104 protein-coding genes, 1 tRNA gene and 11 pseudogenes (1 of these 116 only partly in view) are annotated in these 112,775 nt (G+C 62.0%); 41 read left to right on the top strand and 75 right to left on the bottom strand.

Annotated elements, in window-relative coordinates; genetic code table 11:
- Positions 1-861: 861 nt before the first annotated feature.
- Positions 862-1,350 carry a ferritin-like domain-containing protein gene (locus JQ586_RS08750; protein ID WP_212394118.1) on the top strand — a complete coding sequence of 163 codons (489 nt, stop codon included), beginning with the start codon at positions 862-864 and terminating at the stop codon, positions 1,348-1,350.
- A 705-nt stretch (positions 1,351-2,055) separates the two neighbouring features.
- On the opposite strand, the pseudogene greA reads toward JQ586_RS08750, so the two are convergent.
- From greA to JQ586_RS40420, 15 genes and pseudogenes are all read right to left on the bottom strand, one after another.
- Positions 2,056-2,552: pseudogene (greA, locus tag JQ586_RS08745) on the bottom strand (transcription elongation factor GreA).
- A 498-nt stretch (positions 2,553-3,050) separates the two neighbouring features.
- The gene (locus JQ586_RS08740) at positions 3,051-3,566 is read right to left on the bottom strand and encodes a hypothetical protein (RefSeq protein ID WP_212394117.1); all 516 of its coding nucleotides are present in this window, start codon (positions 3,564-3,566) and stop codon (positions 3,051-3,053) included.
- 85 nt (positions 3,567-3,651) lie between these two features.
- Entirely contained in the window at positions 3,652-4,149 is a 498-nt protein-coding gene (locus JQ586_RS08735) for an Hsp20/alpha crystallin family protein (RefSeq protein WP_212394116.1), read from the bottom strand.
- An 82-nt stretch (positions 4,150-4,231) separates the two neighbouring features.
- A complete protein-coding gene (locus JQ586_RS08730; RefSeq protein WP_212394134.1) occupies positions 4,232-4,681 on the bottom strand; it encodes an Hsp20 family protein in 450 nt (149 codons plus the stop codon).
- A gap of 624 nt (positions 4,682-5,305) precedes the next feature.
- Positions 5,306-5,704: an Hsp20/alpha crystallin family protein gene (locus tag JQ586_RS08725; RefSeq protein ID WP_212394115.1), complete on the bottom strand. Its 399-nt coding sequence runs from the start codon at positions 5,702-5,704 to the stop codon at positions 5,306-5,308.
- Positions 5,705-5,716: 12 nt separating this feature from the next.
- Positions 5,717-6,142, bottom strand: coding sequence for an Hsp20/alpha crystallin family protein (locus JQ586_RS08720; protein ID WP_212394114.1), 426 nt, complete (start codon positions 6,140-6,142; stop codon positions 5,717-5,719).
- Positions 6,132-6,436, bottom strand: a pseudogene (locus JQ586_RS41495) (hypothetical protein); the annotation flags it as partial. The pseudogene JQ586_RS41495 and the gene JQ586_RS08720, both read right to left, overlap by 11 nt.
- Positions 6,437-7,045: 609 nt before the next feature.
- Positions 7,046-7,255, bottom strand: coding sequence for a hypothetical protein (locus tag JQ586_RS08715; RefSeq protein WP_212394113.1), 210 nt, complete (start codon positions 7,253-7,255; stop codon positions 7,046-7,048).
- Between the two features lie 286 nt (positions 7,256-7,541).
- The gene (locus tag JQ586_RS08710) at positions 7,542-8,630 is read right to left on the bottom strand and encodes an HWE histidine kinase domain-containing protein (RefSeq protein WP_212394112.1); all 1,089 of its coding nucleotides are present in this window, start codon (positions 8,628-8,630) and stop codon (positions 7,542-7,544) included.
- Positions 8,631-8,746: 116 nt separating this feature from the next.
- Complete coding sequence (locus JQ586_RS08705; protein WP_212394111.1) at positions 8,747-9,163, bottom strand: hypothetical protein; 417 nt, start codon at positions 9,161-9,163, stop codon at positions 8,747-8,749.
- A gap of 12 nt (positions 9,164-9,175) precedes the next feature.
- Positions 9,176-9,355: a hypothetical protein gene (locus JQ586_RS08700; protein ID WP_212394110.1), complete on the bottom strand. Its 180-nt coding sequence runs from the start codon at positions 9,353-9,355 to the stop codon at positions 9,176-9,178.
- A 191-nt stretch (positions 9,356-9,546) separates the two neighbouring features.
- Positions 9,547-10,338, bottom strand: a complete 792-nt coding sequence (locus tag JQ586_RS40435) for an ATP-binding protein (protein ID WP_249147407.1) — start codon at positions 10,336-10,338, stop codon at positions 9,547-9,549.
- A 1-nt stretch (position 10,339) separates the two neighbouring features.
- Positions 10,340-11,097 (bottom strand): annotated as a pseudogene (locus tag JQ586_RS40430) (PAS domain-containing protein); the annotation flags it as partial.
- Positions 11,098-11,193: 96 nt separating this feature from the next.
- A pseudogene (locus JQ586_RS41490) lies at positions 11,194-11,898 on the bottom strand (PAS domain S-box protein); the annotation flags it as partial.
- Complete coding sequence (locus tag JQ586_RS40420; RefSeq protein WP_249147406.1) at positions 11,868-12,440, bottom strand: PAS domain-containing protein; 573 nt, start codon at positions 12,438-12,440, stop codon at positions 11,868-11,870. The gene JQ586_RS40420 and the pseudogene JQ586_RS41490, both read right to left, overlap by 31 nt.
- 573 nt (positions 12,441-13,013) lie before the next feature.
- Between JQ586_RS40420 and JQ586_RS08690 the strand changes: the two genes are divergently transcribed.
- Entirely contained in the window at positions 13,014-13,676 is a 663-nt protein-coding gene (locus tag JQ586_RS08690) for an HAD family hydrolase (RefSeq protein ID WP_212394109.1), read from the top strand.
- Between the two features lie 123 nt (positions 13,677-13,799).
- Here the strand turns inward: JQ586_RS08690 and JQ586_RS08685 are convergent, their stop codons facing one another.
- Positions 13,800-14,003, bottom strand: a complete 204-nt coding sequence (locus tag JQ586_RS08685) for a CsbD family protein (RefSeq protein ID WP_212394108.1) — start codon at positions 14,001-14,003, stop codon at positions 13,800-13,802.
- A 38-nt stretch (positions 14,004-14,041) separates the two neighbouring features.
- On the bottom strand, positions 14,042-14,431 hold the full coding sequence (locus tag JQ586_RS08680) for a PRC-barrel domain-containing protein (RefSeq protein WP_212394107.1): 390 nt from the start codon (positions 14,429-14,431) through the stop codon (positions 14,042-14,044).
- 409 nt (positions 14,432-14,840) lie between these two features.
- Between JQ586_RS08680 and JQ586_RS08675 the strand changes: the two genes are divergently transcribed.
- The 3 genes from JQ586_RS08675 to glgX all read left to right on the top strand — a co-directional run bounded on the left by JQ586_RS08675 (position 14,841) and on the right by glgX (position 18,405).
- On the top strand, positions 14,841-15,188 hold the full coding sequence (locus tag JQ586_RS08675; RefSeq protein ID WP_212394106.1) for a DUF1810 family protein: 348 nt from the start codon (positions 14,841-14,843) through the stop codon (positions 15,186-15,188).
- 675 nt (positions 15,189-15,863) lie between these two features.
- Positions 15,864-16,145 (top strand): DUF3606 domain-containing protein, encoded by a 282-nt coding sequence (locus JQ586_RS08670; protein WP_212394105.1) that lies wholly within the window; start codon positions 15,864-15,866, stop codon positions 16,143-16,145.
- 22 nt (positions 16,146-16,167) lie between these two features.
- Complete coding sequence (glgX, locus tag JQ586_RS08665; RefSeq protein ID WP_212394104.1) at positions 16,168-18,405, top strand: glycogen debranching protein GlgX; 2,238 nt, start codon at positions 16,168-16,170, stop codon at positions 18,403-18,405.
- Positions 18,406-18,997: 592 nt separating this feature from the next.
- Here the strand turns inward: glgX and JQ586_RS08660 are convergent.
- Positions 18,998-19,225, bottom strand: coding sequence for a hypothetical protein (locus tag JQ586_RS08660; RefSeq protein ID WP_212394103.1), 228 nt, complete (start codon positions 19,223-19,225; stop codon positions 18,998-19,000).
- Positions 19,226-21,084: 1,859 nt separating this feature from the next.
- Positions 21,085-21,279 carry a hypothetical protein gene (locus JQ586_RS08655; RefSeq protein ID WP_212394102.1) on the bottom strand — a complete coding sequence of 65 codons (195 nt, stop codon included), beginning with the start codon at positions 21,277-21,279 and terminating at the stop codon, positions 21,085-21,087.
- A gap of 70 nt (positions 21,280-21,349) precedes the next feature.
- Between JQ586_RS08655 and JQ586_RS41485 the strand changes: the two are divergent.
- Positions 21,350-21,547: pseudogene (locus JQ586_RS41485) on the top strand (response regulator); the annotation flags it as partial.
- Between the two features lie 893 nt (positions 21,548-22,440).
- Here JQ586_RS41485 and JQ586_RS08645 read toward each other — a convergent pair.
- Positions 22,441-22,713: a hypothetical protein gene (locus JQ586_RS08645; RefSeq protein ID WP_212394101.1), complete on the bottom strand. Its 273-nt coding sequence runs from the start codon at positions 22,711-22,713 to the stop codon at positions 22,441-22,443.
- A 1,160-nt stretch (positions 22,714-23,873) separates the two neighbouring features.
- Here JQ586_RS08645 and JQ586_RS08640 point away from each other — a divergent pair.
- Positions 23,874-24,764, top strand: a complete 891-nt coding sequence (locus JQ586_RS08640; protein ID WP_212394100.1) for a hypothetical protein — start codon at positions 23,874-23,876, stop codon at positions 24,762-24,764.
- Positions 24,765-25,096: 332 nt separating this feature from the next.
- Here JQ586_RS08640 and JQ586_RS08635 read toward each other — a convergent pair whose 3' ends face one another.
- Entirely contained in the window at positions 25,097-26,494 is a 1,398-nt protein-coding gene (locus JQ586_RS08635) for a TAXI family TRAP transporter solute-binding subunit (protein ID WP_212394099.1), read from the bottom strand.
- A gap of 191 nt (positions 26,495-26,685) precedes the next feature.
- Between JQ586_RS08635 and JQ586_RS08630 the strand changes: the two genes are divergently transcribed.
- Positions 26,686-26,994, top strand: coding sequence for a DUF1236 domain-containing protein (locus tag JQ586_RS08630; protein ID WP_212394098.1), 309 nt, complete (start codon positions 26,686-26,688; stop codon positions 26,992-26,994).
- A 63-nt stretch (positions 26,995-27,057) separates the two neighbouring features.
- Here the strand turns inward: JQ586_RS08630 and JQ586_RS08625 are convergent, their stop codons facing one another.
- The 5 genes from JQ586_RS08625 to JQ586_RS08605 form a co-directional block, all read right to left on the bottom strand.
- Complete coding sequence (locus tag JQ586_RS08625) at positions 27,058-27,315, bottom strand: hypothetical protein (protein ID WP_212394097.1); 258 nt, start codon at positions 27,313-27,315, stop codon at positions 27,058-27,060.
- 1,008 nt (positions 27,316-28,323) lie between these two features.
- Positions 28,324-28,596 carry a hypothetical protein gene (locus tag JQ586_RS08620; protein WP_212394096.1) on the bottom strand — a complete coding sequence of 91 codons (273 nt, stop codon included), beginning with the start codon at positions 28,594-28,596 and terminating at the stop codon, positions 28,324-28,326.
- 590 nt (positions 28,597-29,186) lie between these two features.
- Positions 29,187-31,838: an ATP-binding protein gene (locus tag JQ586_RS08615; protein ID WP_249147405.1), complete on the bottom strand. Its 2,652-nt coding sequence runs from the start codon at positions 31,836-31,838 to the stop codon at positions 29,187-29,189.
- A gap of 213 nt (positions 31,839-32,051) precedes the next feature.
- Positions 32,052-34,583, bottom strand: coding sequence for an HWE histidine kinase domain-containing protein (locus JQ586_RS08610; protein ID WP_212394095.1), 2,532 nt, complete (start codon positions 34,581-34,583; stop codon positions 32,052-32,054).
- Positions 34,580-35,119: a biliverdin-producing heme oxygenase gene (locus tag JQ586_RS08605; RefSeq protein ID WP_312016944.1), complete on the bottom strand. Its 540-nt coding sequence runs from the start codon at positions 35,117-35,119 to the stop codon at positions 34,580-34,582. The genes JQ586_RS08610 and JQ586_RS08605 overlap by 4 nt, the downstream gene beginning before the upstream one ends.
- A 572-nt stretch (positions 35,120-35,691) precedes the next feature.
- Between JQ586_RS08605 and JQ586_RS08600 the strand changes: the two genes are divergently transcribed.
- On the top strand, positions 35,692-35,925 hold the full coding sequence (locus tag JQ586_RS08600; RefSeq protein ID WP_212394093.1) for a hypothetical protein: 234 nt from the start codon (positions 35,692-35,694) through the stop codon (positions 35,923-35,925).
- Between the two features lie 1,255 nt (positions 35,926-37,180).
- Positions 37,181-38,257, top strand: coding sequence for a putative zinc-binding metallopeptidase (locus JQ586_RS08595; RefSeq protein ID WP_212394092.1), 1,077 nt, complete (start codon positions 37,181-37,183; stop codon positions 38,255-38,257).
- Here the strand turns inward: JQ586_RS08595 and JQ586_RS08590 are convergent.
- On the bottom strand, positions 38,254-38,664 hold the full coding sequence (locus JQ586_RS08590; RefSeq protein WP_249147404.1) for a DUF2383 domain-containing protein: 411 nt from the start codon (positions 38,662-38,664) through the stop codon (positions 38,254-38,256). The two genes, JQ586_RS08595 and JQ586_RS08590, sit on opposite strands and share 4 nt — an antisense overlap.
- Before the next feature lie 563 nt (positions 38,665-39,227).
- Between JQ586_RS08590 and JQ586_RS08585 the strand changes: the two genes are divergently transcribed.
- Positions 39,228-39,425: a hypothetical protein gene (locus tag JQ586_RS08585; RefSeq protein ID WP_212394091.1), complete on the top strand. Its 198-nt coding sequence runs from the start codon at positions 39,228-39,230 to the stop codon at positions 39,423-39,425.
- A 444-nt stretch (positions 39,426-39,869) separates the two neighbouring features.
- On the opposite strand, the gene JQ586_RS08580 is transcribed toward JQ586_RS08585, so the two are convergent.
- The 6 genes and pseudogenes from JQ586_RS08580 to JQ586_RS41480 form a co-directional block, all read right to left on the bottom strand.
- A complete protein-coding gene (locus JQ586_RS08580; protein WP_212394090.1) occupies positions 39,870-40,208 on the bottom strand; it encodes a hypothetical protein in 339 nt (112 codons plus the stop codon).
- A gap of 581 nt (positions 40,209-40,789) precedes the next feature.
- Positions 40,790-41,047, bottom strand: a complete 258-nt coding sequence (locus JQ586_RS08575; protein WP_212394089.1) for a hypothetical protein — start codon at positions 41,045-41,047, stop codon at positions 40,790-40,792.
- Positions 41,048-41,418: 371 nt separating this feature from the next.
- Positions 41,419-41,856 carry a cupin domain-containing protein gene (locus JQ586_RS08570; protein ID WP_212394088.1) on the bottom strand — a complete coding sequence of 146 codons (438 nt, stop codon included), beginning with the start codon at positions 41,854-41,856 and terminating at the stop codon, positions 41,419-41,421.
- A 190-nt stretch (positions 41,857-42,046) separates the two neighbouring features.
- Positions 42,047-42,577 (bottom strand): annotated as a pseudogene (locus tag JQ586_RS08565) (MBL fold metallo-hydrolase); the annotation flags it as partial.
- Positions 42,578-43,260: 683 nt separating this feature from the next.
- A complete protein-coding gene (locus JQ586_RS08560; protein WP_212394087.1) occupies positions 43,261-43,611 on the bottom strand; it encodes a hypothetical protein in 351 nt (116 codons plus the stop codon).
- An 83-nt stretch (positions 43,612-43,694) separates the two neighbouring features.
- A complete protein-coding gene (locus JQ586_RS41480; RefSeq protein ID WP_409410971.1) occupies positions 43,695-44,384 on the bottom strand; it encodes an Hsp20 family protein in 690 nt (229 codons plus the stop codon).
- On the opposite strand from JQ586_RS41480, the pseudogene JQ586_RS41475 reads away from it, so the two are divergent.
- Positions 44,318-45,354 (top strand): annotated as a pseudogene (locus tag JQ586_RS41475) (sensor histidine kinase). The gene JQ586_RS41480 and the pseudogene JQ586_RS41475 sit on opposite strands and share 67 nt — an antisense overlap.
- Before the next feature lie 143 nt (positions 45,355-45,497).
- Here the strand turns inward: JQ586_RS41475 and JQ586_RS08545 are convergent.
- Positions 45,498-45,989: a hypothetical protein gene (locus JQ586_RS08545; protein WP_212394085.1), complete on the bottom strand. Its 492-nt coding sequence runs from the start codon at positions 45,987-45,989 to the stop codon at positions 45,498-45,500.
- Positions 45,990-46,614: 625 nt separating this feature from the next.
- Here JQ586_RS08545 and JQ586_RS41070 point away from each other — a divergent pair.
- Genes JQ586_RS41070 through JQ586_RS08530 form a run of 3 tightly spaced genes read left to right on the top strand, consistent with a single transcriptional unit; the run spans position 46,615 to position 49,131 of the window.
- Positions 46,615-46,965 (top strand): DUF3489 domain-containing protein, encoded by a 351-nt coding sequence (locus JQ586_RS41070; protein WP_312016943.1) that lies wholly within the window; start codon positions 46,615-46,617, stop codon positions 46,963-46,965.
- A 4-nt stretch (positions 46,966-46,969) separates the two neighbouring features.
- Entirely contained in the window at positions 46,970-47,488 is a 519-nt protein-coding gene (locus JQ586_RS08535; protein ID WP_212394083.1) for a DUF2924 domain-containing protein, read from the top strand.
- Positions 47,485-49,131, top strand: coding sequence for a recombinase family protein (locus JQ586_RS08530; RefSeq protein ID WP_212394082.1), 1,647 nt, complete (start codon positions 47,485-47,487; stop codon positions 49,129-49,131). Before JQ586_RS08535 ends, JQ586_RS08530 begins: the two co-directional genes overlap by 4 nt.
- 1,169 nt (positions 49,132-50,300) lie before the next feature.
- Here JQ586_RS08530 and JQ586_RS08525 read toward each other — a convergent pair.
- From JQ586_RS08525 to cpdR, 4 genes and pseudogenes are all read right to left on the bottom strand, one after another.
- The gene (locus tag JQ586_RS08525) at positions 50,301-51,017 is read right to left on the bottom strand and encodes a Crp/Fnr family transcriptional regulator (RefSeq protein WP_212394081.1); all 717 of its coding nucleotides are present in this window, start codon (positions 51,015-51,017) and stop codon (positions 50,301-50,303) included.
- Between the two features lie 6 nt (positions 51,018-51,023).
- A pseudogene (locus JQ586_RS41470) lies at positions 51,024-51,182 on the bottom strand (hypothetical protein); the annotation flags it as partial.
- Between the two features lie 576 nt (positions 51,183-51,758).
- Positions 51,759-51,833: transfer RNA gene (locus JQ586_RS08520), tRNA-Val, on the bottom strand.
- Positions 51,834-51,913: 80 nt separating this feature from the next.
- The gene (gene cpdR, locus JQ586_RS08515; protein WP_044539148.1) at positions 51,914-52,273 is read right to left on the bottom strand and encodes a cell cycle two-component system response regulator CpdR; all 360 of its coding nucleotides are present in this window, start codon (positions 52,271-52,273) and stop codon (positions 51,914-51,916) included.
- A gap of 303 nt (positions 52,274-52,576) precedes the next feature.
- On the opposite strand from cpdR, the gene JQ586_RS08510 reads away from it, so the two are divergent.
- The 3 genes and pseudogenes from JQ586_RS08510 to JQ586_RS08500 all read left to right on the top strand — a co-directional run bounded on the left by JQ586_RS08510 (position 52,577) and on the right by JQ586_RS08500 (position 55,841).
- The gene (locus tag JQ586_RS08510) at positions 52,577-53,464 is read left to right on the top strand and encodes an N-formylglutamate amidohydrolase (RefSeq protein WP_212394080.1); all 888 of its coding nucleotides are present in this window, start codon (positions 52,577-52,579) and stop codon (positions 53,462-53,464) included.
- Positions 53,465-54,021: 557 nt separating this feature from the next.
- The gene (gene hisN / locus JQ586_RS08505) at positions 54,022-54,801 is read left to right on the top strand and encodes a histidinol-phosphatase (protein ID WP_212394079.1); all 780 of its coding nucleotides are present in this window, start codon (positions 54,022-54,024) and stop codon (positions 54,799-54,801) included.
- Positions 54,802-54,873: 72 nt separating this feature from the next.
- Positions 54,874-55,841, top strand: a pseudogene (locus JQ586_RS08500) (Bug family tripartite tricarboxylate transporter substrate binding protein).
- A 10-nt stretch (positions 55,842-55,851) separates the two neighbouring features.
- On the opposite strand, the gene JQ586_RS08495 reads toward JQ586_RS08500, so the two are convergent.
- Complete coding sequence (locus JQ586_RS08495) at positions 55,852-56,745, bottom strand: LysR substrate-binding domain-containing protein (protein ID WP_212394131.1); 894 nt, start codon at positions 56,743-56,745, stop codon at positions 55,852-55,854.
- Positions 56,746-56,842: 97 nt separating this feature from the next.
- Between JQ586_RS08495 and JQ586_RS08490 the strand changes: the two genes are divergently transcribed.
- Positions 56,843-57,595: a sulfite exporter TauE/SafE family protein gene (locus JQ586_RS08490; protein WP_212394078.1), complete on the top strand. Its 753-nt coding sequence runs from the start codon at positions 56,843-56,845 to the stop codon at positions 57,593-57,595.
- A 2-nt stretch (positions 57,596-57,597) separates the two neighbouring features.
- Here JQ586_RS08490 and JQ586_RS08485 read toward each other — a convergent pair whose 3' ends face one another.
- Positions 57,598-58,233 carry a LysE family translocator gene (locus tag JQ586_RS08485; protein WP_212394077.1) on the bottom strand — a complete coding sequence of 212 codons (636 nt, stop codon included), beginning with the start codon at positions 58,231-58,233 and terminating at the stop codon, positions 57,598-57,600.
- A gap of 238 nt (positions 58,234-58,471) precedes the next feature.
- Here JQ586_RS08485 and JQ586_RS08480 point away from each other — a divergent pair, with 238 nt between their 5' ends.
- Positions 58,472-60,271 (top strand): adenylate/guanylate cyclase domain-containing protein, encoded by a 1,800-nt coding sequence (locus JQ586_RS08480; RefSeq protein ID WP_212394076.1) that lies wholly within the window; start codon positions 58,472-58,474, stop codon positions 60,269-60,271.
- A gap of 60 nt (positions 60,272-60,331) precedes the next feature.
- Positions 60,332-60,991, top strand: a complete 660-nt coding sequence (locus JQ586_RS08475) for a hypothetical protein (RefSeq protein ID WP_212394075.1) — start codon at positions 60,332-60,334, stop codon at positions 60,989-60,991.
- Positions 60,992-61,069: 78 nt separating this feature from the next.
- Here JQ586_RS08475 and JQ586_RS08470 read toward each other — a convergent pair whose 3' ends face one another.
- Positions 61,070-62,017, bottom strand: a complete 948-nt coding sequence (locus tag JQ586_RS08470) for an alpha/beta hydrolase (RefSeq protein WP_212394074.1) — start codon at positions 62,015-62,017, stop codon at positions 61,070-61,072.
- A gap of 217 nt (positions 62,018-62,234) precedes the next feature.
- Between JQ586_RS08470 and JQ586_RS08465 the strand changes: the two genes are divergently transcribed.
- Positions 62,235-62,705, top strand: a complete 471-nt coding sequence (locus JQ586_RS08465) for an Hsp20 family protein (RefSeq protein WP_212394073.1) — start codon at positions 62,235-62,237, stop codon at positions 62,703-62,705.
- An 82-nt stretch (positions 62,706-62,787) separates the two neighbouring features.
- On the opposite strand, the gene JQ586_RS08460 is transcribed toward JQ586_RS08465, so the two are convergent.
- Positions 62,788-63,576 carry a hypothetical protein gene (locus tag JQ586_RS08460; protein ID WP_212394072.1) on the bottom strand — a complete coding sequence of 263 codons (789 nt, stop codon included), beginning with the start codon at positions 63,574-63,576 and terminating at the stop codon, positions 62,788-62,790.
- A 481-nt stretch (positions 63,577-64,057) separates the two neighbouring features.
- Here JQ586_RS08460 and gltB point away from each other — a divergent pair, with 481 nt between their 5' ends.
- Complete coding sequence (gene gltB, locus JQ586_RS08455) at positions 64,058-68,812, top strand: glutamate synthase large subunit (protein ID WP_212394071.1); 4,755 nt, start codon at positions 64,058-64,060, stop codon at positions 68,810-68,812.
- Positions 68,813-68,948: 136 nt separating this feature from the next.
- Positions 68,949-70,406: a glutamate synthase subunit beta gene (locus JQ586_RS08450; RefSeq protein WP_212394070.1), complete on the top strand. Its 1,458-nt coding sequence runs from the start codon at positions 68,949-68,951 to the stop codon at positions 70,404-70,406.
- Between the two features lie 101 nt (positions 70,407-70,507).
- Here JQ586_RS08450 and JQ586_RS08445 read toward each other — a convergent pair whose 3' ends face one another.
- A complete protein-coding gene (locus JQ586_RS08445; protein WP_212394130.1) occupies positions 70,508-72,169 on the bottom strand; it encodes an outer membrane beta-barrel protein in 1,662 nt (553 codons plus the stop codon).
- 246 nt (positions 72,170-72,415) lie between these two features.
- Here JQ586_RS08445 and JQ586_RS08440 point away from each other — a divergent pair, with 246 nt between their 5' ends.
- The gene (locus JQ586_RS08440) at positions 72,416-73,423 is read left to right on the top strand and encodes an SIS domain-containing protein (protein ID WP_212394069.1); all 1,008 of its coding nucleotides are present in this window, start codon (positions 72,416-72,418) and stop codon (positions 73,421-73,423) included.
- Here the strand turns inward: JQ586_RS08440 and JQ586_RS08435 are convergent.
- Entirely contained in the window at positions 73,383-73,964 is a 582-nt protein-coding gene (locus JQ586_RS08435) for a carboxymuconolactone decarboxylase family protein (protein WP_212394068.1), read from the bottom strand. The two genes, JQ586_RS08440 and JQ586_RS08435, sit on opposite strands and share 41 nt — an antisense overlap.
- 75 nt (positions 73,965-74,039) lie before the next feature.
- Here JQ586_RS08435 and JQ586_RS08430 point away from each other — a divergent pair, with 75 nt between their 5' ends.
- A complete protein-coding gene (locus JQ586_RS08430; RefSeq protein ID WP_212394067.1) occupies positions 74,040-74,366 on the top strand; it encodes a helix-turn-helix domain-containing protein in 327 nt (108 codons plus the stop codon).
- Positions 74,367-74,529: 163 nt separating this feature from the next.
- Here JQ586_RS08430 and JQ586_RS08425 read toward each other — a convergent pair whose 3' ends face one another.
- The 3 genes from JQ586_RS08425 to hemH all read right to left on the bottom strand — a co-directional run bounded on the left by JQ586_RS08425 (position 74,530) and on the right by hemH (position 77,272).
- Positions 74,530-74,976 (bottom strand): NfeD family protein, encoded by a 447-nt coding sequence (locus JQ586_RS08425; RefSeq protein WP_212394066.1) that lies wholly within the window; start codon positions 74,974-74,976, stop codon positions 74,530-74,532.
- Between the two features lie 41 nt (positions 74,977-75,017).
- On the bottom strand, positions 75,018-76,022 hold the full coding sequence (locus JQ586_RS08420) for an SPFH domain-containing protein (RefSeq protein ID WP_212394065.1): 1,005 nt from the start codon (positions 76,020-76,022) through the stop codon (positions 75,018-75,020).
- 212 nt (positions 76,023-76,234) lie between these two features.
- Positions 76,235-77,272 carry a ferrochelatase gene (gene hemH, locus JQ586_RS08415; RefSeq protein WP_212394064.1) on the bottom strand — a complete coding sequence of 346 codons (1,038 nt, stop codon included), beginning with the start codon at positions 77,270-77,272 and terminating at the stop codon, positions 76,235-76,237.
- A 118-nt stretch (positions 77,273-77,390) separates the two neighbouring features.
- Here hemH and JQ586_RS08410 point away from each other — a divergent pair, with 118 nt between their 5' ends.
- Entirely contained in the window at positions 77,391-77,789 is a 399-nt protein-coding gene (locus JQ586_RS08410; RefSeq protein WP_212394063.1) for an MAPEG family protein, read from the top strand.
- A gap of 100 nt (positions 77,790-77,889) precedes the next feature.
- Here the strand turns inward: JQ586_RS08410 and JQ586_RS08405 are convergent, their stop codons facing one another.
- The 3 genes from JQ586_RS08405 to JQ586_RS08395 are packed head-to-tail and all read right to left on the bottom strand — an operon-like array spanning position 77,890 to position 81,730.
- Positions 77,890-78,996, bottom strand: coding sequence for a nickel/cobalt transporter (locus tag JQ586_RS08405; protein ID WP_409334454.1), 1,107 nt, complete (start codon positions 78,994-78,996; stop codon positions 77,890-77,892).
- Positions 78,993-79,583: a DUF1007 family protein gene (locus JQ586_RS08400; RefSeq protein WP_212394129.1), complete on the bottom strand. Its 591-nt coding sequence runs from the start codon at positions 79,581-79,583 to the stop codon at positions 78,993-78,995. The genes JQ586_RS08405 and JQ586_RS08400 overlap by 4 nt, the downstream gene beginning before the upstream one ends.
- 59 nt (positions 79,584-79,642) lie before the next feature.
- On the bottom strand, positions 79,643-81,730 hold the full coding sequence (locus tag JQ586_RS08395; RefSeq protein ID WP_212394061.1) for a M3 family metallopeptidase: 2,088 nt from the start codon (positions 81,728-81,730) through the stop codon (positions 79,643-79,645).
- 129 nt (positions 81,731-81,859) lie between these two features.
- Here JQ586_RS08395 and JQ586_RS08390 point away from each other — a divergent pair, with 129 nt between their 5' ends.
- The 7 genes from JQ586_RS08390 to JQ586_RS08360 all read left to right on the top strand — a co-directional run bounded on the left by JQ586_RS08390 (position 81,860) and on the right by JQ586_RS08360 (position 88,517).
- On the top strand, positions 81,860-82,120 hold the full coding sequence (locus JQ586_RS08390; RefSeq protein WP_212394060.1) for a hypothetical protein: 261 nt from the start codon (positions 81,860-81,862) through the stop codon (positions 82,118-82,120).
- A gap of 677 nt (positions 82,121-82,797) precedes the next feature.
- Positions 82,798-83,940 (top strand): type III PLP-dependent enzyme, encoded by a 1,143-nt coding sequence (locus JQ586_RS08385; RefSeq protein WP_212394059.1) that lies wholly within the window; start codon positions 82,798-82,800, stop codon positions 83,938-83,940.
- 129 nt (positions 83,941-84,069) lie between these two features.
- Entirely contained in the window at positions 84,070-84,657 is a 588-nt protein-coding gene (locus tag JQ586_RS08380) for a GNAT family N-acetyltransferase (protein WP_212394058.1), read from the top strand.
- A gap of 10 nt (positions 84,658-84,667) precedes the next feature.
- Positions 84,668-84,832, top strand: coding sequence for a hypothetical protein (locus JQ586_RS08375; RefSeq protein ID WP_212394057.1), 165 nt, complete (start codon positions 84,668-84,670; stop codon positions 84,830-84,832).
- A gap of 94 nt (positions 84,833-84,926) precedes the next feature.
- Positions 84,927-85,316, top strand: a complete 390-nt coding sequence (locus JQ586_RS08370; RefSeq protein WP_212394056.1) for a RidA family protein — start codon at positions 84,927-84,929, stop codon at positions 85,314-85,316.
- 48 nt (positions 85,317-85,364) lie between these two features.
- Positions 85,365-86,810 carry a homospermidine synthase gene (locus JQ586_RS08365; RefSeq protein WP_212394055.1) on the top strand — a complete coding sequence of 482 codons (1,446 nt, stop codon included), beginning with the start codon at positions 85,365-85,367 and terminating at the stop codon, positions 86,808-86,810.
- A 99-nt stretch (positions 86,811-86,909) separates the two neighbouring features.
- The gene (locus JQ586_RS08360; protein ID WP_212394054.1) at positions 86,910-88,517 is read left to right on the top strand and encodes a lyase family protein; all 1,608 of its coding nucleotides are present in this window, start codon (positions 86,910-86,912) and stop codon (positions 88,515-88,517) included.
- A 41-nt stretch (positions 88,518-88,558) separates the two neighbouring features.
- Here JQ586_RS08360 and JQ586_RS08355 read toward each other — a convergent pair whose 3' ends face one another.
- From JQ586_RS08355 to JQ586_RS08310, 10 genes are all read right to left on the bottom strand, one after another.
- Positions 88,559-89,299, bottom strand: a complete 741-nt coding sequence (locus JQ586_RS08355; protein ID WP_212394053.1) for an acetoacetate decarboxylase — start codon at positions 89,297-89,299, stop codon at positions 88,559-88,561.
- Between the two features lie 115 nt (positions 89,300-89,414).
- Positions 89,415-89,747 carry a hypothetical protein gene (locus JQ586_RS08350; protein WP_212394052.1) on the bottom strand — a complete coding sequence of 111 codons (333 nt, stop codon included), beginning with the start codon at positions 89,745-89,747 and terminating at the stop codon, positions 89,415-89,417.
- A gap of 68 nt (positions 89,748-89,815) precedes the next feature.
- Positions 89,816-90,532: an MgtC/SapB family protein gene (locus JQ586_RS08345; RefSeq protein ID WP_212394051.1), complete on the bottom strand. Its 717-nt coding sequence runs from the start codon at positions 90,530-90,532 to the stop codon at positions 89,816-89,818.
- A 30-nt stretch (positions 90,533-90,562) separates the two neighbouring features.
- Positions 90,563-91,579 (bottom strand): WD40 repeat domain-containing protein, encoded by a 1,017-nt coding sequence (locus JQ586_RS08340; protein ID WP_212394128.1) that lies wholly within the window; start codon positions 91,577-91,579, stop codon positions 90,563-90,565.
- Positions 91,579-92,625 carry a GTP-binding protein gene (locus JQ586_RS08335; RefSeq protein WP_212394050.1) on the bottom strand — a complete coding sequence of 349 codons (1,047 nt, stop codon included), beginning with the start codon at positions 92,623-92,625 and terminating at the stop codon, positions 91,579-91,581. The genes JQ586_RS08340 and JQ586_RS08335 overlap by 1 nt, the downstream gene beginning before the upstream one ends.
- A 51-nt stretch (positions 92,626-92,676) precedes the next feature.
- On the bottom strand, positions 92,677-93,549 hold the full coding sequence (locus JQ586_RS08330) for a metal ABC transporter substrate-binding protein (protein ID WP_212394049.1): 873 nt from the start codon (positions 93,547-93,549) through the stop codon (positions 92,677-92,679).
- Between the two features lie 5 nt (positions 93,550-93,554).
- Positions 93,555-94,424, bottom strand: coding sequence for a metal ABC transporter permease (locus tag JQ586_RS08325; RefSeq protein WP_212394048.1), 870 nt, complete (start codon positions 94,422-94,424; stop codon positions 93,555-93,557).
- 4 nt (positions 94,425-94,428) lie between these two features.
- The gene (locus JQ586_RS08320; protein WP_212394047.1) at positions 94,429-95,184 is read right to left on the bottom strand and encodes a metal ABC transporter ATP-binding protein; all 756 of its coding nucleotides are present in this window, start codon (positions 95,182-95,184) and stop codon (positions 94,429-94,431) included.
- A gap of 964 nt (positions 95,185-96,148) precedes the next feature.
- Positions 96,149-96,721 (bottom strand): hypothetical protein, encoded by a 573-nt coding sequence (locus tag JQ586_RS08315; RefSeq protein WP_212394046.1) that lies wholly within the window; start codon positions 96,719-96,721, stop codon positions 96,149-96,151.
- 236 nt (positions 96,722-96,957) lie between these two features.
- Positions 96,958-97,134 (bottom strand): hypothetical protein, encoded by a 177-nt coding sequence (locus JQ586_RS08310; RefSeq protein WP_212394045.1) that lies wholly within the window; start codon positions 97,132-97,134, stop codon positions 96,958-96,960.
- Between the two features lie 331 nt (positions 97,135-97,465).
- Between JQ586_RS08310 and JQ586_RS08305 the strand changes: the two genes are divergently transcribed.
- Complete coding sequence (locus tag JQ586_RS08305; RefSeq protein WP_212394044.1) at positions 97,466-97,753, top strand: hypothetical protein; 288 nt, start codon at positions 97,466-97,468, stop codon at positions 97,751-97,753.
- Between the two features lie 106 nt (positions 97,754-97,859).
- Here JQ586_RS08305 and JQ586_RS08300 read toward each other — a convergent pair whose 3' ends face one another.
- The gene (locus JQ586_RS08300) at positions 97,860-99,179 is read right to left on the bottom strand and encodes a TAXI family TRAP transporter solute-binding subunit (RefSeq protein WP_212394043.1); all 1,320 of its coding nucleotides are present in this window, start codon (positions 99,177-99,179) and stop codon (positions 97,860-97,862) included.
- 295 nt (positions 99,180-99,474) lie between these two features.
- Between JQ586_RS08300 and JQ586_RS08295 the strand changes: the two genes are divergently transcribed.
- The gene (locus tag JQ586_RS08295) at positions 99,475-99,930 is read left to right on the top strand and encodes a DUF4440 domain-containing protein (protein WP_212394042.1); all 456 of its coding nucleotides are present in this window, start codon (positions 99,475-99,477) and stop codon (positions 99,928-99,930) included.
- Positions 99,931-100,031: 101 nt separating this feature from the next.
- Here the strand turns inward: JQ586_RS08295 and JQ586_RS08290 are convergent.
- Positions 100,032-100,451: pseudogene (locus JQ586_RS08290) on the bottom strand (LysR family substrate-binding domain-containing protein); the annotation flags it as partial.
- 1 nt (position 100,452) lies between these two features.
- Between JQ586_RS08290 and JQ586_RS08285 the strand changes: the two are divergent.
- A pseudogene (locus JQ586_RS08285) lies at positions 100,453-100,665 on the top strand (isocitrate/isopropylmalate family dehydrogenase); the annotation flags it as partial.
- Positions 100,666-100,692: 27 nt separating this feature from the next.
- Here JQ586_RS08285 and JQ586_RS08280 read toward each other — a convergent pair.
- From JQ586_RS08280 to JQ586_RS08250, 7 genes are all read right to left on the bottom strand, one after another.
- Positions 100,693-101,451 (bottom strand): serine acetyltransferase, encoded by a 759-nt coding sequence (locus JQ586_RS08280; RefSeq protein WP_212394041.1) that lies wholly within the window; start codon positions 101,449-101,451, stop codon positions 100,693-100,695.
- Positions 101,452-101,631: 180 nt separating this feature from the next.
- Positions 101,632-102,123: a DUF2852 domain-containing protein gene (locus JQ586_RS08275; RefSeq protein ID WP_212394040.1), complete on the bottom strand. Its 492-nt coding sequence runs from the start codon at positions 102,121-102,123 to the stop codon at positions 101,632-101,634.
- A gap of 129 nt (positions 102,124-102,252) precedes the next feature.
- Positions 102,253-102,954 (bottom strand): TetR/AcrR family transcriptional regulator, encoded by a 702-nt coding sequence (locus tag JQ586_RS08270; protein WP_212394039.1) that lies wholly within the window; start codon positions 102,952-102,954, stop codon positions 102,253-102,255.
- 86 nt (positions 102,955-103,040) lie between these two features.
- The gene (locus JQ586_RS08265) at positions 103,041-103,403 is read right to left on the bottom strand and encodes a YciI family protein (RefSeq protein WP_212394038.1); all 363 of its coding nucleotides are present in this window, start codon (positions 103,401-103,403) and stop codon (positions 103,041-103,043) included.
- Between the two features lie 34 nt (positions 103,404-103,437).
- Positions 103,438-103,854 carry a YciI family protein gene (locus JQ586_RS08260; protein WP_212394037.1) on the bottom strand — a complete coding sequence of 139 codons (417 nt, stop codon included), beginning with the start codon at positions 103,852-103,854 and terminating at the stop codon, positions 103,438-103,440.
- Between the two features lie 125 nt (positions 103,855-103,979).
- A complete protein-coding gene (locus JQ586_RS08255; RefSeq protein ID WP_249147401.1) occupies positions 103,980-104,351 on the bottom strand; it encodes a nuclear transport factor 2 family protein in 372 nt (123 codons plus the stop codon).
- A gap of 133 nt (positions 104,352-104,484) precedes the next feature.
- Positions 104,485-105,138 (bottom strand): glutathione S-transferase family protein, encoded by a 654-nt coding sequence (locus JQ586_RS08250; RefSeq protein WP_212394035.1) that lies wholly within the window; start codon positions 105,136-105,138, stop codon positions 104,485-104,487.
- A gap of 401 nt (positions 105,139-105,539) precedes the next feature.
- Here JQ586_RS08250 and JQ586_RS08245 point away from each other — a divergent pair, with 401 nt between their 5' ends.
- Positions 105,540-107,210, top strand: coding sequence for a PAS domain-containing methyl-accepting chemotaxis protein (locus tag JQ586_RS08245; protein ID WP_212394034.1), 1,671 nt, complete (start codon positions 105,540-105,542; stop codon positions 107,208-107,210).
- A 153-nt stretch (positions 107,211-107,363) separates the two neighbouring features.
- A complete protein-coding gene (locus JQ586_RS08240; protein WP_212394033.1) occupies positions 107,364-108,152 on the top strand; it encodes an SDR family NAD(P)-dependent oxidoreductase in 789 nt (262 codons plus the stop codon).
- Here JQ586_RS08240 and JQ586_RS08235 read toward each other — a convergent pair.
- Both JQ586_RS08235 and cobS read right to left on the bottom strand, forming a co-directional pair.
- Positions 108,149-108,715 carry a histidine phosphatase family protein gene (locus JQ586_RS08235; RefSeq protein WP_212394032.1) on the bottom strand — a complete coding sequence of 189 codons (567 nt, stop codon included), beginning with the start codon at positions 108,713-108,715 and terminating at the stop codon, positions 108,149-108,151. The genes JQ586_RS08240 and JQ586_RS08235 overlap by 4 nt on opposite strands.
- A 6-nt stretch (positions 108,716-108,721) precedes the next feature.
- A complete protein-coding gene (gene cobS / locus JQ586_RS08230) occupies positions 108,722-109,474 on the bottom strand; it encodes an adenosylcobinamide-GDP ribazoletransferase (RefSeq protein WP_212394031.1) in 753 nt (250 codons plus the stop codon).
- A 54-nt stretch (positions 109,475-109,528) separates the two neighbouring features.
- Here cobS and cobT point away from each other — a divergent pair, with 54 nt between their 5' ends.
- Both cobT and JQ586_RS08220 read left to right on the top strand, forming a co-directional pair.
- Positions 109,529-110,542, top strand: a complete 1,014-nt coding sequence (gene cobT / locus JQ586_RS08225; RefSeq protein WP_212394030.1) for a nicotinate-nucleotide--dimethylbenzimidazole phosphoribosyltransferase — start codon at positions 109,529-109,531, stop codon at positions 110,540-110,542.
- Positions 110,543-110,610: 68 nt separating this feature from the next.
- Entirely contained in the window at positions 110,611-111,042 is a 432-nt protein-coding gene (locus JQ586_RS08220) for a hypothetical protein (RefSeq protein ID WP_409334459.1), read from the top strand.
- A gap of 114 nt (positions 111,043-111,156) precedes the next feature.
- On the opposite strand, the gene JQ586_RS08215 is transcribed toward JQ586_RS08220, so the two are convergent.
- The 4 genes from JQ586_RS08215 to JQ586_RS08200 form a co-directional block, all read right to left on the bottom strand.
- Positions 111,157-111,567: a VOC family protein gene (locus tag JQ586_RS08215; protein ID WP_212394028.1), complete on the bottom strand. Its 411-nt coding sequence runs from the start codon at positions 111,565-111,567 to the stop codon at positions 111,157-111,159.
- Between the two features lie 18 nt (positions 111,568-111,585).
- Positions 111,586-112,122, bottom strand: coding sequence for an SRPBCC family protein (locus JQ586_RS08210; RefSeq protein WP_212394027.1), 537 nt, complete (start codon positions 112,120-112,122; stop codon positions 111,586-111,588).
- A 31-nt stretch (positions 112,123-112,153) separates the two neighbouring features.
- Entirely contained in the window at positions 112,154-112,564 is a 411-nt protein-coding gene (locus JQ586_RS08205) for a DoxX family protein (protein WP_212394026.1), read from the bottom strand.
- 190 nt (positions 112,565-112,754) lie between these two features.
- Positions 112,755-112,775: the 3' portion of an RNA polymerase sigma factor gene (locus JQ586_RS08200; protein ID WP_212394025.1), read on the bottom strand. Its footprint extends 1,251 nt past the window's final position; only the last 21 of its 1,272 coding nucleotides appear in the window; its start codon lies beyond the right edge, outside the window; the stop codon is at positions 112,755-112,757.

Below are 112,775 nucleotides of genomic sequence, written 5' to 3'. Positions count from 1 at the left end.
GCATTGGCGTCCAGCGAACTGAAGGCCCAACTAAACCGCGCAGCTGGACAAAGGCGCCAAGCACCGCTCGCATCTTGCGAAATCTGTTTTGTCGCGGTTTCTCGCCTTCTGGCTCAAAGTACCTATTTTCTGCCTTTAGCTAACGGTGGTTGCCCGGGGTACACAAACTGTCTCTCAAGTGCTATTGAGATAGGGCGAGAGCGACAGCAATCATGGACGCAAGGACAATTCATCTAGTACGAGTGACAACCGATGATCGGACGCATCAACTGTGGGTCGCGGCAACCTCTCGCGAGCAAGCAGTCGATCGTGTCCTGAATGTCATTCCGGAGGGATGGACGGCTCATCTTCTGACGGATTCTCTCATGTTACGGCCCGATGATGCCGTGAATATCCAGCGGGGTGAAGTGGGCGAACTGCGTTCACTTTTGGACACAAGAAGCCGGCTCCAGCAGAATCGACGCGAAAGTCTGCTTCCAAGGTGACGTCAAGCTAGGCCGAAGCTAACGTCGGCCTTCCGATCGTTGCGGCGTTCACCACCTCTACAATCGCACCACGCGGTAATTCTCTTTCGGCTTGGTTCTGAGCCTAAGCCCTCTTTGGTGGCCTTGGGCTGACCTGCCGTGGTTAAGAATTTCGAGATCGTCATCAATCAGGTGTAGCGTTTCTTTGATCCTTACCGTTCTCGTTGCATTCACATACGGTTCGAATCCATCGGATCCTACCCACCTTGTCGGCGCGTTCAACCATACCTCTCCTTTTCCCTCACGCTGTCGCGGTAGGCTCGGCACACAATTAGGAACAACGCTCACAAGCGCTTGTTGGCAGAAAACACGGATTATCTCACACCGGAGTCCTAAAATGTCTGAGAAGGACCTCAACGACCTTTTTGTCGATACGCTGAAAGACATCTACTACGCCGAAAAGCAGATTTATAAGGCCCTGCCGAAAATGGCCAAGGCGGCGGCCTCCGACCAGCTCCGCGCCGCCTTTGAAAAGCATCACGACGAAACCGAAGGCCAAATCGAGCGCCTCGAGCAAATATTCGAACAACTTGGCAAACCGGCGCGCGGCAAGAGATGCGATGCCATCGAGGGCATCCTCGATGAAGGCAAGGAAATCATGGACGAGTACGCCGATACGCAGGCTCTCGATGCGGGGCTTTTGGCGGCGGCTCAAGCCGTCGAGCACTATGAGATATCGCGCTACGGCACGCTAAAAACTTGGGCCAACCAGCTTGGCCACAAGGACGCAATAAAGCTCCTGGACGCGACCCTGGCCGAGGAAAGAAAGACCGATGATGCCTTGAGCAAGCTTGCCCAATCGTCCGTAAATGCCGAGGCCAGTTAAGGGGAGCGGCGTCCTCCGTCTGTGATAAGGACTGGAAGAGGTGCGGATGCCCCTTCGTATTTGATGGCTTCGCAGTCGATCTGGTCGCCGCCCGTCACCCCGCTTGAAAGCATAGACCGAGACTGCTTGTCGGCCGCTGGCCATACAACCAGCGACCAAAGGGTTAGGCGCGCTCCGAAACTCACAATGCATTGAGGATCCGCCGAACTCGCCGGTTAATGTGCTATTGTGGCGAACGAGTAGGGTTTAGAAAGCAGCGCGACGCCCGGATCAAACCGTTTGTGGTGGGCGATCGCGTTTCGGGCATAACCGCTCCTGAACACGAATTTGAGCCCTGCTTTTCGGCGTCTTGCTTCGTCCGCGAGCTACGTTCCGTTCCTACCGCCGAAAAAACCACGTCAGTGAGCAACAATTTGATGTCGGGTCGCATCAATGAGCCGAAGCGCGTTACCGCCGTCCGGTGTCGCGTGACGGGCTTCGTCAGTTCCGCGAGCGCACCAAGCCGTCCCGAACCAGCTGTCGCGACTCTTTGATCGATCTCTTTAAGGGCTAAGCTCAGAGTTGGAGAGGTCGGACACCCCAGTACGATCAACTTCGACGCTCGCGAGGATCATCACCTCCGAGAGTTAGTTCGGCAGCATTCCCTCGCAGGGAGTGCCATTTCCACTGACAATGCCTCGATCCTGTACTCTTTCGATCATACCGTTATCGCTTCTTTTCTCCGCGCTCAAGCCATTCCACCTGCCGGACTGTGTACGTTTTAGCTCCGGCCGGAGCTTCTACAAGAACGGTTGTCCCTTTGGTTTTCCCGATCAAGGCTCTGGCCATGGGGGAGGTCACTGAAATTCTTCCCGCGCTCGCGTCGGCCTCAGGCTCGCCGACGATCTGCCAGATCCGCCTCTCACCGGTGTCCTCGTCGATCAAGGTCACCGTGGCGCCAAACTTGACCGTGCTACCAGAAAGTTTAGATACATCGACGATTTCGGCGCGCGCGAGTTTGTCTTCTAAATCGGCGATACGAGTTTCATTGAGATGTTGCTCCGCCAGAGCAGCCTGTATTCGGAAATTTCGGGTAAATTGGCATCGTCGGAGATCGCGTGCTGAATTCGTTCAACAAGACCGGGTTGCGCGGCTCGGATGCGATGCCTGAGTTCCTCTTCGAAGGCTATATAACCTGCAGCGGTTACAGGCAGTCTTGTCATTGGACGACCGTATCGGTTAGTTTGGGAGACACTTGAATGCGGGGTCGTTCAACGCCCGCCCAAACGCCCCAACCATAGCCGCCGCTTCATGGTCTCCGCGCTCGTCGAGGACCCGGTAGAGAATTTGTATTCTCTCCCAAAATGCGGCCACGACTGATGGATCGCGTTCGCATAGGACTCCTGCGATGCAAAGAGCAAGCGCTTCCGTACCCATCTTGACCTGAGCTAATGAGCCTCCATTCATCCCTATTCCTCCCGGTCCGATTCCAATTGGCCGCAGCCGAATCTCCGACCTGTTTTCGAAGCTTCAGAGACCATGGAAATGTCGACTCCAGTAGCCTATTGAAGACCCGATCGCAGTTCGAGCAGGCGTCAATCAATTTCTCGTTGCTCGGTATCAGGCGGATCAGTTTAAAGCAGCTTCCGACATCGCCGAGTCGTTCCGCACGCATCTGATCCCGCTTAAGCCAACGTGATTGAAGCTGATCCGAGAACTGATCAGCCCTGCAATTCTTTAACGAGCCGTCGCTCGATGAAGCTGCGTTCAACGTCAGTCAATTGTGTGTCGAGGAGCTTGCGATATCGCCGTACGTTTGCCTCACGGCTCCATCGCGAGCAGCCGGCCGTGCGCGACGCCTGTGTCGATCGAAAGCGCCGCGTCGCGGAACAACTGTTAAAGACACGTTGCGGATCCACGAAGCCGAAGCATTCGACCTTGCTTAAGCGCGGCAACCGCATGGCGCCCCCGCGTGGCGACGGATCGCTGTCATCGTCCAGTCGCTTCAACGCGGTTACAATGTCATCGAGAAGAAGTTGGTTCGGGATACCAGGTACCTCTCGAAAAGCCGGCTGGGATTCGACCACATACATGTCCGACGCCCATGACGAGAGGATCACGCGCTTCTCGTCTGTTGACAGCGTGGCGTCGTTCAAGACATCGGCGGGTGAATTGTAGTGGGCTGCCGGGCGAAAAATGGACGTAACGTTGTTTGGCGTATGGTCAACTTGGCTCATGTCGTGTCTCCCATTTGCTCCTTTCGTCCAGAGACGAGTGATATGAATCGGGGAAAGGACGACGGCGATTCGCCGCCCTCGTGGTTCACGTGGCGTTGACGGGGATAGGCCCAGTGTTCTGGGCCGACTGCTCGGCCTTCGGTATCGTCACCGTCAAAACGCCATTCTTAAAGTCTGCCTGGGCCTTGTCTTCCTCGACGTTCTCCAACGGAATCTGGCGTTGGAACGATCCACAGTAGCGCTCGCTGACGAATTTGGATTGGTCGCCGCGCTCGACCCTCTTCTCCCCGCGGATCGAAAGAACGCCGTTGGCGATTTCGACCTGAACGTCCTTTTCCGACAGTCCCGGAAGTTCGGCGGAAACCGTCACAGCCTTCTCGGTCTCGCTGAGTTCGAGTCTTGGCCAGGCGAATTGCCCCTCCATCATTGGGCTGCCAAACCGGCTAAACGAACCGAATCCGCGAAAGGCGTCATCGAAGAGGCGGTTCATCTCGCGGTGAAGCGTGAGGAGCGGATCGAAGGCCTCCCGCCCGGTCGAAAGCTGCTGGCTTCTGGTCCACGGGACAAAATCACGAAATCCCATGATATCCTCCCTGATATGAAGCTGGTCGGCACGCGGACGGCTGGCAGTCCGCGTGCGAGGTTTGATCAGTGGTACAGGCGATCTACGCGGCCTTCTGCGTGATCTGCCCGGCGGAAGCGACAGCGCCGATTGCGATGCGCCGGGGCTTCATGGCCTCGGGGATTTCTCGGATGAGTTCGACCCGAAGCAAGCCATTGTCGAACGACGCGACCTTTACCTGGACGTAATCGGCAAGGCTGAACTGTCGCTTGAATGGCCGAGCGGAGATCCCCTGGTAGAGATAGTCGCGCTGATCCTTGTTGCTTTTGCGCCCTTCCACAGTCAGCACGTTCTGCTCGGCGGTCAAGGCGATCTCGTCCGGCGCGAACCCGGCCAACGCCAGGGAGATCTGGTAGCGATCTTCGCCAAGCCGCTCGATGTTGTAGGGCGGGTAGTTGTCCTCGGTCCGATGCTGCGATTCGTCGAGGAGATCGAAAAGGCGATCGAAGCCAATGGTCGAACGCCACAGGGGAGCATAGTCGTAAGTCCTCATAGCCAGGTCCTCCTGAGAGCAAGATGGATACGAAGGAGCGCAAGACACCTGTCCGGCGCCCTGTTCATGCCGGACCCAAAGCTGGCGCCCGGCACCGCCCGCAAGCGGCAAAAATCGACTTAGAAGAACCGAAATCAATTTCAAGGGCTCTCGTGAAAAATTTTCGCGCAATCTTCCTCGGTTAATTTTCGGTTGCTCCTCTTAAAAGCAGGCTTTCCAGCGATGTCTGCGCGGCGTCAATCAGCTGTGTCAGCCGATGCCGCTCCTCGGCCGGCAAATTCTTATTTTGGAGCAACCTTCGGCAGTGCACAATGACGCGCCGTTCGCTCTCGACCAAGAATTGCTGGACCTCGTCGGCTGCGCCCAGGCCGTTTCCTTTATAAGGCGATGGGAGACCTGATCTGGTTTCTGCTTCCGACATGTGATTAGTTGGTCAACGAAAATTCCACTCTTCTTCAGGAAGCGCAGTGCACGGTTCGCCACAAGAAAGGTGCCGGCGTCCTTTTCTTGCAATTACAACTAGGGCTCATGGCGTGACGCTAATCCCAGCTGGCGGCCGACGCCTCATTGATCAGGCATTGATTTGCCGGAGCTTCGAGACCAGCGTCACAGCCGAGACCACGGCTAAGACACGTCGATTCTGCGTGGCTTGGCCAGTTCCGCTTTGGGCAGCACAATCGTGACCACGCCGTCTTTCATCTGAGCACTGATCTTGCTCTGGTCGATTTTGTTGGAAACCTCGAAGCTGCGAGCGTAGTGGCCCACAATGTACTCGGTATAGACGGGCTGCATCCCCTCATACTTCGCGAAGTCGATCCGACCTTCAATCGTCACGACGTCGTCCTCAACGCGCGCCTCGAGGCTGCTGCGGTCGACGCCCGGCATTTCAAGCGCGACGGTCAGCTCTTCGGGTGTTTCGAAAATATCCGTCACCGGCACAAACACCCGTCCGGGCGTCGTGCCCTCGGTTTTCTTCTCGACTTCGCGCTTCTGCTGTACCTGAAGCTCCTGTGATTCTGGCATGGCACTAGCTCCTCAGCTGATCTTGATCGCGCGCGGCTTGTCGGCCTCTGCGCGCGGTATGAACAATGCAAGTATGCCATCGCGATATTCGGCCTTGATGCGATCAGGTTCAATTCGAATCGGGACCGATAACGTTCGGTCAAACACACCGGAGACGCGCTCGCGACGATGGACACTGGCCTGCTCCCCATAGGCGATTATCTTCTTGCCCCTGATGCGAATGGTATTCTCCTTCGCCTCAATCTCCAGGTCGCTCTTTTCTATACCCGGAAGCTCGACAATTGCGACGAAGTCGTCGCCCTTCTGGAATATGTTAATCGGTGGGAAGCTGCCGCTCGCAGCCGTCCCGCGTCCCATCCAATCGCTTGCGATACGTGCGTCGAGAGCACGCTGCAGCGTCGATAACGCTTCAAAGGGGTCACTGAATCTAACAAACATCGGTTTCCTCCATAGGTTGCAAGAAGAAAGCATCAATGACCGTCAGCTTGTCGACGGCCCTTAGGCCGCCGTATTCGATGATCCTAAGCAGGTGGCTGTCCTTCATACTCAGAGGTGTTGGCCTTCGATTTTCACTACAGTTCCCTACCATTTGCCAAACAGGACGCGATCACCGGCCTTCACGTCGAGCAGGACAAGTTGACCTTGCTCACTTCACGCTCCTGGACCCGCGGCGAATATCTCGCCATCTCGCGGGCTCTCCTTTGCCGCGTAAGGAATGATGCCGCCGTTCTTGGGCGCGAAGGGGCGCATAAGCTGCGGCCGGACGATGGACAATGCCCGCACATCCTCCTTGACAGTCTAGCGATGTCGTTTCTCCGGAGCTGGTAACTAGGCCTCCGGGCGAAAATCGACCTAAGAACAGCGGAAATCTGGTTCAAGAGGTGCGACGAACTTTTTTTGTCACTCGCAGCAGGACACTGCCAGTATGGACCTTTGAACGCCGCACCATTCATTGCGCGGGGTCCGGCTGTCCAATTCCACTTTCGTTAGCACCGCACTTTCACGGGACAAGCAACACGCGATAAAAAGGGCGGCCAACTGAGCCGTCAGCATACAGGTCTGGTCCTATCTTTCAGCATTCGGTTGATGAGCATTTCGGCACGTCGCTTTGCGAGCTCTGGCAACCGAGTTCGTACGGTGTTGCGGGTCGATTTGCCGTCAACCTGAATAATGATCTCGAATAGATCGTCGTAGCGGCGTGTCACCCGGAACGTCACGCCTCTATGGATAAATGTCTCGGACATAGGCAAATTTCTGGCAATCAACGCGTGCTCGATGCAACCGGGTGACAGGGAGGTGTTCCCTTCCGGCAATGGGCTTCATGCGAGCGACAGGCTTGATCTAGATCGGCGTTCTTGAACCGTGCGGCGACATGAGCCATTCCGTCATCCGTGCAGCGGCTTCGTTGTGACGCGCCCTGACGATCAACGCCTCACGTTCGGGGCCGGGTGAAAGTTGCTTCGCCTTCTTAAGTAGCTCCCTAGCTTCATCAGCAAGGCGTATTTCAAGCGCGTTAGAATGCGGCGCGTAGCGGCGCCGTTGGCGTTTCATGGCATTCCCTCCCTCATAGGTTCCTCTGCCCGGAATGAGCACTCCAACCGTCATGTGATCGTAAGGTTCCAGATCCCTATCCCGCTCTGGATGCCTGGATGACCCGCTCGCACGTCGTCGGCTAACGCCTGCCGATAGGCGAACTGCGGCGCTGTGATTTCGCTGGTCGCAAGCCTGGAGATCGGCTCGCATTTCTCGGCTTCAATTCGGGGCTTGTGCGCTTTCATATCTTGCATGAAAGCACCCTTCGACACTGCCCGTGCGACACTCGCAAGGGAGCCCACCTCTATACATCGTTGAATGCGGACAGGCGTAGGTCGCGCGGGGCATTGGCCAACCGAGCATTTGTGGGAGAAGTGTTGCCAATGCCCCCGTCTAGGGTCGAGTTGACCTCGTGAGATGCCTGAATCGAGGCAAGCGAGGCCTGAAGCTCGTATGTAAGACCTTCCGGGCGATAGTCCATATCGACATTCTGGGCAAACCGTTTGGCCATTCCGCTCAAAATAGAACTTCCGAATCCTCTACGTCGCGGGGCCTCCACCGGCGGCCCTCCAACTTCAGTCCACGCGAATTGAAACAGATTATTTCCCTTGCTCGCTTCAATCCGTCCCACAATTGTGACCTGACCTTCCGGCCGCGAAAGCGCGCCGTGCTTCACAGCGTTCGTTGCAAGCTCATGGATGATAAGCGCAAACGTTTGTGCGGCCGGCGTGTTGAGGATCAGGCCACAGCCTACGCAGCTGACCTGATTGGCAAAGCTCATCAATTCTTCCGAAACAATCTGGTCGAGTGGAGCTCCCATCCACCCACTATCCGCGAGCATCGCGTGCGTGCGTGCCAGTGTGGCGAGACGTGTTTCGAGCGCCTGCTTCGCTTCAGAAAGCGTTTGACTCTCCACTATGGTCCGAGACACGATACTCTGCACGACGGCAAACAAATTTCGTGACCTGTGTCGCAATTCTCCAAACAGGAATTGCTGATGTTCGTCGTGCAACAAAATGCTGGCGATCAACCCCGAAATCAACACAACGTTGATGCTACCGAACAAGGCGAACATCAACAGCGTCCACCCGGCTCCGTCCGCGAGAGCAACGCTGAAAGCGGGCGGGAGGAACAAGATTGAGCCCGCGACCACAGAAGCCGCCAATGTCACCATGCCCGGCCAGAAGCCTCCAGCGAGCGCACTACAGAGCACCGCAAGACTGTAAGTCGTAAATGGTGCTGTGGTTAACAATTCGTGGTGCAGTGCTAGCCTCACGAGAGTGGCTACAGCGACTATTCCGATGGCCGACCCATATACCCACGCGGCATTTTTCCGAAAGCGACGAATCCGGCCGAGCAAGTTAGGTTTATCGAATGCGTGTGCAAACAGCACCGGCCGGCTCCATTGAATGCCGTCGAACCACGACTGCAAAGATCTGGGAAAAACGGTGCGCGAGCAGGCTCACTCATCGCGTACTGACAGTATCTTGGCCTTCGCGAACGCGGCGGTCAATCCGCTAAAGTGTCCAAAACGGTCAATTCGCTGGCCGCCTTCTCGAGAAGCCTCCTGATACGCTGATAGCTGCGCATGCCCAAAAGAGAATTGAGCGCCTTCTCGTCGATGTAATAGTGACGCCCCTCTTGATGGACGAGACCCCACGTGCGTAGGCGTTCGAGCCTGCGTAGCACGGTCGTGCGGGGCACGTGCATAAATGCTGCGACTTTGCTGACTGAAAAGGGCTTTTCTTCAAACTGACCGAGAGCTAGGCACAACGCGATGAAAAACGTTTCCAGGCGACTACCAAACGGCTCACTAGCAGGAGCATAGGCACCGTGCAGATTTCTCATGATGTCGATCATCAGGCGACAGAGCACCAACCGTTGTCGCGCCGCTCTGATTCCGCTCCAATTGACGGTCGAGCGCAAGTCCAGATTTCCTTATTTGTTTTCCGGCGGGCTTGGCATCGGCAGTCCGTATCGCTCAGCGCGTTGGGCAGCCAGCTTCCGATAAGCCGCCGCCTGCTTTAGTAGCTCTGCTCTGAATGCGTTGTTTTCCTCAGCGGCGGCAAGTTTTTCGAATTCGACCGCGCGCTCTAAGTACTCAGTGAGCATTTTCATTGTTGTTCGACCGCCCTCCGATTGAGCATCTTCAGCTCGACCTTGTCCACGAGTCTGATCAGATGGGCCGTCAACCGATCAAACGTCGCGCGCTTAACCCTGTCAGTTGCGAGGTCACGGATTAGGACGCGCTCGGCGGCCTCTCGGTAATCGTGCAATATGGGGGCCTCCGATCTTCAGCATAACAAAATTCAATGTTGGAATTTCGGAGTCAAGCCTCTGCTTCGATCGCTTTGAAAGATGAGCAGCTGGCACTGTCTCGCGAGGAGTGCTGCCAAGGGACCCCGGAAAACGGGTTGGGTTGGGCTTTTGGAATTGGAGGCTCTCGGCCTAAAGCTTTGCAACAGGACTAAGTGCCGGTCAGATGTATTTCTCAGATCACGTGCCGAAATGGACGCTTGGACCAGGTTTATCAGCGAAGGCATGGTGTAAGGCTTCGTCAGCCAGCCAAGAGGTGCAAACGGTTCGGCGCGCGCACGCACCTGTTGATCGTCGTGGGCGGTCGCGAAGATGCAGCGCACGGCGAGACCGAGCACAAGTCGCAGGCCCGAAGACGTTTTACGGGCCTCCTCCAAATCGAAACCCGGTCCATCATCCTCCACGTATAGCTCGAAGGAACCACCATGGTCCATCAATCCAACACGAATCCTTCCCCGCGGCGGGTCGGCAATACCGTGCTTCGCAGCGTTTGTGAGGAGCTCATTTAGGATCAAGGCGAGCGGCATCGCGATGTCATTCGAGAGAGTGCCGCTTGCCGGTGATCGATCGATCGAAATGTTCGGCATCATTTGATGGATTGTCTCGACCACGGCAGCCAGGAAGCTTTCGGCGAAGAAACAGGTTGCGTCGGTCGTGCCATAGAGCACGCGCTGGGCCGCGGCCATGGCCGCTGTTCGGCCGCTTGCCTCATCGAGAACCCGCCGCGCATCTTCGCTGCTCGTCCTCCTCGCAGCGGCAAACAGCAAAGATTGCAGCATCTGCATATTGTTTGCGCTCGCTCAAATCGACCAGCATGTTGATGGCGCCGACGATCTTACCTGAGCTATCTCGCAGGGGCGTCGGAAACGGAACGAAAGGCACACGGGTGCCGTCCGGCCGCTCCGCCACCGCTTCCACGCCGCGGATCGGGCGTCCTTCCTTCAGGGCTATTGCCATCGGACATTGTTCGTGCGGCAGAGGGGTGCCATCCGGCTTGTAAAGTTTCCAAGTCACACACCACTCGTCGCTTCCCAAAACCGGTGTTCGGCCAGCGAAGTCCACGGCAAGCTGGTTGAAATAGGTGATCTTTCCGTCCGCATCCGTGGTGTAGATCGCAGCCGGTATGGCCACAAGCAGTTCCTGCAATCGTCGCTCGCTGTCACGAAGGCGAGTCTCGGCAAGCTTCCGCTCGGTGATGTCCCGCGCAATCTTCGAGGCTCCGACGACACGTCCATCGCGGTCCCGGATGGGGGAAATCGTCAGCGAAATGTCGAAGGGGGTCCCATCCTTGCGCTGGCGGATCGTCTCGAAATGATCGACCCGTTGACCGGCCCTGATCTGCGCCAAAATAAACGCGGCTCCTCATCCTGGCGGTCGGGTGGTATGAGAAGCGTAATGGATCTCCCGACCACCTCGCTCGCCTTAAAGCCGAACCGACGCTCCGCACCGTCGTTCCAGGTTTGGATCGTGCCCTCGAGATCCTTGCTGACGATCGCGTCTTCCGACGACTCCACGATGGCGGCAAGCTGTCGCGCATCTTTTTCGGCCACTCTCCGAGCCGTCTCTGCGTCAAGACGAGCCAGACTGAAGCCGAGCAGACGAGCGAGCGTGAGGGCGACATCGAGTTCGGTATCGGCAAAGCTATATGGCGCGCCGTGATAGGCCATGAATTTGCCGCTGAGCCTGCCGCCGTCCATGATCGGAATGAAGGCCGCTGATTGAATGCCTTCGCGAACGATTGCCTGCTTCAGCTCGTCCGGTAAATCGGCACGCGAGACGTCCGATACGCAAATCGGGTGCGGATCGACGTCATCCCGGTTCCACGGAGAATGACCTTCGACAGCCCGGCGATACTCAGCTGACAGACCCCGCCAAGCAACGAACCGCATGGTGCCCGCACGATCAAGCAGCAAGATCGAGGCCCGTTCGCAATCCAAGGCGCGCGTGACGGCGTCAAGCGCGGCTGCATAAATCTGGTTGGCAGACGTGCAATGCTGAAGGCGCTCCGAAAACGCGAATAAGGCGGCCTGCTCTCCCATCCTTTGAGCAAGAGCCATCTCGGCGCGCTTGCGGTTGGTGATGTCGTGCTGCACGCGCACGGCAAATAGGAACTGGCCCGCATCCCGGACGCTTGATGAGGTCACGGATGCCCAGAAGTGACCACCGTCCTTGCGATAGATTCTTTTCTCAACGCTGTAGCAATCAATCTCGCCCGTTAGCTGGCGATCGAACTGAGTGCGGTCGGCAGACACGTCTTCAGGAAGGGTCTCCTGGAAGACCGTTCTCCCGAGAAGCTCGCCGACGGAATAGCCGGTCAGCTGACAAAGCTGCCGGTTGACACGCAATATCCGACCGTCCTGGTCGACCTTGACGATGCCGGCCCCGACGTCGCGGCCAGGCGATCATCCCGAGCCAGCATCCAATCCTGAGGTCGCGCGTCGGGAACTTCCAGCCGCCCACCGTCGACACGTTCATGGAAACAGCCGATAGCACCCGCTGTATTGCCATCCTCGTTGATAATCGGCGCTATGTGGACGACTGCCCAGATGAAGGAGCCGTCCGGTCGCTCAACACGCCCCTCCGCTCCCCTGATGGGAATGCCCGTCCTCAGGACTTCGGCCATCGGCGTCCGTTGGCGTGAGACAGGTCGGTCGGCGAAGTAGAACTTGTACGAACCACAAAAGAGTTCACTGTCGTCGCCAATGCGCGGAGAGCGGCCCCAAAGGTCGGCTGCACGGGAATTGAACCAAAGTATGCGCCCTTGCGCGTCACAGGCGTAAACGGCAAGAGGGAGTTTCTCTATAAAGAAAGCTGAAGGGAGCTGCCAAACCAAAGACGCCAACGACTGAATGTCGTCGGCGCGGAGCGTTCGTTCTTGGATGTTCATACCTCAGCTCCCGCGATCCAAGACTCGCCCCGAAACCAAGCGTCGCTAAGATAGTTCGGCGGCGGACCGCTCGCCGCAAACGTCCTCGAGGAAGAAAAGTTCCACTTGGTTGGATTTGCGAGGTCCGAGAAGACCTTAAGTAAGCCATCACGGATGCGAGGTATCGGCGCGCGCCTAGCGAGCTAGCCCGCATATGGCGGAGTGGGCCTGGATTTCTCAAGCTCGATCGTTCCAATATGCACGGAGCTGCTGAAGCGGGAGCGATATCAGGGTCCCACTCTTCCCGTCATCCACCGGGGCGCAGGCGTCTCGTATGTCGCGACCGCCCGCGCATCTTTCTCGCTGGAACGCCAATTTCTTTGATGCGCCAGATAGACGGCAAAAGCTCTGCCCGAAGCACCGGCTCAAGGCGTGCCAGAGTACTACGACCCCGATAGTTACTGAATTTGGGCGGAGCATGCCGGCCCTGGGGCGTCATGCCCGCGTGGGTCCCGTCGCAAGCTGGTTAGCTGGAACCTGCAGCCCAGAAGCAAGTTCGACAACATGCCTGACCTCTAATTTAGGGAGATTGATTTGCCACGGGCCGCGATCTTCGATCTTGACGGCACCCTGCTGGATTCCATTGATCTACATGCCATCGCGTGGCATGAAGCCATGGTGAGGTTTGGCCATGACGTTAGCTTCGAACAGATCCGAAGCCAAATCGGAAAAGGCGGCGACAACCTCATACCCGTATTCCTGTCCGAGAGTGCGCAGCGAGATCATGGCGAAGAGCTCGACGCCTGGCGGAGCCAGCATTTCAAAGCCAAATACCTACCGCTGATCCGGCCATTTTCCGCGGTGCCGGACCTGCTTCACCGTGCGCGGGACGCCGGCCTCCTGATCGCGATCGCTTCATCCGCCAAGAGAGATGAGCTTGAAAAATATCTTGATATAGCGGCTATCAGAAAGCTGGTCGACGTGACGACTTCGGCCGACGAGGCTCACGAATCGAAACCAGAAACTGACATTTTCGAGATCGCTCTTCAGAAACTTGCGATTACTGGGAGCTGTGCGCTAGCCGTCGGGGATTCCCCTTACGACGCCGAGGCTGCCGGAAAGACAAAGGTCCGTACCATTGGTGTGCTATGCGGCGGCTTCACGGAGAACCTGCTCCGCCAGGCTGGATGTGTGGAGGTCTATCCGGGACCGGTTGCGCTGTTCGCCCGTTTCGAGGAGACTTTTCTAACTAAATAGCATCGCCGCGGCGAACCTGCTCAAAGGAAGGAGGTCCTGCGATGCGGAAGTCGCTCACAGCACCCCCTAAAAAAACAGCCCTCCCGATTCAGGAGGGCTGTTTTCCGCAACACTGCGGTCAGTTCACCATTTTTGCCGGCCGTACCAGTCGTTGACCTCTTTCTTGGCCTGGTCCTTGGCGTAACCGTACCGCTGCTGGAGACGGCCTTCGAGCTGATCCTGCCTGCCGTTGATTACATCCAGATCATCATCAGTCAGCTTGCCCCATTGCTCCTTGACCCTTCCCTTGACCTGCTTCCAATTACCTTCCACGCGGTTCCAATCCATGGTGTCCTCCTCCTACAAAATGCGCAAGCTTGCGCCTCTCACTTCTTCTCCGGCACCCAGGTGGTGCTGGCCTTATCATAGGAAAAGCCGGGAGCGCTCTTCAGGTTCTCCTTCGACTCGTCCAGCGTAAGCCACCACTTGTCGTTCTTCTTCGTGGTCTTTACGGCAGTGATGGGTACGATTACGTCCTTCTCGCCCGCACCCAAAAATCCGCCGACGCCAATCACAAGCCCTGTCACTTGGCCTGATTTGTTGATCAGTACGTCGTCAATGTCGCCGATCTTGCTTTCGTTAGGATCGTAGACGGCCTGCTTGTAGTAGTTAGTCACCGTCCAGCTTTCGCTCGGAGCGGCCGACATGGTTGTGGCCGCATATGAGCTTGTGATGAGGCTGCCTGACAACAAGCACGCGATGATGACTTTCCTCATGCCCTTCTCCTCCAGAGGTTTAAGTTCGGTATGAACTCGATCGTCGAGGAGGGGTTCCTAGGTAGGAAGAGATGGGTTAGCAGGACTTTGCCTGATGACGCTCTAAATGGTGTTTTTTGACCCGCGGAGGAGAATGAAGATCTCGTTGTGTCACTGCTCAGCCTATGTCTGCTCAGCCTATGTCTGCTCACCCCGTCAGCTAACCCTGCAAGTCGATGACCGACCGAGGCGCCTCGAGTGGCGCGCACCCGGCGGCGACGTCGCTGGACCCATCGGCGCGATGGTGGAAGGAGAATGTGAGCCACTGACGTCTTGCCATGGATCCCTTCGATGTCTCCCGTCACGGATGCGATCGCAGAACTCTGGATTTCCAACCACAGCGCGCTGCCTTGAGAGATAAACGGCCACCATGACGCTGCCACGCTGCAAGGAACTTGCAGACATTTCTGCCGGTATTCCGAGGAATGATGCCGGATTGCAGGAAGGCTTTTGCACCAACCTCTTCCACCGCTTCTCCAACGCGTTTTTCGTCGGCAGGGCGACGTGGGCGACCATCACGGCTGAGCTCTACGAGGGCCGCAAAGAGACGCACTGGATTTGGTTTATCTTCTTGCAAATCGAAAAACTCGGCCGCAGTTCAACGGCCAGGAAGCATGCGATCGGGCTGTGGGCCGAGGCAGCTGCCTGTGAAGCTCACCCGACGCTCGGCTCGCGTCTTATGGAGTGCACAGAGCTGGTGCTTGCCATCCGGGCATAACCGCCCGCGGCGAAGACAAAGACGGTCATTACGCGCTTCAACCATCCTCAGGTTCAATTTTTTGTACACATTTAGGAACGAGCGGTTCGTTCCTTGGTTGGAGGCGGCAGTGGAACGAGGCCGATGAAGCTCATCACACATTGCGGCAATTGTGACCAGAACCTCGCGCCAGTCATTGGCGCAACCGGACGTACCGAGCTAATCTGCCTTTGGTGCGAAGCCGTCGCTTCTAGACGGGCAGAGGTAGCAATATGGGCGCAAAGTCCGCAGCTTGGCCCAACCGCGTTCGAGGCCCTCGAACGAGCGGATGCAGCTATTCCGGGGGATAAGCCGATTTGCCATGCTTGGGTCCCGCGCAACCCTCAGCGTGGCGAGGTGGATGTCGACGAGGGTATAAGATGACCTGGACGACAACGCATCCCGGCGCATTCGAAGTATATTGACATATTGCGTGTGTCGATCGCCCGGCACCCAGCCCTTCCTCACTGCTTAGGTCATTCGTCGTCGTCGCGACTGCGCGGCCATTTCGGCGGGTCGCGCATTAGGTTTCTGAAGCTGATCGCGTCGGCTACGTGGCCTAGGAGCTGCCAATGTGGGCGCCCCTCCTTTTCGTGCCCTGTCAGGGAACGGAATCATCAAGCCGTGGTTACGACGATAGAACAGGGAGTTCCCAAGATGCGCCGCCCAAAGCTTCAGCCGATGCGAAACACACTCGACCTGACCGACCGAAGCCAGGTTCGCATCGTGCGAAAGCGGTTGCATCTGTCCGAACCGGAGCTTACCGCAATTGTTGGACGGATCGGCAATTCGATTTCCGCAATAAGCAAGGAAGCGGCGCTCCAAAAAGCAGATGCTCTCACGCAAGCTGCTGAGATTCCTGCCGCGGCGGTGATCGCTTCTTCCGCAGTTAACGAGCAGGCCACGACCCAAGTAGCGGCAACGGCGCCGGCATCTTGACCGGATTTTCCTAGGGGCAGAGATGGATCAAAAGACGATTTCGGCCGACGACCTGACGCGGGCGGCGTGGAGCCTGCGTCGCTCACGTGTGACCGAAGGCAAGCCTTTTCCCCTCGGCGCCACCTGGGACGGGCTCGGCGTCAACTTCGCGCTGTTTTCCGCCCATGCCACCAAGGTCGAGCTCTGCCTGTTCGATGACACCGGCGACAGCGAACTCGAGCGGATTGAACTTCCCGAATACACCGATGAGGTCTGGCACGGCTACCTGCCTTCCGCTCGCCCTGGCACCGTCTATGGGTACCGAGTCTATGGTCCATATGAGCCCGACGCGGGACATCGGTTCAATCCAAACAAACTCGTGCTCGATCCCTACGCCAAGCAGCTAGTCGGCCAGTTGCGCTGGGGGCCGGAGTTGTTCGGCTACCAGCTCAATCATGCCGATAAGGACCTCTCTTACGACGAGCGCGACAGCGCGCCATTGATGCAGAAATGCCGGGTCATCGACCCGGCCTTCACTTGGGGCGCGGCACGCAAGCCCGAAGTGCCGTGGGAGCGGGCGATCGTCTACGAGATGCACGTCAAGGGTTTTACCCAACTACATCCGCTGGTGCCCGAAGCGCTTCGCGGCACATTCTCCGGCCTCGCGCATCACGAGATCCCCGCCTATCTGCGATCGGTCGGCATCACCAGCGCGGAGCTTTTGCCGGTTCACGCCTTCGTCGACGATAGCTATCTAGTCGAGAAAGGCCTGCGTAACTATTGGGGTTACAACTCAATTGCCTTCTTTGCGCCAGAGCCGCGCTACCTCAAGAGCCCGTTCGCAAGCGAGTTCAAGGCCATGGTCAACCAGTTCCACGCCTATGGGATCGAAGTCATTCTGGACGTCGTCTACAATCACACCGCAGAAGGAAATGAACTCGGCCCGACGCTCTCTTTCAAAGGCATTGACAACGCCAGCTATTACCGTCTGCTGCCCGACAAGAAGCGCTATTACATCAACGACACCGGCACCGGCAATACCGTTAACCTATCACACCAGCGCGTTTTGCAACTAGTTGCCGATTCCCTGCGCTACTGGGCGACCGATATGCGGGTCGATGGCTTTCGATTCGACCTTGCCACCATTCTCGCGCGGGAGCCCTACGGCTTCGACGAAGGCGGCGGCTTCCTTGATACTTGCCGACAGGATCCTGTCCTTTCCAGCGCCAAGCTTATCGCTGAGCCGTGGGACATCGGTCCGGGCGGTTATCAGGTCGGCCGGTTTCCGCCCGGTTGGGCAGAATGGAACGACAAATTTCGTGACGCCGTGCGCGCTTTCTGGAAGGGCGAGCCGGGGGTGCTTTCCGAGCTCGCAAAGCGCATCTCCGGATCGGGTGACCTGTTCAACAAGCGCGGTCGCCGGCCTTGGGCCAGCGTCAACATCGTCGCCGCCCATGACGGCTTCAACCTCAACGATCTCGTCTCGTATAACGACAAGCACAACGAGGCGAATGGCGAGGATAATCGCGACGGCCACAGCAACAATCATTCCTGGAATTGCGGCGTCGAGGGGCCGACCGACGACCCCGAGATCACGGCGCTGCGCGAGCGTCAGAAGCGAAACCTGCTGGCTACGATGCTTCTCTCCCACGGCACTCCGATGCTGCTCGCCGGGGACGAATTCGGGCATACCCAGCAGGGCAACAATAATGCCTATGCGCAGGATAATAGGACTACCTGGCTCGACTGGATGGGCATCAGCGCCCGCGGCCGGAGCCTTCGCGAATTTGCGCGCAAGCTGATCGCCATCCGCGGGGCATTTCCCATCTTCTACCGCAGTCGCTTTCTAATCGGCTCTCACAACGAAGAGCTGGATGTAAAGGACGTGACGTGGCTGGCACCATCCGGGGAGGAGATGACTACGGCGCAATGGCAAGACGGCAACGCCAAATGCTTTGGGATGCTGCTCGACGGGCGCGCCCAGGAGACGGGAATCAAGCGTCGCGGCTCGGACGCAACCGTGCTGCTGGTGTACAACGCCCACTATGATGTTGTGAACTTCACGCTGCCTGAAGTCACTGAGGGACGCAGTTGGTTTGGATTGATCGATACCAACGAACCGGAGGCACAGATGCCTTCGTTCGATTTTGGGCACACTTACGCCGTGACGGGGCGCTCTCTTGTGGTATTCGGTTTAGCGACCGAGAATATCGCATCACGCCGACTGCGGCAGGGACTCGGAACGTTGCTTGACGTTACAGAAGCTCCGCTTCCTAGCTGAACGATACGCCGCGAAATTACTGCGGCTCACTTAAAGAGGCGACCAAAGCTTTACTTATGATTGTGGTTGCATGTTCCTGCCGGGCCCGCTCGGGCACGGGTTGCTCCTCAATCGTGGGTTCCACGTTCTCCGGCGACTTCGCGCCTTTAACAATAGACGCTTCCGCGATTCGGCAGGGCTTGCCTTCTAGGTCTCGTCCGGAGCCGCTCGTATTGCCTTGTTCACTGCGGCCCAGGTGTGACGGTTGTGGGTGGCTAAGAAGAAGCAGTCAACTCGCGCGCCGAAAGCAAGATCGTGCTCGACGTCGCAGCCGGTCAGGACTATGAGGCGAAGAAGAGCGCCGATCATTATCGGCCGTGAACGAAGAAAATCAAGAAGGTTGGTAACCTTTGCAAGCGAGTCGAAGCGAGACTGGCTTGCGCCTCCCAAAGGCCATAGCGAAGAAATCGTTCTCGAAGAGCCGGAATAAGAACGTCACTAGCGCGGAGCAGACTTGCACCGCAATGCCGCTGCAGAAGGGACCGCGCTGTGGGCGGTTAAATCACCCACAGCGCGGTCGATCAAGAACGATCACCGCCGGAACGGCATTGTGTTAGTTCGATGTGCAGACCTTCACGGTCTTCATACCGGTTTCCGCTTCCGCTCTGGTCTTGTAGACCGTGTCACCGTTTACCACGGTGGTTTCCGTGCTCGTCGGCTTCGTCTCGGTGACCGTGCATTTCTTGGTCTTGACGTCCTGGACCACGTAGTACGACTCCGCAAACGCCGGTGCAGCGATAGACGTCATCGCGGCGGCAACGATCAAAGTCTTCAACTTCATTCTATCCTCCTCCAGTAGTTCAGGCTTCCTTGCCTGCGTTGGCAACAACAAAAGAGGTTGCGGCTTGTTCCGGCAAGAAGCGCCTGAAGAAGTTATTTGGATGAGTGAAGCGACATTCGGCGAATCGCTCAGTTCGCCTGATCCTGAACACGATCCGGAACAACGGTCGCAAGCTTGCTGATCGGTTCGCACTCTTCCGCTTCGGCACGCAGCTTCTCTAATGTTCTCGCATGTCCTTCATCAGATGATCCCATGTCCGATGGCCTTGGAATACAGAAACCGAATTAAAACGCGCGTGGAACTCGTCAAGTCTCCCGCTACAAGGCAATACCAGGAACGACTTGGACCATCGCCTGTTGGGCGATCATGGATGAGATGGATCAGTTCTGGCTCATGGTGATCGTCAGCGGCATCGCCTTGGTTGTCCTTGCCGGCATCGTGGCGCTGAAAGTTGCGGCGCTCGTCTAGCGGCACCAATGCTTATTGACGGGCGACCGCAAAGGGAGTTCCATGATGCCCTTAGTTCGCTCCAAGGCTGAGAAACCCAACTACCACGAAGGCGAGACCTCAACCCCGGCCCCCCAAGCCGAAGTTTCGCTGCGCGCGGCCGGCGCTGGCGACCACCGGTGCCGTATGACTCCGGTCCATCTTTAGAACCAAAAAAACGCGGGCCCCAAGTCTAAGATCCGAATTTCCACCAATGGACACTTCCCCCCGGTCCCGCGCTGGGGCCGTTTCTTTGAGGGCCGTCGAAAACTTGGGCCCAAGTCCCTATCTCCTGGGCATGTTTCCGGTCCTTGCGTTATCCGTTCAAAAAATGCCGGCGACGGGCAAGGATCTCCGCCGCCGCCGGCTAGTTTAAAGTTGGGCTTGTCCCGCGTCGATGCGCGGGCGCCAACATCATCGCCGGATCATTCCTGTGATCGGCATGCGAACCATCCGGAATGAGCTGGTAATATCGTGCGGCGAGAGTTGCCATGCCGAGCGCCTTCCAATCATTTTCGATGTTATGTACTTGCCTTTAGAATAAGACCTGCAAACCGGGATTTCGGTCGGGGGATTTTTTGCGTCGGCATTGCGACCAGTCGTTCGAAAACTCCAGGCATCGACCGGCGCCGTTTAAGATCACGATTGGGCCGCGACATCCGTTGGCCCGGCTTCGGATTGGCCTCAGAGCCTGAAGAGCGCGGTCGGGATCATGCTCACGTCCCGGCAGCCGATCTGGATCGGCTGGGCAAGCGACCTCACCTATTTTTACAACGACCTCTACAAATCAATTATCGGCGGCAAGCATCCCTGGGCGCTCGGTCGATCCACCGCCGAGGTGTGGAAGGAGATCTGGCAGGACATCGGTCCCATGCTCGCGCAGGCGCGGCAGGGAAGCGAAGGGACCTACGTCGAGGCTCAGCTCCTCATCATAAAGCGGAATGGTTATCCCGAAGAGACGTATTACACCTTCTCTTACACCCCAATTCCCGACGAGCATGGAGCGGTCGGCGGCATCTTTTGCGCCAACACCGAAGACAAGCAAAGGGTGAACGGCAGAGCTCGCTGCTCGGACAGTCAATGCAAAGACATGGCAGGCGGCCTGCGGACTTTCCCTCGAGGCACTACCGACCAACCGCCGCGATCTGACGTTCGCGGTCCTATACAGCCTGTCTCCCGACGGCAGGCGGGCAGAGCGTGTCAGCTCCTTTGGCGTGGGACCAGATCCATCCGGCGTTCCCCACGCGGATCCCGTTGGATGCAGACGGCCGCTGGCCCTGGCGCAGGCCTTGCGCCAGCACAAAGCTTAGCACGTCGCCGACATAGCCGGCATTTTCGGCGCGGAATTTCCGGGCGGAGCCTGGGACCGGCCGTCAATCAGCGCCGTGGTGATCCCGGGCATGGCCGCCGGCGACGGCAGCCATTAGTGCATCCTGATCGCGGGCCTTAATCCCTTTCGGCTCTTTGACGACCATTATTCCGGCTTCATGGAACTGGTCGCGAGACAGATCGCCTCCGCGATCGCCAGCGCCGAAGCTTTCGAACAGGAGCGACGGCGCGCGGAGCATTGACTGAGCTCGACCGTGCCAAGACTAAGCCAGCACTCATCCTGTCCGATGTCATGAGCCGAAGCTCGACGGCTTCAGTCTGCTTCGCGAGATCCGGTCCGATCCGGAGTTTCAGCCGACCATCATTTTGCTGTCGGCCCGCGCGGGCGAAGATGCCAAAGTCGAGGGTCTTCAGGCTGGCGCTGACGACTATCTGAGCAAGCGGCTTTACGAGAGAGATTCTCCAAGCACACCAAGGTTGCGTAGCCCTACACGCGCGACGACCTGAAGGAAGCAATCTTGAAGGCCAGAGCTCAATTAGGAAGTCCAGCGGGTCCGGTCAGGTGCGCGGCGAGCCAACCGCGCGCTCCGCTAACGGGACCGTTCACATCCATCCAGCAGAACGCTGCTTCCTCCCAAGAGGAACACCCCTTTTGCGTCCCGGTTGCGTTCATAACGCTCGCGACGGCCTGCACTCGACCGAAACTTAAGTGGCTGCGCAACTAGCGAGACAGTCATGGCAAAGCCCCCGTGGAAGAAGCCGAATTCCCGCAAAGCCAGGGGAAAGAAATCGAAGAAAATGTCTTCCGCAAAGAAGGCGACGGCAACGCGTTCGGCTAGGAAGGCCGGAAGAACTTATCCAAATCTGGTCGACAATATGCGAGCTGCCGCAGGCCGCAAAAGCGGCAACGCGCTCGTAAGGCCAAGTCAACGTCCAAGAACTCAAGAGCCGGGTAAGAGAGGTACAAATGTCAGAAAAACCAGCCCTTGCTCACGTCGCGAAGGGAATGAAGGGCATCGATATCGCGATACTATAAACCCGTGCTCCCGGGGAACGCGTCGCGAGCCGTTTAATGAGCTATAACGGCGACGTGCAGTATGATGGCACCCTACTTTTCGAATGAGACAGCGGGTTGCGTCTCCGATATCGAAAGCAATTCAAATGTCGTTCTGGGCTGGGCTATTCTTCGAGCGGCATGTTCGGCGGGTCTGTCTACATTGCGGTTGAAGGAAAGGCTGAACTCATTTGAGATAAGCCGGCATTCAAAAAGCACTGGACACCGGATCTCGATGCCTGGTTCGAAAATGGCATCGATACGCCCGTGATCCGGGTCAAGGCCGACCGGATCAAGGTTTGGAGAAAAGCCAGGAGGGAGCTGACGCTCTGATACCATTTGCCCGTCAGAGCAACGTGGTCAGCTCATAGACAGCCACAGCGGCCCCTAGACAGCGCCGCCAAGGATTTACGCCGCGGGCGATTTCGTCGGCCGCCCAGATGAGAAGGCCGCCTTTAAACACGATCGTCAAAGCGGCGCTGGCCTTGCCATCCAAAGGCCAAATCCAATGCAGTACTCCCACTACAATCGCAATCCATAAGATGAGATTGGGCATCTGAGCTATGGTTATGGCGCCTGTTTGGCGATTGCGAAAAAACCACTGCAGGAATTGACGCACGACTGTTCCTCTCGCTCGGCATCGAAGCTGACCGGCTCGCCCTCTGGTCCCAAAGGCCTCTCGATTGTCCTGCAGGATGGCTGTCAATGTTGCTATCCAATGGGTTGGAAAACGCGGTTTGCGCCAGGGCGCCCTGACAGCCGAGCGAACACGGATGACAGGTCAACGTTGGCAATGGTCCGTGCTGTCGTTGTCAAAACACATCGTCGTGATCTTCGCTGCGCTTGGAACCAAAGCGGCGAGCGAAAGGTTGTCATCATGGTCGGGAGCGCGGAGGAAAATTCCATCCCGGCAGTTCTCAAATCAGAAAAGCCAAGCCGCTTTATTCATTCGCGCGGTCGCGAAGAGTACGTCCGCGCGCGCCGATAAAGTGGCAGCGTAGGATGGCATATATGAGCGTTTCAAGATCAAGAGAATCAATCATCAGGAGGCACACGGCCTCGATGGCGCGTGCACTGACATGGCTGAAGAATACTTCTCCCGGCTGCGTCGCGCTGAGATCAGATGCCCTCACCACGTCGCCGGGCCGTATCTCTTCCCGCACGCTCAGGAGTGCCCGTCGCATGAGGACAAGCGCAGGATTTCCAACGCGATTCGGCTAACCCGGACTTGCTGTGCTTAGAAGCGCGGCAAGAGAGCGGACTTCACCCATACAGCAGCTGACCACAGAATAAGAATCCAGCGCCCCTCAGAACCAATTCGGCGACGGCAAGCTTGCGAACGGATACCTCCGACGCAGAAAGAGTAGGATTTTCCAGATCTCGACTAACCGCGGCCGTCGTCAAAGGAAGCGACCATGAGTTCAACAGAATTGCCCGCGCCACATAGTCGAGCGCTTTGAGCGTCGGAGAAGAAGCTAGAACAGCAGGCACTGGAAGACCGCCAGAAGCGAGCCGCGCTCGCTTACCAATCAGGGCATCCCTGTCATTCGGCGGATCCAGCGCTCGAAGCCACAAAAACAATCAACTTGAGCTACTCCTTCACTGCCTCGCCATCGAACATTCTCGGCCCGCATCGAGGAACCTTCAGGTTGGAGCCTGCTTATCATCGAAACAACTGGAGGGAACCATGAACGGCCTGATCTATCTGGTCGGACTGATCGTCGTCATCATGTTCATCTTGTCGTTCCTGGGCTTGCGCTAGGCAGGAGCTGACAGCCGATGACGATGGAGACGAACCTCGAAACACAGGCGACCGTTGGCCGCGTCCGCAATCTGTGGGCTCTGGATTGGAGCCCGATTGTTGTTGGAGCGCTGGCCGCTGCCGCTACCTCTTCGATCATGATTGCCTTCGGGGCAACGCTTGGTTTAGGCGTGGCTTCCGCGGCTCCTACATGGCGCGATGCCTCCGCATCATTGTCGGTCCTGTCCGGACTTTTCCTGATTCTTCAGGCCCTCATCAGCTTTGGCTGCGGAGGCTACCTCGCTGGACGGCTCCGTTCACCCTATCGGGCTAGTGAAAGCGACGATGTGGAGCAATGGGATGGCTTTCACGGGCTTGCGGCCTGGGCGCTCGCGGTGGTCCTTGGGATCTTGTTGACAGCGGCGGTGACGGGTGCGGCAAGCCGGCGTTCCGCTCTGACGGCGCCGCCATCGGCGACCGAGCCGTCGGTGTTGAGCTATGAGATCGATACGTTGTTTCGCGCGGCGCGGCGGCCACCCAATGCCGATCTGACGCCGGCGCGCGCGGAAGCCGGCCGTATCCTGCTCACCTCTTCTTCCCATAGTGGTGTGAGCCCGGAAGATCGCGCCTATCTTGTTCAGATGGTGGGTGCCACCACCGGATTGACGGGCGCTGACGCTGAGCGGCGCGTGGATTCGACGGTTTCCGCTTCAAAGAGCGCTATTTCACGCGCCAGGGCCAGCACAATTATAATAGCGTTTTCGGTCGCGGCAGCACTCTTGTTCGGTGCCATTGCGGCATGGGCAGGGGCGGAAGCTGGAGGTCGTCATCGCGACGGCATGCCACTCGAGAGCTGGATGCTCCACGCCAATCGTTTCAACCGTGCGAAGACGGATTGGCGGCGAACGCCCGCGACACTGCCTGAATAACGGCGCCTGAATCATTGCAAAGTAGTGTTATAGGTTATTCGGAGGACGAAGGAAGCATGTGCGGTTGAGAGCCCGCCGCAGCGGGTTGATTCCCGCTCAGGCAATTTTCTTGTGGGTCGCCGCTTGCAGTACCGAGCGACCGACGGCCGAAAGGCCCTCCAAGGTAGCGAGACCATCCATCATGCCGATTCTGCTGACCGGAGCCGTAAATTCGTTCTGTCTGCCAGCGATACTTTTGCGAAGGGCCGCAGAGCATTTGTCTTCGCGAGAGGTGTTCTCGATCTTGAACGGCCGTATCCAGAAGCAATGAGGTTCGGCCCGCCGGCCGCGACCTATCGGCGAGAGGCTATCGTTGGTCCAGGGGCCCTTGCTTCGATGGGGCCGCCCTGCAGCGCCGCCCGCTTTTCCGCGACCGCATGATCGAACAGCTCAAGGACGAGCCCAAACGCTGCCATGTCCTCCTGTTCGATGGCTCCCTCGTCGTAGCACTTGAGGGTTTCGCCGATGATCGCGTCGATCTCCCGCTGCAATATCAGCAGATGCTGTTCGGACTCGACATCGCGAACCTCCGAAACCGCGGCGAGTATGCGGTTGCGATGACTGCTGTTATCGTCCCGTTCGTCCCGGTTCAAATAGCGCCGGAGCCAGGCGGCGGCCGAACCGATCCCGGAAAGAAGAAGCAGGGCGAACCAGAAGTAGTCGCTGTACTTGTCCAGGAACGTCCGCTCGGTCCCGTTGATGACTGCTGCGGCACCCCTATGCACGGAGGGCTCTGCTTCCTTCTCCGTTTCGGGCTTCGTTATGTGCGCGGCGCCAGAGACCCGTTGCGTGATCGTGTCGCGGACCGCAAAGAGCTGCCGATAGAAGGCGGCCGCCTTGGCTTCCGACAATTCTTTTCTGGCAAGGATAAGATGGTTTACGCTGATGGTGTCGATCTTGGCCTCGGGCCACGCCGGGTTGGCGTTGAAGACGCTGCCGGGGATCTCCTCGGCTTCGTAGCGGGAGTGCCGCAGGGCGATCGCCTCGGACGCATCGACCGGAAGAAACTTCGGCGCTCCGCGCGATCGGGACGTTTCGGCGATCGCCGCGGCCGTGATCTTGCTGTCGAGGGGACCGACGGCAAGATACGCATCCAGCGTGGTATCCAGCGCAAGCTTTTCGATCTCTTCGGTCCCGAATTGAGCCGTGGCAACTTTGTCGGGCTGAACGCCTGAGCCCTCTAGAATTGTCCGCAGGAGCGCAGCGTTGGCGCCGGTCTTTCCGATAATGCCGACCTTATGCCCCGCGAGATCGGCGATCTCTCCGATCTTCGCGGCGGCCTTCTTCTTGGAGTTGCCTGCTCGTCCGGACGGCGACCATATGACGACGTAGTTCTTACGCAGGACGGCCAGCGTCTGCGCATCAGCGGGCATGGCGAGGTCGCCGCGACCGATTGCCAGATCGGTTTTGTCGGCACCCAGGAAGGCAAGGGATTCGGCCGCTCCGGCGGTGGTGATAGGGGACAGTCTAACCGTCCTGCTTTCCTCTTCGAAGGCCTCCGCCATCGCTTGAACCACCTGATAGTCGTCGCTGCTTGTGGGGCCGACGGCGACCCGAAGGATCTCGGGCTGGAGAACGTAGTCCAGGGCGGCCGCAGCGACGCCAAAAATGACGAATCCCAAAGCCAAAAGGATCAGGAGCCTTCGCTGGCGTCGATCGGAGGCACTCCTGACTGCATCGGCCGGTGCCATCAGCGGACTCCCTAAGCAAGCGCCTGCTGAACTTGGGGCAAACCCTCGCCGGACCTGAATGTTCCGTCGCATGCGAGGACCTCTGCGGACGAGCGGGAACCTTGCCACCATTCGAGAGTTCTCGACCTCGCCGCATATGGCGGCGAGGAGAGAAAGATGACCAAGTACTATTGACAGCTGCGGTGGCGGCAATGATCTCAACGGGCGCGATGGCGCAGTCCACCGTCGTCACCACCACAAGCACCGGACATGCCGCCGCCGTACAGATCGAGCCGGAATACCGCACGAAGATCCGTACCTACGTCACCGAGCACAAGGTCCGTCCTGTGGAGACCCGCGAGAAGATCGTGGTCGGGCAGCCGGTGCCTCGCGAAGTCGAGCTCGAGGCGGTGCCTGCCGACTGGGGTCCCTCGCTCACCAAGTACCGCTATGTCTACTCGGGCGAGCGCGTGATGCTGGTCGATCCGTCGACCCGCACGGTTGTCCAAGAGATCGACTAGGGTTCCATAGGCGGGTTGCTGAAAGCAGCGCCCCGCCACTCCAATCCGGCCCCTGCCGATACCTCATTTTTCATTTGCAAGCGGCCGTTCATGCCGATCATTCGTTAATTCGTCTTTGTCGGCGGCTGTTGAGCAGACGGGCCCGTCCGAGCCGGACAGGACCATTATCCGCATCGCGTCAGCCAGGAGCCTTCCGGAGAAGATCGTGTTCGACACCCGCCCTCGCGCCGATTTGCCACTTTTGAAGGTGAGCGCGGCGACGATCGACCGCCTGCTGAGCGACGTAAAGATCGCAGCAGTCGGGTAGGCCAGCGCAATCATCGGTTGTCTCAGGCCCACCGATAGGCGGGAATCCTCAGGATGGATGCTTAAACCGTCGGTGCCGCGCCACTAACGCGCGCTGATACGGTCAGCATTTCCTTAATAGACCCCGGCTGCGGTCTTGCCCACCGCGCCGGGCATTCGTTCACCGACATTGTCATGAGGCTGAACAACGTGAAAGGCACTCCATCGCGCCCGCGATCAGGGAAGCGACTGCGCTCGGTTTCATCGAGGTGACACGCCCGGGCCGTGCCGGAAATGCTGAATGGCGGTTGCCAGCGCTTTATCGATTGACTTATGCGGTTACCAAGGACGTCCTGGCGAGCCACAAATGGCGCAAGATAGCCGATCTTACCGAGGCTGCGCAGATCGCTAAAATGGCGCGAATGCTAGGGCCCGGAAAACCGAGACCGAGTGGGAAAAACCCACCGCAAAATGTCGTTTCAAAGGTGAAAAACCCACACTACTGTCTATATCTGGGGGTCGGGACCGCGATATTCTTAGATTGGCGGCGGGAAGTTCGACCATGGAGTCGACGGCGCACAATATCCACAGCATGCGGCCATCAACTGTGATCAGATCATCCAAGGACGTTGCCTAGCCGACAGTCAAACAGAAACGGACGGTGACAGACGGTCGAGGATGGTTTTGCCGGTCGACCAATTAGGACGCCCTCGGATCCAGCCGACCCACTCGTCTAGGGCCAAGCCAAACCTCGACCACCTGCCGATTAAGCTATCGTCGCCTGCCTAGTAAGACGCCAATCAAAAACGCCGTAGCCAACAGTTCTAAGGGAGCCTCGCGTGTGGCCGCGTTGAGGCGAGCAAGCCACGTCGGACGTATCGCCTCGCCGGACAAGTCCTTCGAAAATTCTCGTAGCGTCGATCTTACATCGGCTTCAGTATCGTCGATCGACATTTTCAACTCCGGTCAGACATTGAAGGGCTGTTATTGAACCGGGGGCCGGGCAAAGCGTCGCCTAGTTCGCCTTCCCAATTAAAACCGGACCTACTTCAGATCGCCGGACGTCGGTGTCGTCTCCGGCGTCTGCACTGCGCCAGGCTTAGGGATCACGGTGTCTTTCAAATTCGTTTTCGGCATATTCTGCATAACTTCCGCCTCGTTTTCCGGCTTGAGAGCGGCACAGTCCATTCCGTAAATTAGCTCGCCCTTGGCAGACTGACCGATCGGTGGGCAGTCCCGCAGAGCGGCAGGGTCGATGGCCTTCTCTTCGGCCAAGGCTGGCGAAGCGAGCAACACTATGACCGCGGCAATTCTCATGGCCTCCTCCCGAATCTTTGGTCTGTAAGAACCAACTGGAGCCACGGCTATAGGTTCCCAGTGCGCCGTTTACCGCCATCAAGGCGACACGGAGCAATAGGATCAGTTCTGATTTTCAGTATCTGAGAGGTTAGGCCCGCTTTCACCGCTTCATCTTTCCATCATAGTGCTGCCTTTCGCCAACCTCAGCGGCACCCCCGAGCAAGACTACGCTGACCGGTAGGCATTCCTCCGTTTCACCCCAAAGCTTTCGAGATGCGCCTGCAGGGGACCGGCAGAACTTGCCCTCAGGCAACAGCGACGCTCCTTCAACAGCCACCGAAATGGTTGTGGCGCTGCGCTGACCATAGCCGCGATGGCAGGCAAGAGAACACGGAGCTTGCTCGGGAGTGAGGGGAGCGTCGCGTGCTGTTTGGTGTCAAGATAGGCCGCAGCTTCGAAGTACCGGGACAATTCCCGAGGGGCCAGCTACCGCCTGCAACTGGGCTTCAAGACCACCCCAGAGTTGACCCAGATAGTCACTAGCAGCGGGACTTTGTCCAACCGAATCGGCCAAAAGCAGGAGTCTTTCGAACGCCGTTCAGCTGGCGCTACGGAAAGGACTTTTTTTCCCGCATGTCCACTTCTTCATCCAGCATTGTGTTCTTCGAAGAGCTGGTTTGTGTGCTGGCGCTATACGCTAGAGTTGCTAGCGGCAGTGGTGCCAGAGCTGAAAGGCATGCCATCAGTTCGTCCTTTCGAAATGGCTTCGTCAGCCTGGGCAGGTCCGAGGCGATGCCTTCCACTTCTGAATAGCCAGAAATGATCAAGACCGGAATGTCAGGAGAGATCGCGCTAACTGTGCGCGCCAATTCAGCGCCGCTCATGCCAGTCATGAGATGATCCGTCACGATCAAGTCGATGGGAGTTTCATCCCGGACCACTCCGAGTGCCTGCTCGGCCGATGTCACCTCGATGACGCGATAGCCAAGATCGACGAGCATATCCGAGGTGCTTAAGCGAACGAGCTCCTCATCATCAACTAACAATGCCGTGCCGCGGCCTCGCACTGAGTGGGCATCGCGCGCGATACTACGTGCGTCAGGTAAAGCTTCAGTCTGAGGCAGCCAAAGCTCGATTTTGGTACCGAGGCCAAGCTTGCTGTTGATTATCAATGCGCCGCCGAGCTGGGAGGCTAGACCGTGGACCATGCTGAGGCCCAAGCCTGTGCCTTTTCCGAGACCCTTAGTCGAAAAGAAAGGTTCGATCGCTCGAGCAAGCGTTGCCTCATCCATGCCGACTCCAGTATCAGCCACGGAAATTCGAACGTATTGTCCGGGCGGTATCCTTCGGTCCGCCCCCGACTGAGCCGTATCAGCCGACGCGCTTATCCGGAGCGTGCCTCCATTCGGCATAGCGTCGCGAGCATTCACTGCCAGATTTAGAAGAGCCATTTCGAGCTGGTTCTGGTCCGCCTTGGCCGGCGGCAGGTCATCTTTGACGTCAACGACGACTTTGATCTGTGGTCCCGTCGTGCTCGACATGAGCTCAGCCATGTTTTCAATCAGCTTGGAGATGTCGACCGCAACCGGTTGGAGCGGCTGACGTCGAGCAAAGGCGAGCAGTCGTTGGACAAGAACCTTAGCTCGCTCCGCCGATTGAGCGGCACCGGCGATTAAGCGCTTTTCACGATCGCCACCCAGCCCCCGGCGCTGGAGCATATCAAGCGCACCAACGATCGGCGTAAGTAGATTGTTAAAATCATGGGCAACGCCTCCGGTGAGCTGGCCCATCGCCTCCATCTTCTGACTTTGACGTAGCGCCTCTCGAGCAATTTCGAGTTCAGCTTCGCGAGATTTAGTGACGCTGAGATCGCGACCAACTGCGATGAAGTTTTCGCCATCCTGTTCCGGCGCGACAGTCCACTCAATATGTTTCCAGTCGCCTTGCACATTTGCGATACGATTTTCGAACCGGCTGGGCTCACGCGTCTTGGCCATCTGAGCAATCGCTGCCAGCGTAGATTGCCGGTCATCTGGATGCATGAAAGCCGAGTAGCCACGTGCAAGGAGGTCCGCTTCGCTCCACCCCAATATCTGCGTCCAAGCGGGGCTCACCGCAGACATCATGCCGGCGTAGTCCGCGCGGGCGAGCATGTCCTGAGAAAGATTCCAGAGGCGGTCGCGCTCCGCCGAACGGGCCGCAACCTGAGCTGCGAGCGTTTCGTTCAACTGCCGCAAGCGGCCCTCGCTCAGCCTTAGCTCATGCTCTGCTGCGCGCCGGGCTATCGCAGCGTGGGTACGCTCTGCAAAATCGCGGACGAGGGTGATTTCCTCGACGCTCCAAACGCGCGGTAACCGCGAATGGATGAACATTTGACCGACGGTTCGCCCATTCTCCGTAATGGGTAAATCGAGATGCGCCCTGATTCCAAGCGCTCGAAATGCACCCGCATTCGCGACGGTGCGCGGATCTTTCTCAACATCGGTGTTCGTAACCACTCGACCTTGCCGCAGGTCATCAATATAGGAGCCGTAGTCCGAGAAATGATGAAGTCCGGCGAGATTATCGTATCCTGGGGCGAACCAGTTCCTTTCAACAAAAGTAGTTCCGGCCTCGTGATCAATCGTACCATACCCGGCTCGCGAAGCCCCTAAAGCCTTGCCCAACAGCTCAGACGCAGTGAACGAGATGTCTGCGGTGTCTGCGACGTTGCGGAGGCGCTCGTCGAGTTGCAAAAGTGCGTCGCGCCGACGCGCTGCCAGCACCTGGCCTGTCGTCTCGGCGACGGCACAGAACATTCCCGCGACGTGACCTCTCTCATCGCGAACCGGCGAATAAGAAAAGGTAAACCAAGTGTCCTCGCTATGACCGTGCCTGTTCATTGTGAGAGGCAGGTCCTCACGGTATGTCGCATCACCAGCCATGGCGGAGTCGATTAACGGCGAAATGTCAGGCCAGATTTCTGACCAGATGTCGAAGAAACGAGCGCCAAGTGCGCGCGGGTGCTTAGCACCCAAGATCTCCGCGTATGCGTCATTATAGAGAAATCCAAGCTGTTCGCCCCAAGCTACGAACATTGGAAACTTGGAATTGAGCAAAAGACCGACTACTGACCGCAAGGACTGCGGCCAGCCTTCGGGGTGACCAAGTGGCGAATTCGACCAGTCGTGAGCGCGCATAAGCGCGCCGACGGAACCGCCGCCGTTTAGGAAGTTGAATTGCCCGGCCAAGTCGGCTCTTCCAGACATCCACTCGGCCATACGCCTCACACTCCGATAAGAGATGACTTGGACGGAAGAATGCATCCAAATATTTCCCAATGCGAGTCGTCTTCAATCGCAGCATTGCCTACTCAAAATTAGTCAACAGCCAAGTTCGCTAAGGTCACGGCGAAGAACTCCTCGTCGAGTTTGGGCTCATTCTCGACCGCCCACTGCGGCAATATAGCCATCGTTTGCTCGGAGCTTTTCGGATCACTTCAACTTTGCGAGCGCTGCCTCAACGGTCTCCCGCGTGTACGGCTTCTGGATAACCGGCGCTTCGGCCAGATCTTCCGGGACGGGCGCGCGTTCCCCATAACCTGTAGCGAAGATAAACGGCACCTGTAATTCCTTGAGCCTCTTGCCGATCGGTATGCTACTTTCGCCGCCGAGGTTGATGTCGAGCAGGGCAAAGCTCGGTTTGGTGCGAGCGATCGCCTGCATCGCTTGGTTGACCGAAGCAGCGGTCTCCACGTGACGCGCCCCGAGCTCGAGCAGGATGACTTCGGCTGCCATCGCAATTATCAGATTGTCCTCCACGATCAGCGCGGTCTCGGAAATTCGCGGCGTGGCCGCCTCGTCTGCCTCGACGCGCGACGGCGCGCCAGACAATGATGGCATGAACTGTACATAGTTGGCGGGAATCACGAAGCGCGCCTGCACCCCGAGCAAGTCGAAGCGGATTTCCGCGTCGCCCTTGAGATCGAACGGCACCGAGCGTTCGATGATGGTGGTGCCGAAGCCGCGGCGTGACGGCGGCTGCACGGGCGGACCGCCGCTCTCCTTCCAATCGATTACCAAGCCCGAGCCACGATCGAGCTTCCACACTACCTCGACCTGGCCGGTTGAATCGGCCAGAGCGCCGTATTTCGCCGAGTTGGTCATCATCTCGTGCACGACCAGCGCCAGGGTCGCGAACGCCTTGGGGTCGAGGGCGACGTCTGGACCGTCCAGCTTGATGCGCCCTGCCCGCGCGCCGAGATAGGCGCCGGCCTCCGAATCTATCAGCGACTTCAGCGCAACCGGCGCCCAGTTCAGGCTGGTGATCTGGTCATGCGCGCGAGCAAGCGCCTGGATGCGGCCGCCGAGCACGGTGGCGAATTCTTCGGTCGAGGCGGCGTTGTCCTTGCTCTGCGCCACGAGGCTGCGTACCAGGCTCAGGATGTTGCGGACGCGGTGATTGAGCTCCGCGATCATCAATTCCTGCCGCTCCTGCGAATTTTTCCGCTCGCGCGCGGCGAGATCGGAGAGCTGCAGGATCACCTCGAGAAGCGTCACGCGCAGGCCTTCGGCGATGCGCAAGTCGGCCGACGTCCACGGCTTCGACTGGCCTGCGACCGTTTCCTGCCACAGCTCGAAACTCTTGCGCGGCGTCAGGCGCGCGCCGAGCGGACCCTCGGAATAGGACTTGTTGGGATCGCCGGCCCAGTTCACCGAGCGCAGCACCTCGCGGCGGAAAAAGATCAGGCAATCGCGCGGCACCCGCGAGATCGGAACGGCGAGGAAGCCTGCGGCGCGGTCGCGGAACGACTGGCCGCTGGCATAGACCTTGGCGATCTCGGCGCTGGCGCAAATGCGCCCCGGCGAGGTGCGGTTAATGAAGCCGACGAGGTCCTTGACCTCGCTCTCGGTCGGCGTCTCGCCTTCGAGCGTGATATCGCCTTCGGACCACAACGCAATGCCGTCGCAGGCTATCATCTTGCGGTACTCGCCGATGAAATCGATGATGGCGCGCGAGGAGTGCGCGTGCGCTGCGGCGGTCTCCATCAGCCGTTCCTGGATCTGATGCGCACTCGTCTCATAGGCCATATCCTCCTCGCGCTCGCGGCCTTCCAGTATCCAGGAGAACATCTGTCCGAACAGTTCGGAGGCAGTGCGCTTTTCGAAGGAGATGTGCCGCGGCGAGTAATGATGGCAGGCGAACAGGCCCCACAATTTTCCATCGCGCAGGATCGAGACCGACATCGAGGCCGCCACGCCCATGTTGCGCAGATATTCGATGTGGATCGGCGACACCGAGCGTAGTACGCTCATGGAGAGATCGAGCAGCGCGGCGCTGTGGGTCGCGGTCGACTGCAACCGCGCTGGCCTGGCGTTGATGTCGGCGATTATGCGCAGCCAGTTGCGCTGATAGAGGATGCGCGCCTGCCGCGGGATATCGGAGGCGGGATAGTGCAGACCGAGAAACGGCTCGAGCCCGGATGCGGCGGCTTCCGCGATCACCTCGCCGGAGCCGTCCTCGGCGAAGCGATAGACCATCACCCGGTCAAACCCGGTGAGCACCTTGAGCTGGCGAGACGCTTCCTGAGCAAGCTCGGTCAGACCTTTGGTCTTGCGCAGCCGGCCGAGCATCAACCGCACGAGATCGCCGGAATTGACGTCGGCCTCAACCACGCTCGGCTCAGCCTCAATGATCAGATAGGCGCCGGAGAAATGAACGGCGAGATCGAATTTCGGCTTGCCGGCCTGCAGCTGCAGGCCGAAGATACGCTCCACCGCATCGGGACCGCTGAGATAGTCGACGCGGGCGCGGATCGCTGATATCGCGGCCTCCGTAAACACATTCTCGATCGGGCGCTGCAGCAGCTCCGAGGTCTCGGTGCCGAGGAAATCTCCGCCATTTTCCGACGCCATGCAGATGGTGAAGTCCGACAGCAAGGTCAGCAGGAAGCCGAACGGCTGCACGCTGCCGGGAATGTGGATTGGCTCGCGGTCGCAATTGACGAGATTGACCTGCTCGTTCATGCCGCAGCCCCTGCCGCCCTTGCAAACATGTCAAAGGCGCTTTGCGCGCCGGATATGATTTCGACTTCGTCGTTCGGTGTGACCTGTTCGCTCTCGAGCCTTGCGAGGAACGTGCGCCACAGCGGCTGACCGCTGCCGTGGCTGAGATAGCGCGTCGCCGCCGCGATGCGCGGCTCACCGCAGTCGGCGATGGTGCGGAGCAGATATTTGGCGCCGAGCCGCGAGCCTTCCAGCACATACATCGTGCCGAGTACTCCATTGCGGCCGAGCAGCGCTGGCGATTGCAGCGGATGCGCGACTCCGCCGATGCGGTCGAGATCGGCAGTGATCGCAGCGCGGCGCAAACGCCGCGGCCAATCCAGAAACAGATCGGCGACTCCGGCGCGGTCCAGTGCGGCTTCCAGCGGCAACAATGCGGCCGCGCTCGCTTCGAGAAAGCGGCAGTAGCCGTCGACACTGGTCAGACGATATGCGGCGTAGCGCGCATCGAGGTCGCGATGCGCGTGAGCTATGGCGTGCTTAAGCCTTTCCCGCAATCCAGGCGGCGAAGACTCTCCCACGCGAACAGGATGATCCGGGGAAGAGACCGCCAGCATCGACATCCCAAGGTGAGCGTTGGACCGCAGATAGGCGGTTGCGGGCTCAACACCTGTGGGAACAAATGGTTCCTTCCCGCGATCCGATCGCGCTATCAGGCCGTGGCGGGCTGGGACGCCGCACGACACCCTACACTTACTACGAGCAATTTGTCGTCCCGCAAGGTCCGTGACCGCGTCTCAACTCGCTGACATTCTGTTCGCCTTCCACACGCGGGAGGACTTTTCGAAAATATCGCAATGGAAGGGATCTGAAAAGTTTGCGGATCGATCTTTGCAGCCGTGAACCCTATTTCACACGGTTCAGTGCGTTGCGACGGCCTATAAGCATCTTCATGCGAGAGGTGCGCACTACGACATCACTACCGGCCGGTCTCTGTACAGCGTTCTATACTGAGACTTGACTAGCGGCGACCTTGCGGCGGGTTCCCACTCTCTTAGTCACAAAAGAGAAAAATCCGAGGGATCTCTTTTAACTTTCCGAGCGTTGTGAGCAGCAACAGGAAAACGCCGTGCCGAATTTCGAAGAAGTCACCGTCGGGCTGGTAATGTTTGCGATGGCGTTAGTCGCCGCCAAGGGTATCACCTCCGCCCTTGCAGACGAGGCCCCCGCAACTTCGCGCACCGTTACGAGCGCTGCGGCAGAGCCTGCCGCGAAGCCTGCGGGAATGGTCGAGCACCACATCCGTGTGGTTCTGCCGGCGCCGTGGCAACCTGCAGGTCCGCAGCAAGACGTTCAGCACTAAGGATATTGTCAGATGGATGATCGCGACATGAAGGCCAATAGCGAGCGGGCCTTGGTCGTTATGACGCTCAGCACGGCGACCTTGATCGCGTGCTTCACGCTCGCGCTAACTCATCTGTAAACGCTAGGCTCGGGCAATCCGCACGTTCCATCAAAAGCGTCATCGGGTAGCGCGCTCCTATCGGCGCGCAAGCTATCGCCTCGCTGACTCGGTCAATCCAAGCCGGGCGCGGCGCGACCTCGTTTGCAAGGTCGCGCGACATCTCGCGGATCGATTGGACGCTTTCTCGATCCTCTGGGCGCCGTTCCGGTCGAAATCGTGGGGCATCATAGATGCTCCGAACCGAAACGAAGCGCCAATAGAGCGCCGTAAGTACCGCTGACGCTCCGAAACTAGTGGCTATTCCGATCACGATATCCGCCGGGCAACCGCTCCCGCGGAGATTCTTCGAAAGAGGGAACGCCGCCCCTTGCGATGGGTTCCTAGCGGTCGCCGGTGCGTCTATGGGATGACCGCGGTCGACTTGCGCCGAGATCTCACGAAGCGATCCAAGGATGTTTGGCCCCAGCCCAACACTCCAGCGGTCCTTCACCCAACCTCCAAGGGGTGCTTCGGCCGTTCCGGGTTAGGAACCGGTCTCGTTACTCCGCGTTCCTGCTATGCTCGGATAAATCGCCACGAGCACCTCCGGCCTCAGCGTCTCCCCGGCGCTGGGGCCGTTTCTTTGGAACGCAGCCAAGGCGCTTAGGTTTGATCGAAGTTCAGTCGGATCGTAGACTTTGGCATCAGCTCCTCGGGCTGGGCCCGTTTCTTTTTTGGGATGCGCAAGAAGCCTAAGTTTATGTAGGATCGATTTATACTTGTGATTCCCAAGGACCTCGATTGGCGCGGATACAATTCGTACTGGGCTGGCAATCTTCATTAAGGACAGTTTTTCATGGCCCAGACCACCGTCTGACTAAACGGCAACCAGGCGGTCGGCGACAGGAAGAACGGCCCCAGCTGGTGATGCCTCGCTGGGGTCGTTTCTTCTGGGGTGCTCGCGGACTGTCACGAACTGGGATAGGATCGGGGATTACTCCGGCGCTGGTAGCCGCCAACTGAGGTGCCCTCACTTCTTCGGCTTTCCTGCATTAGTCCGATCGGGAAGCCCGTATCCGGAATCCATCCCCAGATACGTATCGCGGCTTGGAACTCAAGATCAGTTCGGAGATTGGGTAGGCCCCAACGCCACTTTTGTCATAGTCCAATCCTTATGAAAATCTTCTCCTGTCAGTCTTGCGGAAACGTCCTCTATTTCGAGAACCGGTCGTGTGGCCGCTGCGGTCACAAGCTGGGTTACGACCCGGACCGCGATACCCTGGTCGCGTTGAAAAGCGATCGTCCGGGCTTTCGCACGGTCGAGCGTAGCGGTCGACGCTTTTTCTGCTCCAATGCGAGTCAAGACGCCTGCAATTGGCTGTTGCTAGAGGGTCAGGACGACGGCTTTTGTTTGGCTTGCCGCCACAACGGGACGGTCCCGGATCTTTCCATACCGAGCAACCTGATCGGCTGGCGCGAACTCGAGGCGGCCAAACACAGCCTGTTCTACTCTCTGTTGCGCTGGCGGCTGCCGCTGCGGACTCGCGCCGAGGATTCTAGGCACGGCCTCGTATTCAACTTCCTCGCCGACACTCCCGCGGCGAAGGTGATGACCGGTCACGAAAATGGCGTCGTCACGATTGCGCTCGCCGAGGCGGACGAGATCGAACGGGAACGGCGCCGGGTCGAGATGGGCGAGCCCTATCGGACGCTCCTTGGGCACTTCAGGCACGAGGTCGGTCACCACTATTGGGATCTGCTGGTTCGCGACGGCGGCGAGCTGGCCGGCTGCCGCCTGCTCTTCGGTGACGAGACTCTGGACTACCAGGCGGCGCTCGAACGTCACTACCGCCAAGGGCCGCCGTCCGACTGGCGGGATCGTTTCGTCTCGGGATATGCCTCGGTGCATCCGTGGGAGGACTTCGCCGAGACGTGGGCGCACTATCTGCACATAATCGATACGCTCGAGATGGCTGGCAACTTCGGCATCCGGGTAGCTCCGGCGGTAGGAGCTTCCGAAGGCATGGCCGCCCGGATCGACTTCGATCCCTACGCAATTATCGATTTCGACCGCGTCGTGGCCTCCTGGCTGCCTTTCGTATTCGCGATGAACAGCGTCAATCGTGCGATCGGTTCGAAGGATCTGTATCCATTCGTCCTCGCTCCGCCGGTAATCGAGAAGTTGAGGTTCGTTCATCGCTTGGTGCGACGAAGGAAGGGGGACCCAGTAGCCGAGGGATACGCTGCCTAACGAAGTCGATGCTCGAGATTGACCTTCACGCGTCGCCCGTCGGCTATCTCAGCCCGGTTGAGGTCCGAGCGCGAGGTGAGATTGGCTTCACCCGGCGCCCAAGCCGCTAGCCGCTTCATTTCACTGATTTTGGTTATCAAATTTGCCCGTTGTCGAGTAAATATGTCCGAGGCGCGCCTTTGGTCGTGAGCTTCCTTAATAGCCTCGTCGTACAGCTTCACGATCTCTTCCTCGCCACTAATGAAGGCAGGCAGTGTCTTTTCGCTGATGCCCGTTATGGCCGCTCGAACGCTAACGACCGTCTCGTGAACGGTCGTCATGAACGACCCGTTCTCGTCCGGCGTTTCGCCAGCGGCAAGAAGTGCTCGATGAAGTTCTGCATGGTCCTCGTGCCGAAGCGCTACCATCTGCTTGCAGACCGCAACGACCGGAGGGCTCTTGGCCTTTCAGCGGCAAGCTCGTAAGCCGCGCGGGTATCGACGAGCGCAGTATGAAGCGCCTTCAGCTTATCGGCTGTCACGTTCAGTCCTCGCGAGGATATGAATCAGCTGGCCTTCCTTGCTGAGGCGGCCGTTCCTGGGGAAGCGGCGGCTCTGTGGGCTTCTCCGGCTTGGGGGGATTATCCTTAGGCTCTTTCACGATGTTTACCTCCAGTACGTTCGTGTCGGTTCACGATCAGCTATCGCACCCTACTTTGGTTGCTGCTCAGGGTGTCCGCCGCTATCGGCTCCAACGCCCGAGGAAGAGCCGGTCACCGTCGAGCGCTTGTCGGGCGCGGGATTATCGGGTTGATAGGGCTTTGACGTATTTGGGTCAGTGCGGGATTGTGCGAGCTCGTTATTTGCCGTCGAGGTTACCGGCGTCGCCTTTGTGTCGCCCCGCGATGTATAGCCAACCGTGAGCAACCCCATCGCGATCGCGGCAACGACAGCCACCGCGATAAGCTCGCCCCGGCGCCCGACGGCTCGCCATGGTGAGACCTGCCATCGCCTTCCAACGCATTAGCCGCGATCTCGCGATTGTGCCGGGAGCGCAAAAAGGAGATCAGCAGGGCCGTCCCGACAACAACGGCGGCGGCGAGTGTGAAGAACATGAGCCAACTAATAGCGGCATCGTCTTTCATCGCAATCTCCTCGCCTGGCCAATTTCAACACCATTATTTCTTTGAAACGAAGGTTCCTGGGATTGTGCGTGCAGCTCGTGCCGCGCAGAGCGTCAACTTGAGCTGACAGTCTGGCGCGCCGGAACTCCCGATGCCGAAATTAGGACTTGACCAATAGCCAGCGGTGCTCCGTGACGCTCCACCGCAAAAATCCAGCGGTTCGGGAAAAGCCTGTTTTGAAGGACTTCTGCGCCGTCCAAAAGCGATGGCGGAGAGGGAGGGATTCGCCCGCCCATACGTGCGAATGACCCAGCCAATGATCAAGCAAAAGAGCAATGATGTTGCTCGGAATGGGCTGGCATTCTACCGCAAAGTAAAGATTGGATCCGTCAGTGAGCCGAGCCCAGCACCGCGCCCACGGATGCCTCCAATTCCGCGCCTATTCGATTCTCGGCCGAGGGTTGACCCGCCAGCCAAAGGTTGACTGTGGGCGAAGGATGAACAAGCTCGCTACCCATGGTCATCCGGCAGAGCGGCCTCAGGTTTCGCGTAAGGCAGCACCGCAAAATACTTTCGCCCGTTGGTGTTCGGATCGCTGCCATCACTGGAGGAGAATACGAGTCCGCGGCCCTTCCAATGCGCGTAACGGCCGCCGCCGATGTCGTGAACCGCAAGGTAAGTGCTGTGTGCCGGCCCTAGCTCCTCACCGTCCTCATAAACCCTGATCGGAGACGTGGCGTCGCCTTCAATCGTCGCGTCATCGCCAAATGAGTCTAGCTGCACGACTTCGTAGGCTGGAGCCGAGACAGCGTAGCCTTCTGCGTAAAAGGGCTTGATCAGCTGGACCACAATCTGTCCCTTCGGAGGAGCATGATATGTCTGATCTTGCAGAGCGTAGATGGCGCCGAGGCTTAATAGACAAGTTGAGACTACAGCGGTCCGCCCGATTTCGGGGGTCGAAAGCAACCGTGCAAATTCACTAAGCCTTGGTCCCAGCCCTGATCCCGGCGCCGGGCTCTCACGTCTCCAGCCGTGCATCATCAGCGGCTCGTGCTGACGATCGTGGCCTTGGAATTGCTGCTACCGTCCGGATCGGGAAGTGATAGGAGCGCCAGAAATCCGACAATCAGAAAAAAGAACGTAAAACTAATTCGCAACACGACAGGTCCTCACCTAGGTGCCAGCCGTTGTCATATAGCGCAGCGATGTTGAGCGATACAACCCAATCGCGGAGGTTGGAACACGCGGCCCAAGTTCCGAGGATGGGAACACCGTGCTATTCCGGATCAGCGTTGCCCCGCGGGTCACTAAGCCGTTCCGCGCCAAGAGGCGGCGTTGGGCTGCTTATCTGGCTCTGTGCCTGTGCATTTCTCTCGGCTCCTTGTTCAGCATCTGCTCAGCGCTCAGTCGCCACTGAATAAGGTTACGGCTCATCCTTCGGGGATCGTATCAAGAACCGGATTTACTTGGGCAAATGCCGGAAAATCCCGCCAGTGCACTATTGGCGCATCATGAGCAGCCTTTTCACCATCGCCGTAGTCGTCTTGATTGTCCTGATCGCCTGCGTATCGCTTTTCGTCCGCACTCTCCGGCGTTGGAACAGGCTGACCGACGAGAAAATCCGGGGGATGAAGGAACGCATCGATCGCGATTGAAACCGCCGCAAAGACGATGACTGGCGTTCTCATGCTCAACTCGTACGCCAGCATCGCCAAAGATCTCGTACGCGGCTCCCGGGGCAAATAAAATGGACGCGATCGGCAACCTCTTTGCCATCACAGGGCGCGATCCGCTACAAACAGCAGTTGCCCAGGAAGCCGCAGAAATCGGCGAAGAGCCGCCAAAGAACACCCCGTTGGACTTGCTGAGCGGTTGGCGAACAAGGTCACTCAACCCTAGGCCTTCGCTCGCCCCCTGATCAAGAAAGCGGCCCGCGCCGCGATGATCCATGAACGAGGCGCAGCCCAATAAATGCTCCCAGCTCTTCCGGGGAACCGGAATTGATCCCTCAGGGCGACCTGCTGCTTCGCGATTTGGATGCTGAAGGCGACGTGCGCCCTCAAGTAAGGCGCGACGGTTGAGACGTTCGTGCGACCTTCTTGAGCTTGTTGACGGCGCGGATCGCAATGCCGAACGGGAACGGATTGTTCAGGCGAAGGAAGGCGAGCTTCCTGACATAGCCCTCAACATGCCATTTGGCACGCGCACCCGTTCGAAAATAAATCACGTCACCAATGCCATAGCGCTTCGGCGGCATGCCCTCGCTCTCAAGCACGACCGAGCCTTCGAGAATGATGATGGTCTCGTCGAGGTCGTAGTACCAGTTGAACTTACCTCCGGTGCAGGACCAGATCACGGTCGAGGAGGTCTTGCATGCGCTTCTCCACAAAAGGCGTGCGCGAGCTTCCGGATCGCCTTCAATGATCCAAGTTGGTTCGATAGGCGCAGGATTGAGATCATCGACGTTGCAATATTCCGCTTCGGCTAGCGAAAGCATCAGAGCCCCGAATTGATTCGCTCGGCTTCAAATTCTCTGATAGGAAATGTATCGAAACATCGCGCCGTCGGAATAAACCTGCGTTAATGACAGGGGTACCCCTTAATAGGGTAGCGACGGATGGCTTTTGGCCAAAGTGGCCTCCTCCAAGCTTTGTCAAAGACCCGATAAAAGTTCGTGGCCTTCAGCCAATTTTTTTTCGAACCGGTCCATCAGGAACGCCGAGGGCCGAAAGTCGGTCAGGCAAGAGGTGACGTCGAACTCGGCTCTCGAAGGAAAAGCCGTAGCTCTCGTTGTCCCGGTGTCGGACGGGAAAGCAGTCGACTCTGAATTCACGGAATTCGAAAACTCGACCTCCTGTCAGCGGGGCGAGTGTGAGCGGAACGGGCGCCCTTCCCTCTCCCCAGAAGCCTGCAAACATTCGGGTGATCACCTTGATTGCGTCTGGTCCGGCATGGATCGCCACGGTCTCAGTGCTCTGCTGAGGCGAAGCGTCGAAAGGAGGCCGGGAATCCCCAGCACATGATCGAAATGGCCATGCGTTAGCAGAAGCCGATTCAGTCTTCGAAAGCCGGCGCCGCGCCGAAGCAACCGCCGCTGCGTGCCCTCCCCGCAATCGACCATGATTGCGCCGGTTGCCCGCCTCTACAAGCAGCCCCGGATGATTTCGCTCCGTAGACGGGACTCTCGCGGAAGTCCCGAGAAAAGTCAGATCAAACATGGCGCGGCCAGCCAGCAGCTAATAACGGGACGCTTCTCGCTTTTGACCCTCTCGTTGTGAACGACGTCTTCGATTTACCGCCACCAACCAGTCCAGATCGGAGGAGCATCCGATGGTGATTGGACGATCCGGATGTGGTCATCGCGGCTGGCGACGCAGAGCATGCCCACTTCGGCCTCATCCGCTATTCGCCGCAAAGCGGCAGCCTTGATAGGGTCCGGCTCGGACTGTGCCAGGCGCCGGTAGCGGCGAGATCGATCGAGTAGACACGTCGTAGGCATCAACGTCCCCGTCCCCACGGATTTCTCGCGTCTTTTGCGATGATGGAGCACAGAACAAAGGCATTCGCCGGAGTCGGGTCTTTCCTTGTTGGCGGATCTCCCCGCAGAGCCGACGTCGACTGAGATCGCATGGCGGATGGCACTCTGTGGCCTTGGATTCGGCTTCTTCCAGGCGCCGAACAATCGTTCGATGCTAACGGCCGCGCCGCTCTCCCGAAGCGGAGCTGCCGGCGGGATGCTCGCCACGGCACGCCTTACAGGGCAGACGGAATACTTGCCGCCATCTCATTCCGTGTCGCCGGCCATTCGGAGGTGATCGCCCTTCTGGCAGGAGCAACCTTGGCAGGCGTTGCGGCAATCGCAAGTGCGGCACGCCTCTATCATCCGGACGGTGCACGCTCCTCAGGACGGGCGATCGTGCGTCCAATAGCCACAGAGCGCGGGATCGACTATCCGATTCTGCCTGGAGCTAGGAGACGACAGATCTTCCCGCATACGCATACGACGCGGCCCGCGAAGGGCCAGTATTTCATCGATCGAGATGGGCGCCTTCAGCCCCTCGGGCGCACGCAGCGACGGGCACGATGCGATCGCGGAAGCGTCTGATGCCCACGAAGCCAGAATGGCGCGTTTTTCGAACAGGCTGAAAGAAGGATGGGAGACCACGTACCGGGGATGTTCGAAAACCGTGCCGGGATGAATGATGGCGTTGAGATCGACAACGTTGTCGTGAAGAGCGGTCGTCGGCCGCATGGCTTCCTCCGTTTCTAAGACGAGTTGGCGGATAGCCGCTCGGGAGACCGCGCGGCCTGGTCGTTGAATCAGCAAGATGGCCCTCAGGCGGCCCTGGATTCGATCTGCGTCACGTTGCTGGGCGCAGTGCCTTTGATCGCAAAGCGCCGCGGCTTCATTGCCTCGGGGATTTCCCGCTGCAGATCGATGATCAGCAGGCCGTTCTCGAACCGTGCGCCCCTGGCCTCGACATGGTCGGCGAGCGTGAACTGGCGCTTGAAGTTGCGCGCCGAGATGCCGCGATGCAGGAAGGTCTTGCCCTCCTTGTCGCTCTTCCGGTCCTCGAGGGTCAGGACGTTCTGCTCGACCGTCAATTCGACCTCATCCGGCTTGAATCCGGCGAGCGCAACCGAGATCTGGAAGCTGTTCTCGTCGAGGCGTTCGATGTTGTAGGGGGATAGCTTTCCTCGCCCACACGCTGAGCGGCTTCGGCGGATCGAACAGGCGGTCGAAGCCGATGGCCGACCAGAGAAAGTTTCAAGGGGCCGAAACGATTTTTTCGACTCGATCCAAGGGTAAATGACCGGTTTCTGCGGGTCACCCCCCTCCGAGGGGTTCCTGCCCGCGCCCGGGCCATTGCCTGACGCCGAAACCAATGACTTTACGCTCGACAACAATGTGCTAATTTTTTTCTGCAAGGTGCAGAGTAACGAGAGGGGGACCTGCCATGGAGCAAGGCGACCCAGCAAAGCTGGCCGCAGCGGTGGATTCAGCTTTGGCGCGTCTACGCGCATCCGTCGCTCCAGGATCTCCGAAATCGTACGCATTCGCTGTGGGCTGCGCCATGGCCGCCGGGCTTTTCGAGTCATGGCTGATGTGGCTTGACCAAAATTCCTCGCCGCTCATCGCCTATTACCCGGCCGTGGCTTTCACAGCTCTTCTCGGGGGCATCGGCCCGGCAGTTCTGGTGGCGGTCCTCGGCGCGGTGACCGCCTGGTGGGTCTTCATGCCTCCCGCCTTCAGCTTTGCCCTGGACCGCAACGGAGACCGACTGACCCTCATCGTCTTCGCCTTCGTTTCGATGCTCCTGGCGTTGGGGGCCGACCACTTTCGACGTATCGCGAAACGCCTCGAGGACGAAGAGCATCTGCGGAAGTTGGCAGTCCAAGAATTGGCCCACAGGCTCAAGAACAAAATCGCGACCATACAGGCGATCGTCAGCGTGCAACTCCGGGGGAGCAGCCGCAAGTACGCGACGGCATCCTCAGCCGCCTCGCGGCCCTGACGGCGACGGATCACCTAATAGAGGAAGCTAACGGACGTGGGGCGTTCGTCCATGACATCGCGACGACCGAGTTGGGGCCGTACGTCGCCTCGCGGGTCGTGATCCAGGGACCCGACGTAAGGCTCCCGCCCAAATACGCCTTGACGCTCGCGCTTCTGGTCCATGGGCTTGCGACCAACTCGGCAAAATACGGCTCTCTGTCCGTGCCGGGCGGTGTGGTGCTTCTCATCTCGAGGATGGCGGGCACGCTCCTCGAAATCGATTGGCAAGAAAGGGACGGACCAACGGTTATCGCTCCCCAGAAACAGGGATTTGGACTCCGGCTCTTGTCGCGGGCACTCGCTCAGTTCGGAGGCAACACCGAACTTCTATTCGAACCGTCGCGAGTCATTTGTAAGATGAAGATCAATCTGCCGGCCGACACGGTCGCAGATCAGTCGGGGGACGACGAACGCCCCATAACTGCGGCCGCAACCTGACCAACTTTGCCGGCAGGCACCTAATGTCGGCGCGCGACCCAGATCCCGAGCAGAAATGCGAGGAAGAACGACTGCAACGCACCGACATTGTGCTTGGTTGCGCGAAGCCGCACCAGCCGCTTTCCAAACACCCTGCGCGCAGATTATTTCATGGTATACGACCCCCACTCGTGATTGCAGCCGTTGAACATGTTTGGCATGCCGCTGGCCGGGAAGTTGCCGATGGGCATCCATTTCCCGCCTCCGCTCATATCCGCGAATTTGCCCGTACCATGAACTACACGCCAAGTACCCTCGGCGCTGGCAGGATCTCCCTTCCGCGAATATACCCCGAAGAACTTGTCGCCGGCCGCATCCACGAATTCGCAACTGCCGTTTTCGTCGTGCTGGCCACCGACGTCAGAAAATGCCCCAAGGCATTGCCCTGACATCATGCGAAACGGAGTACCTTCCGTGCCGGGCGACGTACCGATAACGGCGTACGACCCAGACACCATTCCGTCAGCGTGTTGAATGAGGTGGGCTGGCCCGGTGTAGCAGGTCTGCTGATCGAACTTGACTTCGCCAGCAAAGGCTTGCGCCGAAAACACTGAGGCCAACAAGATGCCCGAAGATATGAGTTTCATACGTGACATAGGCTTTTCCTCCCAGTTAAGACTTGCGCGACGCTGATCACGTGCAGAATGCGATATCGTAAAATTACTCTGCCCTTCCGACCATCAATGTACTCAGCAGAGACCAAAAGATTGGACCCCGCCCCCGGTCATTCTTTGACGTAGATCAACGCTGGTGCTTTCTACGATTCGGCGCGGCAGGGCATCGTGCTCGTGCAGGGCAAGGTGGTCGCAAAGCTGGTGTTCGGGAAAGATGACCTGGGTTTAGCGCCCGCAGCTCGGGCATTTTTCCTGGCATGTTCGATCTAAGGATGGCAGGTTGGGCCACCACGACGGTGCTCCGTGGCGCTCCACCGCAAAAATCCAGCGGTTCAGGAAAAGCCTGTTATGAAGGACTTCTGCGCTGTCCAAAAGCGATGGCGGAGAGGGAGGGATTCGCCCGCCCATCCGCGCGAATGGCCGAATGATCAAGCAAAAGAGCAATGATGTTGCTCGGAATGGGCTGGCATTCTACCGCAAGGTGAGCATTGCTACGGGAGTGGAAGCCGCCTGAGGCTTCACTTTGGGAGAGCCCCGCCGGGTGATTTGCCTAGGTGGGGCTGAGGTGGTGCGACGGATGGCGTCGCGCAAACCTTATGAGGCTCCCGTGACCAGGACCAACTCCAAACGAAAAACCGTTACCCGATCGCGACCGGCCAAGGCGCCGGCCAAACGCAAATCACCAAAACCGCAGGTTCCAACCGGTGCTGCTTCGACCGCGCTCACAAGAAGCGGCACCAAGAACGCGCAGGTCGTCGCCATGCTGAGCGGTAAGATGGGAACGACGATTGCAGCCATCAGCGCTGCGACCGGCTGGCGAGAGCACTCTGTACGTGGTTTCCTCGCCGGCGTCGTCCGCAAGAAGCTTGGTCTTAATTTGGTATCAGAACCCGCCGAAAGCGGCCGCGTCTACCGCATCATCGACACGCCGGCGGACCGGGGCAAACAGGCGGCGTGATACGATGCAAAGTAAATATCGTAGCGTTTCCGCGACGTCCAAATCGTCGAGGGCGTCCGTAGAAAACGAGATCGCGCATCTGCGCGATCTCGATCTTGGGGGTCTGCGCGCCCGGTGGCAAAGTATCTTCCAGCGACCGGCGCCCCCTCACGTGCCGCGGCATCTTTTGTGTGCGGTCTTATCCTTCAGGCTCCAAGCCGATCGATTTGGTGATCTCGATCACGAGACCCGCAAGGTTCTGGATCGAACCAGCATCAATGAATCAGGTTCGGCAATGGCGGAGCGGCTGGAGAGCCTAGACCGCAAGCGGATAGACCTCACACCGGGTACAGTCCTCGTTCGGGAATGGGATCAAAAATCGCATCGCGTGATGGTGCTGGCCAATGGCTTTGCCTGGAACGGGCAGTCCTACGACAGCCTCACCAAGATCGCCTTTGCAATTACCGGGACAAAGTGGAACGGCCCCCGCTTTTTTGGGCTGAGGGACAAACCAACAAAACCAAGGCCCGAGGCCAGCCCATGAAGGCCGCCTCCGTCAAACCCGTCCGCTGTGCCATCTACACAAGGGTCTCGACCGACCAGGCTCTCGATCAGGAGTTCAACTCGCTGGATGCGCAGTACGAGGCCTCCTCAGCCTATATCAGAAGCCAGGCGCACGCCGGCTGGACACCGATCAAAGCACGCTATGACGACGGCGGCTATTCGGGTGGATCGACTGACCGGCCTGATCTCCAGCGGCTGCTCGATGACATCCGCGCCAACAAGATCGATGTCATCGTCGTCTACAAGGTAGATCGGCTAACTCGGTCGCTCGCCGATTTCGCCAAGCTCGTCGAACTCTTCGATGCCCACGGAGTATCATTTGTCTCGGTCACCCAGCAGTTCAACACTACGACCTCGATGGGACGGCTGACACTCAACGTGCTGCTGTCCTTCGCCCAGTTCGAACGGGAGGTCACCTCGGAGCGGATCAGGGACAAGATTGCGGCCTCCAAGCGAAAAGGCATTTGGGTTGGCGGTCCCCTCCCCCTCGGCTATGACATGAAGGATGGCAAGATTGCCATTGTCGAGCATGAGGCTGAGCAGGTTCGCCTGATTTTCCAGCGTTACCTCGACCTCAGCGGGGTTAATGCCCTGGTTCGAGATCTCAGGGAGCGCGGCCTCCGCACTAAGACAAGGCACCTATCAACTGGGGGCACCCGCGGTGGCATTCCGTTCGAGCGGGGATCCCTGTTCTACCTTCTCCGCAATCGTTTCTACATCGGCGAGGTCAGATACAAGGGCGACATTCTGCCTGGCGAGCAGCCTCCGATCATGGACATCGCCCTGTTCGATGCGGTCCAACAGAAGCTAACGGACCAGTGGAGCACCAAGTCTACTGCCCGGAACGCCAGCGACCACTTGCTGGCCGGACTACTGGTCGACGACGCGGCCTACCCTATGATCCCGACGCATGCGACCAAAGCGGGCATCCGCTATCGCTATTATGTGTCACGACCCTGCCTCCATGGAGAAAGCAAAACAGCCAAGGTCGGATCCGTAACGCGTGTTCCTGCAGCCGAGGTCGAGGAAAAAGTCCTCAAATTCCTCAATGAACATTTCAGAGGTCAAAGTCGATTACCGCGCCCGGTCATCAACGACCGTGACACAATCGCGGCGTTGGTGAGCCGCATCGAGGTTCAGAACGACAAGTTGGCGCTTCACCTAAGATCTCGAGAAGGTCAAAATTCCACGAAACTGGCAGGCGATGTCGAAGGCGAGGACAATGCGAAAAACCCCACCGATCATCACCTCTCCATTCCCTGGAAGAAGCCACCGTCAAAACGATTTCGAGAAATGCTGCTGCCCCATGGCACCTCGCGAAGGGAAGTTCGTCCCGAGAGACCAGAGCGGCGTCTCCGTCTGGTCAGCGCCATCGCGCGAGGCAGACGCTGGCTTGATGAGATCATTTCTGGCTCGGTTATCAGCGCAGATCAGATCGCTTCGCGGGAGCGCTGCAGCGTTCGTTATGTCAACATGACGATTTCGCTGGCCTTCCTTGCACCCAAATTGGTCCGGGCCGCCGTGGAAGGCCGCTTGCCACGCGGCATCAACACCGAGCGCCTGCGAGATGCTCCGACGGAGTGGAGCAAGCAGTTCGAAGCGTTGGGCCTGAACCCGCAATAGCGCGATGCCAATACGAAGTTGCGGGGGGCTCGTCTGCAAGGGCGACGGTGATACCCTTGGCGGCGACTAACGCCATCGGGGCGCAACTTGGAAAGAGGCGGGCGGCCGCTGTGCCTGAGAGGGTCAAAGAGGCCCCGCGCCAAGGAACGCTCGCATTCTTCGATCATTAAAGCCCAGCGTGGTCTCCCAGGTCGCGCAGGCCCGCCGTTCTCGTCAGATCACGGCACTGCCGAGGGCGGCGGGCAACAGGGCAGCGCGGCCCGTTTGGGGCATCGTCAAGGGAGCGGGCACAATATACTTACGCAGTGGTAACTTAGGTTAGGGCAGATCAGTGTTGCCGCAACTCACAGCAGTTTGAAACCATAAGGCCGGCGGACCGTAGTGGTTACGCCGGCCATGGCTTCTGTTGACGCAGGGCAATTGGAAGTGGTCGACAGGGGCCGTCCGGTTGCCAAGTTACGGGCGGCCCCCACCTTGCGGTTTCAGGCCTTCAGCAGTTTTCAGAGGAGCAAGGCGGCGGCCGTCAGTGCGACGGGGCATAGCCCCAAAACGATGATGCCGGCACGGAAAAGGATCTCTGCCATCGCACGCGTCCCACGGCACACTTAACTTACCTTAAGCCCTCAACTTTCCCGTGAAAAGTGCAGTTTGTGCCACGGCACTTCCGTAGAAGCGCGGCGCTCAGGGCAGCGCGAATAGCACAAGCAGGGCCAACGCCGCAACCGCAATTGAGGCGAACCCGGCGACCGCGATCCAATCGACCCGCTGCCTTGGCATGCTCGGACGTTGAACCCGTCCAAGACGACACCGTTGATGCAGATCAAGGGTGGGCTGGCTCCGGTGGCGCACTCAAGGCGCCCCAGGGCAATGCCCTTGGGCGTCCCGCATCGAGCCCGTCACCGGCGCCGGCGCTTCGAAGGCGGCTGGACCGAACGCCTAAATCTCGGCCGAGCTGCCTCACGTCCACTGCCCGACCCTTGTAGGTGAAGGTCGAATTGCGAGCGATAACGAAAAGAGACTTGAATCGGGACAGCGCGGTAATGATGCGGTCCGCCTGCCAAACATTGAGCGTTCGCTGCTATGTGATCCATCAGTCAAAAAGCCCGGCAGCCAGAGGGCTACTACCGGGCTTTCGACTCGCGGTTTCGCATTTGCGCAAAAGCACCCGATCAGACCGATTTCGCCTTTCGCTGGAGGTAGTCAGCGCTGAACTCTGCCGCCGCTTCGAGCTCTTCTCGATTTGGCAATTCGACCATGTCGTCCCGCCATATTAACAGCCGTTGCTTTCTGAGGACTTGTATCGTCCTGTTCGTATGGACCTTCGAAAGACCGCAAACGGAGGCAACATCGTATTGGGTCAACGGAAATGAGAAGCTATTCTTTTCAAACAACCCCACAAATTCTAGGCGAACAGCGAGTTCACAAAATAGTTGGCCCACACGGTGGAAAGCGTCCATCGCGCCGAGATTGCCGACCCAATGCCTAAAGATTGCCGCGTCGATGAGCGTCTCGCGCCAGAAAATGTGGACGAGGGAGGGGTGCTTCTCGAACAACGATTTCAGTGCTGAATGTGGCGCGACTGCTACCGTGCTTTGACCCACGCTGATCAAGTCATGGTCCATGGTCGGTAAGTACAGCGTCATGAGATCGGGTATGTCGCCCGGCACATGCAGCGACAATATCTGCCTACGGTCGCCGATTATCCTTTGCCGATAAAGAAAGCCGCTCATCAATGCGACACAGTTAGATGCCTTGTCGCCCTCTTGAAGTATGCTCTCGCGATCGCCAAGCGTTCGGACCTTATGAGGGACGGAATTGAGTGCCGCACGCTCGTCGCTCGTTAGGCCGGCAACTGATTGCAAGCGCGCGATCAACCGTTCATGCATGGCAGACTATTTCTTTGATATCATCACGGTGGCTCCGCCCACGACCTGCGCCCCGTCTCTGATCTCGATCGTAAGACCGAACTCGCGACCATTCCTAGCGTTTTCGTAAGCCGCATCGGCAATGGCAGCCAACGCCATTGACCGAGCGGCGTCAAGGCTTTCTGCTTCTTGCCCTCGGTTCCTATGGCTTCAACTCCACCCAAAACGGCTTGCGCTTACTTCGGGTTGTTGCACCCGCTCGCGGAATACGGAGTGTGCAAATCGCTGGGCTGATTGACCGATGAGATCATTTCTGGCTCTGCCATTGGCGCCGAACAGATCGCTTCGCGGGAGCGTTGCAGTGTTCGTCACGTCAACATGACGATCTCGCTCTCCTTCCTTGCGCCTAAACTCGTCCGGGCCGCCGTGGAAGGCCGCCTTGCTCGGGGCATCAATATTGAGCGCCTCCGACGGAGTGGAGCAAGCAGTTCGAAGCGCTCGGTCTGAACCCCCAATAGCCCGACGCCAATAAGGTTGGTTGCCACTCGCCGGTCGGGTTCGCTCGCCGAAAGCCATACGACAGCCGCCGACCGTTGCTGCCAGGAACGGAATTTTTGGATGCAGAGACACGAGCCTCGAAATCGCTGCTAGAGATTGCAAATGCGCGCAGAGACCGGCAGTGCGCCAAAAGGGACCGCGGAATACCGCTAAAAGCGGCTTACCTGCGCCTGTCGGAAAGTTACCCAGTTTCGGGGGACTGGATGGTGGGTGCGACAGGGATCGAACCTGTGACCCCTACCATGTCAAGGTAGTGCTCTCCCGCTGAGCTACGCACCCAAAGCCGTATTTGGATCGGGTCCCTATAACGGACCCCGGCGGGGCAGGCAAGGATACATTATGCAGGTTTTGCGACCGAATCAGGCCGCCAGCATCTTGTTCACTTCGCTGACCAATTCCCGCAGGTGCACCGGCTTGGCCAGCACCTTGGCGTTTTTCGGCGCCTCCGAGTCGGAATTCAGGGCCACCGCGGCGAAACCGGTGATGAACATGATCTTGATGTCGGGGTCGAGTTCCGAGGCGCGCCGCGCCAATTCGATCCCGTCCATCTCCGGCATCACGATGTCGGTGAGCAGCATCTCGAACGGCTCCTCGCGCAGCCGCTGATAGGCCGACATGCCGTTGTCGTGCGGGGAGACCTTGAAACCGGCGTTTTCCAGCGCCTTGACCAGGAAACGGCGCATATCATTGTCGTCTTCGGCGAGGAGGATTTTCGGCATGGCAGGAGCAGTCGAATCCGGCTGGAGGATCACTCGTGATACTAAGCCCGACAGTCGGTAAATTTCGGGTGAAATTTGCGCCAAACCATCGGCCTGCGGCGCACTCTATTTGTGGACCCAACCGCACATCGAATCAACCTCGCGCGGTATTTTCAGGCCTTGAGACGCGTTCCAGCCGATGGCCTGCTGTTTTCACTTGGCAGAACGACCGCGATTACCGACAATGCCCACCCATAAATCTCCGCGTTTCCGGCAGAATCAGATCGTCCGGACATGGCGGACGCAAGGGACGGCGCCAAGGGAATGACCGAGTTTGCTGGCGAGTTGTCGCCTCCGTTCGAGATCGTCGAGCCGACGTCCTGGCGCGCGCCGATCATCTTCAATTCCCCGCATTCGGGCTCGGTCTATCCGGCCGATTTCCTGGATGCCTCGCGGATCGATCTCGCTGCGCTGCGGCGCTCCGAAGATTCCTTCATGGACGAATTGATCGTGCATCTGAGCGAGCGCGGCTTCCCGACGGTGCGGGTCAACTTCCCGCGGTCCTATGTCGACGTGAACCGCGAGCCCTATGAGCTCGACCCGCGCATGTTCACGGGGCGGCTGCCGAGCTTTGCCAATACGCGCTCGATGCGGGTCGCCGGCGGGCTCGGCACCATCCCGCGCGTGGTCGGCGACGGCCAGGAGATCTATCGCGAGCGGCTCGACGTCGACGAGGCGCTCAACCGGATCGAGGTGCTCTACAAGCCCTATCACCGCGGGCTGCGCCGGCTGATCAACAAGGCGCATCAGGCGTTCGGCACCGTGATCGTGGTCGACTGCCATTCGATGCCCTCGGTCGGCGTCTCGCGCGACGAGCCGCGCCGGCCCGACGTCGTGATCGGCGACCGCTACGGCACGAGCTGTGCGCCGCTGCTGCCCGATCTCGTCGAGGAGACCATGAGCGCGCTCGGCTATTCGATCGGCCGCAACAAGCCCTATGCCGGCGGCTTCATCACCGAGCACTACGGCAATCCGGCGAGCGGCCTGCACACGGTGCAGATCGAGCTCAACCGCGCGGTCTACATGGATGAGCGCCGCCGCGAGCGCGGCCCGCGCTTTGCCCAGGTGGCTGCCGACTTCGCGACGCTGGCGGACGCGCTGGCCGAGGTCCCGCTCGGCGATCTCGGCCCGTTCCAGGCCGCGGCGGAATAGGACTACGCTGTTCGTTCGTCATGTCCGGACGCGACGCTTCGCGAACTCGTAATTTCTCGACGCACAAGCCGCGCGGCGAAGCTCATCCTCGCGGGGCGTGAAAAGAAAAAAGGGCCGCTTGAATGAACAAGCGGCCCAAGTCTAGGGAGGAAACGCCCAAGGAGGGCAGCGATAGCGCGAGGCGCTACCGCACCGCAACAATATGCGATCGCGCTGCACAAAACGCAAGAACTTTCGAAACATTTCCCGCGTAATCTTCGCCATGTCGACCGATATGTCACAGGCCGCGTAATTCGATTTTTTATTAAACAATATCAACAATTTACAAGAAATGAACGAACTGCTAAGCGTTGAATGCATAGCCCGTATACCAGAACTCGCGGCTTCGTGAAGGGGCCCGGCGGCGGAGACGGCTTTCGAATCCGAAGCCAATTCGAAAGTCCGAAGTCGCGTCATCAGGGTGGGATAACCTCCCGTTAACCGTGCGCGCCGTGCGCATTTGAGCTAGGCAGGAACGCTTGCGATTTCCACCTCGTCGTGTGCCTTAAGGACCTGCCGTGACGGTCATCGACTTCACCGCCTTCATCGGCCGCCTCGCCACCGCATCCGGCGAAACCATCCTGCCGTTCTTCCGCACCTCGCTCTCGGTCGACAACAAGAGCGACAGCGATTTCGATCCCGTCACCGAGGCCGACCGCGCCGCCGAGGCGGTGATGCGGCGGCTGATCAAGGCGAGCTTCCCGCAGCATGGCATCGTCGGCGAGGAGTTCGGCAACGAGCGCGAGGACGCCGACTATGTCTGGGTGCTCGATCCGATCGACGGCACCAAGTCCTTCATCGCCGGCTTTCCGATCTGGGGCACGCTGATCGCGCTGTTGCACAAGGGCACGCCGGTGTTCGGCATGATGCATCAGCCCTATATCGGCGAGCGCTTCTCCGGCGACAGCGGCTCGGCGCATTACTCCGGTCCCTCGGGCGAACGGCGGTTACAGGTGCGGCGCTGCGCCTCGCTGAAGGAGGCGACCGCCTACACCACGAGCCCGCTGCTGATGAACCCCGCCGACCGCGCCTGCTTCACCCGCATCGAGAACGCGGCGCGGCTGACCCGCTATGGCGGCGACTGCTACTCCTACTGCATGCTCGCCGCCGGCCATCTCGACCTCGTGGTCGAGACCGAGCTGAAACCCTACGACATCGCCGCGCTGATCCCGATCATCACCGGCGCCGGCGGCGTCGTCACCACCTGGGACGGCAAGCCGGCGCAGAGCGGCGGCCGCATCATCGCCGCCGGCGACCCGCGGGTGCACGAAGCGGCAATGAGGATGCTCAACGCCTGATTTATCCGGTTGCCGGAGCAGCGTTCTGCGCCCATCCTGACCGCAACCAGAAAAGTCAGGGACGGCGCGGACATGAGGATTGGCGGCAGACTGCTGGCAGGGCTGTTCCTGCTTCTAGCGCCCGTCGCAGCTGACGCGCAGGATTTCCCGGCCAGACCGATCCGGCTGATCGTGCCGTTCCCGCCCGGCGGGCCCAACGACATCATCGCGCGGGTGGTCGGGCAGAAGATGTCGGAACTCGTCAGGCACCCGTCATCGTCGACAACAGAGCCGGCCAGGGCGGTGTGCTCGGCACCGATGCGGTCGCGAAGGCCGCGCCCGACGGCTACACGATCGGCATAGCCAGCGCCGGCGCGCTGGCGATCAGCCCGAGCATGGAGAAGGTCGCCTACGACACATTGAAGGACCTCGCGCCGGTGACGCTGGTCGCGACCGTGCCGGAAATGCTGGTTGTCGCCACCGACGTGCCGGCGAAAAACATGAGCGAACTCGTCGCCCTGGCAAAGGCCATGCCCGGCAAGCTCAACTTCGCCTCCTCCGGCCCCGGCAGCCTGCCGCATCTGGCCTGCGAATTGTTCAAGCTGACCGCGAAGATCGACATCGTCCACGTCCCCTATCGCGGCGCGGCGCCCGCGGTGAACGACCTGCTGGGCCAGCAGGTGCAGATGTCCTTCCTCGATCTGCCGGTGATCCTGCCGCAGATCAAGGCTGGCACGCTCCGCGGAATTGCGCTCGGCGGCCGCGAACGCGCCCCGACCGCGCCCGACGTGCCGACAACGGCAGAAGTCGGCATGCCCGACCTCGTCATCGAGAACTGGTACGGCATGGTCGCGCCGGCCGGCACGCCGCCCGCAATCGTCGCGAAGCTCAACAAGGTCACAACCGAGGCCATGACGGATGCGACGGTGAAGGGCAAGCTCGCCGATCAGGGCCTGACACTGGTCGGCGACACGCCGGAGCAGTTTCGCGACTTCATCGCCAACGACATCAGGAAATGGGCGAAGGTGATCCAGGACGCCGGCGTGGTGACCGCGAAGTGAGCAAGCGCCCTCAGTGCTGCACTTCGGTGCGCAGATAGTCCACCAGCTGCTTGGCCGGTCGCGGCAGCGCCTTGAAGCTGCGGGCGCAGATCGTCAGCCGCCGGTTGGCCCAGGCGTCGCGGATCCGGATCATCACGATCGGCATCGCGAGCGCGCAGCGCCGGGCGGCGGTTTCCGGCACCACGGCGACCCCGACCCCGGCCGACACCATCTGGCAGATGGCGTCGAAGTCGCGCAGGCGCGCGCGGAAGCGCAACCGGGCGCCGAGCTTTGCCGCATGCCTGGAAATATGCAGCTGGAGCGCGGTCGATGCCGTCAGGCCGACGAAATCGCGGCCGACCACCTCCTGGAAGTCGATCTGGCGGCGGTTGCCGAGATCGCTGCGCTTGGCCGCGACAAGCGTCAGGCGGTCCTCGCTGAACAGGAAACGCTCGACGCTGTCAGGCAACGCGTGCTCCGCGGCAAAGCCGAGATCGGCGGCGCCGCTGGCGATCGCGGCCGCAATGTCGGTGCTCTCACGCTCCTCGACATCGACATTGATCTCGGGATGCTCCCGCAGGAAGGCGGCGAGCGCCCGGGGCAGATGCTCGGACAGCCCCGACGTGTTGGCAAGCAGCAGCACGCTGGCGCGGACGCCGCTGGCATAGGCGGCGAGATCGCCCTGCAAAGCCTCGACGTTGTGGATCACGATGCGGGCATGGTCGAGCAGGCTCTCGCCCGCCGCGGTGAGTTCGACGCCACGGCGGCCGCGCTTGAGCAGCGCGACGCCGAGCGCATCCTCCAGGCCCTTGATGCGCTCGCTGGCCGATGCCAGCGCCAGGTTCGCACGCGATGCCCCTTGCGTGATGCTGTGCGCATCGGCTACCGCGATGAACAGTTGCAAGTCGGTCAGGTCGAATCGCACCACGTGTCCCACCCTGATCTCACCCTTCGGTTGGTCCGAAGGCAATCTCCGTAACCTCCAGATTGTGCCGATCCGGTGCGTCGGTCAATGTGCCGGCATGATCGACCACGTCCTGATCCTGATCGCATTTGCCTTCCTGCTTGCCGGCTTCGTCAAGGGCACGCTCGGCCTCGGCCTGCCGACGGTCTCGATGGGGCTGCTCGCGGTGACGATGCCGCCGGCACAGGCGATCGCGATCGTGATCGTGCCGGCGATCGTCACCAATATCTGGCAGACCTTCGTCGGCCCCTATCTGCGCGACATCCTCAAGCGTCTATGGCCGCTGATGCTCGGCACTGTCGTGGGCATCTGGCTCAATGCCGGCCTCCTGACCGGGCCCTACGCCCCCTACGGCACCGTCGTGCTCGGCCTGTTGCTGGTGATCTATGCGATCGTCGGATTGAGCAAATTCAGCTTCAAGGTCGCGCGGCGCGACGAGAAGTGGGTCGGCGGCATCGTGGGCGTCGTGACCGGGCTGATCTCGGCGGCGACCGGCGTGCAGGTGATCCCCTCGATGCCGTTCATGCAGGCGATCGGGATGGAGCGCGACGAACTGGTGCAGGCGCTCGGCGTCTTCTTCACCACCGCGACCATCGCGCTGGCCTTCAACCTGACGGCTTCAGGCCTCCTGACCGCCGCTACCGCGCTGCCGGGCGCGGTCGCGATGACGGCGTCCTTTGCCGGCATGTTCGTTGGCCAGGCGGTGCGCTCACGGATGCAGCCGGAGGTGTTCCGCCGCTGGTTCCTGATCTCGATGATCCTGCTCGGCCTCTATCTCGCCGCCAGCGCGCTGCTCAAGCTGCACGGTTGATCTCAGCGCCCTTCCAGCATCGCGACGCGGATGCCGAGATAGACGAACAGGCAACCGAGCGAACGGTTGATCCAGGCGATCACTCCGGCCGATTGCCTGATGCGGCCGGCGGCCCGCGACGCAAAGGCCGCGACGCCGAGGCACCACAGCGTGCCGTTGAAGATGAAGATCAGCCCGAGCAGCAGGAAGGCGAGCGCCTTGTGCGGCGCGTCGGCGGCCACGAATTGCGGCAGGAAAGCCAGGAAGAACAGCGCTACCTTGGGATTGAGGATGTTGGTCAGCGCGCCCTGCCAGAAAATCCGCGCAATCGAGGTCTCGCCGCCCTGTGCCGCGATCTCTGCGATCGGCTTGGTGCGTGAAAACAGCATCTGCACGCCGGTCAGCACCAGATAGGCCGCCCCGACCAGCTTCACGGCCAGAAACGCGGTCGATGACGCCATCAGGAGCGCCGACAGGCCGATCGCCGCGCCCAGCACGTGAACCAGGCAGCCGCAGCTGATTCCGATGGCAGCCGCGGCGCCGCCGCGCCACCCAAGCTGGATGCTGCGCCCGATGATATAGGCGGTGTCCGGCCCCGGGGTGATGTTGAGCAACAGGCCCGAGACGACAAATAGCCAGATTGCGTGGATTCCGAGCATGGCAGCCAGAATAACCCATGAAGTAACAAAGCGGAAAGGATTGCCCGGTCAGAGTAGCGCCATCCCTGCGACATACAAACCCGTTAGAAACGGCGTCGTGAAGACCGTTCGTCGCATGCAAATTCGGACCGCTATGCACTATAGTTGTGCGCAGACTGGACTTCCGCCTGCTATGGCATGTCTTGTAAGTAATGGATTCGGTCACACCGGCTGAGTGGCCTTCCAGGGCATAGGGGACATGGAAAGACGGCTAGCCGCTATTCTTTGCGCTGATATCGCCGGCTATTCCCGCATGATGGGTGCCGACGAGGCGGGCACGCATGCCTCGTTCAAGGCCCACCGCAGCGCGATCTACCCGATCATCCTCAACCATGGCGGCCGGATCGTCAAAAACACCGGCGACGGCTTCCTGCTGGAATTCCCGAGCATTATCGGCGCCATCGAGGCCGCGGTCGCCATGCAGACCATGATGGCCGAACGCAACGAGCACCTGCCGGCCGATCGCGCCATGCACTTCCGGATGGGCGTCCACATGGGCGACGTCATGGCCGACGAGGACGAGGTGTTCGGTGACGACGTCAATATCGCGGTCCGTCTCGAGACGGTAGCCGCGCCCGGCGGCGTCGCGGTATCCGAGAAGGCCCGCACCGAGGCCGGGCGGCGGCTGGCCGTCACCCTGGTCGACGCCGGCCCGCACCGGTTCAAGAACATCGTCGAGCCGGTCAATGTCTGGACCTGGGCACCTGCCGGATCCGACCTGCAGGAGAAGGCCCCGCAGGAGGGGCCGCATTTGCCGGGGCAATACCGGACCGCGATCGTCGGCGTGCTGCCGTTCGACAATCTCAGCGGCGGCGCCGATGAGTATTTCTCCGACGGCCTGACCGAGGACCTGATCCACGCGCTGTCGCTGCAATCGTTCTATCGGGTGCTCAGCCGGAACTCGACCTTCGCCTACAAGGGCAAGAACGTTTCGACCCGCCTGATCGCGCGCGAGATCGACGCGACCTATCTGATCCAGGGATCGGTGCGGCGGGCCGGCAACAAGATCCGTGTCACTGCCGAGCTGATCGCCCCCGAAAAGGGCGAACAGTTGTGGACCGGCCGCTATGACCGCGACATGGGCGACCTGTTCGCGATGCAGGACGAGATCACCTCCAATCTCTCGGCTGCGGTCGCCCAGGAGATCTATCGCGCCGAAGCCTCTGCGCCGGCTCGCTCGCCGAGCTCCGAGTTGACCGCGTGGGATCGCTTCCTCAAGGGACTGTCGCACTACTATCAGCAGACCAAGGACGATTTCGAAGTCGCGATCTCGCTGTTCAAGGAGGCGATCAAGCTCGATCCCGCGCTCTCGATCGCCCGCGCCTATCTGGCGACCATCCAGATCCAGGGCTCCCAGTTCGGCTGGATCCCGAGCACGCGCGAATTGTGGGCATCGTCTGTCAGCCTCGCCGAAAGCAGCGTGCGGCTCGATCCGCGCTCGTCCTTTGCCTTCTCGCTGCTCGCCTATCTGCACGCGATGCAGGGGCACTATGAAGCCGCGATGGACGCCGTCAAACGGGCGATCGAGCTCAACCCCTACGACATGGGCGCACGCGGCGTGCTCGGGATCTGCCACATGGTGATCGGCGATCACCGCAGGGCGGTCGAGCTGTTCTCGATGGCGGTCCAGCGCGACAACAGCGATCCCCGCTATCAATGGGGAGCCTTGAACGCGTTCAGCCACTACCTGCTCGGACAATATGACGCATCGCTGTCATGGTCGCGCGAAACGCTCTATCTCAACCCGAACCATCTGCAGGGTCTTGCGGTCCGCGCCGCCGCGCTTGCGCAGCTCGGACGCAGGGACGAAGCGGCACAGGCCGCCGAGTCGCTGCTCGGCAAGTATCCCAGCCTGACCGTCGAACGGCACTTGCACAATTTCCACTGGAAGAACCCGGCCGATATCGCCCACTACCGAGACGGCCTCTTGAAAGCAGGCATCCCCTTCGGCAAACTCGCCCTGGTTGCAACGACGACCAAACTCGCCATGGACTCGTAGCGGGCTCATCTCGCGCTGACGGGTACCTTTTGGACTGAAGTCTTTTCAGGATGTGGTTTCATGCCCGATGGCGCCATACGCGAGGCTGCCGCCCCGCAGGTTTCGCCCGACAATCCCTGTCCGTTCCTGCGCGCGCTGGTCGCCGGCGACTATGTCGGCGGCCATGCCGTGCCGCTGCCCGAACTGAGCGGGACGATCGACCGCGCCACCGGCAAGACCGGACTGCCGGCGCTGATCGCACGGGCGCAGATCTTCATGGTTGCAATGATCGCGAACGGGGTGGGTCCGTTCAGCCAGCTGCGAAGCCTGAGCAAGGGCGCGATCCTCGACCGGTTGCGCAACGGTCCGCTCGACAAGCACGGCGCCGGCTCGCGCATCCTCGACCAGCATGCCGTGGTGCACGAGGACGAGATCGCGCGGCTTGCGACCTTCGGCAAGGACTTCCCGAACCCCGACGGCGGCACCGAGCGCGGACTGGGCAAGTCCGAGGTCAAGACCTTCATGGCCGCCAACTTCCAGCGTGCGAAGGATGACCATCCCTGGTTCTACCGGATCCGGCGCTGCTACTATCCGCTGCTGATGCTCGGCGAATGGCCGGTGCTGCTCGACATCATGGGCAAGGGCCAGGGTGAAAAGCGTTATCTCAGCGTCGCCGAGGTGCGAACCCTGTTCATCGAACGGCGATTTCCGGACCGGATCGTCGCGCTGCTGAAGCGCTGAGCGATCCGCGCCATCGCTTTTGTTTGACGCGTTTTCTTCACGCGAACCGGCGTCCACTTCGCTCGAAAACGCCACGGATCACTTGAACAGCGGCGTGCCCGGCACGAAGGCGTCGAACGCCGCCCAGAATTGCGCGCGGTAGCGGTCCTGCTCCTGCAGGATCTCGTGCCTGGAGCCGGCGATCACGAGGTGGGCGCCGGCGCGCAAATGATAGGCAAACTCCTCGATCGCCGCCGTCGACACCACCTCGTCGTTGCTTGCGGCGAGCATCAGGATCGGCTGGCGGATCTCCGACGGATACGACATGCCGCGGAACGTGCGCATTGCGGTGAATGCCGTGTCGGCCCAGGCGATCGTGGGCGCCGCGATGCCGAGCGTGGGGTCTTCCTCCAGGATCGCGGCGTTGCGGGCGTAGCGCACCGGATCGCTGGTCACGGGATTGTTGATGAAGTCGGACACGCCGACAAGCTTGTCGCTGCCGCCGGGAACGTAGCTGCCGCCCTGCCCGGTCCATCGCATCAGCCGCAACAGCGCGCTGGGGAAGAATGACACCCGGCGACGCGGCAGGTCGATCATCGGGGCCGACAGCACCATGCGGTCGAACCAGCGCTTGCCCGCATGCGCCAACCGCAGCATCACCGCGCCGCCCATCGAATGGGCAAGCGCGAAATAGGGCGGCGGGCAATCCGGCAGCACCACCTGCTGCACGAACGTCTCGGCGTCGATCTCGTAGTCGGCGAAGTCACGTACATAGCCCTTGCGCGGATCGCGCAGGCGCCGCGACGAGTGGCCCTGCCCGCGCCAGTCGATCATCGCGACCGCAAAGCCGCGGTCGCGCAGGTCGCGGACCGTCTCGAAATATTTTTCGATCATCTCGCCGCGCCCGGCGAACACGCACACGGTTCCCTTGCGGCCCGGCGGCGGCGCCCAGCGCGCAAAGCGAAGCTCCGCTCCGTCGGGGGTCTTGATGCTGCCACTGACAACGTCTTCCGGAACCGGATTGGCGGGAATCGAGACGAGCGTCATGCAGGGAACCGGCTGGATCGAACGGGTTGAAAATCTCGGATGCGGCGTCAAAAAGCGACGCTGTTTCTGCCTCTTGAACGCGACGTGACCCCTCCCATATCACCCAAGTGCAGGCCGCTACCAGTGTTTCGGAACCGGAACACGAGGCTGCACACATCTAAGCCCGGCCCGATGGCGGGCGGGTAATTGAAACAGTCGCTCATTGGAGGACTACCCTATGCGTAGCTACGACCTCACTCCGTTTTATCGTTCCACCGTCGGCTTCGACCGCCTCTTCAACCTGCTCGACCAGGTGACCTCGGACGGCAGCCCCGGCTATCCCCCCTACAACATCGAGCGCACCGGCGAGAACGCCTACCGGATCAGCGTTGCGGTCTCCGGCTTCTCGCAGGCCGAACTCTCCATCGTCGCGAAGGAAAACACGTTGACGATCAAGGGCGAGAAAACCGCCAACGAGAACTCCGGCGCCCAGTCCGAGGTGCTCTATCGCGGCATCGCCTCGCGCGCCTTCGAGCGCGTGTTCCAGCTCGCCGACTTCGTGCTGGTGAAGAACGCGTCCCTCGAGAACGGCCTGCTCCATGTCGACCTCGTCCGCGAGATCCCCGAGGCCAAGAAGCCCCGCAGCATTCCGATCTCCGGCGGCGAGAAGGCCCCGCAGGTCGTCGACAGCTCCAAGGTCGCTGCCTAACCTGAAATCCCGCGCCGGCAGATATTGGCCGAACGCGGAAACGCCCCGGGAAACCGGGGCGTTTTTTATTGGCTGATGGCGGCTACTCCAGCCCCTGCACCTTCGGCATCTCCTGGGTCGGCAGAATGGCGGGCGCGGCCGGCGCCGGCGTTGCGGCCTTGCCGACGGTCGGCGGTTCGGCCTGCGGAGGCGCTTGCGGCGCGGACTGGATCTCGGCCTGCTTGGGCCCGGCGGCGGCCGCCTGCTGCGCAGGCTCGGGTGTCGCCGCCTGTGCCGGAGCAGGTTGCGTGGGAGCGGGCTGTGGCGCCGCGGCCTGGGACGGAGCCGGCGCTTCCGCGGGCCGGGTCGTCGCGAGCGGGCTCCGTTTCGGCACCGGCACACGGTTCGCCACATGGGGGATCGGGGCCGGCGGACGCGGCACGCGGGCCTGGATCGGCCGCGGCATCAGGCCCGGCGGCGATGCATAAACCGCGGTCGGTTCGTCATCGAAATTGTCGCCCATCCGGTAGGCCGGGACGAAGCGAATGATGTGCCCGTCGCGGGCGTCGATCACCAGGCGCCCATCTTCGCCGCCATGGTCGATCACCGAGATCGTGTAGACGAAGCCATGCTGCCGCGGGGCCCCCAGCGGCAGGTAGCCGTTCTCGCGAAGCACCGTGTAGACCTCCATCGGCGGCAGCAGGCTTGGCACCCGGCCGTAGCGCGGTGGCGGCGGAGCCTCCGGCGGCATATCGGCGTAGGGCCCGTTGAAGTCGGACACCCTGATGGCCGACGGACTGCCGATCTCGTAGGGCGCCAGCAGCTGCGCCTGGGCCGCGGCGGAGGCCAGCATCAGGCCGGCCGCGGCAACGCATCCTGTGAACAAGTTCATGCCGATAACTCCTGTCTGCCCACTCCGGAGAAGCCTTCCCGCCTTCTTGCCGGCCGTCCCTGAGCAAAATTACATTCTGAAATCCGGCGGTCCTTGGTCGGTCCTTGGGCCGTATCAGGGCGCGTTTGCGCTAAAATCCGGGGCGGCGATGGGCGAAAGATGCCTTGCAAGCCGTGCGATCCGGCATGGGGCGGAGGACTCGCGCCCGCTTGTGTGATAGACAAAAATTTGGCAAGGTCGGAGTTAGGACAGCAAAGCTGTCTCAATTTCGAGGCCATCCCGGCACGGGGATTGCAACGAAAACTCGGCGCTCCGGGCTCCGAGACTACCGCAGGCAGGGCCGTTCCTCAGGGACGTCGAACGCTCCGCGCCTGAATTAAGGAAATTGCGGCTCGCGGCGGACGAGCGGTGGCCCGGTGGGTGCCGCAACGCCCAAGGTGCGCCAATGACAGTGAGGCCCCTTACGGAAGGGAGAGGACACATGAGCGGGTCGGAATTCGAGCGCGAGACCATCGTGACAGAAACGCTGTCGGCGACCGCGGACTCGAAAGCCGCTACACCGGCGCGTGAACTTCATGCTCCTGAACTCCACACCTGGCGCCCGGAAGCCGAAGGCCTGTTCGATCCGAGCCTGGAAAAGGATTCCTGCGGCGTCGGCTTCATCGCCAACATCAAGGGCAAGACGTCGCATCAGATCGTCTCCGACGCGCTGAGCATCCTCTGCAACCTCGAGCATCGCGGCGCGGTCGGCGCCGACCCGCGCGCCGGCGACGGCGCCGGCATCCTGGTGCAGATTCCGCACGCGTTCTTCGCGCGCAAGGCCGCCGAGATCGGCTTCAAGCTGCCGAAGCCCGGCGAATACGCCATCGGCGCGCTGTTCATGCCGCGCGATGCAGCCTGGCGCGGCGTGATCAAGAGCATCATCGCCGACGAGATCAGGAACGAGGGCTTCAAGCTGCTCGGCTGGCGCGACGTGCCCAGCGACAACTCCTCGCTCGGCGTCAGCGTGAAGCCGACCGAGCCTTACCACATGCAGGTCTTCATCGGCCGCAACGGCGCCGCCAAGACCGAGGACGATTTCGAGCGCCGGCTCTATATCCTGCGCAAGTCGATCTCGCAGGCGATCTATCAGCGCCGCGACCGCGGCATGGCGGGCTACTATCCGTGCTCGTTCTCGTGCCGCACGGTGATCTACAAGGGCATGTTCCTCGCCGACCAGCTCGGCAAGTACTATCCCGACCTGCACGAGGCGGATTTCGAGAGCGCGCTGGCGCTGGTGCATCAACGCTTCTCGACCAACACCTTCCCGACCTGGTCGCTGGCGCATCCCTACCGGATGATCGCCCATAACGGCGAGATCAACACGCTGCGCGGCAACGTCAACTGGATGGCTGCGCGGCAGGCCTCGGTGCATTCGGAGCTCTACGGCAAGGACATCAGCCGCCTGTGGCCGATCTCCTACGAGGGCCAGAGCGACACCGCCTGCTTCGACAACGCGCTCGAATTCCTGGTGCAAGGCGGCTACTCGCTGCCGCATGCCGTCATGATGATGATTCCGGAGGCGTGGGCCGGCAATCCGTTGATGGATGAGCAGCGTCGCGCATTCTACGAATATCACGCCGCGCTGATGGAGCCGTGGGACGGCCCGGCCGCGATCGCCTTCACCGACGGCCGCAAGATCGGCGCGACGCTCGACCGCAACGGCCTGCGTCCGGCGCGCTATCTCGTGACCAAGGATGACCGCATCGTGATGGCGTCCGAAATGGGCGTCTTGAAGATTCCGGAGGACCAGATCGTCACCAAGTGGCGGCTGCAGCCCGGCAAGATGCTGCTCGTCGACCTCGAGCAGGGCCGCCTGATTCCCGATGATGAGATCAAGGCCGATCTTGCCAAGAGCCATCCCTACGCCGACTGGCTGCATCGCACCCAGATCCAGCTCGAGGAGCTGCCGGATGCGCCGGCCAAGGGCGTGCGTTCCAACCTGCCGCTGCTCGATCGGCAGCAGGCGTTCGGCTACAGCCAGGAAGACATCACCATCCTGATGACGCCGATGGCGGCCACCGGCGAGGAGGCAGCCGGCTCGATGGGCAACGACACGCCGATCTCGGCACTGTCGGACAAGCCCAAGCAGCTCTTCACCTACTTCAAGCAGAACTTCGCGCAGGTCACCAACCCGCCGATCGACCCGATCCGCGAGGAACTCGTGATGAGCCTCGTCTCGATCATCGGGCCGCGTCCGAACCTGTTCGATCTGCAGGGCCTGGCCTCGACCCAGCGCCTCGAGGTGCGCCAGCCGATCCTGACCGACGCGGACCTCGAGAAGATCCGCTCGATCTCCGACGTCGCCGAGACGCATTTCAAGTCGCGCACGCTCGACACCACCTTCCATGCCGGATTCGGCGCGGCGGGCATGGAGCAGGTGCTCGACGAGCTCTGCGCGCGCGCCGAGGGCGCGGTGCGAGAGGGCATCAACATCATCATCCTGTCCGACCGCATGACCGGCACCGACCGGATCCCGATCCCGTCGCTGCTCGCCTGCGCCGCCGTGCATCATCACCTGATCCGCACCGGTCTGCGCACCTCGGTGGGCCTCGTCGTCGAATCCGGCGAGCCGCGCGAGGTGCATCACTTCGCCTGCCTCGCCGGCTACGGCGCGGAAGCGATCAACCCCTATCTCGCGTTCGAGACCATCCTCGCGATGAAGGACAGGCTGCCGGGCGCGCTCGAGGACTACGAGATCGTCAAGCGCTACATCAAGTCGATCGGCAAGGGCCTGCTCAAGGTGATGTCCAAGATGGGCATCTCGACCTACCAGTCCTATTGCGGCGCGCAGATCTTCGACGCGGTCGGCCTCAAGGCGGACTTCGTCGCCAAGTATTTCGCCGGCACGCATACCCGCATCGAGGGTGTCGGCCTCGGCGAGATCGCCGAGGAGACCGTACGGCGCCACACCGACGCGTTCGGTGACGCGCAGGTCTACAAGGGCGCGCTCGATGTCGGCGGCGAATATGCCTACCGCACCCGCGGCGAGGACCACGCCTGGACCGCGGAATCGGTCTCGACCCTGCAGCATGCCGTGCGCGGCAATTCGCTGGAGCGCTACCGTGCGTTCGCCAAGATCCTCAACGAGCAGTCGGAGCGGCTGCTGACGCTGCGCGGCCTGTTCCGGATCAAGGGCGCCGAGGACGACAAGCGCAAGCCGGTCAAGCTCGAGGAGGTCGAATCGGCCAAGGACATCGTCAGGCGCTTCGCCACCGGCGCAATGTCGTTCGGCTCGATCTCGCGCGAGGCCCACACCACGCTCGCGATCGCGATGAACCGGATCGGCGGCAAGTCGAACACCGGCGAAGGCGGCGAGGAATCGGACCGCTTCAAGCCGCTGCCGAATGGCGACAGCATGCGCTCGGCGATCAAGCAGGTCGCCTCGGGCCGCTTCGGCGTGACCACGGAGTATCTCGTCAACTCCGACATGATGCAGATCAAGATGGCGCAGGGCGCGAAGCCCGGCGAAGGCGGCCAGCTGCCCGGCCACAAGGTCGATGCCACCATCGCCAAGGTCCGGCACTCGACGCCGGGCGTCGGCCTGATCTCGCCGCCGCCGCACCACGACATCTACTCGATCGAAGATCTCGCCCAGCTGATCTACGACCTCAAGAACGTCAACCCGGACGGCCAGGTCTCGGTCAAGCTGGTCTCCGAAGTCGGCGTCGGCACGGTTGCCGCCGGCGTCGCCAAGGCGCGCGCCGACCACGTGACCATTGCGGGCTTCGAGGGCGGTACCGGTGCGTCGCCGCTGACCTCCATCAAGCATGCCGGCTCGCCGTGGGAGATCGGCCTCGCCGAAACCCACCAGACCCTGGTGCGCCAGCAGCTGCGCAGCCGCATCGTGGTCCAGGTCGACGGCGGCTTCCGCACCGGCCGTGACGTCGTGATCGGCGCGCTGCTCGGCGCCGACGAGTTCGGCTTCGCCACCGCGCCCTTGATCGCGGCGGGCTGCATCATGATGCGCAAGTGCCATCTCAACACCTGCCCGGTCGGCGTCGCCACCCAGGATCCGGTGCTGCGCAAGCGCTTCACCGGCCAGCCCGAGCACGTGATCAACTACTTCTTCTTCGTCGCGGAAGAGGTGCGCGAGATCATGGCGCAGCTCGGCTATCGCAAGTTCAACGACATGGTCGGCCAGGTCCAGATGCTGGACCAGACCGCGCTGGTCTCGCACTGGAAGGCCAAGGGCCTCGACTTCTCCAAGCTGTTCGTGAAGCAGAAGGAGGAGAAGGGCCAGAAGATCTACCACTCCGAGGCCCAGAACCATCATCTGGAAGCGGTGCTCGACCGCCGGCTGATCGAGAAGGCGCAGGCCGCGCTCGATCGCGGTGCGCCGGTCAGGATCGAGGAAGAGATCAACAACACCGACCGTTCCGCCGGCGCGATGCTGTCGGGCTCGGTGGCCAAGATCTACGGCCATGCCGGCCTGCCGCTCGACACCATCCATGTCAGCCTGAAGGGCACGGCGGGACAGGCGTTCGGCGCCTGGCTCGCCAAGGGCGTCACCTTCGAACTCGAGGGTGAAGGCAACGACTATGTCGGCAAGGGCCTCTCCGGCGGCCGCATCATCGTCAAGCCGCCGAAGATCTCCGGCATTGTGCCGGAAGAATCGATCATCGTGGGCAACACCGTGATGTACGGTGCGATCGAGGGCGAGTGCTACTTCCGCGGCGTCGCCGGCGAGCGCTTCGCGGTGCGCAACTCGGGCGCAGTCGCGGTCGTCGAAGGCGCCGGCGATCATTGCTGCGAATACATGACCGGCGGCATCGTGGTCGTGCTCGGCAAGACCGGGCGCAACTTCGCGGCCGGCATGTCCGGCGGCATCGCCTATGTGCTCGACGAGGCCGGCGATTTTGCCAAGCTCTGCAATCTTTCGATGGTCGAGCTCGAGCCGGTGCTGTCGGAGGAGATGATCAACGCCGACACGTACCATCACTCCGGCGATCTCGAGGCGCATGGCCGGGTCGACGTGTTCCAGAACCTGCTCGACTCCGACGTCGAGCGGCTGCACGTCCTGATCACGCGCCACGCCAAGCTGACCGGCTCGAAGAAGGCCGCCGAGATTCTCGCAGACTGGAAGGCGTGGGCGCCGAAATTCCGCAAGGTGATGCCGGTGGAGTACCGCCGCGCGCTGAACGAAATGAAGGCGAAGAACGCCGACGCCGAGCCGAAGATCGCGATCGGAGCTTAGTATCACCACGCGTCATTCCGGAGCGCGCGACGCGCGAACCCGGAGTGACGCGATAAACTTCGAAACTCCGAGTCTGCGCCCTTGCGGCACATCCCGGAACGACGGAACAACTGAGATGCAGGGGCATCGGGTTTCAATGGGAAAGATCACAGGTTTTCTCGAGATCGAGCGGCATGAGCGCAAGTATGAGCCGGTCGCCGAGCGGGTGAAGAACTTCAACGAGTTCGTCATCCCCTTGAGCGAAAAGGACACACGCGACCAGGCCGCGCGCTGCATGAATTGCGGCATCCCCTATTGCCACGGCACCGGCTCCGCCGTGCCGGGCACGCCGGGCTGTCCGGTCAACAACCAGATCCCTGACTTCAACGACCTCGTCTATCAGGGCAATTGGGAAGAGGCCTCGCGCAACCTGCACTCGACCAACAACTTCCCGGAGTTCACGGGGCGCATCTGCCCCGCCCCGTGCGAGGCGTCGTGCACGCTGAACATCGACGACAACCCGGTCACCATCAAGACCATCGAATGCGCGATCGTCGACCGCGCCTGGAGCAATGGCTGGTTGAAGCCGGAGATCGCTCCAGCCAAGACCGGCAGGAAGGTCGCGATCATCGGCTCCGGCCCCGCCGGCCTGGCCTGCGCGCAGCAGCTCGCGCGCGCCGGCCACGACGTGCATGTCTACGAGAAGTTCGCCAAGGCCGGCGGCCTGCTTCGCTATGGCATTCCCGATTTCAAGATGGAGAAGAACGTCATCGACCGCCGCGTGGCGCAGATGGAAGCCGAGGGTGTCACCTTCCACTACGGCAAACCGGTCGGCGGCGCCGCGCCCGATGCGATCGATCCGCAGGAGCTCGCCAAGCAGTATGACGCCGTGGCGCTGACCGGCGGCGCGGAAGCCCCGCGCGATCTGCCGATTCCCGGCCGCGAGCTGGCCGGCATCCACTTCGCGATGGATTTCCTGCCGCAGCAGAACCGCCGCGTCTCCGGCGAGTCGCTCAACGGCGTGACCGACATCCTCGCCGGCGGCAGGCATGTCGTCGTGATCGGCGGCGGCGACACCGGCTCGGACTGCATCGGCACCTCGTTCCGCCAGGGCGCCAGGTCGGTGACCCAGCTCGAGATCATGCCGGCGCCGCCCGAGCACGAGAACAAGGCCCTGACCTGGCCGAACTGGCCGCTGAAGATGCGGACCTCGTCGAGCCAGGCCGAAGGCGCGGTGCGCGAATTCGCGGTGCTGACGACCAGGTTCGAAGGTGTCGACGGCAAGGTGACCAAGCTGCATTGCGTCAAGGTCGACGACAAGTTCAAGCCGCTGCCCGGCACCGAGTTCACGCTCGACGCCGAGCTGGTGCTGCTCGCGATGGGCTTCGTGCATCCGGTGCACGAGGGCCTGCTCAAGACGCTCGGCGTCGATCTCGACCAGCGCGGCAATGTCCGCGCCAATCTGCAGGACTACCAGACCTCGAGGCCGAAGATCTTCTCCGCCGGCGACATGCGCCGCGGCCAGTCGCTGGTGGTCTGGGCCATCCGCGAAGGCCGCCTCTGCGCCCGCGCCATCGACACCTTCCTGATGGGGAAGACCGACCTGCCGCGGTAAGACGCGGCAGTTCTTTTTCAACTGCAGCCAGAAGCTCGACTGTCATCGCCCGCTTTCGCGGGGCATGACCTGCCGCAGTATTGCGAGCTGTGCTTCAGCCGCTAATTCTGCACCCGCACGCCCAGCATCACCACCGTGGACGCCGAGTTGTTCAGCGGCTGGTTGGAATCAAGCCAGTCGCGGCGCAGCGTGCCCTTGATCCAGAGGCTGCGGGTCATCTTGTAGATCAGGTCGGCGGACACCGAGTAGATCGTGTCGTTGCGGTTGTCGCCCTGGTACTCGAGCGTGCCGTAGGTGAACTTGCCGATCCCGGTCAGCCAGCGGCGGAAGTCGTGATCGACCTCGACCGTATAGGTGCGCGACAGCACGCCCGAGGTGCCGGGCAGCGTGGTCTCGCCGAGCTGGGTGTCGGTATAGAATTTCGCCGTCGTCAGCGGCGTCGCGTTCCAGGTCAGCGAAGCCGTGGTCAAGAGGCCTTCGAGCCGGTTGAGCCGGGTATCGGCATAGTCGCGCATCGCATAGCCGATCGAGACCTCGCCGAACAGGATGCGCGTGAATTCGAACGAGGTGCCGGCCTTGGCGTAGCCGCCGTCGGAATCGCGCGCATAGCCGTTGCGGTCGAGATAGAGATCATGGACGCGGCTGTCGCCCTCCACCTCGATGAAGGGCTTCACGGCGGGCGTCAGCTCGTAGCTGACGCGGCCGACGCCGCCATATTGCGTGAAATTGCGGTCGTCGTTCGACGACGAGGTGCCGTCGGTGAGCTTCGACCACTGATAGTCGGTGCGATCGATGGTGGCGCCGGCGGCGACGTTCAGGCGGTTGAAGTTCTGGTCAAAGCCGAAGGTGCCGCCGACCGTGCTGTACACCGGATATCTGGCGAGGCCGGTCTGGATGTTCGGGCTGCCGGGATTGTCGGTCGAGACCAGGAGGCGTGCCTGCGCCATCAGGTGAGTGTCCCTGGAGACGTCGAGACGGCCGTCGATGTGGCCGGTGAAGTTCGGACGGTCGACATCGAGCGGCGCGGACAGCGGCGTGCCGTCGGCGTTCGGCGTCAGGCTGGAGCCATAGCCTGTGAAGGACCCGCGCAGGTCGGCCACCACCGCGTGACGCTCCCAGTCGGACACCGCGAGGAATTCCGGCGAGATCATGTAGAAACCGCGCCCCTGCGGCTGATTCAGGCGGCCGGGATTGCTGTCATAGCCGCCCATGACCTCGACCGCGGTCTTGACCATGAACGAGCCGGCGTAATCGCCGACCGCGCCGAACGGATCGTCGTCGATCTTGAGCCGCTTGCGCGGCGGCTGACCGACGATGGTGCCGGCCATCGCCGGCGGCAGCGGCGGCTTGTTGGCGGTCTCCGAGGGTGGAATCGAGAGCCGCAATTGTCCGGCCGCGTTCAACGGCGGCGGCGTTGGCGGCAGCGAGCCCGGTCCCGGCGGCGGCTTCGGCTTGACTTGCGCCGGATAATATTTCGGCTTCTGACGCTTGCGATTGAGCGAGTCGTAGCCCGAGTCGGAGGCGCCGTTGGCAGCCGGCGTGCCATAGGTCGGAATCTGCCCCACAGGCACCGGCGTCTGATTGTTGCTGTCCGGATCGGGCAATTTCGACGAGTTGAGCGGATCGGCGGCATCAGCCGCGGTCCTGCGCAGCGGCGAATTCGGATCGATGAGCTGGCTTTGCCGAATCGGGCTGAACAGATCCGGGGTCACGGTCTGGGCCTTGGCGAGGCCAGGTGCCGCGGTCAGCGCAAGGCATGGCAAGGCCACGCGAGCAAAGCGTGCGCGCCAATCTCGGCCCCTTGCTGGACCCCGCACCACGGTGAAAATTACCCCAACTAATTCATACACTTGCAGGACGAATTCCGGCCTGCGGCGGAAAACGTCGTTAATGGAGTAAAAACAATTATGGTTAACGACCCGTTGCGGGCGGCGCAGCATGCGTCGCCTCCGTGGCATGGCCGTGCTAAGGGAGACGCCCGGGCGCAAAGCGCTCCCCTGGAATCCGACATGGCCAAACCGAAACCGCTGATGACCAAATCATCCGGGCCCGATGAGGGCGCCGTTCAATCGGCGCTTCGCACCCTCGACGCCGAAGCGAGTGGCGTTGCCGCAATATCGGCGGCGCTCAAGTCCGACCTCGGCGCATCCTTCACCGCGGCGGCCGGGCTGATCCGCAAGCTGAAGGGACGCGTGATCGTCACCGGTCTCGGCAAATCGGGCCATATCGGGCGCAAGATCGCCGCAACCTTCGCCTCGACCGGCACGCCGGCCTTCTTCGTCCACTCCGCCGAAGCCAGCCATGGCGACCTCGGCATGATCACGACCGATGATGCGATCCTCGCTTTGTCGTGGTCGGGCGAGCAGGCGGAGATGCGCAACCTGATCGCCTATGCCGCCCGCTTCGGCATTCCCCTGATCGCGATGACGGCGGACAAGGAATCGACGCTGAGCAAGGCTGCCGACGTGCAGCTGACCCTGCCGAAGGCACGCGAGGCCTGCCCGCACAATCTGGCGCCGACGACGTCGTCGCTGATGATGCTGGCGCTCGGCGATGCGCTGGCGATCGCACTGCTCGAGGGCCGCGGCTTCACCTCGACCGATTTCAGCGTGCTGCATCCGGGCGGCAAGCTCGGGGCCTTGCTGAAATACACCCGCGATCTCATGCATGGCGGCGACGCGGTGCCGCTGAAGCCGCTCGGCACCAAGATGTCGGACGCGCTGGTCGAGATGACCTCGAAGGGCTTCGGCTGCGTCGGCATCGTCGATGCACGCGGCCATATCGCCGGCATCGTCACCGACGGCGATTTGCGCCGGCACATGCGCGCCGATCTGCTGACGCTGTCGGTCGACGAGGTCATGACCAAGAACCCGAAGACCATCAGCCGCGACACGCTCGCCGGCGAGGCGCTGGAGCTGCTCAATTCAGCCAAGATCACCACCCTGATCGTCACCGACGCGAACAAGCCGGTCGGCATCATCCACCTGCACGATTTGTTGCGGGCGGGCGTGGCGTAGGCCGGCCCGGAAACCTTGCCGCAGTCGCCTCCAGCGGCATGGCCAGCGCATTGGTGAGATATGACACCGTGCGGTAGAAGCCGCACAGCAGGATGATCTCCAGGATCTGGTCCTCATCATGATGCGCCGACAGCGCCGCGAATTCGGCGTCATCGAGCGTCGCGCGCGCGTGCAGCGCATCGACTGCAGCCAGCAACGCCTGCTCGGCCGGCGACCAGCAGGACGCGTCGGCCTTGCCGCACACCGTGGCGCGGACCTGCTCCTGGGTCAGTTCCGCGGCCGCACCGAAGGCCGTGACGTGGACGCCCCATTCATATTCGCAGGCGTTCAGCGCACAGGTCCGATCGATCACGATCTCTCGCTTCCGCAGCGACAGCGGCCCGCGATCGAGCAGGCCGCCGCCGCGAAACTTCTCCCAGGCCCGTGGGTGGCCGGCCATGATGCGAAACAGCAGCAGCGGCGGCTTGCCGCGCATGATGCGGTCGAAATGCTGTTGAACGTCGGCGGCGTAAGGCGGCTCGAGCGGCGCGATGCGTGACATGGCCCGGTGTCCTTGCTACATTTAATGTAGCAACACGCTACAATATCTGTAGCGATGCGCAAGAGGAAACGTGACATGCCAAGACAGGCTCCGACACGCGGCGTCCGCGGCTCGCGGACCGGCCGCCCGATCATGGCGCTGCTCGACCTCCTGGGGCGGCGCTGGACGTTGCGGATCCTGTGGGAGCTGCGCGACCAGGCGCTGACCTCGCGCGCGCTGCGCAGCGCCTGCGACGAGGCCTCGCCGACGATCCTGCAGACGCGACTGACCGAACTGCGCGAGGCCGGCTTCGTGGAACTGACCGATGACGGCTACCGCCTCACCGGGCTTGGCCGGGAGCTGTTCCAGACCTTCGCGCCGCTGCATCGCTTCGCCGAGCGGTGGACCAGGCGGGAGGGATGATTGCGCCCCCTCTCCCCGTTCTCACGGGGAGAGGGTTGGGGTGAGCGGCTCCATCCGCGAGCACGCCGACAGTTGAGACCTGTACACCTCACCCGCCGCGCAAGCGCGCGGCGACCTCTCCCCGCAAGCGGGCGAGGTCAAGAAAGAAGGCCTCCATGCAAAACTAGGCCGCCGCCACCGTCAGGCTGGCGCCATCGGCGCGGACGACCTTCACGCGGCTGCCGGCCGGCGCGTCGGGGCCGGCGACCCGCCAGACCGTGTCGTCGATCCGAACCGTGCCGGAGCCATCGACGATCGGCTTCTCCAGCGTGAATTCGCGGCCGATCAGCGCTTCGTTGCGGCGGTTGAGGAACGGATTGCTCTTGCTTGCCTGGGTTGTGCTCCTGGCGAAATGGCGCCAGGCCGGCACGGCGGCCGCAGCAAACACCGCGAACATCAAAAGCTGCGTCTGCCAGGACGGGGTGATCACGAACGACAGCAAGCCGACCAGCAGCGCGGCAAGTCCGAGCCAGAACAGGAACACACCGGGCGCGATGAGTTCCAGCGCCATCAGGATGAAACCGAAGATCAGCCAGTTCCAGGTACCCAACGTCACGAACATCTCGGCCATGACACGACCTCTATGATTGCGGACGTGACGCCATCACGCCCTCACCTCTGCGGCGGCACCGGCGGCGGCGGCGCGGCAGTACCGGCCGACGGCACCGAGCCGCGCCGCGCGGCGGCGGTAGCCGACGCGGCACTCTCGCCGAACGTCGCGCGCGCGATCTCGCCGATGCCGGCCAGCGAGCTCAGCACGCTCGACGTCTCGATCGGCAGCATCAGGACCTTCTGGTTCGGCGATTCCGCGAACATCCCGAACGCCTTGATGTACTTGTCGGCGATGAAATAGTTCAACGCTGCGACATCGCCCTTGGCGATCGATTCCGACACCATCTGCGTCGCCTTGGCTTCGGCCTCGGCGAGACGCTCGCGCGCCTCGGCGTCGCGGAACGCGGCTTCGCGGCGGCCTTCGGCCTGCAGGATCTGGCCCTGCTTGGCGCCTTCGGCGCGCAGGATCTCCGACTGCCGCTGGCCCTCCGCCTGCAGGATGTCGGCGCGCTTGACGCGCTCGGCCTTCATCTGCCGGCCCATCGCCTCGACCAGGTCGGCCGGGGGCACGATGTCCTTGATCTCGATGCGGTTGACCTTGACGCCCCAGGCCGACACCGCAGCGTCAACGACGCGCAGCAACCGCTCGTTGATCTCGTCCCGATGCGACAGCACCTGGTCGAGATCCATCGAGCCCATCACCGAGCGGATGTTGGTCATGGTCAGCACGGTGATCGCCTGCGTCAGATTGGCGACCTCGTAGCTCGCCTTCGCCGCATCGAACACCTGGAAGAACGCGACGCCGTCCACCGTCACGGTGGCGTTGTCCTTGCTGATCACCTCCTGCTCGGGAATATTTATCACCTGCTCCATCATGTTGATCTTGCGCCCGATGCGATCGAAATAGGGCACGATCAGATTGAGGCCAGGCGCCAGCGTGCGGGTGTATTTGCCGAACCGCTCGATGGTCCAGTCATAGCCCTGCGGGACGGTCTTGACGCCGGCGAACAGCGTAACGATGACGAGAAGAACCAGGGCAATCGCGAAAATATCGAAGCCAGTCATACAGTCCTCCAAAGCCGGCGCAACCCTCGCCGGTCGCGGTCGTGCATTGGTCTGCCGCACCGCTACGCCGGTTCAGCCGGCTGTTGTTCTAAGCATAACGTAGGAAGCGGCGTTGTGGGCTGCCAGATGTACGAATGCTGAACGGATCCTGTATGTCCGTTGTCACGGATCGTTAACAATCCGGCCTGGACGTTAACGGTCGGATCCAGCCTTCAAATCCAACCCTGGAGTTCGCGCAGCACCAGGGTGCGGATCACGTCCATGCCGGCATCGCTGTCGTTGAGGCAGGGGATCGCGGAGAACTGCTCGCCGCCATTGTGCCTGAAGATCTCGGCGTTCTCCTGCGCGATCTCCTCCAGCGTCTCGAGGCAGTCGGCGGAGAAGCCGGGCGTGACGACGACGATCCGCCGCACGCCCTCCTTCGCCAGCCTCTCGACGGTCTTGTCGGTGTAGGGCTGCAGCCACTCGGCGTTACCGAAGCGCGACTGGAAGGTCAGGATCAACCTGTTGGCATCGAGCCCGAGGCGCTTGCGCAAGGCGTCCGTCGTCGCAATGCACTGCGCCTCGTAGGGATCGCCCTTCTCGACATATGCCTTCGGCATGCCGTGGTAGGAGGCGAGAATCAGCTCGGGCTGGAACGGGAGGCTCGCGAGATGCGCGTTGATCGAGCCCGCCAGCGCCTCGATGTAATCGGGCTCGACGTAATAAGGCGGCGTCACGCGCAGGATCGGCTGCGCGCGCATGCCGGCCAGCACGCGAAACACCTCATCGCACACGGTCGCCGAGGTCGCGGCGGAGTATTGCGGATAGAGCGGCACGACCAGCAGGCGGTTGCAGCCCTGGGCGGCAAGCGCCTCGATACGCGACGAGATCGACGGGTTGCCGTACCGCATCGCCCAGTCGACCACGAGGCTGCCGCGGTCGGCGATATCAGCCGTCAGCTTGTCGGCCTGCGAGCGCGTGATCGTCTTCAGCGGTGATTCGTTCTTCTCGACGTTCCAGATCTTCAGATAGTCGCGCGCCTTGCGCGCCGGGCGGACGCGCAGGATGATGCCGTTGAGGATCAGCTTCCACAGCAGGCCCTGGTCCTCGATCACCCGCGGATCGGACAGGAATTCCTCCAGGTAAACCCGCACACCGGCGGCATCGGCCGTATCCGGCGTGCCGAGATTGACCAGCAGCACGCCGACGCGTTCCGGTGCGGCTTCCGCGGCCGGCTTCGCGCTCTCGAAGGGAATGACCGTGCTCATGCGGGTGTTCTCAAGACAGGGCCTTGTCTCATCACAGGACTCGGGCTTCGCGCTTTGCTCCAACCTTGTCAAGGCGCGCCCGGGTTGGCTACGTTCCGGCGGAAAAATGGGAGGAACCATGACGGTCGCCGAATGGTGCGTCTTCGGGACGCTGATGCTCTCGCTCCTGACGATCGTATCCGTGAAATGGATCGGCTTCCGCCGCTTCGACAATTCAAAGCCGCGCGATCCCGACTTCTTCGACGACCCGATCCGCTCGCGCGCGCTCGGCGCCCACCAGAACGGCATCGAGGCCTTCCCCTTCTTCGCGGCCGCCGTCCTGCTCGCCGAATTCCGCATCGGCCCGTTGCGGCTGATCGACGAATTGGCGGTGCTGTTCCTGATCGTGCGGATCGCCTACGTCTTCACCTATATCGGCAACCGCCCGACGCTGCGCTCGATCCTCTGGAGCATCGGCTTCGCGATCAATATCGCGATCTTCTTCCTGCCCGCGATAAGGGGGTATTTGAAGAGTTGATGGCGTTCTTCTCCCGTTCCCCGTTCCTGCGGGGAGAGGGTTCTCACCCGCCCCGCGCAAGCGCGCGGCGACCTATCCCCGCAAGCGGGGCGAGGTGACTTCAGAGGCACGTCACCCGTTCGGCCGCCACGTAGCCGAGCAGCAGGCCGATGCCGAACAGCAGCACCAGGGCTGCGGCTGCGAATTCCAGGCCGCGCATGACCAGCATGCCGCCGCCGTCGCGCGCAGCGCTCAGCTTCTCCGCGACGCCGCGTGCCGACACCGCGAGAACCGCGATCGCCGCGACCGTGATCGCGGTGCCGAGCCCCATCGCGAAGGTCGCGGCGATGCCGGCCCAGAACAGGCCCTGCGCCAGCGCGAACACCAAAACGAGGATCGCGCCCGAGCAGGGACGGATGCCGACCGTGAAGATCGCGCCGAGGCCCCGCCGCCAGCCGCCGGGACCGGCGAGCTCGGCAGGCGTCGGCCCGTGCGAATGACCGCAATGCTCGTCATGGACATGATGCGGATCGTGGCCATGATCGTGGGTATGGTCATGACCGTGGTCATGGTGCTCATGCGCGTGGTGGTGATGATCGCCGCCACGGTCGTGATCGCCGTGGTCATGGTGGTGATGCGCCCCGGCCATCGCCAGCGCCGGGCGCGGCAGCTGCAGGGCGCGGATAAAGCCGCCGCCCTTGACCCAGACCAGGCGGGCGCCGAACGCGGCAATCAGCGCGTAGCTCGCGATCTCGATCGCCTTCTCCGCGCCGCACATTGTTTTCGCGGTGGCATTGAGCAGCCAGGCGCAGATGCCGACGATCAGGACGGCGATCAGCGACTGCATCAGCGCCGAGGCAAACGACAGCACGATGCCGCGCCGCGCGGTCTCGCGATTGGCGACCAGGTAGGACGAGATCACCGCCTTGCCATGGCCAGGGCCGGCAGCGTGGAAGATCCCGTAGGCGAACGAGATCGCGAGCAGCGTCCAGACCGCCGATCCGTCGGACTTCGCGGCGCGGATGGTGGCGGACATCTGGCGATAAAATTCCGACTGCTTGGCCAGCAACCAGCCGACGATGCCGCCCTCGGGCTCGGCCGCGCGCGGCGCTCCGAACGGATTCTGTGCCAGCAACGCGTGAACGGCGCCATCGAGCAGCGCGACGGCTGCCAGCACCGCCACCGACAGGGCAAGACCGCGCATCGCGCGCGACAACGTCTGCATCATGGGCATTCCACCAGGATCTTGTTGGCGAACATCATGCCGAAATTGCCGGCACCGCCGTCCAGGAAATTCTGCTCGCCGAGCTTCTGTGCGGCTGCGCTGCCGTCGTTCGGCCGCTGAAACTGCATCTTGCAGTCGGCGGAGGCGCCGACCAGCTTGACCGGCTCCTTGTCGGCGTACTGGAAGTCGATGAAGTAGGTCGGGTCGAACACTTCGAGCGAAAGCTCCTTCGCCTTGAACGGCGTCTTCAGCGGCAGGGTGAAGTGCAGCGTCAGCGCCGTATCCCTGTATTCGAGGAAATAGTCGACCGGCTCGTTGAACCTCTGCTTCTTGCCGTCACCCCTGGCGAAGGTGAAATAGGCATACTCCTTCAGCGACTCGACATTGGTCTGTGCCAGCGGCGCCAGTTCCTCGCGCGTATAGGCGCCCTTGGTCTTGGCCTCGATGCCCTGCAACGCATAGGACGAGAACATGTCGTCGAAGGTCCAGGCGTGCCGGACGCCGGTGATGGTGCCGTCAGGCGCGTAGATCAGCTCGCTTTTGGCGGTGATCCAGACATGGGGATGGGCCTCCGCCGCCGCGCCGAACATGACGGCGCCTGCGAGTACGAGCCATCCGATCAGGCGGCGGTTCAGGGCCGGCCACACCGTCAGACCGTCTCCGGCGTCTCGAGCAGGCCGCGGCGGCGCAGCAGCGCGTCCGGCTCGGGCTCGCGACCGCGGAAGGCGACATAGGCCTCCTCGGGATCGCGCGAGCCGCCCGACGAGTAGATGTCGTCATGCAGCCGCTTGGCGGTGGCGGCATCGAAGATGTCGCCGGCCTCCTCGAAGGCGCCGAAGGCGTCGGCGTCCATCACCTCCGACCACATGTAGCTGTAATAGCCGGAGGCATAGTGGTCGCCGGAGAAGATGTGGCCGAACTGGGTCGGCCGGTGCCGCAGCGAGATCTCGGCAGGCATGCCGATCTTCTCCAGCTCCTGCTTCTCGAACGCCCGGACGTCGCGGCTGGCCGCGGCCGGCTGGGTGTGGAATTCGAGGTCGACCAGCGCCGAGGAGACGAACTCCACCGTGGCGAAGCCCTGGTTGAACCGGCGCGCGGCGAGGAAGCGCTTGAGCAGATCGTCCGGCAGCGGCTCGCCGGTCTGGTAGTGGCGGGCGAAGCGCTGCAGCACCTCCGGCCGCTCCTGCCAGTGCTCATAGAGCTGCGAGGGCAGTTCGACGAAGTCGGTGAACACCGAGGTCCCCGACAGCGACGGATACATCACGTCCGAGAGCATGCCGTGCAGGCCGTGGCCGAACTCATGGAAAAGGGTGCGCGCATCATCCGGCGACAGCAGCGACGGCGCGCCGTCGGCGCCCTTGGCGAAGTTGCAGACATTGATGACCAGCGGCGCGACGTCGTGATCGAGCTTCTGCTGGTCGCGCAGCGAGGTCATCCAGGCGCCGGAGCGCTTGGAAGGCCGCGCAAAGTAGTCGCCGTAGAACAGCGCCTTGTGCCTGCCGTCGCGGTCCTTGACCTCCCAGACCCGGACGTCGGGATGCCAGACCGGGACGTCCTTGCGCTCCTCGAAGGTGACGCCGAACAGGCGGGTGGCGCAGTCGAACGCGGCCTCGATCATGTGGTCGAGCACCAGATACGGCTTGATGGCGGCGTCGTCGAAATTGGCGCGGCGCTGGCGCAGCTTTTCGGCGTAGTAGCGCCAGTCCCACGGCGCCAGGGTGAAGTTGCCGCCCTCCTCTGCGATCATGGCCTGCAGCGCGTCGCGGTCGGCGAGCGCCCGCGCCCGCGCCGGCTTCCAGACCCGCTCCAGCAGGCCGCGGACCGCCTCGGGCGTCTTGGCCATGGAATCCTCGAGCCGGTAGGCGGCGTAGGTCGGGAAGCCGAGGATGCTGGCGCTCTCCTCGCGGAGCGCGAGGATCTCGACGATGGTCTCGTTGTTGTCGTTGGCATTGCCATTGTCGCCGCGGGCGATGAAGGCCTTGTAGACCTTCTCGCGCAGGTCGCGTCTTTCAGAGCTCTGCAGGAACGGTTCGACCGAGGAGCGCGACAGGGTCACAATCGCCTTGCCGGCCATGCCGCGCTGCTCTGCCGCAGCCTTGGCCGCGGCGACGAATGTCTCGGAGAGGCCGGCCCGGTCATCCTCGCCGAGCTCCATCGACCAGTCCTGCTCGTCGCCGAGCAGATGATGGCTGAACGAGGTGCCGAGATGGGCGAGACGCTCGTTGATCTCGGCCATCCGTGTTTTTGCGGACTCATCGAGCCCGGCGCCGGCGCGGTGGAAGCGGGTGTAGGTCCGCTCCAGCAGCCGCCTCTGCTCGCCGGTGAGTGCCAGCGAGGCGCGTTTCTCGTGCAGCATGGCAATGCGGCCAAACAGCACGGCGTTCATCATGATCGGATTCCAGTGCCGCGCCATCCGCAGCGACACCTCCTTGTCGATCTCGAGGATCGCCGGGTTGGAGTGGGCCGAGACCAGGTCGTAGAATACGGCCGCGACCTTCGAGAGCAGCTTGCCGGAGCGCTCCAGCGCAGTGATCGTATTGTCGAAGTCCGGCAGCGCCGGATCATGGGTGATCGCGGCGATCTCGGCCGAGTGGTCGGCAAAGGCCTGCTCGAAGGCGGGCAGGAAATGGTCCGGCTCGATCTCGGCGAAGGGCGGCGTCTCGAACGGCGTCTGCCATCCCTGCAGGAGAGGATTTGCCAAATTCTGGACCTCGCCCTGCGCACTGCTTTCTGACATCGGATGTCCCGTTTTCGCCTTGAAAATGTGGCCCAATCTATATCACGCGATACGGCATTTTTGGGCCTTTTGCGCTTGATAGATGGGCACTTTTCGGAGAGATTGCGCCCCCTGAACAGGACCTATTTCATGAGCATGCAGCCCTCCACCTCAGCCAAGAGCCAGATCATGTGGCCGAGCGTCATCACCGTGATCTCGGCGGCGATCCTGATCGGCGCGGAAGTGTTCGGCGCGGCGTTCGCCGGCGGCTGGGCGCTCGCGATCCTGTTCGGGCTCGACGACACGGGTGCGCACATCCTGCAGGCCGTGCTGTTCACGATCGGCGTGCTGATCATGATCGCCTTCATCCGCGCAGCGCAACGCGTCGAGCCGTTCACGCGCCGCGCCTGACCATCAGCGATTCAAGAAAGCGCTGCGGCACAGGGCTAAAACGCACAACGCTTCGTTAGTCATTCTTAACAGCCGTTCATCTCCAGCGCGCTCGAGCGCGCGGCCGACGCGACATCGCAAGCTCGCGTTAGGGAAATTTGTCGCTATCGCAAAAAAATTCTTGCGCTGCTGAGTCAAAAGACTTATTTCCTCGCTTGCCCAATTTCGCACGTGCCTGTGGTCGTGTGTCAGTCGGTAGGTATCCGGACAAGAGGCCGGACAGCCGCCAAGGGGTGGAAGAACCGAGGGTCGCGCAAGTCCGATTGAAGGACATCTGATGCGGCCAGCATCTCTCTCCAGGGATGCCGTTGAAGGTCTCACCACTTCTTGCAACCGTGACTGGCAGCCGGAGGCGAACCGGCGCACCCCGCTCTCAACGGGGGACGCGACTTAAAGCAACGACGGAGCGGGCTTTTTTGGTCTCTACCGGCATTCCAACGCCGGCGCGGGCTACTGAAAAGGCTTGTCCTTCATTGCCAGGTGAGCGGGCGGGAAACTCTCCCAACCAATCCACGGCAGCACAGTCTGGTTTGAGTCTTTTGGCCTCAACGCGCCTCCATCGCGCGATGTGGCCAGAGCGCTCTTATCCGGCGTCACGTTGATGCGGATCCCCGTCGCTGGGGCCGTTGGAGAGTGCCATGACCGAACGCATTCAGGAATTCCTGCGTCACCGCCGCAGCGAGGGCCTCGACACCGAGCCGTGCCTCGTCGTCGACCTCGACGTCGTGCGCGACAACTACCAGACCTTCGCAAAGGCGTTGCCGGATAGCCGCGTGTTCTACGCGGTCAAGGCGAACCCGGCGCCCGAAGTGCTGGCGCTGCTGGCTTCCCTCGGCTCCTGCTTCGACACCGCGACCGTCGCGGAGATCGAGATGGCGCTGGCCGCTGGCGCGACGCCGGACCGCATCTCCTTTGGCAACACGATCAAGAAGGAGCGCGACATCGCGCGCGCTTTCGCGCTCGGCATTCGCCTGTTCGCGGTCGACTGCGCCGCCGAGGTCGAGAAGGTCGCCCGCGCCGCACCCGGCGCCAAGGTGTTCTGCCGCATCCTCTATGATTGCGCCGGCGCCGAGTGGCCGCTGTCGCGCAAGTTCGGCTGCGACCCGGAAATGGCGGTCGAGGTGCTCGACCTCGCCAAGCGCCTCGGCCTGGAGCCGTGCGGCATCTCGTTCCATGTCGGCTCTCAGCAGCGCAAGGTGAAGGCGTGGGATCGTGCGCTCTCCATGGCGTCGACCGTGTTCCGTGACTGCGCCGAGCGCGGGATCAACCTGACCATGGTCAACATGGGCGGCGGTTTCCCGACCAAGTACCTCAAGGACGTCCCCCCGGTCGTGCAGTACGGCCGGTCGATCTTCCGTGCGCTGCGCAAGCATTTCGGCAACCAGATCCCGGAGACGATCATCGAGCCGGGCCGCGGCATGGTCGGCAATGCCGGGATCATCGAGACCGAGGTCGTGCTGATCTCGCGCAAGAGCGACGAGGACGAGGTGCGCTGGGTTTATCTCGACATCGGCAAGTTCGGCGGTCTCGCCGAGACGATGGACGAGTCGATCCGCTATGCCATCCGCACCCCGCATGACGGGGCGGACATGACGCCGTGCGTGCTCGCAGGCCCGACCTGCGATAGCGCCGACGTGCTTTACGAGAAGCTGCCGTATCCGCTCCCGGTGACGCTCGAGATCGGCGACAAGCTGCTGATCGAAGGCACCGGCGCCTATACGTCGACCTACTCGTCGGTGGCGTTCAACGGCATTCCGCCGCTGAGAACCTACCACATCTAAGCCGCCTCCTTCCTGAGGCCTGACCAACCGGGAGCCGGCCAGCCGGCTCCTCTCACCACTATTGTCGAAACTCTGAACGACGCTTGCTGCGGCGCGCCAACTGCCGTTGCAAGCGGGGACTGACGTGCCATGACTGCAAATCGGAACACTCCCGTTGCCCTCATTCGGAATGCCGCTCCGTTCGCGATCCGTGCGGAACGAGCCTCCGACGTCGTCGCGCGCGAAGCGCTGCTGGATGCCTGCTTTGGCGACAACCGCCATGCGCGCACCTGCCAGCGCCTGCGCGACGGACGCGCGCCCGCAGCAGGCCTGAGCCTGTCGGCGGTGCACCAGGACGGCCGGCTGGTTGGAACCGTGCGCTTGTGGCACGTCAGCGCGGGGGGCCGCAGCGCGCTGATGCTGGGGCCGTTGGCGGTGGACGACACCGCCCGCGGCCTCGGCATCGGTGCCGCGCTCGTTCAGCGCGCGCTGACCGTGGCGAAAGCACGCGGCCATGGGGCCGTGATCCTGCTCGGCGACGCGCCGTACTACATCAGGTTCGGCTTCTCGGCCGCCAGGACCGGAGAACTGTCCCTGCCGGGCGCCTTCGAACGCGATCGGCTGCTCGGCCTCGAGCTTGTCGAGGGCGCCCTCGATGGCATCAGCGGCACGATCGTGCCGACCGGAGCCAAGCTGCCCAAAGCGAAGGCAGCGCTCACCATGCCGCGCGCGGCATAAGGGCGCCAGCATGTCGGATAACCTGCCCGCAACCGACGTCGCGCGCCCGCGTTTGCGCAGTCTCATCACCACGATCCTGCTGATCCTGATCTCCGTCATGATCGTCAGGGACATCCTGGTCCGGCGCTGGACCGGTTCGCCCTCGCCGCCGGACACCACGCAGCAGTCCCGCTGACAGTGCGGTCAGCCAAAGCCTGATCCGAGGGGTTGCGCGGGCCCTGAAAATGCCCGTAAACCCCGCGCAACCCCGTCTTCAGTCGAGGTCCAACATGCCCCGTCGCCTGATTTCCACCGGTTCGCCGTTCGAGAAGACCGCCGGCTACAGCCGCGCCGTAATCGACGGCGACTTCGCCTTCGTCGCCGGAACCACCGGTTACGACTACACCACGATGACGATGCCTCCAGATGTCACGAGCCAGTCACGGAACTGCTTCAAGACCATCGAAGCTGCCCTCATTGAGGGTGGCTTCGCGATGGCCGACATCGTTCGCGCGACCTACTACCTCACCGACGTCAACGACGCGGACGCCCATTTCGCGGTCTGCGGCGAGGTTCTCGGCGACATCCGCCCGGCGGCGACGCTGCTGATCGTCGCGGGGCTCCTGAAGCCCGAGATGAAGGTCGAGATCGAAGTCACCGCGAAGCGACGCAATCCCTGATCCACCCCTCACCATTTGTCTGCCAGCACTTTCCGGAGAAACCATCCCATGAGCCCCGCCTCGCAGATCTACGCGAAGATTACCGGCCCCATCGTCATGGTCGGCTTCGGCTCCATCGGCAAAGGCACGCTGCCGATGATCGAGCGGCATCTCGATTACGACAAGTCGCGCATCACCGTGATCGATCCCAAGGACGAGGGCCGCAAGGCACATTGCGAGAAGCACAATGTACGATTCATCCAGAAGGGCGTGACCAAGGACAATTATCGCGACTTGCTGACCCCGCTGCTCACCGAGGGCGGCGGCCAGGGATTTTGCGTCAATCTCTCGGTCGATACCGGCTCTACCGATATCATGGAGCTCTGCAACGAGCTTGGCGCTCTTTATATCGACACCGTCAACGAGCCCTGGCTCGGCTTCTATTTCGATTCGTCGAAGGGCCCGGAAGCGCGCTCCAACTACGCCCTTCGCGAAGTGACGCTGGCCGCCAAGAAGGCGCGCCCGGCGGGGTCGACCACGGCGGTCTCCTGCTGTGGCGCCAATCCCGGCATGGTTTCCTTTTTCGTCAAGCAGGCGCTGCTCAATGTCGCCGCCGATCTGAAGCTCAACGCCCCCAAGCCGAAGACCAAGGCCGAATGGGCGGACTTGATGCGACAGGCCGGCGTCAAGGGCATCCACATCGCCGAACGCGACACCCAGCGCTCCAAGTCGGCGAAAGAGCCGGATGTCTTCGTCAACACCTGGTCGGTGGAAGGTTTCCTGTCGGAAGGCGTGCAGCCGTCCGAACTCGGTTGGGGCACCCATGAGAAATGGATGCCCGAGAATGCGCGGACCCACGAAGCCGGCTGCGGTGCCGCCATCTATCTGATGCAGCCCGGCGCCAACACGCGCGTGCGTACCTGGTGCCCGACCCGCGGCGCACAGTATGGCTTCCTCGTCACCCACAACGAGTCGATCTCGATCTCCGATTACTTCACGGTGCGCGACGCATCGGGCACGGCGATCTACCGGCCGACCTGCCACTATGCCTATCATCCGGCCGACGATGCCGTGCTGTCGCTGCATGAGATGTTCGGCCGCGCCGCGAAGATGCAGGAAAAGCACCACATCCTCGATGAGAACGAGATCGTCGATGGCATCGACGAGCTCGGCGTGCTGCTGTTCGGCCACGACAACAATGCCTACTGGTACGGCTCGCAACTCTCCATCGAGGAGACCCGCGAACTCGCGCCCTACCAGAACGCCACTGGCCTGCAGGTGACCTCCGCCGTGCTCGCCGGCATGGTGTGGGCATTGGAAAACCCGAACGAAGGCATCGTCGAAGCCGACGAGATGGATTTCGATCGTCTGCTGGAAATCCAGATGCCATATCTCGGCCCGGTCAAGGGCTACTACACCGGCTGGACCCCGCTGACCGGCCGCCCCGGCCTGTTCCCGGAGGACATCGACACTTCGGATCCGTGGCAGTTCCGGAATATCCTGGTGCGCTGCTGAGAAGCGCGCCTCGCCGCCTCCCGCGATCGCCTTCCGGCTAATGGCCCTGGGCCGGCTCAGATGCTAACGAGCCGGCCGCAAGGCATCCGGGAGGTTCGCATGAGATATTTCGCCTGCATCGCAGGGGGCGTCAGCCTCTTGATCGCATCCAGCGCCCTGGCGGCGGACACCGGGCAGTTGCCCTGCAAGACCACGCAGGAATGCAACGAAAGCGCCGCGAAGATCGGCGCCAATGCCCCGAGCAGCGCGCAACCTTCGACCAGCAAGTCGGACGCCGCCGAAGATCAGTTCTACTGGCTCAACAAGATCAACAAGGCCTCCACGGTCATGCTGATGGAGGAGGGCATCTTTCCGAAGGATGTCGGCCAGTTGATCGCCAAGGGCGTCGACTACACGATCCGCCAGGCCCGCGAGCCCGACGGCAAACGCCCGAGCGACGTCCTCCAGATCGAGAAGATCATGACCGACAAGGTCGGCGAGGAAGCCTCCGTCGTCCACGCCGGGCGCAGCCGTCAGGACATGTACGCGACTTTCCGCGCTGCAAAGCTACGAAACCAGACGCTGGATCTTGCCGAAGCGCTGCTCGGCCTGCGCACGAGGCTGCTCGCCAGGGCGGCCGACAACCTCGAGACGGTGATGCCCGGCTACACCAACGGCGTGCAGGCGGTGCCGATCACCTATGGTCATTACCTGCTGGCCTATGAGGAATCGTTCGAGCGCGACCAGCAACGCATCAGCGACGCCTGGCGCCGGCTCAACCTCAGCCCGATGGGCGTCGGCGTGATGTCCGGCTCGATCTGGCCGCTGAACCGCGCCCGCCTCGCCGAGCTGCTGGGCTTTGACGGCATCGTCGAGAATTCGATGGACGCCAACCAGGTGATTCCGTTCGACAATCAGCTCGAGGCCAGCGCCATCGCCAATTCGGCGGCCATTCGCATCGGCGTGATGATGCAGGACCTGCACACGCAATATGCCGAGGTACGACCGTGGCTGCTGCTGCAGGAGGGCTCGACCTACACCAGCAGCGCGATGCCGCAGAAGCGCAACCCGGGCCTGATCATGCAGGCGCGCATCGCCGCATCCGACGTGGTGGGCCTGTCGGAGGCCGTGTCGATCCGCGCGCATAACGTCACGTCGGGCATGGTCGACTCCAAATTCGAGATCGAGGATCTCGGCCTGTTCCCGCGCGCCGTCAGGATGGTCGACGCCGCCGACCGGGTGTTCGATGCGATCGTGGTCGACAAGGCGCGCGCCAGGGAGGAGCTGGAGAGCGACTGGACGTCGACCATGAACCTCGCCGAACTGCTGTTGCAATCGCATCAGATTCCGTTCCGCGTGGGACACGGCTTCGCGTCGCAGATGGTCAGCTATGCGCGGCCGCTGAACCTGACGCCGAAGACCATCCCCTTCGACGTCGTGACCGACCTGTTCGGCAAGACGCTCGCCAAATTCAACATGCCGGCGCAGCCCTTCCCGATGAGTGAGGCCGAATTCAGGGAAGTCATGTCGCCCGAGTGGATCGTGACGCACACCAAGGGCGTCGGCGGGCCGCAACCTGCGGAGGCTGCGCGCATGCTCAAGCAAGCCCGGCAACGCCTCGATACCGACAAGGCCTGGCTCGCCGCACAGCGCGACAAGCTTGCAAAGGCCGATGCCGCGCTCGACCAGGCCTTTGCGGCGCTGCTGCCGAAGGACGCCGCACATTAGTTACGGCGGGGCACCGTCCTGGCACGCGCCCCGCCGCCTGGTCACTTCGCCATGTAATCGAACGCCACCGAGCCCAGCCCGAGCGTCAGATCCGCCTTGTAGTGCAGCGCGGAGATCACCTCGCGCACCGGCAGGCGGGCGACGTCGCAGAGCGCATGCGGGAACAGGCCGAGCGCAGCGGGGCCGGTCCAGGCTTCCTTCAGCACGATGTCATCGAGATGGAATCGCACCAGCTCGCAGATCCGCGCGCTGCCGTCGACATGCGGGATGATCTTGAGGATGAAGTTCGGCACCTTCATCGCATCCAGCAACGTGGTGTGGTCGACCTTGCGGTACTTGTAGCCCATGGTGGCGGAGGCGCAGAGCACGGAGCCGTAGTGCAGTGAGCCGACCAGGACGTCGCTCTCGACCGCGAACTTGGGCCGCGCCAGCTTCTTGGGAAATCCCCACAGCTCGCGGCCGCCGGCGATCGGAGCCTCGTCGTCGAGATACATCGCATGGGTGTAGGCACCCAGTTCGCCCTTGAGGCGGACCGGGATCACCTGGCCGGTCTCGGTGTAGTCGCCGAAGCCGGTCGAGTCGGGCATGCGGATGAACTCGTACTTCACCACCGGCTCGGCCACCTCGAGCGGCTCGGGCACCACGGCGGCCAGCGCCTCGGGATCGGTCCGGTAGGTGATGATGAAATATTCGCGGTCGAAGAAGCGATAGGGCCCTGGCGGGAATGACGGGTTGGTGAGCGGCATCGAATAGGCGGTACGCCGGATATCCTCGATCTTCATGGAAGGCCCCATCTGTCGTTGCGAGACGACCGATTATGGGGGCAGCGGACGACAGAGGCGAGACCGTATCGTGTGCACGGGCTGCCAAATGCGCGTCACAATGCGGGGATCGCGGTTACTTTTGCTTGATCGGCGGCGCGGTTTTCTCCGCAGGTGCCGGCGGCAGCACCGGCTTGGCGCCGGCCTTCTGCGCCTCCGCATCGGGACGGGCGGGCTCCGGCGCCGGCGTGGTCGGACGCTCGCCACCCGGCTTCGATTCGGCCGGCGGCGCGGTCTTCTGCGGTGCCGGCGTGCCCTGGAGCGGCTGCGTCGCCTGCGCCATCTGCGCAGGCGGGGCCGCGTCGATCGCGCGCAGCGAGAAACATACGATCACGACGCCTGCCACCACCATCGCGGCAGCAATCAGCATGTCGTTCCGCAGCGTTCGCCTGGGTTGGTCCGCAGCCATCTCGTTCACCTGCGACTTGTTCGCGAGGTCAACGATCACGCCGGGGCATGGTTCCTGTACGCCGGAACTCAGTCCGCGGTATTGCTTTCCCAGGTCGCGTGCCGCACGCCGGGCTGCCGCTCGAGATTGGTGACGACGGCATTCAGCTCGCTCGGATCGACCGCGGTCGAGACCAGCGTCGCGACGATCTCCAGCAGATCGTCGCCGATCTCCGCGACCGCGACGTCGGCGACCGGATATTTCGCGGCTTCGAGCTTCTCCACCAGGTGGTCACGCATCGCGGGCAGGGCCTCGAGCGTCACCGCGACCTTGACGTAATAGGTCGCCTCCGAGGCCTTCTCGTCGAGCGGGATGCGGTTGATGGCGTTGACCAGCGGACGCAGCAGCGTGTTGCCGGCGATCACGAAGGCGGTCAGCGCCACGGCCTGCGCCACCAGATCCGCGCCGGCGCAGGAGCCGACGGCGGCCGAGGACCACAGCGTCGCCGCGGTGTTGAGGCCGCGCACGTCCATGCCCTGCTTCATGATGACGCCGGCGCCGAGGAAGCCGATTCCCGACACGACATAGGCGATCACCCGCACCGCGCCGTCGGCGCCGGCGAGATGCATCGCCAGGTCGACGAAGGCGGCCGCTCCGACCGCGACCAGCACGTTGGTGCGCAGGCCCGCAGTGCGCTGGCGATATTGCCGCTCCGCCCCGATCAGCGTCCCTAGCACGAAGGCGGAGGCGAGGCTGATCAGCGTGTCGAGGAAGTCGGCGCTGTTGAAGGTTGCAAGAAATCGCATGGCACCTGACAGACTGAATGCCGCGATCTCTTACATTTCCAGAATGCCCGCGTCACCATCTTCCGCGCCGAAGGCGAGCAGCGTACCCTTGGCATTCCAGGCCAGTCCCGACACCGGAGCGCCGCCGGTCCGCCGCACCAGGATTTCGGCGCCGTCCTCGAGCCGCACCATCAGCACCACGCCGTCGCTGTAGCCGACCGCCATAATGTCGTTCTTCGGATGACAGGCGACAACGGAGACCCGCGCCGGCATCGGCGCCAGCATCGCTGGCTCCTTGCCCATCGGGCCGTCCTTGCTGGCGAACGGCCAGACGATCACGCTGTCGGCGCCGGAGGTCGCAAGCCCCTTGCCGCCGACGCTCCATGACATCGAACGGACACGGCCCGGATAGCCGCTCATCCGCATGTGCCTGTTGTCGGCGAGCCGCCAGCCATGCATCGCCGGCTCGTGCATCGCCGTGACCAGGAACTTGTTGTCCGGGCTGAAGCTGACGGCGAGATGCGAGCCGGCCCATTCCAGGAATTCCGGATTGGCCGCCATATTGGGAAACCACAGGGTGACGCCGTTATAATGCGCGATCGCGAGCCGCAGCCCCTTCGGCGCGAAGGCGAGCCCGCCGACTGTCGAGGGCACCTCGAAGGTTTTCTCCTCGCCCTTGGCGCTGCGGACCAAGGCGGTCTTGCCGGCGGACCACGCCACCGTGCCATCGCCATGTAGCGCGACATTGTCGATCCAGCGCCGCTTGGCGTCGGTCGCAATCACGGTCGTCTCGCCCTTGGCGTCGATCGCAATCAGCTTGCCGTCGTCGCCGCCGGTGACCAGCCGCTTGCCGTCCGAGGCCGCGCAGAGGATGGCGCCGAAATGCGTCCCGGTCCGCGTAACCTCACCGTCAATACCGGCAATGGCAACGCTTTCCTCGGCGCCGACGAAGAAGGCGCGGTCACCGAGGAAATGCACGGAACCCACCGCCCCGCCGAGCGGGAGCAGCTTGACGCGGTCGGTGATCGAAACAATCGAGGGCCCTTCGCCCGGATCGAACTCTTTCATCACGTCGTGATGCACTGCTGGAAGCCGTCGCGGATCGCCTGTTCCGGCAGATCGCGACCGATGAAGACGACACGGCTCTCGCGCTTCTCGCCATTCTTCCATTTCCGCTGATGATCGCCCTCGAGCATCATGTGGACGCCCTGGAACACATAGCGGTCGTCGTCGCCGGCGAAGGCAAGGATGCCCTTCGAGCGCAGGATCTTCTGGCCCTCGGTGGCGACGAGCTGCTGCAGCCAGGGCATGAACCTGGCCGGGTCGAGCGGCTGCTCCGAGCGCAGCGACAGGGACTGCATGTCCTCGTCATGATAATGCTTCAGCCCGTGGCCGTGATCATGGTGGTGGTGGTGATCATGGTCATGATGGTGATCGTGATCGTGGTCATGATCGTCGCCGGCCTCGAGGAATTCAGGCTCGATCTCCAGGATGCGGTCCAGATCGAACGCGCCCCGCTCCAGCACGTCGGATAACCCCACCTGACAGCGTTCGGTGCGGTGCAGCTTGGCATAGGGGTTGATGCCGCGGATGCGAGCCTCGACCTCGGCCAGCTCCGGCTTGGAGACGAGATCGGTCTTGTTCAGCACGATGACGTCGGCGAAGGCGATCTGGTTCTTGGCTTCCGGCGCGTCCTTCAGGCGGTCGCTCAGCCATTTCGCATCGGCGACGGTCACGACCGCGTCGAGCCGGGCGTTCTTCTGCACGTCCTCGTCGACGAAGAAGGTTTGCGCGACCGGCGCCGGATCGGCAAGGCCGGTGGTCTCGACGATGATGGCGTCGAACTTGCCCTTGCGCTTCATCAAGCCGTCCATGATGCGGACGAGGTCGCCGCGCACCGTGCAGCAGACGCAGCCATTGTTCATCTCGAACACTTCTTCGTCGGCGCCGATGATCAGATCATTGTCGATGCCGATCTCGCCGAATTCGTTGACGATGACCGCGTATTTCTTGCCGTGGTTTTCCGACAGGATGCGGTTCAGCAGCGTGGTCTTGCCGGCGCCGAGATAGCCCGTCAGCACGGTCACAGGAATTTTTTGCGAAGCTTCAACCATAACAACTCCGGGAACTTGAAAGGCGCTCAACCCGGCAGGGAGGCCCCTGCCCTATCCGGCGAGCGCGCTGGTCAGGGCCTTTATATTGTGCCTGACCATGTCAATGTAAGTGGGTGCATCGCCCTTTTCGTCGGTCAGACTGTCCGAATAGAGGGTCCCTCCGACCTTGGCGCCGGTCTCGGCTGCGATCTGGCGGACCAGGCGCGGATCGCTGATATTTTCGAGAAAAACCGCCGGAATTTTCGCTTCCTTGATCTGGGCGATGATCGCGGCGATATCGCGCGCGCTGGGCTCGGCATCCGTGGAGACGCTGAGCGGCGAGAAGAACGTGATTCCGTAGGCATCAGCGAAATAGCCGAAGGCGTCATGGGTCGAGATCACCTTGCGCCGCACTGGCGGTATCTTCGCCATCGCCTGGGTCACGTCGAGGTCGAGCGCCTCCAGCTTGGCCAGATAGGCCTCGGCATTGGCCTTGAAGAGGCCTGCCTTGTCGGGGGCCACGGCGATCAGCCCGTCGCGGATATTGACGACATAGATCTTGGCATTGGCGACGGATTGCCAGGCATGCGGATCGTCATGACCGGCCATCTTCCGCGGCATGATGCCCCTGGTCGCCACCACGACCTGGGCCTTGCTCCCGGAGGCCTCGAGCAGCCGCGGCAGCCAGCCCTCGAAGCCGAGACCGTTGACGACGAGCAGCTTCGCGTCGGCGACCTTCTTGGCGTCCGCCGGCGTCGGCGCATAGACATGCGCATCGCCGTTGGGCCCGACGAGCGCCACGACATCGACCCCGTTGCCGCCGACATTGCGCACCATGTCGGCGAGGATCGAGAAGCTCGCCACGACCTTGACCGGTCCGTTGGCGCGCGCCGCCCCGCTCGCCATCACCAGACCCAGACAGATCAGCCCGATCAACCGCCGCATCGCCGTCACGCCTCGAGATGCCGTCCCGGGAACAGCTGCCGCACCAGCCCGCTGACATTGCCGAACAGCAGCGACACCACATAGAGCCCGGCCGCGACCAGGATGATCGCGGGGCCTGACGGAATCCGCGTCTGGTACGACAGCACGAGCCCGGCATAGCCCGACAGCATCGCGCTCGCAACCGCGATGCAGATCATGGTGGTGATGTCGCGCGACCAGAACCGCGCGATGCCGGCAGGCAGGATCATCAGACCGACGCCGAGCAGCGTGCCGAGCGCATGGAAGCCGTTGACGAGGTTGATCACGACCAGCGCGAGGAACGCCAGATGCGCCGGCGCGCCGGCCCGGCTGACGGTGCGCAGGAACACCGGATCGACGCATTCGATCACAAGCGGCCGATAGATCACCGAAAGCACCAGCATCGTGATGGTGGCATTGAAGGCGATCACCAGCAGGGTCTGGTCGTCCATCGCGAGGATGTTGCCGAACAGCACATGAAGCAGGTCGATATTGGTGCCCTTGATGGAAACGATGGTGACGCCGAGCGCGAGCGAGACCAGGTAGAAGGTCGCGAGCGATGCGTCCTCCTTCAGTTCGGTGGTGCGCGCCACCAGGCCCGCAAGCAGCGCGACCGTGAAGCCCGCGATCAGGCCGCCTGTCGTCATCGCAAACAGATTGAGGCCCGACAGCAGGAAACCGATTGCCGCTCCCGGCAGGATCGCATGCGCCATGGCGTCGCCGACCAGGCTCATCCGCCGCAGCATCAGGAATACGCCGATCGGCGCGCCGCCGAGCGACAGCGCGATCACGGCCGCGAGCGCGCGGCGCATGAACTCGAATTCGGTGAAAGGGCCGATCAGCGCATCGTACAGCATGGGATCAGGCAGCCCGCGAGCGCGGATCGGCGGCGCAGGCCGCGGCCGTATCGTCGAATGCCTCGCACATCCGCATTGCGACCGTGAGGTTTTCCGGCGTCAGCGCCTCCGCGGTCGGTCCCCATTCCACCGGGCCGCGCGCCAGCAGCAGCGTTTCCGGAAAATTGTTGCGGACCATGTCGAGGTCGTGCAGCGCCGCCAGCACCGTGCGCCCTTCACTGTTCCAGTGCTTCACCAGCCCCAGCAGGTCAGCGGTGGTCTTGGCGTCGATCGCGTTGAACGGCTCGTCGAGCACGATCAGGCGGGCGTCCTGCAACAGCACGCGGGCGAACAGCATGCGCTGCATCTGGCCACCCGAGAGCGTGCCGATCGGGCGGTTCTCGAACCCGTTGAGGCCGACCGCGGCGAGCGCAGCCAGGATCCGCTTGCGCGCGGCCTGGCCGATGCCGCCGAAGAAACCGGTTGCGCGCCACAGCCCGGTGCCGACGAAATCGAACACCGAAATCGGGAAGCTGCGGTCGATGTCTGATGTCTGCGGCAGATAGGCGATATCCCTGTGATGGAGCCCGTCGAGATCGATGACACCCGACAGCGGCCTGAGCACGCCGGCGATGCCGCGGAGCAGCGTCGACTTGCCGGCTCCGTTCGGGCCGATCACGGCCAGCAACGCGCCCGCTTCGACCTCGCCATTGAGGTGATGCACCGCCGGATGGCGGTCATAACCGAGGGTGACATCGCGGAATGTGACGAGCGCAGCCACGTCTTACCTCATCGCCAGCCAAACCACGCCCCACAGGCAGGCACTGACCGCCGCAGCCGCCGCCAGGCGGGCGGTAACCGGCATCCGCAGGATCGACCACGGCGCGATCTGGGCTGGGTGGGGCGCGTGGCTGTGCTCATGGGGATGGGCGTGGGAGTGGGGGTGCGGGTGCGGGTGGGAATGCGTATGGGCCATGGCGATGAGTGTTATATTATAACATTACGCGAGTCTATCGGGGTTCCCAACACGGAGGTCAGCGTTGCGGTTCCAGAGGTGCCGAAGGGGCTCCCCCAGAGCCGTCCCGGCGCAGGCCGGGACGACACCGAACTTGTGCCGCAGCTTGCTGGTCATGGACCCGCGTTCTCGCGACATGATTTGTCCGAGGCTTGCGTTTCGTTCCGCCCTCTCGTCTTGCTGAGGGCGCAGGGAAAGCCGGGTGCCGATCGCACCCATGGGCCCCGAGCAACAGAGGTAGCTCGGGGGTAGGACCACAGGTGTAACCGGAGACTCCGGCTTTCCCTGCGCGATGGTTTACGGCTTATACGTACTCTCCCCGGTGAGACTGGGCTTTCTTGTCACCGCTGTCAGCAAGAGACCTTGGTCTCTTGCTGACAGGACACCTGCCACTAGGGCGTCAGGCCTGCACGATTTCGCCGTCCGCCTCGGTGCGTTCGTCGTATGCACCTCGGCGTCCACCGCATCCCGCCGCGCGTTCGTGACGTGCGCTCGCCCCTCGCATCGGGCGGGACGGCAGATTCATACACTGATCTGTACTTCGTATAAACCGAAATCTTTTTATGCGCGCCCCTTGCGCCGTCGGGCAAATCAGTGGCAGGGGGCTCAACGCGCCGGCGTCGTATCGGCTTTGTCGCAGACCACGCCGCAGGTGTTGCGACAGGCAAACACTTGCTCAGATGACGGTGCGCATCGAGCGCGCGGCCTTGCTGACTCGCGCTTGATCGCTTCATTCAAGCTTGAACGCGTCCTTTATGGGATAGCCGATGTTGGCACCGATCTTCCACACGCCATCCACTTTATTCAGCAGGTAAGTTCCGCCCGACCGATTTAGCTCGCTCCCATCGGCCTTGTACCTGACATAGGTACCTCCGGCGATCGCATAAGATTGGCCGAGAAGTCTCACTCCAAAATCGATCCATTGGGTCTTCGCGTAGCCCTGTTTTACCGCGGCGTCATGAAACCTGATGTACCAAGCCAGCGCCTCTTCAGCCGTGGTGAACGCCATGAAGCCTTTTGGCCCCTGCACCACGAAGGGAACGTTTATGAACCTCATCACCGCGGCCATGTCGCCGCGGCTGTACTCCTCGAAGTAGTCGTGCATCAGCTTGTCGATTGCGTTGCTGTCAGCAGTCGGATCGCTGGTCTGAGCGTGCAGAACGCCCGTTGGACCTGACAGGAACAGTGCGGCAATCACTGCTCTGATCGTTGCACCCAGCTTCGTCATACTGTTTCCATTGAGCCTGCTCAAAACAAATTCGATCAGGTGCGGGACCCGTTTGGCATCGAAATGGCTGTTCATTGAAGTCCTCCCGAAAACGAGTGTGACTTCGCTCGATCAACGTCAAGCCGAGAAAAACTACGACTGCTGGCGATCGGTTGTCATCTGGGCTCGTCGAGGAGTTGAGGTAGTGTCGCTGACCAATAGGCTGGGCCGCTTCCGCACCAAGGGCCACCTACGGAAAGGGATCGGCGGAGATCGGACCCTTGCCAGCCCTCACGGCGTGATCGGCCGTCATGATAAGTGGCTGGGCACCCTCAGCGCGCCGGCGTCGCATCTGAGTTGTCGTAGACCACGCCGCAGGTGTTGCGCGCACTGGCGCACTTGCGCAGATGACAATGTGCATCGAGCGCGCAGCCGCCATAGACGATCGCGACATAGCCGATGACGGCGGCGGCGGTCGCGCCAAGCAGGGATTTGGTCCAGAGATCCATGACGGCCTCATCCGTCCGGCGGCCTCGGGTCGCACGCCCGAACAATGTCTTTGTGCCTGGAAACCGCGATCAGGTTCGTGCTCCGCATCACGCTCCCGGCCTGGCGCGGGGCAAAGCGGACGTCGACCTGCCGACGACGCCGGCCTAGCTCTGCATGTCGTGACCCAAGGCGACCTCGCTCCAGCCAAAAACAGAGCGGCGATCTGACGTCTCAGCTTCCAACAACCAGGTCCGAGGCGCTAGAGTAGCGGATCGACGCGTGAAGGGCGGCGATGCGGCGATGCGGATCATGGTGTGGTGATAGCCAACGCCCCAGGAGGGAGCGCCGGTCATGCGAACGCTGACTCTTATCACCTTCGCAGCCTCTGTCGTCATTCCGACATGTGTCGCGGCGCAATCCATGACTGCCCAGCAATATCATAAAGAGAAAGGCCCCTGCGCTTGCCCCGAAGACACGGACAAGGCCGGAAACAAATGCGGAAGACGGAGCGCCTTCTGTGAGAGCGACGGCATCGAAATTGAGAATTGTTATCTGAAGGACGTTGAGCGCCAAAAGCAAAAGGAGTGCTCGTTCATTTACGATCCGATCCGGCCGCCCCCGCTCGCGCCGAAGAGATGAGTGCCGACGACGCCCGCCAGCTCCGTCGATGATCACCGGAGCGGACATTCGACACGTCTTTCAAGGGTCGCTTTTCCTGGTTATCACGCCTGAGGCCAGGCGTCGTCTAGTTTGCCATTGCTCGTTCCGCCGCATTCGTCTTCGGTTCAAGCCGACGACGAACGATGTGAATGTGGCCGCGCAGGTCGTAGAGCTGATCGGCAAACGCCAGCGGAAAGCGAACGTGACTCACGGCGTTCTCTATACGATCGAGCTCGGCTTGATGCCGATTCAGGTCGCCGCCGTCCCCACTCGAGTCGATCGAGATTTCGAGCGATTTGAGCTCGCCGTACCAATAAAGCAGTCGCCGACGCATAATCCATCGATACAGCAGCGGCAGATAGTGAAATGCCGGAAGACCGATCGCAATAGCTGTCACGAGCAGGGCGATCGCCCGTTGTGCATGGACGGTCATCCATAACGGCAGATATCTCTGTAGATACGAAGGACCGTTCTTGTAGAAGTCGATGGCGGCTGCGGCGACGGGATAGTCCGGGTCGGTTGGCTGAGGAAATTCTCCAGCGCGTTGAAATATTCCCGGTCTGCCATGAACTTCCACCATTGTCTTCAGGAGCAGGCTGACAATCGTGGGATGAAGATCGCTGCGAACAAGAACACTGCTTGTCGTAGCGATGAGAGAAACATCGTTCGGCGGAATATTCGCCTCCAGATCCACCACGCCCTGCGGCAATACCAACCGAACCAGATTTGGGAAAATGCGCGTGAATGCTTCGGCGGTCGGAAAATTCATCAGCCGGACCTTGGGCGCCCGCAGCAACGACTGGACGGCTGAAGAATCGGGCGCGCCAAGGATGAACACGGCATCGACCTTGCCTTCAAACAATGCTTGAGCCGCCTCGTTTCCGGCCACTGGCTCCAGGGTTGCCGTTTCGGATGAAACGCCACCCTTGACGAGGATTTCTTCAGCGGTGTGGCGCGTACCACTTCCGACCGGCCCAACCGCGATGCGCTTGCCTCTGAGCTGAATGAGACGGTCGATCGGCTCGTTCGATGCATAAAAAATCCAGATCGGGAGATAATCGATGGCGCCGAGGGACAGAAGACCGGGGGAAAGGGCCGCGTTCGACACTCCGCCCGTGACAAAGCCAATCTGAACCCCGGAATCGGGATTTTGCAGAAGTGTCAGATTTTCCAGCGCCCCCTCAGTCGCCCGCAGTTCAAGTGTCACGTTGGCGTTGGCGAAATGCTCACGGTAACGTTGTCCGAACCAGTCGAAGCTGGCGCCTTTGAACGCAGTGCCGATCGTCACTTTCGAGGGCGGCGTGGGTATCAGATAACTCAGAACGACCGAAACAACACTGACGGCACATAGGCTGGCGACCAATCCCACCAGCAAGGTCCGGCGGCTCAATCCCAAAATCGTCATTCGGTTTGCTCAATAAGACGCGTAACCTGAAAAGGGCAGAATAGGGAAATGTGGCGACGGGGTCCAGATTTCCCAGGATTCCTGATGTTGGTTGCAGCGCGAGAAGGCCGTGGCCGGAGTGCCCTGACTGTACGGAGATGGCGGCGCGTTGTCGGTTTATGGCGGCATTCCAGAACCGTCTTGCCACGCAACCAAACGATGCTTTGGCCGGTGACGGCTATCGTGCGTCAGCGGGACCTCAGCTTGAACCATGCCGTTTCTCCGTGAGAGACATGCAAGTGATGGGAGAAGGTCGATGAGGTCATTCACGATAGCGATCCGTACAATGCCTATTGTCTTGCTTCTCGCTGCAACGCCGGCATCCCCGCAACAGATCGAACCAAGCGCCGGTGGCGAGCTCTTTGAAAGAATGCAGTCCGAGTTTGCTGACGCCTATAATCGCAAGGACGTTCCTGCCATGGCTGCATTCTTTAGCGAGAACGCTGTGCGCATAACGCCTGCCGGCATTTTCCGCGGAAGAGAGGCGATTGGCAGGGAATTGCAAAGAGTGTCGGTTGACTTGGGTCTCCACGACTACAGCGTCAAACGAACTGTCTCGCGTCTGGAAGGCAATATGGTCTTCAACGCCGGGGAATGGCAGGCCAAACTCGGTGATGGCAGACAGTATCACGGCTATTACTCAGCACTGCTGGTACGCGAGGGCGATCGGGTGAAGATCTTCGAAGAGACAACAAACGTGGCTGTCCCGTAGCATCGTGGAGCGGATTGGCGAAGCGTAACCCGCCGATTCGTGTGCGAAGATGATGGCGGGTTGCGCCTTCGGCCGACCCACCAACGAGACCACAACAACCTTCACGCGTCCCGCGCGTAGCTCGTCAGCTTCGCCTCGAGCACGGCAAGAAGCTGGTCGCGGATCGGATCGCGGGAGCCCTTCAGCCAGGCGGCGGCGAGCGGCAGGCGGCCGGCCTGGCTGCCGCGCTTCAGCTTCACCGGCTCGAAGCGGACGCCCGAGATCGCCATCCGCGCGGTCCAGCGCGGCACGATGGCGACACCGAGCCGTGCCGCCACCATGTTGACGATGGTCTGCTTCTCGTCGGCGATCTGGCGGATGCGCGGCGTGAGCCCGGCCTCGTCGAACAGTTTCGTCGTCAGATCATGGCTGTGCGGCCGCGACCGGCGCTCCGGCACGATCAGCGGCTGATCGGCGATATCGGACAACGCGACCTGGTTGCGGCGTGCCAGCTTGTGGCGCTGCGACAGGGCGACGACGGCGACCGGCAAGGGCATCGCCAACCCGGTCGCGACCTTCTGGACCGGCGCACAGATGCTGGAGCATCTCGGCGAGAAGGACGCGGCAGTGCGGCTGATGGCAGCGGTGGAGAAGGTGTGCGGCGCCGGCGTGCTGACGCCCGATGTCGGCGGCAAGGCGACGACGAAGGAAGTCACCGACGCGGTGATCGATGCGATCCACGGCTCGAATGTGTAGGGTGCATGCGGTAAGGCGAGCACGCCCTCACATCGCGGCTTCGGCGCAATTCACCAGCCGCGCGGGCGTGCCGACGGCGGTGCAGCCGGACGGCACGTCTGACGTCACCACGGCGCCGGCGCCGATCTTGGCGAAATCACCGACGCTGATGTCGCCGACGATCATCGCGCCGGCGCTCAGGTAGACGCCGCGGCCGATCCTCGGCGCGCGCCGCGGATCGTCCCGGTGCCGCGTGACCGTGACGTTCTGCAGCACGGTGACCTCGTCGCCGATCGCAACCAGCGCGCCGATGATGATGCCGGTGCCGTGATCGAGGAACACCGAGGTTCCAATCGCCGCCGACGGATGGATGCTGATCTGCAGCTGATCCGCCGATGCGCTCTGCATCATCAGCGCGAGGTCGACGCGGCCCTGCCGCCACAGCCAGTTCGAGACGCGCCAGGCCTGCAGCGCGACATAGCCCTTGAAGTTCAGGAGCGGCGGCAGGAAGCCCGTGATCGCGGGATCGCGGCGAATGATCGCCTGCAGATCGCAGGCTGCGGCATCGACCAGCGCGCGCTCGGCGCCATGGGCCTCGGTGGCGGCGCGTGTGAAGCGGCTGCGATCGGGCTCCGACGCGCCGATGCGCTGCCCGACCAGGAACGCGACCGCGCTGGCAAAGTCCGGATGATCGAGCACGATGGCGGCCGATCGGCCGAGGACGGGATCGCATTCTATCGCAACCTCGGCTTCACGCCGGATCGATTGCCAGAGCTGATTGATGGATGCGATCGCGCCTGCCGCCATGAGCACACCTGTATGAGTTCACCTGTATGAGTTCACCTGCATGGGTCCAGCTCGCGAACAAGTGGACATGCGGATGCCAAAACGCAAACCGCCCGCTTGCTCGTCGCAAGCGGGCGGCTCGTGGCCGTTCAGGTGCTATGGGGGCACATCGCCTGAAGGCTTAGGTGGTCCGCGGTGGCATCAGCCCTGCGGGGGCTGGTCGTTCGGCGGGGTCGGACGGGTCTTGTGCTGCGCCATGAAGGCGTCGAACTCTTCCTTGTCCTTGGCGTGACGCAGGCGATCGAGGAAGTTCTTGAACTCGACCTGCTCTTCCTCGAGCCGGCGCAGCGTCTCCATGCGGTACTCGTCGAAGGCGCGGTTGCCGCTGGAGGGGGTGCCGAAGCCGCCGAACGGGAAGCCGCGACGCTCCATGCGGTTCTTCATCCGCTCCATCTTGTACTGCATCCGCTCCATCTTGTTGGCCCAGCGATCCTGGTCGTAGTGACTCCAGCAACCCATTTTTCTGCTCCCGAGTGTGAAAAAGAGAAGGGCGAGACCGATCGGCCACCAGATGATGAAGCCGAGGATAGTCACAGCGATCCAGCCGGGGTGCCACCCACTGTGCATCATGTGCGGGCGGTACGGTTCTTCGACAGGACCGCGCCAGCGATTGACGTCTGCGGTGTAGGCCATTTGCCTCTCCATGACGGCATCACGCCGTTGTGAATGTAAATAACATTTACATAGGTAGCCCATCCCTAGGGAAAGTCAAGCGGAGCGGATGACGCACCCCTGGGATTATTTTTGCGCCTGTTTTGAACCTTATCGCGGCTTGCCCCACGGGCCGGCCGGCGCAGCGGCCTCCGCCTGGCGGTCGGTCGGGAAGCCGAGGCCGCGCAGATAGATCAGCACCTCTGCCTCGAGCAGTTCCTCCGGCGACATCGGCAGCTTGCGCCGCGCCGCATCGCCGCGGCCGAACAGCGAGGCGATGCCGTGCGACATCGCCCAAATGTGCAGCGCCATCATCATCGCCGGCGGGCGCGGCTGGCCTGGCGGTGCCAACGCCGCGAGCCGTTCGGCGGCGGCGCGGATGATCGCAAAGGCGCGCTCGCTTGCGGCCATCAGCGTCGGATTGGCATCCGGCGGCAAGCCGGATTCGAACATCGCGGAATAGAACGCCGGCTCCTCGCGGGCGAACGCCAGATAGGCCTTGCCGACGCGCTCGAACGCCGTGACCGTGTCGGGACGGCCGTCGTCCCAGGCCTGCGTCAGCACGGATTCGAACTGCTCGAAGCCGCGCTGCGCGATGCTCGCGATCAGTTCGTCGCGGTCGCGGAAATGCCGGTAGGGTGCCGCAGGGCTGACGCCGGCCATGCGCGCGGCGTCGGCAAAGGTGAAGCCGGCCGGCCCCTTCTTCGAGATCAGGTCGAGGGCTGCCTGCAGCAGCGCCTCCTTGAGATTGCCGTGGTGATAGCCGCGCTCGGCGCGGCCGTCGTCCTTGTCTTTGTCCTTGCGCCAGCTCATGTAAACGATCTTTACATGAGCCGGCGGCAAAGGTCACTAGATCAGCGGCGCGGCCCTGATCACCATTAACAGACCGCTGTCGCGCCCTACCTTCCCGGGATCGGCAGCACCGGCATGATCTCGACGGCCTCGCCCGGGAAGATCGCAAAATGCGGGTGGTTCTCGAACAGCTTTGCCGCCGCCTCCTGCGAGGGCGCCCGCACCAAGGTGAAGCCGGTCATCACGTTGCTGATGTCGGTGATTCCGCCGGCATCGACCTTCTTGGTCTTGCCGAGCGGGCCGCCCATCTCGACGATGACGTCCTGATGCTTCTGGACCCAGGCGCCCCAGGCGGCCATGCCCTGCTGCTCTTTGGCCTTGCGCTCGGCCTCCGGCAGCTTGTTCCAGGCGGCCATGCGCGAGCCATCCTTGCTGCCGAGATAGACGGCGAGGAACGTGTTGGTGCTCATAGTGCTTCTCCGTTGCGGTTGAGGGATTGAAGAGCTAGACGGCACCCGGCCGGCCCTGCAGCACGTCGAAGCCGGCTGCGGCTTCGCGTACCTCGTCCGAAAAGTCGGACATCTCCTGGACCTGACGGATCTCGATGATCTCGTTCGCGCTTCCCGGGCACCTCTTGGCCCATTCGATCGCCTCCGCGCGTGAGGCGACATCGATCATCCAGAAGCCGCCGAGCACCTCCTTGGATTCGGTGAAGGGGCCGTCGGTGACCACGGGCTTTCCGGTCGCGAACGAGACGCGCACCGCCTTTGCCGGCGGATGCAGGCCTTCCAGCGTGATCAGCACGCCGGCGTCCTTCAGCGCCTGATTGTACTTCATCATCGCGGCGACGCGTTCGGGGTCGAGGTCGAGCTCGGTCACGTTCTCGTAGCCGCGCGGGATCATCAGCATCATGAAACGCATTGGTCAGATTTCCTTGTCTGTTCGATAACGCTCGGTTGCAAGACGACGGAGCTTTCGCACGATCGACATGCGGCCGGAAATTATTCTGGACGTCATTGACGCGGTCGGCATGATCGGCATTGCTCTCAGCGCTCCTGCCGCACCAGCACGCCGTCCTCGTAGGACGGTCCGAAGAAGACGTCGACGCGCGTAACCTTGTCGCCCTCGAACACGAAGAACTCGCTGTTGCGGAAGCTCCTGCCGTCCCTGGCCGTGCAGTGATAGGTGACGAAGGCTTCATCGCCGTCGACCATGATCCGCTCGATCTCGTGGCGGCCGATCCAGTCGCTGTCGCGCCAGCACTCGGCGAAATAGGTCGCCTTGTCGATGCCCTCGCCATAGGGCGTGTTGAAGCGGAAGTTCTCCGCGAACGCCTGCGCGGCGGCCTCGCGATCGTTGGCGAGATAGGCGGCGAAGAGCGCGCGGATGATCTCCGCCTTGTTGCCAGCTGCAGCCAATGTCGTCTCCACATGCGTGGGCCGGCGCGCTCCCGAAGGGAACATTCCTCGGGGATCGCCGGCCTCGACTGAAAGACGAACGGAACGGCCCGGAAAAGACAGCCGTCACGGAATTATTTTGAAGGTGACGGCCTCAGCCGTCCTTCGGGAACAGTCCGAAATAGGGCTCGGCCTCCCGAAGAACGCGCGCGAAGGACGGCCGCACCGTCAGCCGCGCGAGATAAGCGGCGAGATGCCTGAGGTCGTCGCCGAACGGCTCGACCTTGTTGCCGTAGAACAGCGACGGCGCGGCCGCGCAATCGGCGAGGCTGAAGTGATCACCCATCATCCAGCCGCCATGCGCCAGTTGGCGGTCGAGGATTGCATAGGAGGCGCGAAGCTGCGCGCGCGCATCGGTGACGCCGCGCGGGTCCTTGGCGTCGACGGGCCGCAACCGGTCGCCGACGACACGCTGCATCGGCAGATGGACGTAAAGATCGAGGAAGCGGTCGCGCAGCCGCGTCTGCAGCGCCTCATCGGGATCCTCCGGTATGAACCTGGTGGTGCCCGGATAATGGCGGTCGAGATATTCGATGATGATGCTGGATTCCGGCACCGTCGCTCCCCGCGCCTCGTCGCGCAGCACCGGAAAGCGGCCGATCGGCCACAACTCGAGCAGCGCCGCGCGTTGCTCGGGATCGCCGAGATTGACGAGGTTTGGCGTGAACGGCGTGCCGTTCTCGTAGAGCGCGGTGAGCCCCTTCCAGCAGAACGAGGACAGCGGATGGTAATGCAGTACAAGCGACATCGAACCTCCTTCGAATCGTCTACAGCCCGAGAACGAACGCAGCTGGTTCGAACCGACATCTCGATACGAAATAATTCAACAGCAAAGCGAAAGGCGGTCGGATTGACGTCGGCTGCCGCTCAACAATTCTCGCCCGTATGAATACGGGAGCATACGCGCGCGCGTGTGCGCACATTAGCGTGCACACGAAGAAATTGTTTGGAGATTCGAGAGGCATAGCCGCGGCGCGAGCGTTGCGATCGCTGTCGACATCAGCGCTTCTTATGACGCGATAAGTCGCGTGGAACTCATGATTTACCGAGCATGAACTCCCTCGTGCAACCTTTACGCAAATTGCATTGATGACTTTCAGACCTCCCCCTGTCTCCCCCGACACTGCAAAAACTTCGACGGAGCCCCCCGTGTTCAATTTTCAGAGCAAGGCCAAGACCCAAAATGCGCTTGCGCAGGCAGACGCGATCAGCAAGTCGCAGGCCGTGATCGAGTTCAAGCTCGACGGTACTATCGTCACGGCGAACGAGAACTTCCTCAAGGCGATGGGCTACTCGCTCGACGAGATCAGGGGCCGGCATCACAGCATGTTCGTCGAGCCCGCCTTTCGCGACAGCCGCGACTATCGCGAGTTCTGGGCCAGCCTGAACCGCGGCGAGTTCCAGGCCGCGCAGTACAAGCGCATCGCCAAGGGCGGCCGCGAGATCTGGATCCAGGCATCCTACAACCCGATAACGGACTCGAGCGGCAAGACGGTCGGCGTGATCAAGTTCGCCACCGACATTACCCGGCAGAAGATCCACAGCATGGAAGATGCCGGCAAGATCGCCGCGATCGGCCGGGCGCAGGCGGTGATCGAGTTCAACATGGACGGCACCATCGTCACCGCCAACGAGAACTTCCTCGACGCGATGGGCTATTCGCTGGCCGAGATCCAGGGCAAGCACCACAGCATGTTCGTGGTGCCGCCCGACCGCGACAGCGCGGCCTATCGCGACTTCTGGGCACGGCTGAACCGCGGCGAGTTCGAGGCCGGTGAGTTCAAGCGGCTCGGCAAGGGAGCCAGGGAAATCTGGATCCTGGCGAGCTACAATCCGATCCTCGACGAGAGCGGCAAGCCGTTCAAGGTCGTCAAGTTCGCGACCGACGTGACGCAACAGAAGCTCAAGGCCGCCGACAATGACGGCCAGATCGACGCGATCGGCAAGTCGCAGGCGGTGATCGAGTTCAACATGGACGGCACCATCCGCGACGCGAACACCAACTTCCTCGCCGCGATGGGCTACTCGCTCGCCGAGATCCAGGGCCGGCACCACAGCATGTTCGTCGAGCCTGTCGAAGCAAGCTCCGCCGGCTATCGCGAGTTCTGGGCCGCGCTCAACCGCGGCCAGTTCCAGGCCGCCGAGTACCGGCGCATCGCCAAGGGCGGCCGCGAAATCTGGATCCAGGCTTCCTACAACCCGATCCTCGATCTCAACGGCAAGCCCTACAAGGTGGTGAAATACGCCACCGACATCACCGCGCAGGCGATCGGACGCAAGAAGGCCGAGAGCGCGCGCGGCCTGATCGAGGCGGTCGCCGCCGGCAGCGAGGAGATGAGTGCCTCGATCCGCGAGATCTCCGAGACCATGACCAAGTCGAAGCAGAACGCCGCGGTCGCCACCGGCCGTGTCGAGGCTGCGGACGGCCAGGCGCAGAAGCTCAATGCGGCGGCCCAGGCGATGAGCGGCATCGTCGAGATGATCTCGAGCATCACCGGGCAGATCAACCTGCTTGCGCTCAACGCTACGATCGAATCGGCGCGCGCGGGCGAAGCCGGCCGCGGCTTCGCCGTGGTGGCCTCGGAGGTGAAGAGCCTCGCCAACCAGGCCAAGCAGGCGACCGACACGATCTCCTCGGAGATCGATGCGCTCAACAGCATCGCCGCCGAGGTGGTGGGTTCGCTCACGGAGATCAAGGCCGCGATCGCCGGCGTCAACGAATACATCACCTCCACCGCCGCCGCGGTCGAGGAGCAGAGCATCGTGACGCAGGACATGTCCACCAACATGCAACGCGCCTCCGCCGAGCTCGCGGCGTAGGACACGGCACAATGCCCGAAGGATGCGCAGCCGAGGATGCGGGCTGCGTACCCTTCGAGAGCCGCATTGCCTGTCGGCAGTGTCGGTCGGGTTGACACGCCCGACCAAAGGTCGCAGACGGTCGGGCCTGTCAGCCTGAACCTGGACCGTCAGATGAATCCCACTCAGCAAAAAGCCGCACTCGTCACCGGCGCCGCGCGCGGCATTGGGCTTGCGACCGCCAGGCGCTTCCTGGCCGAGGGCTGGCGCGTTGCGCTGCTCGACATCGAGGGCGAGTTGCTCGATCGCGCGGTGGCGTCGCTCGACGATCCCGACAACACGCTGGCGCTGACCTGCGACGTCTCCGATGCCGACGGCGTCGCGGCGGCGATCGCGGCGCTTGGCCACCGCTTCGGCCGGCTGGACGCCCTCGTCAACAACGCCGGCGTCGCCGTGTTCGCGCCGGTGCTCGAAACCTCGGATGCGGACTGGAGCCGGATCATGGCGGTCAACCTCACCGGCCCGTTCCTGTGCACCAAGGCGGCCGCGCCTGTCATGCGCGAGCATGGCGGCGGCGCGATCGTCAACATCACCTCGATCTCGGCGGTGCGCGCCTCGACGCTGCGCTCGGCCTACGGCACCAGCAAGGCGGCGCTTGCGCATCTCACCAAGCAGCTCGCGGTCGAGCTCGCCTCGCTCGGCATCCGCGTCAACGCCGTCGCGCCCGGCCCGGTGGAGACCGCGATGGCCAAGGCGGTCCACACCGCGGAAATCCGCGCAGATTATCACGATGCGATCCCGCTCAACCGCTATGGGCTCGAGGACGAGCTGGCGGATGCGATCTTCTTCCTCTGCTCGGAGCGTTCGAGCTACATCACCGGGCAGATCCTCGCCGTCGACGGCGGCTTCGATGCGGCCGGCATCGGCCTGCCGACCCTGCGCGGCCAGCGGCGCAACGGCTAGCGCTGGTTCACCGCAACGACACGCCAGGAATCTCGCAGCCGGTCAATCCGTGTCAGCGACAACGGATCGATGACGAAGCGCAGCGCGGTCTCGGGTTCGAGCCCGAGCGCGATCGCAAGCACCGCGCGGATGGTGCCGGAATGCACGACCAGCACCACCTCTCCGGCCGGCAGCCGCGCCAACCCCGCCCGTGCCCGCGCGATCTGATCGGCAAAGCTCTCGCCGCCGGGCGGCCGGTTGCTTGCCGGCGATCGCCAGAAGTCGTGGTAGGCGCCGCCGAGTTCGGCTTCGAGCTCGCCGTGCCGCCGCCCGGTCCAGTCGCCGAAATCCTGCTCGCCGAAGGCATCGTCCGCGGCCGCATCGAGATCGAGCCTTGCCGCGGTCTCGCGCGTGCGCCGCGCCGGGCTGCACACGGCGAACGCCCCGGTCGGCAGCAGCGCTCTCAGCGCGGCAAACGCTGCGTCATCACGGACATCGGCCGGTGCATCGGCAGCATGAATGATCCCGCGCGGCCCATCGACCGGTGCGTGGCGGATCAGCCAGAGATGGGTTTCGCCGTCCATCACCGCTCACCCGAGCCGCGCCGCGATCAGCACCAGGATCGCGGTCTCCGCGACCTGCTCGGCCGCGCCGAGCACGTCGCCGGTCTGGCCGCCGATCTGCCGCTGCGCCAGCAGTCCCATGACGAAGGCACTGGCGCCGGCCGCGATCGCCGCCAGCAATGCGCAGCCGAACGGCAGCGCCGCGAGCGCGATCACCAACGCGATTCCCGCCGAGATCGTTGCGATCCCGCCGTCGACCTGGCCGGCATTGGCGGCCAGGCCATCCCTGCGCGCATAAGGCAGGCTGATCGACATCCACGGCAGCACGCCACGGCCGAGTGCATGGGCCGCGATCAGACCCTGCACCATGAAACCATCGGGGATCGCCGCAACAGCCGAAAGCCTGGCAACGAAGCTCACCAGCATCGCCAGCGCGCCGTAACTGCCGAGCCGGCTGTCGCGCATGATCTCGAGCTTGGCCGCGACATCGCGGCCGCCGCCAAAGCCGTCGGCGACATCGGCAAGGCCATCCTCATGCAGCGCGCCGGTGAGCAGCGCACCAGCGCCGAGCGCGAGCGCCGCGGCGGCCAGATCCGGCACGCCGGTCACCCGCAGGAACAGGCAGAACAGCCCGACCGCAGCCCCGACGCAGGCGCCGACAACAGGAAACACCCGCTGCGCCCGCGCAAAATTCTCCGGCCGCGCCCCGCCAGAATGCGCGATCGGCAGCCGGGTCAGGAAGGCGGTCGCGGTCCTGAGATCGTCGAGCCATTGATTCATGGTGAAGGCCTGAAAATTGAACTATTTTGCGGCCCCGCTCGACGAGGGAATCGCATGCACTTCAACACTCTAGACGACATCCGGGGCTTCTGTCGCGAGCTGCCCGGGGGCGATGAGGCCGCCGCGGAGGCCGCGGCGCTGCGGCAGCAGAACCTGACCAAGCCGCCGGGCAGCCTCGGGCGCCTGGAGGAGCTGGCGATCTGGCTTTCGCGCTGGCAGCGGCGCGAGTTGCCCCGGCTCGACCACGTCACCATTGCCGTGTTCGCGGGCAATCACGGCATCGCCGAACGCGGCGTCTCCGCCTATCCGCCCGAGGTCACCGCCCAGATGGTGGCGAATTTCGCCGCGGGGGGTGCTGCGATCAACCAGATCGCAAAATTCGCCGGCGCCGAGCTGCGGGTCGAGCCGATCGAGCTGGCGCGGCCGACACGCGATTTCACCGTCGCTCCCGCGATGGACAGCGCCGATTTCCTGGTCGCGCTCGACACCGGCTGGCGCACGGTGCCCGAGCAAACCGACCTGCTGGTGGTCGGCGAGATGGGGATCGCCAACACCACGGTCGCTGCGACGCTGTGCGCGGCGCTGATGGGCGGGCGCGGCGCCCGCTGGGCCGGCCGCGGCACCGGCGTCGACGATGCGGGCCTCTTGCGCAAGCGCTCAACGATCGATGCTGCGCTGAAATTCCATCGCGACCTCATGGACGATCCGCTTGCGGTGGCGGCGGCACTCGGCGGACGCGAGCTCGCGGCGATCTCGGGCGCCGTGCTGGCGGCGCGCGCCAGACGCATCCCGGTGCTGCTCGACGGCTTCGTGGCGACCGCGGCGGTGCTGCCGCTGGCGCGGCTCGCGCCCGCGATCCTCGATCATTGCCGGGCCGGACATGTGTCGGCGGAGCTCGGCCACCGCGAATTGCTGCGCGAGCTCGACCTCGCCCCCCTGCTCGATCTCGGCATGCGGCTCGGCGAAGCCTCCGGCGCCGGCGTTGCGATCCTGCTGCTCCGCGCCGCGCTTGCCTGCCACAACGGCATGGCGACCTTCGCCGAGGCCGGCGTCTCCGGCGCCGGATGACAAACTCTTGCCGCATGAACTAGCGTTACTGGATTGGAAAGCGTCGATCGAAGGAGCCGCCGATGCACATGCTGGCGATCAGGACGATCCTCGTGGTGGCCGCGCTCTGCGCCAGCGTGTCCCTCCTGCATGCCGAGGTGCGCATCCTCGCCAGCCCCGGCGGAGAGGTCGGCCCGTTCATCGAACTGTTCGACAAGGTGCGCGCGTCAGGCGAGCGCGTGGTGATCGACGGCCCCTGCCTGTCGGCCTGCACGCTGGTGCTCTCGATGGTGCCGAACGACCGCATCTGCGTGACGCGGCGCGCGGTGCTCGGCTTCCATGCCGCGCGCTCGATCGACCGGCGCGGACGGTTGTATGCCGAGCCCGAAGCTTCGGAGGCAGTGCTGGAGGCCTATCCACCCCCCGTGCGGGGCTGGATCATCAGACGCGGCGGACTGACCTCGCGGCTGCTCCTGCTGCGCGGCCGCGAGCTTGCGGCGATCTACCCGCGGTGCAGGTGACCATACCTGTTTGACCATACCTGTTGCTTCGTCGCTATCGCTCCTCGCGACGACGGAACCGGGGCGATCCTCCGCCTCCTGGAATGAGCTTGGACGCGCCCGGTCTGATCCCACCTACATCTGCGCCGGGCAGTTCACCATCCAGGGGATGCCGAACTGGTCGACGCACATGCCAAAGCCGTTGGAGAAGAAGGTCTTGCCGAACGGCATGGTGACGGTACCGCCTTCGGCGAGCGCCTTGAACCGCTGCTCGGCCTCGGCCGGATCCTGGACCTGCAGCGCGACGTGAAAGCCCTGCGGCTGCTGGAAATGCCCGGGAGGCGCGTCGGACGCCATGATGACCTCGCCGTCGATCGAGACGCGGGCGTGCATGATCTTGTCCTTCCAGCCGGGCGGCGTCTGCATCTCCGCATTGCCCTCGCCGTAGGGGAAGGATTCCTCGATCCGCGCGCCCAGCACCTTCTCATAGTGCTTCAGCGCAGCACCGCAATTGCCGTTGAAGGAGAGATAGGGATTGACCTGCATCGCGTGCTCCTTGGCTAGCTATTTTTCGGTCAGCTTCTTCATGTTGGCGAGACCGACTTCGAAGTCCTTGCCGATCATCAGATCCAGGTTGATGAACACCTGCATCACCCTCGACATGAAGACGGCGGGACCGTACATGGACCATGTGACGTTGGTGGCATCGCCCTGCGGCAGCATTGTGAACTCGGCGGTGTTGTGGCCCTCGAACGGCTTGAAGAAATCGAGCTTGATGACGATCTTCGACGGCACCGACGCTTCGAGGATCTCCATCCGGCCGGAACCGACATTCTTGTCGCCGTCCCAGCCATAGACCGCACCCTGGCCGCGCTGGGCCCCATCATAGCTGCGCTTCATCGCGGGATCCTTGGTTTCATAGGGCGACCACGCCACCCATTGGCGGAAGTCGTTGATCAGCGGAAAGATGCGGTCGGCCGGCGCCTTGATGCTGATCGCACGCGTGACCCGCAGCGTATCGGGCTTGGTCGCTGCCAGGATGAGGACGATCGCAATTGCAAGCAACAGGATGGTGGCGATGACGGCAAGGATTTCGAGCATGGCAGTCTCCGGAGTATGATGAAGCAATCGATCAGCGGCGAAACGGCAGCAGCGAGCGCAGATTGCCGTCGCGCAGATAGAGGCCGCCCCACACCATCAGGCCGAGATAGAGCCCGAACAGCGTGTGCGTGAACAGCGGGCTGCCGACGCGGACATGAGAAGCGATCGCACCGCCGAGATAGCCGGTGAGCAGGATCGCGCCGAGGATCGAGGTCGGCGGCACGGAATAGAGCAGCGTGCAGACGATGGTGATGATGCCGAGGCTGCGCGCGAGCGTATCGCTGGCGCCATAGCCCATCCTGTCCATCGTCTCCGTCACCACCGGCCACGGCACCAGCTTGATGGCGCCGTCGAACAGCAGGAAGACGATGACGAGGCCGCTCAGGACGCGGCCGGTGATGCGTGCAGGCTTTGAGACGCCGGTCTCGGCGATCGTCGGCATGGCTTGGTCCCCAAGGTGTGGTGATGCTCTGCCTCTATGACGAGCGGAGGGGCGGGAGGCCGACAATGTGTACGAGGATTTTTTGAAGGAGTGACGCACACGTCGATCATCTCGTCCGCGCCTCACCCCTCTCCCCACCCTCCCCGCAAGGGGGGGAGGGAGCCCAACCAGCGTGCTCACCTTGCGACGACTACTTCGCCTTCACATCGCG

Source organism: Bradyrhizobium jicamae (assembly GCF_018130215.1).
GTDB lineage: Bacteria > Pseudomonadota > Alphaproteobacteria > Rhizobiales > Xanthobacteraceae > Bradyrhizobium > Bradyrhizobium jicamae_A.
This window is presented reverse-complemented; position numbering and strand designations above follow the sequence as displayed.

Bases quoted from the DNA above. Each gene is read 5' to 3' on its own strand.
- JQ586_RS08740 (WP_212394117.1), bottom strand. From the start codon at position 3,566: ATGAGCCAAGTTGACCATACGCCAAACAACGTTACGTCCATTTTTCGC.
- JQ586_RS08560 (WP_212394087.1), bottom strand. From the start codon at position 43,611: ATGCGGCCGACGACCGCTCTTCACGACAACGTTGTCGATCTCAACGCC.
- JQ586_RS08430 (WP_212394067.1), top strand. From the start codon at position 74,040: ATGCCAAGACAGGCTCCGACACGCGGCGTCCGCGGCTCGCGGACCGGC.
- JQ586_RS08395 (WP_212394061.1), bottom strand. From the start codon at position 81,730: ATGTCAGAAAGCAGTGCGCAGGGCGAGGTCCAGAATTTGGCAAATCCT.
- JQ586_RS40420 (WP_249147406.1), bottom strand. From the start codon at position 12,440: ATGAACATCCAAGAACGAACGCTCCGCGCCGACGACATTCAGTCGTTG.
- JQ586_RS08420 (WP_212394065.1), bottom strand. From the start codon at position 76,022: ATGACTGGCTTCGATATTTTCGCGATTGCCCTGGTTCTTCTCGTCATC.
- JQ586_RS08375 (WP_212394057.1), top strand. From the start codon at position 84,668: ATGTCGGATAACCTGCCCGCAACCGACGTCGCGCGCCCGCGTTTGCGC.
- JQ586_RS08205 (WP_212394026.1), bottom strand. From the start codon at position 112,564: ATGCCGACGATCGCCGAGACCGGCGTCTCAAAGCCTGCACGCATCACC.
- JQ586_RS08380 (WP_212394058.1), top strand. From the start codon at position 84,070: ATGACTGCAAATCGGAACACTCCCGTTGCCCTCATTCGGAATGCCGCT.
- JQ586_RS08715 (WP_212394113.1), bottom strand. From the start codon at position 7,255: ATGAAACGCCAACGGCGCCGCTACGCGCCGCATTCTAACGCGCTTGAA.
- cpdR (WP_044539148.1), bottom strand. From the start codon at position 52,273: ATGCCGAAAATCCTCCTCGCCGAAGACGACAATGATATGCGCCGTTTC.
- JQ586_RS08490 (WP_212394078.1), top strand. From the start codon at position 56,843: ATGATCGACCACGTCCTGATCCTGATCGCATTTGCCTTCCTGCTTGCC.
- JQ586_RS08530 (WP_212394082.1), top strand. From the start codon at position 47,485: ATGAAGGCCGCCTCCGTCAAACCCGTCCGCTGTGCCATCTACACAAGG.
- JQ586_RS08250 (WP_212394035.1), bottom strand. From the start codon at position 105,138: ATGTCGCTTGTACTGCATTACCATCCGCTGTCCTCGTTCTGCTGGAAG.
- glgX (WP_212394104.1), top strand. From the start codon at position 16,168: ATGGATCAAAAGACGATTTCGGCCGACGACCTGACGCGGGCGGCGTGG.
- JQ586_RS08725 (WP_212394115.1), bottom strand. From the start codon at position 5,704: ATGCCAGAATCACAGGAGCTTCAGGTACAGCAGAAGCGCGAAGTCGAG.
- JQ586_RS08660 (WP_212394103.1), bottom strand. From the start codon at position 19,225: ATGAAGTTGAAGACTTTGATCGTTGCCGCCGCGATGACGTCTATCGCT.
- JQ586_RS08355 (WP_212394053.1), bottom strand. From the start codon at position 89,299: ATGAAGATCGAGGATATCCGGCGTACCGCCTATTCGATGCCGCTCACC.
- JQ586_RS08405 (WP_409334454.1), bottom strand. From the start codon at position 78,996: ATGATGCAGACGTTGTCGCGCGCGATGCGCGGTCTTGCCCTGTCGGTG.
- JQ586_RS08340 (WP_212394128.1), bottom strand. From the start codon at position 91,579: ATGAAAGAGTTCGATCCGGGCGAAGGGCCCTCGATTGTTTCGATCACC.
- JQ586_RS08630 (WP_212394098.1), top strand. From the start codon at position 26,686: ATGATCTCAACGGGCGCGATGGCGCAGTCCACCGTCGTCACCACCACA.
- JQ586_RS08235 (WP_212394032.1), bottom strand. From the start codon at position 108,715: ATGGACGGCGAAACCCATCTCTGGCTGATCCGCCACGCACCGGTCGAT.
- JQ586_RS08485 (WP_212394077.1), bottom strand. From the start codon at position 58,233: ATGCTCGGAATCCACGCAATCTGGCTATTTGTCGTCTCGGGCCTGTTG.
- cobT (WP_212394030.1), top strand. From the start codon at position 109,529: ATGCACTTCAACACTCTAGACGACATCCGGGGCTTCTGTCGCGAGCTG.
- JQ586_RS08510 (WP_212394080.1), top strand. From the start codon at position 52,577: ATGACCGAGTTTGCTGGCGAGTTGTCGCCTCCGTTCGAGATCGTCGAG.
- JQ586_RS08240 (WP_212394033.1), top strand. From the start codon at position 107,364: ATGAATCCCACTCAGCAAAAAGCCGCACTCGTCACCGGCGCCGCGCGC.
- JQ586_RS08390 (WP_212394060.1), top strand. From the start codon at position 81,860: ATGAGCATGCAGCCCTCCACCTCAGCCAAGAGCCAGATCATGTGGCCG.
- JQ586_RS08280 (WP_212394041.1), bottom strand. From the start codon at position 101,451: ATGGCGGCAGGCGCGATCGCATCCATCAATCAGCTCTGGCAATCGATC.
- JQ586_RS08625 (WP_212394097.1), bottom strand. From the start codon at position 27,315: ATGATTGCGCTGGCCTACCCGACTGCTGCGATCTTTACGTCGCTCAGC.
- JQ586_RS08435 (WP_212394068.1), bottom strand. From the start codon at position 73,964: ATGTCACGCATCGCGCCGCTCGAGCCGCCTTACGCCGCCGACGTTCAA.
- JQ586_RS08610 (WP_212394095.1), bottom strand. From the start codon at position 34,583: ATGAACGAGCAGGTCAATCTCGTCAATTGCGACCGCGAGCCAATCCAC.
- JQ586_RS08675 (WP_212394106.1), top strand. From the start codon at position 14,841: ATGACGCTGCCACGCTGCAAGGAACTTGCAGACATTTCTGCCGGTATT.
- gltB (WP_212394071.1), top strand. From the start codon at position 64,058: ATGAGCGGGTCGGAATTCGAGCGCGAGACCATCGTGACAGAAACGCTG.
- JQ586_RS08595 (WP_212394092.1), top strand. From the start codon at position 37,181: ATGAAAATCTTCTCCTGTCAGTCTTGCGGAAACGTCCTCTATTTCGAG.
- JQ586_RS08385 (WP_212394059.1), top strand. From the start codon at position 82,798: ATGACCGAACGCATTCAGGAATTCCTGCGTCACCGCCGCAGCGAGGGC.
- JQ586_RS08525 (WP_212394081.1), bottom strand. From the start codon at position 51,017: ATGCATGAACGGTTGATCGCGCGCTTGCAATCAGTTGCCGGCCTAACG.
- JQ586_RS08275 (WP_212394040.1), bottom strand. From the start codon at position 102,123: ATGGCCTACACCGCAGACGTCAATCGCTGGCGCGGTCCTGTCGAAGAA.
- JQ586_RS08370 (WP_212394056.1), top strand. From the start codon at position 84,927: ATGCCCCGTCGCCTGATTTCCACCGGTTCGCCGTTCGAGAAGACCGCC.
- JQ586_RS08350 (WP_212394052.1), bottom strand. From the start codon at position 89,747: ATGGCTGCGGACCAACCCAGGCGAACGCTGCGGAACGACATGCTGATT.
- JQ586_RS08680 (WP_212394107.1), bottom strand. From the start codon at position 14,431: ATGAGGAAAGTCATCATCGCGTGCTTGTTGTCAGGCAGCCTCATCACA.
- JQ586_RS08655 (WP_212394102.1), bottom strand. From the start codon at position 21,279: ATGCTCCGCGCGCCGTCGCTCCTGTTCGAAAGCTTCGGCGCTGGCGAT.
- JQ586_RS08450 (WP_212394070.1), top strand. From the start codon at position 68,949: ATGGGAAAGATCACAGGTTTTCTCGAGATCGAGCGGCATGAGCGCAAG.
- JQ586_RS08345 (WP_212394051.1), bottom strand. From the start codon at position 90,532: ATGCGATTTCTTGCAACCTTCAACAGCGCCGACTTCCTCGACACGCTG.
- JQ586_RS08570 (WP_212394088.1), bottom strand. From the start codon at position 41,856: ATGCTTTCGCTAGCCGAAGCGGAATATTGCAACGTCGATGATCTCAAT.
- JQ586_RS08220 (WP_409334459.1), top strand. From the start codon at position 110,611: ATGCTGGCGATCAGGACGATCCTCGTGGTGGCCGCGCTCTGCGCCAGC.
- JQ586_RS08730 (WP_212394134.1), bottom strand. From the start codon at position 4,681: ATGAGGACTTACGACTATGCTCCCCTGTGGCGTTCGACCATTGGCTTC.
- JQ586_RS08640 (WP_212394100.1), top strand. From the start codon at position 23,874: ATGACGATGGAGACGAACCTCGAAACACAGGCGACCGTTGGCCGCGTC.
- JQ586_RS08700 (WP_212394110.1), bottom strand. From the start codon at position 9,355: ATGAAAATGCTCACTGAGTACTTAGAGCGCGCGGTCGAATTCGAAAAA.
- JQ586_RS08265 (WP_212394038.1), bottom strand. From the start codon at position 103,403: ATGAGCACCAACACGTTCCTCGCCGTCTATCTCGGCAGCAAGGATGGC.
- JQ586_RS08215 (WP_212394028.1), bottom strand. From the start codon at position 111,567: ATGCAGGTCAATCCCTATCTCTCCTTCAACGGCAATTGCGGTGCTGCG.
- JQ586_RS08545 (WP_212394085.1), bottom strand. From the start codon at position 45,989: ATGTCACGTATGAAACTCATATCTTCGGGCATCTTGTTGGCCTCAGTG.
- JQ586_RS08615 (WP_249147405.1), bottom strand. From the start codon at position 31,838: ATGGCCGAGTGGATGTCTGGAAGAGCCGACTTGGCCGGGCAATTCAAC.
- JQ586_RS08295 (WP_212394042.1), top strand. From the start codon at position 99,475: ATGAGGTCATTCACGATAGCGATCCGTACAATGCCTATTGTCTTGCTT.
- hemH (WP_212394064.1), bottom strand. From the start codon at position 77,272: ATGAGCACGGTCATTCCCTTCGAGAGCGCGAAGCCGGCCGCGGAAGCC.
- JQ586_RS08535 (WP_212394083.1), top strand. From the start codon at position 46,970: ATGCAAAGTAAATATCGTAGCGTTTCCGCGACGTCCAAATCGTCGAGG.
- cobS (WP_212394031.1), bottom strand. From the start codon at position 109,474: ATGAATCAATGGCTCGACGATCTCAGGACCGCGACCGCCTTCCTGACC.
- JQ586_RS08720 (WP_212394114.1), bottom strand. From the start codon at position 6,142: ATGTTTGTTAGATTCAGTGACCCCTTTGAAGCGTTATCGACGCTGCAG.
- JQ586_RS08210 (WP_212394027.1), bottom strand. From the start codon at position 112,122: ATGCTCGAAATCCTTGCCGTCATCGCCACCATCCTGTTGCTTGCAATT.
- JQ586_RS08410 (WP_212394063.1), top strand. From the start codon at position 77,391: ATGACGGTCGCCGAATGGTGCGTCTTCGGGACGCTGATGCTCTCGCTC.
- JQ586_RS08305 (WP_212394044.1), top strand. From the start codon at position 97,466: ATGCGAACGCTGACTCTTATCACCTTCGCAGCCTCTGTCGTCATTCCG.
- JQ586_RS08480 (WP_212394076.1), top strand. From the start codon at position 58,472: ATGGAAAGACGGCTAGCCGCTATTCTTTGCGCTGATATCGCCGGCTAT.
- JQ586_RS08440 (WP_212394069.1), top strand. From the start codon at position 72,416: ATGGCCAAACCGAAACCGCTGATGACCAAATCATCCGGGCCCGATGAG.
- JQ586_RS40435 (WP_249147407.1), bottom strand. From the start codon at position 10,338: ATGCAGATGCTGCAATCTTTGCTGTTTGCCGCTGCGAGGAGGACGAGC.
- JQ586_RS08315 (WP_212394046.1), bottom strand. From the start codon at position 96,721: ATGAACAGCCATTTCGATGCCAAACGGGTCCCGCACCTGATCGAATTT.
- JQ586_RS08460 (WP_212394072.1), bottom strand. From the start codon at position 63,576: ATGAACTTGTTCACAGGATGCGTTGCCGCGGCCGGCCTGATGCTGGCC.
- JQ586_RS08425 (WP_212394066.1), bottom strand. From the start codon at position 74,976: ATGGCCGAGATGTTCGTGACGTTGGGTACCTGGAACTGGCTGATCTTC.
- JQ586_RS08585 (WP_212394091.1), top strand. From the start codon at position 39,228: ATGGTGAGACCTGCCATCGCCTTCCAACGCATTAGCCGCGATCTCGCG.
- JQ586_RS08685 (WP_212394108.1), bottom strand. From the start codon at position 14,003: ATGGATTGGAACCGCGTGGAAGGTAATTGGAAGCAGGTCAAGGGAAGG.
- JQ586_RS41480 (WP_409410971.1), bottom strand. From the start codon at position 44,384: ATGCGCGTAGACGCGCCAAAGCTGAATCCACCGCTGCGGCCAGCTTTG.
- JQ586_RS08575 (WP_212394089.1), bottom strand. From the start codon at position 41,047: ATGAGAACGCCAGTCATCGTCTTTGCGGCGGTTTCAATCGCGATCGAT.
- JQ586_RS08360 (WP_212394054.1), top strand. From the start codon at position 86,910: ATGAGATATTTCGCCTGCATCGCAGGGGGCGTCAGCCTCTTGATCGCA.
- JQ586_RS08735 (WP_212394116.1), bottom strand. From the start codon at position 4,149: ATGGGATTTCGTGATTTTGTCCCGTGGACCAGAAGCCAGCAGCTTTCG.
- JQ586_RS08465 (WP_212394073.1), top strand. From the start codon at position 62,235: ATGCGTAGCTACGACCTCACTCCGTTTTATCGTTCCACCGTCGGCTTC.
- JQ586_RS08310 (WP_212394045.1), bottom strand. From the start codon at position 97,134: ATGGATCTCTGGACCAAATCCCTGCTTGGCGCGACCGCCGCCGCCGTC.
- JQ586_RS08670 (WP_212394105.1), top strand. From the start codon at position 15,864: ATGCGCCGCCCAAAGCTTCAGCCGATGCGAAACACACTCGACCTGACC.
- JQ586_RS08750 (WP_212394118.1), top strand. From the start codon at position 862: ATGTCTGAGAAGGACCTCAACGACCTTTTTGTCGATACGCTGAAAGAC.
- JQ586_RS08470 (WP_212394074.1), bottom strand. From the start codon at position 62,017: ATGACGCTCGTCTCGATTCCCGCCAATCCGGTTCCGGAAGACGTTGTC.
- JQ586_RS08475 (WP_212394075.1), top strand. From the start codon at position 60,332: ATGCCCGATGGCGCCATACGCGAGGCTGCCGCCCCGCAGGTTTCGCCC.
- JQ586_RS08365 (WP_212394055.1), top strand. From the start codon at position 85,365: ATGAGCCCCGCCTCGCAGATCTACGCGAAGATTACCGGCCCCATCGTC.
- JQ586_RS08270 (WP_212394039.1), bottom strand. From the start codon at position 102,954: ATGAGCTGGCGCAAGGACAAAGACAAGGACGACGGCCGCGCCGAGCGC.
- JQ586_RS08620 (WP_212394096.1), bottom strand. From the start codon at position 28,596: ATGAGAATTGCCGCGGTCATAGTGTTGCTCGCTTCGCCAGCCTTGGCC.
- JQ586_RS08260 (WP_212394037.1), bottom strand. From the start codon at position 103,854: ATGCGTTTCATGATGCTGATGATCCCGCGCGGCTACGAGAACGTGACC.
- JQ586_RS08300 (WP_212394043.1), bottom strand. From the start codon at position 99,179: ATGACGATTTTGGGATTGAGCCGCCGGACCTTGCTGGTGGGATTGGTC.
- JQ586_RS08635 (WP_212394099.1), bottom strand. From the start codon at position 26,494: ATGGCACCGGCCGATGCAGTCAGGAGTGCCTCCGATCGACGCCAGCGA.
- JQ586_RS08335 (WP_212394050.1), bottom strand. From the start codon at position 92,625: ATGGTTGAAGCTTCGCAAAAAATTCCTGTGACCGTGCTGACGGGCTAT.
- JQ586_RS08325 (WP_212394048.1), bottom strand. From the start codon at position 94,424: ATGCTGTACGATGCGCTGATCGGCCCTTTCACCGAATTCGAGTTCATG.
- JQ586_RS08400 (WP_212394129.1), bottom strand. From the start codon at position 79,583: ATGTTCGGCGCGGCGGCGGAGGCCCATCCCCATGTCTGGATCACCGCC.
- JQ586_RS08590 (WP_249147404.1), bottom strand. From the start codon at position 38,664: ATGGTAGCGCTTCGGCACGAGGACCATGCAGAACTTCATCGAGCACTT.
- JQ586_RS08330 (WP_212394049.1), bottom strand. From the start codon at position 93,549: ATGCGGCGGTTGATCGGGCTGATCTGTCTGGGTCTGGTGATGGCGAGC.